Below are 115343 nucleotides of genomic sequence, written 5' to 3'. Positions count from 1 at the left end.
GCTTTCACCTGGCTTGATTACCATGATGCGTTCTTCAGGCACACCCCATTTTTTCCAAATTTCGCCACACTCATACGGTCCGACAAACTTAACATGGTCCAAGTTAGGATTGTTGACAATAGCCGCTGCGGTATTGATGTCAATGTGATCGCTATGGAAATGAGAAACTAAATAATAATCTAGTTCATTGATAGCAAAAGGATCGATAACCATCGGCTGCACGCGCAGATTGGGCTGCAGCTTGCGGACACCAGCCATATTGGCCATCTGATGGCCTCTGACCATATCTTTAACCTTCTTGGTTGATTTTCCTCGGTTAGACCACAGATCCATGACGACATTGGCACCGCCCGGCGTCTTAATCCAGACACCGCAGTTGCCCAGCCACCACATGGCAAAATTGCCTTCTGGCACTACTTCTTCTTCAATTTCTTCATTGAGCCAAGTGCCCCATTCTGGAAAAGTTGACAAAATCCAAGATTCTCTGGTAATGTCTTTCACGTTTGGCATAGTCCATTCCTCCTCAAAAATTGATTGATTTCTATGCTTCTAGTATAGTCCGCCTCAAGGGATAAAAAAAGACCAAATAAAACACAGGTCTGTGTTCAAGATTGGACTTTATTTTTTGATAAAAACACCCGCTATGCGGGTGCGCCTCGAAGGTTATACCAAAAAAACTCCAAACGCGATACAATAAAGGTGTTCAAGCCCATTGTGAAGCGAAAGGAGAAAAATATGGTGCAAAAGGCACATAGTTTATCACACACAAAGTGGATGTGTAAATATCACATTGTGTTTACACCTAAGTATAGACGAAAAGTCATCTATAATCAATATCGAAACAGTTTGGGTGAAATATTCCACCGATTATGTAGTTATAAAGGTGTTGAAATTATCGAGGGTCACTTAATGCCAGATCATGTACATATGTTGGTAAGTATTCCACCGAGGATAAGTGTTTCTAGTTTTATGGGGTATTTAAAAGGTAAAAGTGCTCTCATGATGTTTGATAAGCACGCCAATCTAAAATATAAGTTTGGGAACCGACATTTTTGGGCGGAAGGCTATTACGTGAGTACAGTAGGACTTAATGAAGCCACCATCAAGAAATATATCCAAGAGCAGGAAAAGCATGATATAGCGTTGGATAAATTGAGTGTAAAAGAATATGAGGATCCCTTTAGGGATAGTGGTAAGTAATGCAAACACCTCTTTGAGAGGTTTGTGACGAGTCAAGAGCAATGAGGCTTGAACAAAGTGAAAGCCAGCGTCTTTAGGCGCTGGCTGGTGATGTGGGCTTATAGCCCTAGGACAAACCACCCGTTAGACGGGTGGTTATGATTGAGAATATTCAAATAGATGAAACTCCAAATCTCACTCCAATGATTAGCTGTATTCCAAAAAATATGGAAAGTCAAAGGGTAGTAAATGGACTTGGTGTAGCGAAAAATAAAACCTATCACAGCACCAGCCATTGCATAAAAGAAAAAATCAATCCAAGACCAAGGAAAGCCTATAATGTGAAAAATACCAAAGGCTGCTGCCGAAACAAGAACATCCAAGAAATATTGGGAATTCCTGAAATAACTGGTCATAATAGCTCCACGAAAAACCAACTCCTCACGAACAGGGCTCAAAATAGACATCACGAACAAGTGACTGCCCCATACAAATGTGCTAGGATGCGCATATCTAATATCATCTAAGCCTTGTTGATTTGTCGTAACGTAATTAGGAAACCATTGCCAATACTGCTCGTTAAAATACTGAAGGAAATAATAAAGTCCCACTGTTACTAGAATATAAGACAGTTTTATTTTAGAAAATTTAAAGATAGATTTATCACCCCAGCGCCAAATAGCAAAAATTGAACAGACAATCGTAATTAGCAAAGCAGACAAATAAATCGTCATTTCTAAATCGCTGTAGACTTTTACTTTCCTACCGTTTAAAAAAACTTCAACCCACACGGTTGTTAACATTTTTACTAGAAAAAGTAAAATAATTGGATAGATATATTGGATGATTTTTCTTTTCATATGCAAAATAAAATAAAAGATTTTTCAGAAAATTAAAACACAAGTCCTCGAAATGTACATTTTTGTCCGTGAACTGGTAAAATCAGGCTAATTTCCAGTCAAAATCTGCTTTTCGACCAGGTTTTCGATTTGGTACTGGAGTTCCTTGGCTTCTTCGCTATTGGCAAGATAATGCGCCAAGAGCCGCTCTAGCTCACTTCTGAAATCGCTGTGCTGACTGGCTGTCAGGCGATACTTGATAAAGCGGTTGAGCTTGACCACGTCTTCATAGTCAAAAATAGGATTGACCTGCACCAGCGGAAATCTACTGCTAAGCCCGTCGCTGGTCACAATCAGCAAATCCACTTCCAACAGGTCTTCCACGCTCTTAAATTGCTCACTGGTAAAGACCGCGCGGATATAGTCATGCGGAAAATAATACTGGCACTGCTTGAGCAAGAGGCGCTGGACTGCCACCCCCTCATCGCAGACAATATAAATCTGCTTGACCTCCTTGGGCCTCGTCGCCTGCGGCTTCAAAGCACCACCTAGGTGCATAGCCAAGTAGGCAATCTCGTCTCGCGTCAGCGAAATGAGCCAAGCCTCCTCCAAAATCCCCACGCTCTGCTCGGTATAGTGATAAAGCTCAGGATACTTTTGCAGAATGTGCCGCGTCAGCGGATTTTTGGACAAAATGCCGTAAGTCTTGCGGAACAAAAGCGCCTTACAGTGGGTCATGAGATTGCGAATCAGGTCGTCACGATTTTCCAGCTCATAGGGAGAATGCGCTTCAAAATCCCAGATGAAATTGTCAATGGCCAGATGCAAATCCGCGAAATCTTCACTAGTTGCATGTAAATCCTGGTCTTTTCGATAAGAAAGCAACAAAACCGCAATCCAAGACAGCTCAATCTCATCCAAATGCAAGCCCAATTTTTCGTCCAGCAAAGTCTGAAGCTTCTTAGCCGTGCTGTATTCCACGCGCTTACGAATAAGAGAAAACTCGCGGTACAAATCGTCCCTCTCCTGCTCGCTCAAGGTCATATTACGGTAGGACAGCAGCAGATAAGGCAGAACTTTGAGCATAAACTCGATTTCATAGCGATTGATTTTCTTGCCCAAGTCCTGCTCGATAAAATGCACCTGCTGGTTGAGAAAAATTTGTAATTCCTCGGACAGCAGCACATCTTCCTGCACAAACTGCTTGATTTTACTTCCCAAAATCCGCATAAAACCGCTATTGCCCTCAGAAAAAATCGTGGTCAACAGAGCGTGAACGTACTGGACTTTATTGAGCGGGTGGCATTTGAGAACATAGCCCTGCGACTTGGTTGTAATGAGACTAACCTGATACTGCTCGACCGTCAGCTGGCTACGAATGGTGTTGAGGTCGTTGAGCACTGTATTACGCGACACCTCGGTCAAATCCATGAGCTTTTCAATCGTCACGCGCTCTTTCAAGACGCAGATAAAGAGAATCATCAGCTGCATGCGCTCTTCCATACTCATGACATAGCTGTGAGCATCCACGCTTTCAAGCAAGGCTTCACAAGCCTCTCGTTGTTCCGCTGTCAAAACCAGTCCGACCCGCGGCTGGCTGACAATCTTGTCCACTCCTTGAGGCAAAGCGTCGTTTATTTTTTCTAAATGATAATAAATTTTGCGGCGCGATTGCCCTGTGGCACGAGAAATCGCCATAATTGTTTCAGGCTCTGTCAACTGCAAAAGATAGTTGAGCAAGACAGAGCTGCTTTTATCTAAATAAATCATTTGCTTTTCTTTCCTTTAAACTTCCTTTCTAGTATATCACAACCGCTTACAAAATTGAAAGATGAAGGATTTTTCAGCTACTTGGAAAGTCTTGTTTCCCACTCCCTTGCATGTTATAATAAAAGAAAAAAGGAGCTCTCCATGAATCTTGAAGAACAACAGTATCATATTCTTTCGGGTGCCATGTACAATGACTTGACTCCCGAGTTGGTCGAAGCACGCGAAAAAACGGTCTTTCTGACCAACCGCTACAATGCCAGTTTTGGACAGCCTGCTAGCGAGCGGCAGGCTATTTTAAAAGAAGTGCTTAAATCCGTCGGAAAAAATGCCCATTTTGAGCCGACTTTTCGTTGTGAGTTCGGCTACAATATCAGCATCGGGGACAATTTTTATGCAAATTTTGACTGTGTTATGCTGGACGGCGGCGGTATTGAGATTGGTGACAATGTCCTTTTTGGACCGCGCGTCGGACTCTACACGTCCAATCATGCTCTGGATGCTTGGGAGCGTAGTCAGGGGGCTTGCTATGCCAAGCCGATTAAGATTGGCGACAATGTCTGGCTAGGTGCTGGCGTTCATGTCAATCAAGGTGTGACGATTGGAGACAATAGTGTCATTGGCTCAGGGAGCGTCGTGACCAAGGACATCCCAGCTAATGTTGTGGCGGCTGGCGTTCCTTGCCGCGTCATTCGACCAATCACTGACCAAGACAAAAGCAATTATCAACCATAAAATTGAGGTAGGTGAACCTACCTCAGTTTTATTTTTCCAGCAGCCGCGCGATGTCTGCTTCTAAGTTTTCCAAGGAAGTCGGATATTCTAGGGCAAGATAGCGCACATGGCTAAAGCGCTTCATGAGGCTAGGAGCATCTAACTCACCCTCAAATAAACTAGCAATCTCCACTTGACCATTTACATGACGGTAATTTTTGCAGTGGAGGTAATCGGTAACTTCTGCCAAGCTAGCAAAAGCCTGCTCTATATCTTCTCCCAGCCAAGCCCAGTTGCCAAGGTCAAAGACGAAAGCAATAGGCAGGTCTGCTGCGCTGACCTTGTTCATCATCAAACGGCAATTCTTGATACTGGCATAAAGAGAGTCTTGGTTATTTTCCAGCTTAAGTCCGACAGATGATTGAAAACTAGGCGCCAACTCTGCCAAAGAAGCCACCGAAATATGACCGGCATCGCCCGTGTTTAATTTGACAAAGGGAGCGCCCAAGAGCTCCGCTTCCTGCCGCAAAGTCTTAAGTTTCGGATTGACCCTATCTCCTATGACAAAATCCTCATTGACACTGTAAAAGAGCGACAGCCCTAGCTGGTCGGCTTTTTTTCTGATGTTTTTTAACTCTACATCAATATCCCCTAAAAACTCTCGCCGAATTTCAACCCTTGAAAGTCCTAGCTCTTTGACGCTTTCTAGCAAATCTTCTTGCTTGACTCCCCTGTCTAATTCTTCCTTAAAAGCAATCGTGTTGATAATCAATTCTTCTCGCTTTATTTTCATCCTAACCCTCTATTCTAATGTCGTCCGTAGCTGACAAAGCTCTGCCCAAGCAGGCTCCATGGCTGCAAGCAAACTTTGGTAAACGCGATATTTCCTTTGGTAAAGCTCATGTTCCTTAGCCTGAGGCTCAAAGCGCTCCTTGACCCGAACCATTTTTTCGACAGCTTCTTCTAGGCTCAAATCATCCACCGCTTGCAAGCAAGCAATGGCGCCGCCCAGACCCCCTAATTCTGGCGCTTCAACCGTCTCTACTGGGATATTTAAAATATCAGCGAACATCTGCATCCAAGCTGGCGAATTTGTCGCACCGCCTGACAAGCGCAAAGCGCGCGGTCTTTGCTCAACCGTCGCTAGCAAATCATCGATATGCTGCTTGTGCGCATAGACAATCCCCTCATAAACCGCCCGAATCATCTCTGACTTGCTGGACTGGGTTGTCAGACCAAAGAAACAAGCCTCAGCAGCTCTGCCGATATTGTTGCCATAAAGAAAAGGGAAAAAGAGAATCTTGCTGTAAGAAGCGTCCGTCTCCTGCAAAAACACTTCCAGTACATCGTAAATAGAGGAATTTGAAGCCTTGAGATGTTGGATTTCCTCCATCATCAGCATTTTTATCATAGCATCCAAATTGCCCGCCGAAGTTGGGCTGCCTGCCTCTATCAAAAAATCGCGATTGGGAAAATAAGAGTGCATCAAGCCGCTATCTTGGCTGACTGCCGTCTTGCTGGGATAAGTATTGATATTCCAAGTGCCTGAAATCACGCTAAAAGTGCTGGCGTCTAAGACGCCAGAGCCGATTGCGCAAGCATCAATATCAAAGAGCCCACCAACCACAGGCGTTCCTGCAAGAAGTCCCGTTGCTGCGGCAGCTTCTTGGGTCAAGCCACCAACAAGCTCTGCATAGTCCACTTGGGGCGCCAAAAGCTCGTACATTTCTTCAATACCAAAGAAAGCCGTAATTCTTTTGTCGTAAGTACCCGTCTGGAAGTTAATCCAGTGATTGCCCGAAGCATCTCCTATTTCTTGCTGAATACGCCCAGTCAGCTTGAAGCGGACATAGTCCTTGGCCGACAGAATTGCCCCAATATTCTGGTAAATCTCTGGTTCATACTCTTTGAACCAGCGAAGCAAAACGGGATTTTGCACGGCAGCAACATGCTGGTGCGTCAAGTCCCAGATTTCGTCTAGCCGCTCCTCAAATTCTTGAGCCAGCTCGACCGCTCGCTCATCTGTAGACAAGATACCGCGCGTAAATTCCTGACCGTTTTTGTCCAGCAGATAGAGGCCTTTCCCATGACCAATACAGGCAAGAGCGCTGATGTCTTCTGCCTTAAGCTGGGCATTTTTGACAGCTTGCCTCATAGCCTGACGAATCCCCTGCCAGGTCTCTTTCAAATCCACTTCGCGATAGCCTGCTTTTTCCTCAATCTTCTTGGTACTAAAAGCAGACTGCCCTAATTGTCGCCCTTCTTCATCAAATACGATTGCCTTGGTATTGGTGCCCCCATAATCGATACTTAAAAAATATTTCATTTTTCTCCTCCGATTTCAAGTATAAAAGAAGCTGAGATTGCCTCACAGCTTCTTTATGAACAAGCACATGCGGCTTTAGTACAAGCCTAATTCCTTAGTCGCTGCATCAACCGCTTCACGGTTTGCTTGAACAGCCGACGGCTTAAAGTAAACGCGCTCTGCATTATTGTAGAGGACATCTTCTAGCTCTTCTGGCGTGAAAATATCCACGTGCTCCAGCCAAGTTGCCAACTCTTCATAAGTGTTAAAAGTAGCTGACCAAGGCGAATCTGTGCCCCAGATGATGCGCTTCGCTCCCAGCACTTCCTTAGCAATCCGAACATTCTTTTCAGATTTAGGGAATGGGAAAGTATCTGGACGGTCAATATCTTGGATAGCAGAAATATCTGTGTAGATGTTTGGTAAATCTTTCCACATGCTGAGTTCCGCCCGCAGACGATTTGGTGTATCTGCATGCGGGAATGACAAATGGCAGACAACAAAGTCAAGGCTTGGGTGCAAACGAGCAAGATTGGCAATAGCATCCGGCTGGTGGCTGATTTGGTCAAAGTTGCCATAGTCCACAGTGATAACGAAGCCTGGATAATCCAGCAAGTAGCTCAAAATCAAGCTGACATGCGGGTCGCTGTCCAAGCGGAAAGGCGTCTTTTGTCCACGATAGCCGTGGATACCACCACCTTGGCTGATTTCAAATTTGAGTGCTCTAAAGCCCAGCTCTTCTACATGACGGCGAACAATCTGCATGGCATTTTCAGCAAATGGATCCACCGAAAATGCGCCTGTAAAGCGGTCTGGGTAGCGCTTAATCGCCAGATGAGTATAGTAGTTTTGATAGCCATTCAAGTGTCCTTGCAAAATCACCGCTTTCTCAATATCATTGGCATCCATGTACTTCAAAAAAGCCTCTGCTGTAAAGTCCTTGTCGCCATAGCCGTCTGGAATGAGCTTAATCAATTCGCCGTCGTCCCAAATGGCATAGCCATTGCCCAGAGCATTCAGTCTGCCCTTGCCGTTAAAACCAGCAATGGTATTTAAAATATGTGCATGTCCGTCAATTTTCTTCATGATACAGTCCTCCAAATTCAAATCTGTCATTCATTAGTCTTCGCTAATCATAATCTTTTCTTTACTTCCTTCAAAGCCACTATTTTTATCTGCCATTTTCCGCAAATAAGCGTAGATAGACTCGCGTTTTGTCCGTAGGAAGAAAAGAGACACTAGGTAAACAGCAATCGTCACGCCAATCCAAAGCGGATTGCCCGAAATCCAAGCAAAGAAGACGAGAGCCGTCAAAGGGTGAGCCAAAAGATTGAAACTCATAATCAAGACCACTCCTGCTGGCAAGACCGCTCCATATTGCTGCACAGCTTCCGTATAAATTGGACCGAGGGCGCTGGCCGCATAAAGTCCCAGTGAAAACCAAACGATTCCGTTTAGGATCGCCTTGAGGATATTTCCTTTTGATACGGCAATCATGGCTTCAATCATAAAGGGAATAGCAATCAAGTCAACGACTGGAAGCGCGCGGTTGCCCGGCAAAATCAAGGAAATCAAGACCATGATTGGCACCAGAATGAGCCCCGCAATGATAGTGGCAGGTTCACCAAAACCAACTCCGTCATCCACTGCGATAAACCAGCGTTTCTTGTCTGCCAGTCCGTCTTCTTCTTCGCTTTCTTTTTTCTTGTTCTTTTCGACCGCTTCAGCCAGAGGTCCGAAAGCGCTTGCAAAGACGCCTGTAATCAAGGGGAAAATGGTCATAACGGCTGCAAGTGACATGGCAAAACCTAGAATGCCACCCCAGACTTCCAAACTCGCCAGATTTTTCAAGCTACCGAGAATCCCGATAATCATCCCCAGCAAGAAACCGAGAGTCATGGGTTCTCCGAAAATTCCCAGCTTGGTTTTCAGCGATTCTGGATTGAGTTTGACCTTGTTAATACCGATAAGGTTCCACAGCGGATCAAATACTAAGGCTGGAATCAAGGTTTCGATATTGTGAATAGAGTTGATTGTTGCATTTTTGACTCCGTAGTATTCTGACCAGCGCTCTGCTACCACTTCTGACATAATCAGTGAGTAAAGAAGGACAAAGACCATGAAAGCAAAGGAGAGGATAAAGTTTCCTGTTGCCGCATAAGCCATGGTTCCCCAAATCATGTAACCGAAGTTATTCCAGAGATTGGACGGTACAAAGACCCGCGTAATCCCAAAAAGGAAAAGAAGCAACTCAATCAGCAGACCAAAAACGAAGAAGGACAGACCGATTGAAGAAGAGAAGGCAGTCAGAGAACCCGTTTGCCAACCGATGTCAACGATAGGCAAATTGAGCCCTGCCGTGTCAACCATTTGCTGGATGTACTTGGTTACCAGCGGTGTAAAAGCAGAGATGACCCAGCCAAATCCTGTCAAACCAACCCCCGCGCGCAGGGCACTGAAAAAAGCGCGCTTGGGACTGACTTTCAAGAACAGACTAACAATAAAAATCATTACTGGCACAACGATTGTTGCACCAAAAACATCGAAAAATTTTTGTAAGGCTTCTAGCATAGTTTTACCCTTTTTCCTTTATTTTATTTGTTTACGACATTGACAGGGTTCCCTTCGAAGAAGGAAAGAATATTCGCTGCGGCTTCTGCTGCCAAGGTACGGCGACCTTCAATCGTTCCCGTTCCTGCATGCGGCGCCATGATAACATTGTCCAAAGCGCGAAGCTCTTCAGAAACTTCTGGCTCAAACTCAAAGACATCCAAACCAGCTCCCGCTATCTCTCCAGTTTTAAGCGCTTCAATCAAGTCTTCTTCAGACACAATCGGACCACGCGCTGCATTGATTAGATAGCTTCTGTTCTTCATTTTCTTGAACACTTCTTTGTTAAATTTGTGGTGAGTGGACGGTAGAGACGGAGCATGAATGGTAATGACATCAGCCTTCTCAACCAAATCATCAAATTCCACATAGCTAACGCCCAATTCTTTTTCCCTCTCCTCTGGCAATCGATAGAGGTCGTGATAGAGCACTTTCATCCCAAAAGCCTTGGCGAAGCCAGCCACAGTTGAACCAATACGCCCCATACCGTAGATACCAAGCGTTGCGCCCTCAAGTGTCAGCCCTTGATAGCGTCTTTCGCTCGGGTCAATCCAGTTTCCTGTACGGACAATCTTGTCATAGAAGGCTAAACGTTTGGTAGCGGCTAAGAGAAGGGCAAAAGTCATTTCAGCTGTCGGTACCCGCACGGCTTGCGGCGAATTGGAGACCACAATCCCTTTTTGTTTGGCGTATTCGATGTCCACATGGTCAAAACCAACCGCATTAAGAGAGATGATTTGCAAGTTTTTCCCCGCATCGATCATTTCCTTGTCCCCTTTTTGCCCCATTAAGAGCCAAGCGTCGTACTCAGGCAAGTGTTCCAGCACATAGTCGCGTGAAAACGGCTCCCCGTCTGAGTAGGTCACATCGTACTTTTCCATTAGCTTGACCAAGCCTTCCTTAGGCACAATTCCCGTCACAAGAACTTTCTTCTTAGACATTCTTTTCCTCCTTTTGTAGTTCGTAAAGAGCAACTGTATTTTTCCCATTATTCGCCGAAAAGATATAGGATTTTCCATCTTTTTCAAAAGCCAAACAGTTGCTAGAAGCAACTTCTGGAGCAATCATGTGTTCCAGAAAACGTCCATTTTCATAGGTAAAAGCAAGCAAGTGCTTCTTCCCTGAGCGCCAGCCAAAAACAAAGGTTGGCTGACCGAGTAAAGTCCCCGACCAGATAGCGTGCCCAAAAGGCGTCGCTTCTGGATAGGCAAATAATTCCTCCTTAAAATCTTCTGACAAAATTCGCAAGCTATCGCCATGGAAAGCCTGGATAATCATATTTTCCAGACGACCGTCACCGTCCATGTCCAACTGCACAATATCGCTCGTTTCTTCATCAAAGAGCTGGGTCAAAGTCCAGTCAGACGCACCCTGCGGATAGTCCAAACGATAAATCCCTTCCACCGCTGTGATAAGCGAGTAATGCTCCGCGTGAACAGGATAGTAACCGTGATTTTTCTTGAGCCGAAGTGGCAATTCTTCTACATTTGTCAGCTGCCTTACCTTTTTATCAAAATGACCGACAAAAATTTTCCCGTCATCCGACCAGTCCTCGACAAACTGCTTGGAATTGGCAATCGTACAACCGATAAAAAGAATAGCTCCACGCTCATTGTCAACTAAATCAAAGCGATGCAGATAAGGAAAAGCCCCCACTTCCGTGATTGTCCACTTGCCCTCGCCCTCGAACTGTCCGTGAACAATCCGGCAATCCTTGGCATCAAAACCGGGATAAAAGCGCTGGGTTGCCAAGAAATCCAGCGTCCCTGGCACTTGGATAATGGACATGGTGCCACCAACCTCGCTCCAAACCACCGTCCTTGCGAAATCGAGATTGACATCATAGGCCAAGCAGGCATTTTCGGTCTCCGAAGCCACCAAAAGATAGTCGTTAGCGCTATCGGTCAACCTTGCAACGGCATAGCAGGCATCCAAGGGGTCGCTTAATATTGTTTTACTATTCACTAGGTCTCCTTTCTAGACGAGCAATCAACCTTTCACTGCGAAATTATTTTCAAACTCTGGGCGAAGCGGTTAACTTATTTTCAAAAAATAAAAGTGAACTACGTTTCCCTTATAAAATAATGCTTTAATTTATGGTTAACCGTTTCACTTTTCTACTGTTATAGTATACACTATTCTCTTTAGAATTGCAAGCGGTTTCAAAAAATATTTTAAAAAAAGTATCCACTCGCGCGAATACTTCATTTCTAAAAAGAGCTTCTAAAAACTGTAAAGCTAGGAACAACAAGGAGTTGAGCAGGTTCCGCCGCTAGCTCTCCTCTTAATTTTTTGATTAGATGTTCTGCTGCCACTTGACCAATTTTATAAGAATCTTGGCGAATACAGGACACATTCGGATTTAAAACCTCCATCCATTCCAAATCCTCGTAGGAACCCAGACCAAAATCACGGGGATAGCTGTAGTCGGTCTTGTTCAAGATTTTCATAAAATCAAGTAGGGCTGGGCCGTTCATGGTGAAAAAAGCGATTTTTTCTTGCCTTTGCTCAATCAACTGAAGAATTTTTTGAGCTGTCCCGTCTTGTCCCAAAACCAAAAGTTTCTCTGGGTCAGCCGAAACCTCTTCTTTAAAGCCCTGATAACGCATTTCCCGCGTCGAAATCCCCTCAATCGGAAAGGTGACAAAGTAAATGTCTTCATAGCCTGCCTTCTTCATTTCTGCCAGAAAAGCCTTGGTCGAGTTACGATTATTAGATACAACCGTGTCCAGCGTCACTTCTCTCGATTGCCTGTCCACTAGAACCGTCCGCTTCTTACTCAGCTTTTGAATCAGGAGCGAATTGGCATCCACCGTATCGAGAATAATCCCTGAGACATTCTGCTGCTGAAGCCGCTCGATATTTTCCTGCTCAATCAGCTGGTCATTGTCCGAATTGGTAAAGTTAACCGTGTAGCCGTATTTCTTGCAAGTGTCATGAATTCCTTTGATAACTGAGGAAATGAAGGGGTTGGTGATATCCGCAATCACAACGCCAATCGTCTTGGTGTCTCTGGTCACCAAACTCTGCGCCATTTTGTTGGGTTGATAGCCCGTTTCTTCAATGGCCAGCCGGATTTTCTCCCTCGTCTCCAAAGACATTTTCCGCATATTTCCATTTAAGTAATAGGAGATCGTCGCCTTGGACACCCCAACCAAGCTAGCAATATCATTGATTGTTACTTTTTTTGTCATTTTGTTCTTTCTAACTCATCAAATTGCATTTATTATACCACTTTAAAAATCAAGATGCCACTTAAAACCAACACAAAAAAGCAATCCCTGGGACTGCTCTTTGTTTTTTTAATGACTAGCGCCTTTTTGCCCATAGTAAGCGTTCGGTCCGTGTTTGCGGAGGTAGTGCTTGTCCATGAGGTATTTTGGTGCTTCTTTGACATCGGGTTTGATTTGCTCGGTGAAGCGCGCCATTTTGGCAACTTCTTCCAAGACAACGCTGTGGTAAACCGCAGCTTCTGGCGTCTTGCCCCAAGTAAAGGGACCGTGGTTGCGCACAGTGACACCTGGCACTGCCATTGGGTCAATCTGACGTTCGCGGAAGGTTTCAATAATCACGGTGCCTGTTTCTTTTTCGTAGGCCGTGTTGATTTCGCTTTCTGTCAATGAACGTGCCGCTGGAATGGGACCGTAGAAATAATCCGCATGCGTCGTTCCGTAAAATGGAATATCGCGCCCAGCCTGTGCCCAGCCAACCGCTTCCGTTGAGTGCGTGTGAACAACGCCACCGACTTTTGGGAAAGCCTTGTAGAGCTCCACGTGGGTAGCCAAGTCAGATGACGGATTGAGGTCGCCTTCAACGATATTGCCATCCAAGTCGGCCACAACCATATTTTCCGGACTGAGCTTATCGTAGTCCACACCGCTCGGTTTGATGACAATCAAGCCCGCTTCGCGGTCCACCGCAGAGACATTTCCCCAAGTAAACTTAACCAAGCCATGTTTTGGTAGGTCACAATTAGCCTTGTAAACGCGCTCTCTTAATTCTGGTAACAGCATTAGTTTAACCCCGCTTTCTCAATGAGTGGATAAAGGAAATCTTGGGCTTCTTTGATAGCCGCCTTGGTTTCCTCTACCGTTGGACAATTTTCAGACCACATTTCAATCAAAAATGGCCCTTGATAATTGGTTTCTTTTAAAATTCTGAAAGTATCTTCCCAGTTGACACAACCTTGACCAAAAGGCACATCGCGGAATTGCCCCTTGGACTGCTCGGTCACGGCATAGGTATCTTTCAAATGCAGGGCTGCAATGGCTTGATGGCCCAGCAGAAACTCGCTGTAAAGGTCATTGTGCCAAGCAGAGACATTGCCCGTATCTGGATAGACAAAGAGATAAGGCGAATTGATTTCTTTCGCGACAGCCAGATATTTCTCAATGCTGTTGATAAAAGGATCATCCATAATCTCAATCGCCAGCATGACCTGAGCCTGCTCCGCCCAATCACAAGCTTGACGGAGGTTTTTCAGGAAGCGAGCACGAGTTGCAGGAGATTTCTCCTCATAATAAACATCGTAGCCTGCTAGCTGAATGACCCGTACTCCCAAGTCCTGAGCCAACTCGATACATTGCTTCATGGTTTCCAGCGACTTGGCTTCGAGGGCTGGATCGTTTGATCCTAGTGGATAGCGGCGGTGCCCAGAAAAGCAGATAGTCGGAATGCGGACACCCGTTTCATAAACGGCCTTGACCACTTCAAAGCGTTCTTCCTTACTCCATTCCAAGCGCGCTAAGCGAGCATCGCTTTCATCCACCGACATTTCAACAAAGTCAAAGCCTAGTTCTTTGGCAAAAGCTAAACGCTCAGGCCAGGAAAAATGCTTGGGTGTCGCCTTTTCATAAATTCCAATTGGACGTGCCATGACTTACCCCCAAATTCGCTTGATTTCATCTTTAAAGGCCCGCGCAGCAGCAGCCGGATCTTCAGCCTCAGTAATACCGCGTCCAGCAATGAAGGTGAAGACATCAATTCCTTCAAAGAGTTTGAGCGTATCAATATTCAGACCGCCTGTCACTGATACACGGAAGCCCATTTCAATCAGCTTCTTGACCTTATTAAGATCCTTTTCTCCCCAAGTTTCCCCAGCTAAAAGAGCGTCACGGGATTGGTGGTAAATAGCCTGGGAAATACCTGCATCCAGCCAAGTCTGAGCTTGTTCATAGGTCCAGTCTCCGTAGAGTTCGACCTGAATTTCTCCACGTTGGCCGCGTTCTTCCTGAATAGCTTTCAAGGCCGCTTTCATGGTTGGAATAGTTGCTGAGCAGATACAGGTCATCCAGTCTGCACCACGTACGGCATTGTTTTTAGCTACGGTTCCACCGGCATCGGCACACTTGGTATCAGCCACGATGATTTTCTCTGGGAAAAGACTGCGGAGCACTTCAACAAGCTCGCTTCCCACCTGTAAGAGACAGACCGTTCCTGCCTCAATGACATCCACTTCATGGCCGACAGAAACAGCCGCCTTGATGGCTCCCTGCAAATCTGAATGGTCCAATGCTACCTGTAAATTTGGAATCTGTTTTGACATCTTTTTACCTCATTTCTTAGTTTCAGTTGCAATCAATTATCTCTAAGCATGCATTAGGAATCTAAATCCAGACCCTGCAAGTAAGGGCTGTCCTTGGATTCCTCTATCAGAGCCAGCACTTCTTCTTCTGATTGGCAAGCCTTGAGGCGCTCAATGGAATTTTCCAACTCAAACAGAGCAATAATCTGCGGAATGGCCACGCTGGTATGAATCTTGGAACTGGTAGCCGCCAAAGAAAGCAGAATACTAACCTCCTTGCCATCTGAAAAAGTGACTGGTTCTGTCAGTGTAATCAGGGAGAAGGCGTCGCGATTAACCCCTGCTTCTGGTCTGGCATGAGGCATAGCCATGCCTGGCATGAGAATGTAATAAGGTCCATATTCTTCTGTCGACTCGACGATGGCATCGTAGTACTGAGGCTGAACAGCTCCGCTCTCAATCAAGGGCTCTACTGATAGCTTGACTGCTTCCTGCCAAGTCTCGGCTGAAAGACCTAAACGAATGGATTTATTGTCTGTCAATGCTTGTTTTAAATTCATTTCTCTTCCTTTCATTAGATACAAGGGGCATCTTCAATACTTTCCAGAATTTTAGCCCCTGCGCAATCTCACAATAGACAATAATAGGAAGGTGGGGCAGCCTAACCACCCTACCCTAACTGAGAACCCATCTTCATAGATAGAAATTCTTACAATACCTGACTTAATTTTTCAGTGATTTCCTTATCATCCATCAGGTTGTCCAAGCCGATTAATTTTCCATTGGTTCGGCCTTCCAATTCATTGATTAAATGCAGAGAAGCAATGACAATATCGTAGCCCGACGCTAAGCTTTTAGCCTCTCCGACACTGCAAGAATTGACTGTGAAGTCTGTCTGTCCCAAATTACGAAGTGCATTTTCCACTTTCATTTTAATCACCATAGATGATCCCATGCCATTTCCGCATGCTGTTAATACTTTAACCATTTTAGTTTCCTCCGAAATCTTATTGTATAGTCATAAAAGTTTAGTCTTCTGCCTGTACCTGACCTTGATAGTAGGCTTCCTTATCCTTAGCCCTAGCGAATTGCAGCTGAGGAATGAGCAAGAAGAAGAAGCAAACCAGAGCATAGCCAATAATACCCAGATATTTGAAGATGTAGCCAAAACCTAACCACGGAATTTCAAAGTCGATATTACCGTGATATCCGCCATAAGAAGCCAAGCCCAGCAAAGCCACACAGAGAGCACCAAGGGCTACCTGCAGCACACCTGAAATAAATGATAGGACAAGAGCTGCTTTCCAGCCACCACGTTTATCAGCATAGACTGCAATCGCTGCATTGTCAAAGAAGACAGGAACGAAACCAGTGATAATCAGGATTGGATTTTTGAAAACAATCAACAGTACAATGGTAATCAGCTGACCAACCAAACCAAAGGCAAAGCCAGAGAGAACGGCATTTGGTGAGCCAAATCCATAAGACGCTGCCACATCCACCGCTGGGAAAGAACCTGGCAAGAGCTTGCTTGAAATACCTTGAAAGGCATTAGTCAGCTCAGATACGAACATGCGCACTCCTTGCATGAGGATGAAGAGATAGACAGAAAAGGTAAAGGCTGTCTGAATGATATACATATAGAAGTCTTGCTTAGCAGGGTCAAATGGTGTACCAGTCGTGATAACTTCTTTGTTGGCCATAACATCTGGTCCCAAGACTAAGAGGATAGCACCGAAGAAGACTAGCATCAAAGTTGCAGAAGCAACGACAGTATCATGGAAGATAGACAGGAACTTAGGCAGCTTCAGATTGTCCAGATTTTCTTCTTTTTTACCAAAGAAAGGCGCAACCTTATCAACGAACCAGATGGCAAATTGCTGCTGGTGACCGATGGCGAAACCACCACCTCCAGTCAAACGCTGAGTAGCTTCGACAGTCATATTGGAACTGACAGCCCAGTAGAGACCACAGATGAGGCCGATAGCCAAAGTTCCCCAGCTATTGCGCAGCTGCGGTACCAGCAAGAGCACCATCAGTGATACAGTAGCAGCCTGCTGAACCATGATGTGACCAGTGATGAAGAGAGTCCGAATCTTAGTGACCTTACGGAAAGCTACTAGTAGGATGTTGAAGCCAAACCCAATCAAGAGAGCTGTTGTAGCTGTTCCGACAAAGTTTGGGAATTCTTCCGCAATCTTTGTATTCGCCGCTGTCAATCCAAAGTAAGGATCAATGACTGCAGCCCCAATTTTGAACTTAAAGTTCAGGGCTGCCAGAATTGGTCGGAAAGTATTCACCAGACCGGCTGCTCCGGCATTAAGAATCAAATAGCCGACCGTTGCTTTAATGAAGCCAGCGAACACATCGTGGGCCGGTTTCTTGAGCAGTGCATAACCGATTAGCACCAAAAGGCCGACGAAGAAAGCTGGATTTTGCAGAATGTTCTGCGAGAACCAATTTAGAATATTAAGAAGGATATTCATGGTAACTCCCCTTTATTTTTTATTTTTCTTATTCTTATATATTTATTATAAATCTTGAAAACGGTAACAAAAAGACCAAGAATTACACAGGCGACTGTTCACTCTTGGACTGTCAAAAAAATCTGCCCCTAAGGACAGAAAAAAGTAAGAAAGTGAGCATCGCTGCTCCTAAGTCCGACTGCGCCTCTGGCTTGTCTCATTAAGTTTTTGAGGAACGTAGTTTTCGCTAACGTTCAAACTGCATCTTCGCCTCTAAGCCCTGCTCGGCTCTGCGAGCTGGTAATCGCTAAGAAATTAGCAGAACCTAGACTTCGCTTCCGCTCAGTCTGCATCTATGCCTCTAAATTCGACTGCGCCTCTGGCTTGTCTCATTAAGTTTTTGCGGAACGTAGTTTTCGCTTACGCTCAAACTGCATCAATGCCTCTAAGCTCTGCTTGACTCTGCGAGCCAGCAATCGCTAAGGGGCATAGAAAAACCCAGCTATCCAAATGGTTAGCTGGGTTAGGGTTGAGCTACATCATAGTTTTAGACTATCCTGCGGCCTTTTGATGAATGGTGATGCCGTATTTTTCATGGTTTTCTTCATACCAATTAATTAAGGCCATCGCAGTTTGATAAGTAATGTTCTTAATTTTGCTGGTCCCTTTAGTTAAGGTCAGGATACTCATCTTGCTGATGTTTGCATCCGTCGCAATTCGATAACTAGTTAAGGTTCCATTAACTAACAACTGAACAACAGCCTCGACTTTCCTATAGTCAGGCATAGTTGTAATATCCAACTTTTTCATAATTAAATCCTCTCCTAAAATTTAATTTACTAATCCATTATACACTTTTTTCTGACATTTACATATATAAAAACTTGAAAATGTACAAAAAAATTAGAACACAATCTATTGAAATGTCAACTTTTCCTGTTTTATAAACATTTATGTTTTATCTCCATTATCTAAAAAAAGTTAAAATGCTCAATTGTTATTCGCTGTCTTCCTCCAAATTATCTAAACATTTTTTAGAAGCCTAAATCATGCTAGTTCAGATTATGTGAGTGTCTTCCAACAGTTTTTTAAATTTTCTGAAAGCTGATGAAATACAGTATTGCGTTCCCGCATTTTACACTAGTCTGCTTTAGAGTTTTCAAGAAAAAACTTAAAAAATTTAGAGGAAAATAGCAATGTTAACCTTTCTAAAAAGTAAGCAGCTTCATGAAGCCAGTATGTTAGTCTATCAGAGAGAACGGCAGTATCTAGAAGAAAACAAAGAGCAGATGACAAGTTATAGTTCTTATGCCCTTGCAAGTATTTCCAAATTATGAAATGGAGCACCAAGCCAATAGAAAGGTTTTGATAGAAGACTTGTATAAGGCTTATCAGCTCTTTCTCTGCTGCAGGAGCCTGTTCAAATGACAAAATCCGCCTCGCTAGAACGAGACGGATGTAGCTGTGCATTAAGGTGACTGAGATTTAGACTTCTGCTCTAGCCTCTTGGCTGAGGGGCTGTCTTTTCTGACCAGATAAAGGCCCTCCTTGGAATTGGTCGGATCCTCCTTGAGCTTGAGCATGAGCAAATCCCCATTGTGGACATAGCTGTAAAGTTTAGACCCTAGCCGGATACTGCCGGCCTTGCGGTCAATGCTGCCCTTCTCTTCCAGCCCCTCTTTATAGAAGGTGACTTGCTGGTCTCTGAGATTCAGAATCGTTTCCTTGTCCAAGCCACTGAAGCCGTCTGCCCCATCCTCAATCTGGCGGTAATACACTCCGTCCAGACTGGCCTCATTCAGGCTGGCAAAGAGGAAGAGAGCTCCAAAAGCTAAAGCAAGGAGGACTAGGCCTGAGAAAATAATTGTCTTACGCTTCATCTGCCGCTCCTGCTCTTTCCGGGACGGTCAGCCTGGGATAGGGGATATCAGCTATCAGCTCGTCATAACGCTGGAGCAAATCCTGAAAAGTCACATCTACATAACCAACAAAGACCAGCCGCTCAATATCTTCTTTATTAAAAAAGATTAATTCTTTTCCCGTCAGACCGGAGGGCAGGATTACTGCTCCAAAGTCAAAGTAGCCGGTCTGTCCGTCAAGGGTCGTCACAGGAAACTGGCTGACAATCATCAGGGGTTGAGAACTGCCCTTAACCATGACTACACTTCCGATAGGTAATTGTTGCTTCATCAAAGTCTCCTTTCTCCTTAAGCCAGAGCAAGCGCTGGGAGGGCGACTACAGGAGCTACTGTCACTGCAACTACTACAGCTGCAACTTCCAGACCATTCACGGTTTGCGCCCCCGTTTCAACCGAATTCACCGTTTTATTTCCATTCGAGTCTTTACTGATATTCGAGTCGACGCCATAGACTCCAACCATACCATTCCAGATATCAGTAGATACTTTAAGACCGGCCCCAGTATCGTGCTGCTCTGTTCCAGCATGTAGAGAAAGATTAATCTCCGGCATAGGGAGCCAACCTGTGTCTGTATTTAAGCCAACACTGCCATTGACACCAATATGATAGCCACCGACACTGATTTGAGGACTGGCATTCAGCTTCCAGTCACTGGCATCTATATCAACAGAAGCCACACCCAAATCTACAGCTACTCCATTAAAAATACCATTATTTGTCTTGTACTTGAAAATACCAGGATCGTCTTCTTCCACAGTTGTCGAGTATTTGGCATAGGTACTATATAACCAGCCTGTACTCCAGTCAGTCTTTTTGGAGTGTTCCAGGGTATTGGTATGACCAAAAAGAAAGTCCCAAAAGCCCGATGAACCACCGCTACTACCAGCAGCCTGTTTGGCAGCAGGCATAGCTACTGTTTGGGCACCAGTTTGATTGCCTGCTTGCTTCATAAAGCCCAGCATAGCCCCAGCCCACAGCCCATTGAAAGCAGCCTGCGAGAGACTACCAGAAGCCTGATCTGCCTTGGCCTGGTCCAGTCGTGCCTTGAGGATGGGATCAGCCTGCTGGACCGCTTCTTCCAGATGGCTGCGGAGGGCCTGCGGAATGTTCCGGCTGGGATAGCGCTCTAGATAGGCCTGGACAGCCTGGATATCCTCCGGAGTCAGCTCTTCACCGCTGTCTAGCTTATCCATGACCTTTTGAAAGGCAGCTTCAACTGCTTTTTTGCTCTCCCAAGCTGTTTCAACAGTCTGGGTCCAGGTCATCCTGTCCGGACTAGGCAGGACAAAGCTGCCGTTAAAGTTTGCAAAGCCTTCTGTCATCAGGCTCAGAGCTTGGTCCAAAGCAGCAGCCAGCCCCGGCAGATTGTCGAAAATGGTGGCCGACGATGAATAAAAGGCCAGCAGTTTATTTAGCTTGTCCTGCAATTCATGACGTTTGTCCTGAGCTGCTGTAATGGCATTCTGGATGCTGCTTTTGGTAGAATCAGCTACATCCTTCTGTTTATTGGCCTCGGTCAGAGCCTGATTTTGGCTGTCAATGGTCTGATCATAAGAAGCAATTTGACTCTCCAGGACATCCTGATCCAAACTCTCTTCTGCCACCTCACTGACATAACGGCTGGGCAGATCGCTGCCAGCCTTAACCAACTCTTCTTCAAAGAGAATCGCTGCCTTAAAGAGGGGAAGAAACATCCCCTGACAGTAGGTTTTAGCACTGTCATATGCTGTTCCGGTCAGCCCGCTTTCCCCTACAAAATTTTCCATGGCCTGCATGGCAGATTCATAAGCCGCGATCCTCACCTGGCCGGCAGTAGCCATTGACCCTGCCTGCTGGTTGGAAGCAGGGAGTTCCATCTTAGCGCCCATATCCAGCCTCCTTTTCTTCTGCTTCTAGGGCTTGTCTATACTGCCCCTGGATGGTCTCAATTTGACGGTCTAGCTTTTTTCTTTCCTTATCCAGCCGATCCTGACCATCCTGGATATCCAAATCCAGCAGTCGGTGACTGTGCTCAACCAAACCCATAATATCATAAAAATCCTGACTGTCCTTGGCCGTTAAGGGCAAATAATTCAGCTCTCTTAAAGCCGAAAGTCCCCGGTCATAGAGATAGTCCATATCCTCTTCAAAACGGTCTAGACGACGCTTTTGCTCCTCAGCCTTATCCAGCTTTTCAAAAGCCCGCAGGCGTTCGGCAGCCAGAGTTTGGGAATTCTTCATACTACTTCCCCCTTATCCCTCAATATCCGCAGCCATTCCTTGATCGGTCGCCTGAAATTCCTCTGCTACGCTTTGCAGGAGCTGACTGAAGCTTGTAATCTTACCGGCGATATCAGCTGACGCTGTTCTGGAATGATCAATTTCCTCACTGGCCCGACTGTTTCCTTCCAAACGACTGATAGCATCCTTGTCAGCCTGAGATGCTGCACCTATCTGACTGGAAGCGACTGAAAAGCTATTAGCATGGCTAGCTGCTAGCCCATTATCACTTTTAATATCTGACATTGCTTGCTCCTCTGTTTTTGCTTTTATTTTATGACATTTATATTATAAGTTCAAGTCTCCGCCTGCTTTTTAACCAAAAAGAAACAAGACTGATAAATAATTCCAATCTTGTTAATTGCTAAACCTACTTAAGCTAGTGCTTTTAAAGTCTCTGATTTCCGCTACCGAATAATCAGAAACTCATCCTCCAGATCGCCTTCCAAATCTTTGACAGCCAGATGATTCAAGCGAGAGCCGGCAACATTATCAGGAATCTGCTCTCTGTTACTCTGTTAGCTCGCCTTTCCATACTCCTGTTTTTTTCCCCATTTCCGTATAGCTAGGCCGATGAGTAGATAAAGAATAGTCGGAATCATCCCCACTGATAGCGAGAAGAGGAAAGCTTGATTTTTTTCTACCGAGACAAAGCCTAGTAATCGTAAAGGATTTATAACCGCATCTTCCATAGTATGCATAATTAACAGCGGCCAGACAGACTTAGTAAGTCTAAAAATCTCTGTGTACATGACCGTCCAGCATACAACAATTATCATCCCGCCCGATAAGGAAGAATGTAAGACTTCCAACCGGCAAGGTATTTTGGATTTCTCTCTCAGACAGAAGCTTCATAATGTAAGGCAGATGCCAAATCCACCAGATAAAGCCAACAAGTAGATATAGTTTTAAATCGGATAATTTTTATTTGATTAATTGATTAGTAAGATTTGCCCTCCAAACAGATTCTTCAAAAATATTTTTTATGAATTGAGTCCCTATCTGTGTGAGCAAGATTCCAAGATAGACCGTGAACTCAACCTTCACATCTGTCACTCTGATACCTTGTGTCATCAGTCCCAAGAGTATCACTATCATCGTAACAAGAGGGTAGACTAAAAAACTAACAAGCTATAATTTTTTTGTTATTTTTAAAATTAATGGAAAAACCAGCCTCTTTCCAGCCGTCTCCGCCAAAGCTTCGAAGAAAGATGGTACAGATTAACGGAGCTACCAGCCAAATCAGCATCCCTAAAAAAACCACTTCCTATCTCTGTTCCGATATTTTCGTAATGAGCTTGGCCGGTTACTTTATCAACAACATAACCAATCCAACCACATAGGGTGCTGAAGAATGCAAAGATAATGACATTGCGCTTAATTGTAGTTATGGACTATTTCATAGCAGTCTGCTTTCGTCAAAAATTATTCATCTCTCTTGTTTTAAATCCTTCTGCATAAAGCTGATCCCCCTGATAGGCTAATATACTGGCTTTATAAAGTTGCTTGCTTTTAGGTTCTGTTAAGGAGAGTCAAGTTGATATTTTGGAATAAACGCTAATTTATTTCCAGAAAGGAGAGTTATTTGAAATTCATACTCAGCAAAAAAGACCTGCCTTCATCTAAGAAGGAGGTCTTTGCAAAGTTAGTTGACTTAGTAAGCTTTATTGTGCTTGCTTGTCTTCTTCAGATGCAGCAGCACCCTTTTCGCGGATAACCAAGACGCCATCTTCTAAATCGGCCGTCAAGTGCTTAGCATCTAGATTATCCAAGTGGAAGTCAGTCACCTTGTCACGGATTTGCTGCTCGATGACACGGCGGAGCGGACGAACACCCATGACTTGGTCATAACCAGCATCGCGCAGGAATTCCTTAGCTGCATCAGATACAGCCAGATCAATTTCTTTCTTGCTCAAGGTTTGATTTACTTCGATCAGCATGAGATTAACAATCTCCATCAAATCTTCTTTCTTGAGATGAGAGAACTCAATAACCGCATTGAAACGATTGAGGAATTCAGGACGGAAATAAGCTTTGAGTCGGTCCATCAAATCAGGCTTTTCAGCATCCTCTTCCAAGCCTGCTTCGTAGCCAAAGCCAGCATTGGAAGTCGCAATGATAACCGTATTCTTGAAGTTGACTGTATTCCCTTGACCATCTGTCAAACGACCGTCATCCAGAACTTGAAGGAGAAGGGTAATCACTTGTGGATCCGCCTTTTCAATCTCATCCAAGAGAATGATAGAGTAAGGATTGCGGCGCACACGCTCGGTTAAGGTGTTGTTGTTGTCATCATAGCCAACATAGCCGGCAGTAGTACCAATCAGCTTGGAAACAGCAGTCCGGTCGGAGTATTCTGACATATCCAGACGGATGATGGCTTCCTTGGTACCAAACATATCCAAAGCCAGTTGCTTAGCCAGCTCAGTCTTTCCGACACCTGTCGGACCAACGAAGAGGAAGCTGCCGATCGGACGGTTGCCTTCATCAAAGCCTGCACGATTACGGCGGATAGCCCTAGCCACAGCTTCTACAGCCTTGTCTTGGCCGATAACCTTGGCTTTGAGACGGTCATTCATGCCCTTGAGGCGCTCAATGTCGCTGGCACCCATCTGAGATACTGGTACACCCGTCATCCGTTCAACAGACTCTGCTACGTCGTTGACTGTAGCTGTCACCTTCATATCCTCAGTGTGATTTTGAATTTTCTTTTCTAGCTCTTCAATGCGAGTCTTAGCATTCAGAGCTGCTTCATAATCTTCTTTCTCAACAGCCGCTTCCTGCTTGTCTTTCTGTTCAGCAATCTCATTTTCAACCGCATGAACATCAGTCACTGGATGCTGGGCTGCCAAGTGGGCAGCAGTCACGTCGACCAGGTCAATCGCCTTGTCTGGCAGGCTTCGTTGTGGAATATACTGAACAGAGTAATCCACAGCCGCTTTCAGCACTTCATCTGGCAGGATGACATTGTGGTGCTTTTCGTACAAGTCCCGAATGCCTCGAAGGATCTGATAGGTATCTTCGGCCGACGGTGCATTGACCTTGACTTCATTGAAACGACGAGCCAAAGCTGCATTTTTAAGGATAGTATTACGGTACTCGTCCTGAGTAGTAGCCCCGATAACTGTCAACTCACCACGAGAAAGTGCTGGTTTAAGAATATCCGCCATGCCCTTAGATCCACTATCTCCACCGATAGATCCTGCTCCTAGGATTTGATGGATTTCATCAAAGAAGAGGATAATGTTACCGGCTTCCTTGACTTCATTGACTAAGTTTTGGATATTTTCTTCAAAGCTACCACGATATTGGGTTCCAGCTTCCAGACCGGAAATATCAACAGAAATAATTTCCTTATTCTTGATAGCCGCTGGCACATCACCGTTGACGATAGCCTGAGCCAATCCTTCTACGACAGCTGTCTTACCAACTCCGGCGTCTCCGACCAATACAGGATTGTTCTTGGTTCGACGAGAAAGGATTTCTGCAGTTTCTTGGATTTCCTTATTGCGCCCAATGACTGGATCTAACTTGCCATCACGCGCTTCCTGAGTCAGATTGCGACCCAGCTTAGCTAGGATACCATCTTGCTTAGGTCCATGAGCAGCAGTTTGGCCAGTCTGCTCACCTGTTCCTTGACCAGGGAGCTTGCCAGTAGCCCGGTACTGAGCAAACTCTTCCGGTGTGACCTCTCTACCATTAATCAAGTAGCGCCGGTGTTCGCTGTTGTAGCCACCCATGCGTCCCATAAGTTGGTTGAAAAGGTCATCCATATTGTTAAAATTGTTGTAGTTGTTGTTCATAGCATTACCTCACTTTTTTTCATATTTTGCTTTACATAATTTTTTGTTTTCCAAAATTTCAGATAAGAAATCTTTTCCTTATCTACTATAAATTTTCATTTGGGAGATCTTCTCCAATCTATTATTTTACATAACTTATTTCATTTCCAAAAATCAAGACTGAGTCAGTCTCTACTTTTATAAGTGAATCAAATCTCTTTCATACGAAGATAATTTTACATAACTTTTAATCCTCCCAAAAATAATTGCCTTCCGGCTGTATTCATATCTTCTGATTAAATTTACGTAAACTTTTTGTTTACAGTTGTAATTCTATCACGATAAAATCTATTTGTCAATAGATTTTACATAATTTTTTAAAATAAATTTACAAATGTAATCAAAATTATCATTAAGGTTCTTTTCATTCCTATAAAGACGCTTTTTTATAATAAAAATCTGGACAGAATCCAGATTTTTAAATCATATATTCTACACTATAACTAGCATCTGACAAAATGCGGGACAGAAATTGTTTGGTCCGCTCTTCCTTCGGGCTAGAGAAAAATTCCTGAGGAGGATTTTCTTCGATGATGTGACCGCCGTCCATAAAGATGACATGGTTGGCCACATCACGGGCAAAGCTCATCTCGTGGGTCACAACGACCATGGTCACCCCCTCCTGAGCCAGCTGTTTCATGACACTAAGGACTTCACCGACCAATTCCGGATCTAGTGCCGAAGTTGGTTCATCCAGCAGGATAACGTCTGGCTTGACAGCAATGGCACGGGCAATTCCAATCCGCTGCTGCTGGCCGCCTGATAGCTGCGAAGGATAATAGTCCTTGTAGGCCAAGAGGCCCACGCGCTTCAAGGACTCTTCCGCAATCTCAAGCGCTTCTTCCCTCGGTATCTTACGAGCGATCACTAAGCCCTCTAAGATATTTTCAAGGGCTGTTTTATTGGCAAAGAGATTATAATGCTGAAAGACAAAGGCTGTCTTTCTACGAATTTCCAAAATCTCCTTTTTGCTGAGTTTAGCTAAATCATAGTCCTTACCAGACAAAGTCAGCTGGCCGCTATCCGCTTTTTCTAAGTGATTCAGACAGCGTAGAAATGTTGTTTTCCCAGAGCCTGAGGGGCCCAGAATAACCACAACATCGCCTTGATTGACCTTAAGACTGACATCTGCCAGCACCTGGTGCTCTCCAAATCGTTTGGAGATATGCTTTACTTCTAACATAATCTTTCCTTCCTAAGCAAGAGCGTAGCGCTTTTCCAAGCCCCTAAAAATCCACTGAATCAAGCCACAAATAATGAGATAAATAACAAAAATCACCAGGTAAGACTCTGAATACTGGTAAGAATGGGAGGCTTCTATCTTAGCCAGGGCTGTGATATCTTTGACTGTCATGACAAATACCAGTGAGGTGCCCTTGACTAGATTGATAACTAGATTGGCCAGATTGGGCAAGGCAGAGCGCAGAGCCTGAGGAAAAACTATTCTCCGATAGGCTTGAAAATTCGTTAAACCAATCGCCTGCGCCGCTTCCAACTGCCCTTTATCCACTGTCAAAATAGCAGAGCGCAGAATTTCCGATAAACTGCCTGTCGTCATCAGGCTATAAATGATGAAAGCATAGTAAAGCGGATTGAACTTAAAGACGTCTACCTGACTGCCCAGACTTTTAAAAATTTGATTCAGTAAGCTAGGAAAAAGACTATAGAAAAAGAGAATGAGCAAAATGGGAGGCGTCGCCCGAATAAAGGCCAGATAAACCACTGAAAAGGTCCGAACACCCCGAACTTTATAAATCTGTCCCAGAGCTAGAAGCAGAGCCGGAATAAAGCTGAGCAGAATAGCCACCACCATAATGATCAGGGTTACCGGTATGCCTTTCAACGTTACCAGAAAGGTATTTACAATATAATTCAAATCCATGCTTTACCTCTCCTTAACTGTCAGACTTTTTTCCAGAAGCTGGGAAGCCAGCGAAACCACTAGAGCAATTCCCCAGTAAATCAAGGCCACCGCTGTATAGGTTTCGAGGGAATAATTGCCCAGATTCCGACTGATGAGATTTTGTCCTGCTCCCATGACATCCACTGCCCCAATCGTATAAGCCAGCGCAGCATCCCGCATGAGATTAAGAAGGGCAGTAGTCAGATTGGGCAGGGCGATGCGAAAAGCCTGTGGCAGGACAATACGCAGAAAAGACTGCGCCGGTGTCAAGCCAATACTGAGACCAGCCTCGGTCTGTCCCTTGGGAACAGCAAGATAGGCTGCCTTGAAGACTTCCGCAATCATAGCCGCAAAGAGCAGAATCATGGTGATGATGACAAAAACAGTCCGCGACCAATTATTGATATCCAGCCCCAGCCACCATTCTAAAAACTCTGGAATGCCATAAAAAACCAAAAATAGCAAGACGATAGGCGGTGTGCATCTAAGAATAAATATATATCCTCTAGCCAGACCAGCGAAAGACTGCTCCTCAGAAATCTGAGCCCAAGCCAACAGACCACCCAGCAAGGAGCCAATCAAAGCTGTCACAAACATAATCCATAAAGTGGTCGGCAGAGCCTGCAGCAGACTAGGCAGCAGGCCAAAGACACGGGACAAGTCATACGAGACCATAATTTTCTTCTCCTTCGACAATGATTAGATAGAATAAGCTTCTCTTGGACGGACACTTTCAGATTGGAGCAGCCTTGCTCTCTCTTTGAAAATTCCTTCAAACAGCAGCAAGGTCAGCTTAGAAGCCACCAACTCCGTATTCAGCTAGCTTTTCAGTCCGCCTTTGATTTTCCATGATCAGCAGAGAGCAGCAACTAATCCTTGTCCACATAAGAGAAGACATCTTCTCCGAAATACTTTTCAGATAGTTTAGCCAAGGTTCCGTCTTTTTCCAGTTCCTTAATTGCCTTCTCGTATGCCTTGGCAAATTCTTCATTTTTTTCGTTTTTATGAAGCAGGGGATAGGTCGGAATCCCCTTGTATGGGAACCAAGTCAGTTGATCCGCATACTGATGGTAAGAACCTTCTTTATCTGTCACAGCTTTTTCAAAAGACAGCTTGATGTCAAAGAAAGCATCGTAGCGCCCTTCCAGAACCCAAGCATAAGCGTCAGCTACCTTGAAGGACTCTGCTGCAGTCAAATCAATAGGAGCACCGCTATGCTTCTGGTTATACTCTTCGATAACGGCCCATTGAGCATTCTGCGGAGAGATTGGTACCAGCTTACCCTTTTCCTTGGCAAAATCATCAATTGTCTTGTATTTTTCAGCGTCTTCCTTGCGGATAGTGAAACCTATAATGCTAGCGCCGATTGGGCTTTTTGGAATGATGAACTTCTTCGCCCGCTCTTCGGTGTACCATGCTCCCTTGGTTCCGATATCATATTTTCCAGATTCCAGACCGACTAAGAGATCCTCATCACTGGTACCGGTATATTCAAACTGATAGTCTGGCAGCTTTTCATCAATAGCCTTGAGAACAGCAACCTCATAGCCATCTGATTCTCCCTTTTCATCCACAAAGTCATAGGGAACATAGTTCTGTGTATGTGCCACTTTCAAAGTCGTGACCTTGCCGCTGCCTGATGCAGAGCTGCTCGTCTTGCTAGATGAAGCACCTGTCAAAGTCCGGCCCAAGTAAGTCGCAGCTACAATAGCAATCACTGCTGCTCCACCAATAATCCATTTTTTCTTGCTCATTCTTTCGTCTCCTTCTTATGTTAAGCTTGCTGCTTGGCGAACCCACTGAATCCGCTCTGCTTCAATATCGCTTGGAATAGTACAGTCAGCCCCGATAATCAAAGCTTCCTTGCCAGCTCCTGCTATCAGCCGCTTGGTCTCATCTTGAATAGCCGCTTGACTGCCCGTGTAGAGCAGGCCGTCCTTGCCATTTTCAAAGCCACCGAGGACAGTCCGACCGCCAAATAATTTTCGTCCCTCCGCTAGGCTGATACCTTCTGGCCCCACTGCCCAGTTGATGACCTGAGCTGGATAATCTGTGAAAAGATGAACATCATTTCGCGCGCCTTCGTAACCGCAAATGTGCAGGATATTCACTCCGCCAGCGGCATTGGCTGCTTCCAGCACCGCCAATTCACTAGGAGCAATAAAAGCCTTATAGTCTTCAGCTGATACCCGTGCATCCTGAATGCTCTGAACGCTGAGGTAGATTCCATCCGCACCAGCTTCCTTGATAATCCGCTCCGTCAAAGCTGCAATATCTTTAGCAATCACATCCAGCACCCGCTTCGTGAGCACCGCATCCTCCGCCAGGAAATCTGCAATGATATCATCTCCACCAGCAACCTTACCGACCAACCATTTGAAGTAGGTCACTGGCGCAAAAATATTGTAAATAGCGACCAAGTCTTCTGTAAAGCCAGCCCTAATCTTCTGAACCAGCTCCACCTGCTCACTAATCCAAGGATGGTCAGCACCTAGCGGCTCAATATCTTCCAAGTCTTTGATAGATTGGACTTTTTTCAAACGATAATTAGGATAAGCAAAATAACCATCACTCATCAGCTTGATAAAGTCTGGCTCGACTTCTGCCAGAAAAGCTTGATGACCAGCCAGATTTTTATCAATAATGGCCTGATTTCCAAAACCAGCCAGCCACTCCTCTTCGCTGGTAAAATGATGCCAGAAACCAACTGGCACTCGATCAACAGGCTCTCCTCTGAAAGCCTTCAGTACTAATTCTCTTTTTGAAGTCATCTTCTCTCCTTTTTTATTATCCTTATCTAGCTAATGGGTTGTTTTTTTAGCTTGCTCATTGAGCTAAGTCAACCTTTTAGTAAAATTCTAATCCGACAAGAGCAGGGCAGCGATATCATTTGGCTGCATCAATCCAGTTGACTGCTCAGGCAGTTTCTTGAGCACCTGCAAATCATCTTCTTTTTTGTCTGAAGACTGGTGAGCATAAATCTGACTGATGCTCAGAAAGGTGCCTATTATCAAGAATATCAGAGCAAGAGCTGCAAGCCTTTTTTGATAAAGATTCATCTATCTTCCTCCTTGAAAGAGTTGAAAAATGCTCTTTAGGACTTTGGCAATTCCATCAGAACTGACTAGCTGCCTGGCGGATCCAGTCCAATCTTTCTATTTCAAAATCATCTGGTACAGTGCAGTCAGCCCCTAGAATCACTCCCTGACTGCCAGTTTCAGCCAGCAGCCGCTTGGTCTCATTCTCTAATTCTGCACGACTGCCCGTATTTAGAAGAGCTGCTCTGCCATTTTCAAAGCCGCCTAGGACAGCCTGACCGCCAAAGAGCTTGCGCCCTTCCGCTAAGCTGACCCCCTCATGATGAGTTGCCCAGTTAAAGACTTGAGCCGGATAGTCCTTGAACAGTTCCAAATCATTGCTGGCTCCTTCAAAGCCGCAGATATGGAGAATATTCTGGCCACCAGCCGCATTGGCCGCTTCCAGAACCTTAATCGTACTAGGCTCAATATAACGACGATAACTGGCCACATCTACCCGGCCGTCTTGAACTTGCTGGGTACTGAGATAAATTCCCTCAATGCCCGTTTCCTCAATGATGCGTCTAGTCAAAATAGCAATATCACCAGCAATGACATCTAAAATATGTCCTGTCAGCTCGGGATCCTCTGCCAGAAAATCTGCAATTTCTCTATCTCCTCGCGACCCTTCCCGGCGGAACCAGCGCTTGAGATAGGAGACCGGTGCAAAGATATTGTAGAAGGAAGCGAGGTCCTCTGGATAGCTGGCTTTTACAGCCTTAACCATCTCAATCTGCTGCTCAATCCAAGGATGATGCTCACCGATAGACTGAATAGCTGCCAAGTCCCGAATAGACTCAATATGATCCGAATAAAGCGCGCTAGGATACTTAAAGAAGCCATCGCTCATAATCTTGACAAAGTCTGGCCGTGCAGCTCGAACATAAGCAGCATGCCCCTCAACACTTTTATTGAAAATCACTGGATTGTCTAGGCCAAGCATCTTTTCCTCTTGGCTTACAAAGTGAAACCAAAAACCAACAGGCACTCGGTCAACTTCTTCACCCCGAAAAGCTCTCAGCACTAATTCTTTCTTGCTGACCATTGCTTCCTCCTTCTTTGAATTTGTAATATATCTTACCATCCTCTCTTTCTCCTGGGAAATATATTTTCCCTATCAGCTTGATTAAAAATATTTATCAAAGCAAAATAAAAAAGCTAGACTAAGCTAGCTTTTTCAAGGCTTTTCAGACTCTGCTGAACAACCTTATTTTTTGTACCCTTTTTAGGTAAGTATCATATATATTTTCTATAGACGAGATAGGTAATTTTTATCAAAAAACTGCTATTCCAATCTTACTTACCCTTAGCTGCAAAATACTCCCGCACGAGCGGTGCAACCTTGGTGCCAAAGAGTTCGATAGACTGGAGAACCTGCTCATGCGGAAGCGATCCCAACGGCAGATGCAGCATGAAGCGGTCCAGTCCCAGCTCCTCTATCATCTTGATCAATTTCTGAGCGACATTTTCAGGGCTACCGACAAACATGGCCCCCTCTGGTCCTACCTGATCCAGGTATTGCTCATAGGTCATCTCCCGCCAGTGAGGGCGGTCCTTAGAGATAGCGTCCACTACCTGCTTGGTCAGATGGAAGTAAGTCCGGACCGCCTCCTCATTATCCTCCATGACCCAGCCCCAAGAGTGGGCAGCAATCTTCAACTTTTCATCTGAGTGGCCACTTTCCTGCCCAATCCGGCGATACGCATCCAGCAGGGGCTTGAAGCGCTTAGGCTGTCCACCGATAATGGCATACGCAATTGGCAGGCCCTTCTGGGCGACCTTAATGGTCGACTCGACATTGCCCCCCGTCGCTACCCAAACTGGCAATGTTTCTTGCACAGCCCGTGGGTAGACTTCCCGATTGTCAATAGTCTGCGTCAGCTTGCCCTTCCAATTTAGCCGAGTCTCGGCACTGGCATAGAGGAGCAGGTCCAGCTTTTCATCAAAAAGCTCTTCATAATCCTTCAAGTCATAGCCAAAGAGCGGAAAGGACTCGATAAAAGAGCCACGGCCAGCCATGACCTCTGCTCTGCCATTTGACAAAGCATCAATCGTCGCATACTGCTGGTAGACTCGGATAGGATCCAAGCTCGACAGGACACTGACAGCACTGGTCAAGCGAATCTTCTCCGTCTTGATTGCACCAGCCGCCAGCACAATCTCCGGCGCAGAGACGGCAAAATCCTCCCTGTGATGCTCTCCAATACCATACACGTCCAGCCCCACCTTGTCTGCCAGCTCAATCTCTGCTACCAGCTGCCGAATCCGCTCGTCATGAGTATAGGTTTGCCCTGTCCCCTCCAGCGGCGTTGTCTCTCCAAAAGTAGAAATACCTAATTCCACCATGTTTTTGTCCTCCTGATATTTAAGATAAAAATATTTTATCACTAATTAGTGATAAATACAAAAATGATGCTCATCCTATTTGTCCATCTGTATGAAATAGGATGACTGTCGTCAGCATGGCTTTGCCATGGTCGAAAGAGACTTCCAAAGAGCATCGTCACCAAAATACCATACCAAAAGCCCCAGAAAAATCTGAGGCTTAGTATTATTATCAAGATTGGTTAGAAAGCTTATTCTACAGTGACAGACTTAGCCAGATTACGCGGTTTGTCAACATCCAGACCACGGTGCAAGGTTGCAAAGTAAGCAATGAGCTGTGTCGGTACCACCATAGAGATTGGTGACAGGTATGGATGAACCTGATTGAGTACGATATCGTCACCTTCTTTAGCTATATTCTCCTCAGCAATGGTCAGCACCTTGGCACCCCGAGCTACGACTTCTGAAATATTGCCTCGTGTATGACTAGCCAAGACTTCGTCTGAAAGCAGGGCCAAGACTGGTGTCCCGTCTTCAATCAGAGAGATCGTACCGTGTTTGAGCTCACCAGCCGCGAAACCTTCACACTGGATATAAGAAATTTCTTTGAGTTTTAGGCTGGCTTCCATCGCCACATAGTAGTCTTGACCACGGCCGATATAGAATGCATTGCGGGTCGTTTCCAGAAGGCCACGGACCTTATTGTCAATCAACTCCTTTTCTGACAATGTGGACTCAATAGACTGCGCAACTATGGACAGCTCGTGAACCAAGTCAAAGGCTGCCGCTTTTTCAGAAGCATTGGCATCGCCAACAGCTTTAGCCAAGAAAGCCAAGGTTGCGATTTGAGCTGTATAGGCCTTAGTAGAAGCAACCGCAATCTCAGGACCTGCATGCAGCAGCATGGTATGATTGGCTTCCCGAGAAAGCGTAGAACCTGGAACATTGGTCACGGTCAAACTTGGAATACCCATCTGATTCGCCTTGACTAAGACCTGACGGCTGTCAGCTGTTTCACCAGATTGGCTGATAAAGATAAAGAGAGGCTTCTTGCTAAGGAGCGGCATGGCATAGCCCCACTCAGAAGCAATGCCCAGCTCAACAGGTGTATCCGTCAACTCTTCCAGCATACGCTTAGAAGCATAGCCAGCATGGTAAGAAGTTCCAGCTGCAAGGATATAGAGACGGTCAGCTTCCTGAACAGCTTTGACAATATCTGCATCTACTGATACTTGCCCCTTATCATCTGTATAAGCGCTGATTAGCTTACGCATCACAGTTGGCTGCTCATCGATTTCCTTGAGCATATAGTATGGATAAGTTCCCTTACCAATATCGGATAAGTCAAGCTCAGCTGTATAGCTTTCACGCTCCAGAATATTCCCGTCATAATCCTGTACTTCCACACTGTCTTTACGGACAATAACCAGCTCTTGATCATGAATTTCCATAAACTGACTTGTCTCGCGAATCATAGCCATAGCATCTGAGCAGACCATATTGTAACCTTCACCCAGTCCGACTAGAAGAGGAGATTTATTTTTAGCAACATAGATAACATCTGCATCTTCTGAATCCACCAAAGCAAAGGCATAAGAACCACGGATAATGTGGAGAGCTTTTTTAAAGGCTTCTAAAACAGACAAGCATTCTTCTTCAGCGAATTTGCCAATCAGATGCACAGCAATCTCTGTATCTGTCTGCCCCTTGAAGTCATGACCAGCTAGATAATTATTCTTAATATCAAGGTAGTTCTCAATCACACCGTTGTGAACCAAGACAAAACGGCCAGTCTGTGAAGTATGAGGATGGGCATTGTTTTCACTTGGTTTTCCATGAGTAGCCCAACGAGTATGTCCGATACCAGTAGTCCCAGCAACATCAATGCCAATTTTAGCATGTAGGTCAGCGATACGACCGACCGACTTGATCAGACTAGAAGTTTTCCCTGTTGTTACAAAAATTCCAGCCGAGTCATAACCTCGGTATTCCAGCTTTTCCAAGCCCTGCATCAAAATATCTGTTGCGTTGCGATTTCCGACAACTCCGACAATTCCACACATAACATTACTTCTGATTTCTAGCCTTAGAAACCAGCCCTTCTTATTAAAAATTGGTATAGTCTTCTTGGAGTCTAAAAACTCCAACAAAGCTAGTATACACGCAGTTTTTCACTTTGTCAAGCATGAAATTGGTATAGTTTTCTTTAAGAAAAGTATGCTTAGCTTCTCATACCGCAAAATAGCTCCTTGGAGCATTTAGAAAAATGGACAGATGTATCAGAACTGACTTTCTATGGGACTAATAAAAATTAGGGAATAGACCTATACATTCCTATAGCCCTGTCTCAGATAATTCTCGCAAAACAGTGCACAGAAAAAGAGGCTCAAATAAGCCTCTTTCTTTTACTATTGAATTATTTAGCGATTTTCGCGAAGTATTCAAGAGTACGTACAAGTTGTGCAGTGTATGACATTTCGTTGTCGTACCATGATACAACTTTAACCAATTGTTTGCCGTCAACATCAAGAACTTTAGTTTGAGTTGCGTCGAACAATGAACCGTAAGCCATACCTACGATATCTGAAGATACGATTGGATCTTCTGTGTAACCGTATGATTCGTTAGCTGCTGCTTTCATAGCTGCGTTTACTTCATCAACTGTTACGTTCTTTTCAAGAACAGCAACCAATTCAGTAACTGATCCAGTTGGAGTTGGAACGCGTTGTGCAGAACCGTCCAATTTACCATTCAATTCTGGGATAACCAAACCGATAGCTTTAGCAGCACCAGTTGAGTTAGGAACGATGTTTGCAGCACCAGCACGAGCACGACGAAGGTCACCACCACGGTGTGGTCCGTCAAGGATCATTTGGTCACCAGTGTAAGCGTGGATAGTAGTCATCAATCCTTCAACAACACCGAAGTTGTCTTGAAGAGCTTTAGCCATTGGAGCCAAGCAGTTTGTAGTACATGAAGCACCTGAGATAACCGTTTCAGTACCATCAAGAATGTCGTGGTTAGTGTTAAATACAATTGTTTTAACATCGTTTCCACCAGGAGCAGTGATAACAACTTTCTTAGCACCACCTTTAAGGTGTTTTTCAGCAGCATCTTTCTTAGCAAAGAAACCAGTTGCTTCAAGAACGATTTCTACACCGTCAGTTGCCCAGTCAATTTGTTCTGGGTCACGTTCAGCAGAAACTTTAACGAATTTACCGTTAACTTCGAATCCACCTTCTTTAACTTCAACAGTACCATCGAAACGACCTTGAGTTGTGTCGTATTTCAACAGGTGTGCAAGCATTACTGGATCTGTAAGGTCGTTGATGCGAGTAACTTCAACACCTTCTACGTTTTGGATACGACGGAAAGCAAGACGACCGATACGACCGAAACCGTTAATACCAACTTTAACTACCATTCGTGATTTCCTCCTTATGAAAATCAAAAAATTTTATGTGAAAAGAGTAACTTGAGTTGCTACAAATCACCTTTCAACATTTCTATTATATACTTAATTGAGGTAAAATGCAACTGATTTCATTGTTATTAACAAGTATTATGAATTCTTTCACTAACTTTCATTTCGGCTTTCATTGATTTGAAAAAGCAAAGCAGTATCTTTTGAAAATGAAGAAATACAACTTACAAGATAAATCATTTACTCTTTTTATTAAGGGACGGTTCTATATAAATAGAAAAAGCACCCGCAAACGCGAGTGCCAAGGTTTAGCTCAAAGATTAAGCTTCACCTTTGTTTTTCTTAATGATTTCTTCTTGTACTGACTTAGGTACATCTTCGTAGTGGTCGAATACCATCATGAAAGTACCGCGTCCTTGTGATGCTGAACGAAGAACTGTTGCATAACCGAACATTTCAGCAAGTGGCACATAAGCACGAACGATTTGGCTGTTACCATGCGCTTCCATACCATCAACACGTCCACGACGAGCTGTTACGTGACCCATAACGTCACCAAGGTTTTCTTCAGGAACAGTGATTGTTACCAACATCATTGGTTCAAGGATAGCTGGTTGTGCAGTCTTAGCAGCCTCTTTCAAAGCAAGTGATGCAGCAACCTTGAAGGCTGTTTCAGATGAGTCGACATCATGGTATGAACCATCGTAAAGTTTCGCTTTCACGTCAACGATTGGGTAACCAGCAAGGACACCGTTCGCCATTGACTCAACCAAACCTTTTTCTACTGCAGGGATGAATTCGCGTGGAACCACACCACCAACAATAGCATTTTCAAACTCGAAACCTTTTCCTTCTTCGTTTGGTGTAAATTCGATCCAAACGTCACCGAACTGACCTTTACCACCAGATTGGCGTTTGAAGAATCCACGAGCTTGAGTTGGAGCACGGAATGTTTCACGGTAAGATACTTGAGGTGCACCTACGTTAGCTTCAACCTTGAACTCACGACGCATACGGTCAACAAGGACATCCAAGTGAAGCTCACCCATACCAGAGATAACTGTTTCACCAGTTTCAACATTTGTTTCAACACGGAAAGTTGGATCTTCTTCAGCCAGTTTTTGCAGAGCAACACCCATCTTGTCTTGGTCAGCCTTAGACTTAGGCTCAACCATCAATTGGATAACTGGTTCTGGAACATTGATAGACTCAAGGATGATTTTAGCTTTTTCATCTGTCAATGAGTCACCAGTAGTTGTATCTTTCAAACCTACGGCAGCAGCGATATCACCCGCATAAACAGTTTCAATTTCGTTACGGCTATTAGCGTGCATTTGCAGGATACGTCCGATACGCTCACGTTTACCTTTAGAAGTGTTCAATACATATGAACCGCTGTTCAGAACACCTGAGTAAACACGGAAGAAAGTCAAACGACCTACGAATGGGTCAGTCATGATCTTGAAGGCAAGAGCTGCAAATGGCTCTTCATCAGATGCAGGACGAGTTTCTTCTTCTTCTGTATCTGGATTGATACCCTTGATAGCTGGGATGTCAAGCGGGCTTGGAAGGTAGTCGATAACCGCATCAAGCATCAACTGAACACCCTTGTTCTTGAAGGCAGAACCACACAATACTGGGAAGAATTCAACGTTGATAGTCGCTTTGCGGATAGCAGCTTTCAATTCTTCGTTAGTGATTTCTTCACCTTCAAGGTATTTCATCATCAAATCTTCATCAGTTTCAGCAACTGCTTCCACCAATTTTTCACGGTATTCTTGAGCTTGCTCAAGGTATTCAGCTGGGATATCTTCTTCCAAAATATCTGTACCAAGGTCATTAGTATAGATTTCAGCCTTCATCTTGATCAAGTCAATAATTCCGCGGAAGTCATCTTCCGAACCAATTGGCAATTGGATTGGATGAGCGTTTGCTTGAAGACGATCATGCAAAGTGCTTACTGAGTAAAGGAAGTCAGCACCAATCTTGTCCATCTTGTTAGCAAATACGATACGAGGAACTCCGTATTCAGTTGCTTGGCGCCAAACTGTTTCAGTTTGAGGCTCAACACCTGATTGTGAGTCAAGAACGGTTACCGCACCGTCCAAGACACGAAGAGAACGTTGTACTTCGATTGTGAAGTCCACGTGTCCTGGTGTGTCGATGATGTTTACGCGGTGGTTGTTCCATTGAGCTGTTGTCGCAGCAGATGTGATAGTGATACCACGCTCTTGCTCTTGCTCCATCCAGTCCATTTGTGACGCACCTTCGTGAGTTTCACCGATTTTGTGGATTTTACCAGTGTAGTAAAGAATACGCTCAGTTGTTGTTGTTTTACCAGCATCGACGTGGGCCATGATACCGATATTACGAGTTTTTTCAAGTGAAAATTCGCGAGCCATTTGGTTATTTCTCCTATTAATTTATTTTACAATTTATTATAACATGATTTAGCAAAAACGGATAGGCAGGACCTACCCGTTCTCAATGTTTATCTTGTTTTTGTTGGTCTCAACTTGTAGATAAGTTGAATTGACCTCGGGCTAAAAGCTCGGCAAATAGATAAGCTTTCCTAGAATCTTTGATTCTGCGTCAAGCTTCCTAATTTTCAGTCGCTTTTTTAACGCCCTTAGTATCTTATTCTTACCAACGGAAGTGTGCGAAGGCACGGTTAGCTTCTGCCATACGGTGAGTGTCTTCACGTTTCTTAACAGCTGCACCGGTGTTGTTAGATGCATCCAAGATTTCTTTTGCAAGGCGGTCAACCATTGTGTGCTCACCACGTTGACGAGCAATCGTTACCAACCAGCGAAGTCCAAGTGTTGTACGGCGTTCTGGACGAACTTCAACCGGAACTTGGTAGTTTGAACCACCGACACGGCGAGCACGAACTTCAAGTACAGGCATGATATTTTCCATAGCTGTTTCAAATACTTCCAGCGCATCGTTTCCAGTTGCTTCTTTGATTTGGTCAAAAGCTCCGTAAACGATAGAAGCCGCTGTACCACGCTTACCATCAAGCATAACGCGGTTGATAAGACGAGTAACTAATTTTGAATTGTAAAGCGGATCTGGCAATACTTCGCGCTTAGGCGCTTGGTTTTTACGACTCATTTATCTTTCTCCCCTTTCCTTATGCTTTTGGTTTTTTAGTACCGTATTTAGAACGGCCTTGTTTACGATCAGTAACACCTGCTGTATCAAGTGCACCGCGGACGATATGGTAACGTACCCCTGGAAGGTCTTTTACACGTCCACCACGAAGAAGCACTACGCTGTGCTCTTGCAGGTTGTGTCCGATCCCTGGGATGTAAGCTGTAACTTCAATCAGGTTGCTCAGACGTACACGGGCAAATTTACGAAGGGCAGAGTTCGGTTTCTTAGGTGTCATAGTTCCGACACGGGTTGCAACTCCACGTTTTTGTGGTGAAGATACGTTTGTTTGAACTTTTTTATGGCTGTTGTAACCAACGTTCAAAGCTGGTGATTTAGATTTTTCTACTTTTGATTTACGCGGTTTGCGAACCAATTGGTTAATTGTAGGCATCTACATTCTCCTGTATTTTTTTAATTTTGGTGATGATACACTTGGTGACAGCTATCATCTGCGTGTACTTTTGCAACATTTGTCAGCACGTCTCTGTACACTTTTGAGAGACCAAAAGTAAAAAGTACCGTCTATCATTATAGCACGACGATACTTTTCTGTCAATACATTTTTTCTATTTTAAGCTTATCTCTGCTTATTAGATTGCTGCTAACTTATTGCTGCGGCTGAGCCACTGCTTCTTCTGATACAGCAGCTGGATTTTCAGAAACAGCTGCCTGAGCCCCTTCTGGGTCAATCAAGACTGCTATCGCCTGAATACGGCTTTGGAATCTAGCCTTCGTCGCTGCATCTTTGACCTTCTCTGCTGCAGTCTTAGCTAACTGCAAATCTTCCAAAGTTTGCATGGTTTCAAGTTGTTTAACCGCTTCTTCTGCGGCCTGAACTGCTTGCTCCTCTTCCTGAATTTCTTTTTCCTGCGCTTCTTTTTGAGCAGAAGATAGCTGTAAGGAAGAGCTGCTTGATGCGATGCTGGCAGCTGAACTAACTGAATTTCTGGTGGAATTAGCCTGTCCCTGTACAAAAACCATGCCGGTAATCAGAATCCCAAATAAAATCGACAATACTCCTAAACGAATCCACAGCGGACTGTGGTCAAACTTTTCTAAAACTGTTTTCATCTATAATCTCCGCCCTTTTCCCTAATCAAAAATATTTCCAATTTCCACATCAATGGTATTCGCCTTGACATCAATATTGGTTACTTTCAAGAGCGATTTATAGTCCAGATAATCGCGGTTGGCTTGTGCGTTGTCCGCAAAGACAGCTACACCTGCCAGCTCAGAGTCGAACTCTGATAAGAGGCTAATCATCCCTGTAATGGTCCCCCCGCCTTTGAGGAAGTCATCTACAATCAAGACGCGGCTGCCGGCCTTGAGACTGCGCTTGGACAAGAACATCTTTTCAATACGATCTCCGCTGGAGCCCGATACATAGTTGACACTAACCGTTGATCCTTCTGTAATCTTTAAATCCCGACGAACGATGACAAAAGGTACATTGAGAACATTGGCTACTGCATTGGCCAAAGGAACACCCTTAGTCGCAACTGTCATTACTGCATCAATCTGTTGATCTTTAAAGCTTTTGGCAATGATCCGTCCGATATTATTCAGAATGGATGGAGTACTGAGCAGATCAGATAGGTAAATGTAGCCCCCAGGAAGAATCCGATTGCTTTCAGACAGCTGATCACAAAGACCTTGTACAATGGTCTTAGCTTCTGTATCTGAGATGGACGGGCTAAAAATGACTCCTCCACCTGCACCAGTAATCGTTTCAATGGTCCCAATTTCAATCTCTTCAAAGGCTCGCTTAATAATGACAATATCTTCTGAAATAGAAGATTTGGCAGATTCGTATTTTTCTGCAAATGTATTTAAGCTCGTTAATTCATAAGGATGGTTAATCAAATAATTAGAAATAACCACCATACGCTCACTTCTTCTTAATTTCATTTTTTCACCAATTAAAGTTATTTTATTCATTATACCATAACAGAAATAAAAAAACGAACATTCTTTTCCAAGTAATGTCCATTTTTCGTATTTTACTGTTCAAGTTTTGGTTTGTAGAAAGAACGGCCTTCAAGAGCGAATATTTTATTGCTCATTTCACCTGGATCTACAAGTCCCAAGGCAGCAGTCATCATCATCATCTCCGCATCCAGATTATCAATCATATGCAGAATTTCTGCCTCCATAATCTTAGGCCGGACAGGACTGCCGTATTCCAAGAGACCGTGGTGACTGAGAAGCACATGCCGCAGGACGATAACCTCTTCCTTGCTATCATCAATTTTCAGCTCCATCAAGGTCTTGGTCAATTCTTCATCAATCAAAGCAATGTGGCCAATCAGATTGCCCCGCACGGTGTACTCTGTATTTTCCGGACCGCTGAGCTCAATAACCTTGGCCAAGTCATGAAGCATGATCCCAGCAAAGAGCAAGCTTTTATTAAGCTGAGGATAAATGTCTCCGATAGCATCTGCCAGCTTGACCATAGTAGCGGTATGAAAGGCTAGGCCAGACTCAAAAGCATGGTGATTGGTCTTGGCAGCTGGATAAGAATAAAACTCCTTGTCGTACTTGCTATAAAGCGAGCGGACCACGCGCTGCCAGACCGAATTCTCAATCTTGAAAATCATCTGAGATAAATAGTCTCGGATTTCTTTCTGGTCTACTGGCGGTTTTTCCTTGAAATCCGCTGGATCATTGGGCTCTCCAGCTTTAGGAAGGCGCAGGGTCAACTGATTTACCTGGGGTGTGTTATTGTAGACTTCCCGTCGGCCTTGCATGTGCACAACCTTGCCAGCAGTGAATTCTTCAACATTATGTGGCTGAGCATCCCAGAGTTTGCCCTCAATCACTCCTGTATCGTCTTGGAAAGTGAAAGCCAGATAATTTTTCCCAGCCCTTGTCTGACGGACTTCTGCTGACTTGATCAGATAGAAACCTTCAAACAGTTCATCTTTTTTCATTTGATTAATCTTCATTGTTTTCCCTTTCTTCTGAAAAATCAAGTAAGTTCAAATCGAGGTCTTGGTCAGACAGCTCAATATGGCGTAAGGTTCTTTCGATAGCTCCTGTCCTACGAGTCAAGAGTTCATCAATGTTACCCGAAGCATGCTGTAAATGTTTCTGAGCCTTGGTCAGAATTCCACCGAACTTGTTAAACTCGGATTTGACAGAACCCAGAACCTTGCTGATATCGTCGGCACTTTTTTGTATATTGAGCGTTTTAAAACCGACAGACAGTGAATTGAGCAAGGCAGATAGGGTAGATGGCCCCGCTACCACAATCTGCTCCTCCCGTCGCAAACTGTCAAAAAAGGCTGGATTGCGGACAACTTCCGAATAGAGACCTTCCGTTGGCAGAAACATAATTCCAAAATTAGTCGTAGCCGGCGGCGCCAGATATTTACTCTTAATATCCTTGGCAAAGCGTTTAACACTTGCCAAGAGAGACTTGCGATAGAGCTCAATCTCTTCCTTGCTGCCAGACTCATAAGCATCTTCCAAACGGTAGTAATCGGCCAGAGGAAACTTAGAATCAATGGGCAGATAGACATATTCATGCTCCGTCTGTCCTGGCAGTTTAATGGCATATTCGACACGCTCGCTGGAGCCGGCCACCGTCACAAACTCTCGCTCATACTGACTGGCCGTCATGATATCCTCGATAATCTGGCCTAGCTGCAGCTCCCCTAGAATCCCTCGTGTCTTGGTGTTGGAAAGAACCTTGTTCAGCGTGCCGACATCTCGAGCAACACTCTGCATTTCTCCCAGACCGCGATTAACAGACTCCAACTGCTTAGAGACCGTTTCAAAAGAAGTCTGAAGACGAGTCTGAAGTGTTTTTTCCAGTTTCTCTTCAACAGTCTGCCGCATCTGCTCTAGACGGGTTTCATTGGACTCTTGGATCTGCCGCATACGCTCGTCAGTTTTATCCCGATTCTTGGTCAGGTTGTCACTGATTTCCAAGCGCAGCTCTGTCAAGTTGCGGTGCAAATCTGTCCTGACCTCGCTCAAACGGTCTCCCAGAGCTAATTCCAGCTCTTTCTGAGCCGTTTGCTTTTTCTGGCTTTCTTGCTCCAAGCGATAGTCCAACTGATCCGATAGATGATCTGCCTGATTTTCCAAGACTTGCTTTAGCGTCTCAGTCTGCTGACTAAGCTTTTGCCATAAAAGAAAGGTCAGCACTAGGTTTCCCAAAAGAATGAGGATGATTATAAACTCCATATCAGCTCCTGTCTTTGCTGTAAATGACGACTGTATAGCCGCTATCAAAGTCCAAATAAATGGGCCTATCTATAAATTCGTTAGAAGCATACACTTTTTTGAAAAAAAAGTTATCTTTATTGAGCGGATATTTGGCGCCCTCAATCGTTAAGGTAGCATCATCCGATGGCAGAAAGGCTAGATAACACATGCCAGGTACTGGTTTGATTTCATGGCGCCCCTTGGGAACATAGGTCAAAAGATTCTGTTCGTCTTCCAGAAAAATCTTCTCCATATAAGGTGCAATTTTTTCATTACTGGGTAGGAAAACATTGGCCAAGGCATGATCCAGACGGCCGCCAAAGGCTCCGAAAATGGTCAGAGAAGCATCTGGATACCGCTCAAAACAAGCTAGAACAGCTAATTCCAAATCTGTATCATCCTTTTCAGGATGGGCCTGAACGACTTCTTTGGCACTATCTTTTATGCGCAGCAATTCTTCCTTACTCACAGAGTCAAAATCTCCAACAGCCAAGTCAGGACAAACTCCCTGCTCAAGCAGAAAGAGGCTTCCACGATCTACTCCGACTAAAAGATCAAAATCTAAACTAAAATGCTCCAGGTTCCCGCCAGCAAACAGTGCAACCTTAGTCATGCAGGGCATCCCGTAAGGTCTGAACTTGATGATTGACATCACCTTTGAAGACATAGCTGCCAGCTACAAAGACATTGGCACCAGCTTCTTTAGCAATCCCAATAGTCTTATTATCAATACCGCCATCCACTTCAATATCAAAATTCAGCTGATTGACTTCGCGCAAGACAACCAATTCACGAATCTTATCCATAGTTTCTGGCAGAAAGGCCTGGCCGCCAAAGCCTGGATTAACTGTCATCACAAGGACTTGATCAACCAAATTCAAAACGTTTTTGACTGCTTCAACTGGTGTTCCTGGATTAATCACAACACTAGGCTTGACTCCCACTGCCCGAATCTTCTGCAGCGCTCCGTGGATATGAGGTGTCGCTTCGGCATGGATGCTGATAATATCTGCACCGGCACGAGCGAATTCTTCGATATGGTGCTCAGGATTGGAGACCATCAGATGGCAGTCAAAGACTAGCTTGCTGTGAGGACGCATACTGGCAACAACCCCAGCTCCAAAGCTGATATTTGGTACAAAATGACCATCCATAATATCAATATGGGCATACTCAGCACCTGTCGCTTCTAACTTCTTCAATTCTGCTTCAAAATTAGCATAGTCCGCACTTAAAATTGAAGGGGCGATTTTGAATGATGTCATAGTTCTTCTCCTTATTTAGAATTTTTTTTGGCAACTTTTTTATAGGTTTCCCGACGATTCTCAATCTCGCTGAGAAACTGCAGGTAATTATCAAAGCGGAATGACGCTATCTGGCCGGACTCGACTGCTGACTTAACGGCACAAGCTGGCTCGTGAGTATGAGTGCAAGTACGAAACTTACAGGACTGGCTAAACTCAGCAATCTCTGGAAAAGCTTGATTGAGATCTTCAGCTGTGCTCACCTCGTAATCCAAAGACGAAAATCCTGGCGTATCAGCAATCTTCCCACCATTTAGATTGTAAAAGCTGACAGCTCTTGTCGTATGACGGCCACGGCCCAGACTTTCAGAAATCTCTCCTGTTTCCAGCTGCAAGTCCGGGGCAATCTTATTGAGTAAAGTGGACTTTCCAACCCCAGTCTGTCCCATGAAAACTGTGATTTTCCCTGTCAGCAGCGGCAACAACTCCTCAGTGGTTTTAACGACCTCATAGCCGATGGACTGATAGATCTGTACATAGAAATCCAAGCTCTGCTCATCTTCAAGCAGGTCTAACTTGCTGATGTAGATAATAGGATGAATCTGTTTATGCTCTAAAAGTACCAGAAAGCGATCTAACAGATTGGCATTGAAATCTGGCTCTTTCGCGCTCATGATTACAACTGCCTGGTCGATATTAACAATCGGCGGCCGCACGAGACTGTTTTTACGCTCTGCTATTTTTAAAATATAGCCTTCCGAGTCTTTTTCTGCTGAAAATTCGACTTCATCACCGACATAGGGTGTCTGCCCTTTTTTGCGAAAATTACCCCGCGCTCTGGTTTGATAAACCTGTCCGTCCGACTCTACATAATAAAAGCCAGCTAGAGACTTAATGATTTTTCCTTGCAAGATTGCTCCTTAAAAGTTAATACACTCATTATAACAAAAAATGCGAGATTTAGCTTGCTTGTTTTGCATAGAAGGCATTTCTTAAGGTTGACTTCTTTTTTCATAGAAAGCAGCTACTTTAAAATACTTGAGATGAAACTGACATGATAAAAGCGAACAAGTCCAAAAGAACCTGTTCGCTTTTTCGAATGAGATGCTCACTGTAATTTTCAGTAAGTATCAAAACAAATTAGCTGCGTTTCGCCTTAGCCATCAGCATTCCTCCTGCGAGAAGCGCTGCTAGGAAGCCAAGAATAGTAACAAGGAGATTTTCTTCCTGTCCAGTACGAGGAAGAGCTTTCCCTCCGACTTTCGGAGCTTGACCGCCTGGCTTATTAGTTATCGCTCCGTCAACAACCTCTTTCTTAGCAGGGATATGACTAAAGGTCAGCTGAGTACCGTTGATCTCAAGCTTGTAGCCATCAACTGGATCAGCCGCAACACTATAGACAATTTCCTTGCCATCCTTGTACTTAGGAAGGCCGCTAAAGTCATACTGCCAACCATTTTCTCCTGACACAACCTCTTCTTTGATTGGCTTGCCATCTGCCAAGAGGCGAACAGTAATCTTAGAAGGTCGTACCTTATCTTGATTTTCAGCATCTGACCATACCGCAGTTCCCTTAACAGCAATCTGTGTTGGTTTATAGCTGTTAGTCAAAGTGAAGCTACCATCTGTTGCTTGTTCTTGGCTGCTGCTATACCCCTCAACCGTCACTTCTTCAAGGACTGTATAGTTGATTTTCTTGCCCTTCCTATTCTTAGGCAAATCCTTAGACTCAAACTTCCAGTCAGTAGCAGCTGTTACTTCCAGTTCATCTACTACCTTGTCTCCGTCCAAAATCTTGACCTTGATAGATGCTGGGCGATTGCCATCTTGATTATTAGCATCATCCCAAACCTTTTGACCAGAGACTTTAACGGTTTCTGGAGTATAGGAGTTGGTAACGGTGAACTTATCAATCTTAGTTTCATACTGAGCAACAGCATCTTCTTTAAGTGTGTAGGCAATCTCTTGACCATTTCTATATTTAGGCAGGTCTTTAGATTCAAACTTCCATCCATTAGCAGCTGTTACTTCAAGCGTATCAACAATAGTGCTTCCATCCATTACTTTAACTGTAATAGATGCAGGGCGTTTACCATCTTGATCATCTGCATCATCCCAAACTTTCTGACCAGAAACTTTAACCTGCTCTGGAGTATGAGAGTTAGTGATTGTCTGACCTTCTACTTTCGGACTGTAACCTTTTTCTTTCAAAGCGGCTACTGTTGCATCATCTTCTTTGACAGAGTAGGTAATCTCCTGTCCCTTGTCAAACTGAGGCAGATTGGTGAAGCTTGCTTTCCAAGTGTTAGCAGCTGTCTCATTATCAGCCGTCAAGGTCAATGTCTTACCTGCGACAGCAACTGGCTCTTCACCATTTACTGAGCTATACAGCTGCACTGTGATAGAAGCTGGACGCTTGCCGTCTTGGTTATCAGCATCTTCCCAAACCTTAGTAACAGCATACTCCGTACTTTGAGGAGTGTAAGAATTAGTAATGGTGAATTTATCAATCTTAGTTTGATAGTCCGCAACTGCTTCTTCAGTAACAGTGTAGGCAATCTCTTGACCTGCTGCATACTTAGGAAGGGCTTTAGACTCAAACTTCCAATCGTTAGCAGCTGTTACTTCTAGCTCATCTACAACAGTATCGCCATTTTTCACCTTAACCTTAACAGAAGCTGGACGCTTGCCGTCTTGGTTATCAGCGTCATCCCAGACTTTTTGACCAGAAACCTTAATCATCTCTGGAGTGTAAGAGTTGGTAACTGTGAAATCTTTGATTTCTTTAGTGTAGCCAGCTACATCATCTTCCTCGATAGAGTAATCAATCTTCTGACCATTTTCATAAACTGGTAGATTTTCAAATTTGGTTTGCCATTGATCAGCAGCTGTCACTTCCTTGCTAGCGACTTCTGTCTTGACACCGCCGACGGTCTTCATCAGCTTAATGCTAATCTTAGTTGGACGTTTGCCGTCTTGATTGTCGCTGTCATTCCAAGTCTTGCTGGCAGTGATTTCTGTCTTCTCTGGTGTATAAGAGTTGGTGATATTGTAGCCATTAAGATTGGTTGAATAACCTGGTACAGCTTCTTCCGTTACTGTATAGGTAATTCGTTGGCCATTCTTGTAGACTGGCAAGCCAGTAAAGTTGTAAGACCAGCCTTCTGCCTCTCCGACTGTTTGAGTATTGACTTTTTGACCGTCAGCTAGCAGATTAACTGTGATAGAAGCTGGACGTTTGCCATCTTGGTTATCGCCATCTTCCCAAGTCTTGCTTCCAGACACAGTCGTTGTCTCTGGAGTGTAAGAGTTGGTAATGTTGTAACCATCCACTTTGCTAGTATAACCTGGCACAGCTTCCTCACTTACGGTATAAGTGATTTCTTGGCCTGCTGCATATTTAGGCAGGGCCTTAGACTCATACTTCCAGTCGTTAGCGGAAGTCACATTTTGCTCATCAACAACCGTATCACCATTCAGAATTTTAACCTTAACAGAAGCTGGACGCTTACCATCTTGGTTGTCCGCATCATCCCATTTCTTCTGACCGGAAACCTTGACCGCTTCTGGAGTGTAAGAGTTGGTGATGTTGTAGCCGTCCACCTTGCTTGTATAGCCTGAGACAGCTTCTTCTGCAACAGTATAAGCAATTTCTTGGCCTGCTGCATATTTAGGAAGAGGATTAGATTCATATTTCCAACCGTTGGCAGCCGTCACTTCCTGCACATCGACAATATCTTGGCCTTTCAAGATCTTGACTCTAACAGCATTTGGACGCTTGCCGTCTTGGTTTTCCGCATCATCCCACTTCTTCTGACCAGAAATCTTGATGGTTTCTGGCTTGTAAGTGTTGGTCACTACAAAGCCATCAGCAGCATTGCCAGTTACCTGAGATTGATAGTGAGGGACCGCGTCTTCTTCCAAAGAATAAACAACTTCTTGTCCCTTTTCATATTTATTCAAGTTGGTGAACTCGGTTGCCCACTGGTCAGCTTCGGTCAGAGTTCGATTAGCAACTTCTGATTTCTGACCACCGACTTCTTTATAAAGTTTTACAACAACATTGGCAGGACGTTTGCCGTCTTGATTTTCAGCGTCATCCCATTTCTTGCTGGCTTTGATAGCGATTTTCTCTGGCGTACGACTATTGGTAACAGTGAGATTTTCCTGATCTACTTCTGGAGCATCGTAGCCATCAAGCTGATCTTCACCGATTGTATAGGTGATTTTTTGACCATTTGTATCAAAGATTGGTAAATCACTTGTCTGAGCTGTCCACTCCGCATCAGTACTGCCACCAGTTACGGTCACTGTCTTATCAGCCATTTTTTGACCGTTAGCGTAGACATCTACAGCAATAGAAGCTGGACGCTTGCCATCCTGATTGCTTTCATCTTTCCAAACTTTCTTGACTGTCAGCTTTTTGCTGGCATTTGGATCTACCGTATTCTTGACTGTTTTGACTGCACCATCAGCCTTGATGGTCACTTTCATCGGATTGCTGTCCAGTACATAGCCTTCCGGAGCTGTTACTTCTTCTACTGTGAATTGACCTTTCTTGATTTCTTCACTTGAGAAAGGTTGTGTAGAAACCCGACCGTTAGCATCTGTCGGCGGCAGAGTAATCTCTTCACCGCTAGGAGTTGTCACCTTAAAGACAGCACCTTCCAGCATTTTGCCAGTCTTAGAATCTTGCTTGTAGAGAACCAGACTGTTGCTGATATCCGCTGTAATGACACCGCCTTCTGTAATCCGGCTACTACGCTCTACTGTAGAACTCGTCTGACCAGGACGGTCATCTCTGAATGGCAGTTTTTCATTATCAACTTCCATCTCAGCTGTATTCGACACCAAAGAACCATCCGCTGGTGAAGTTGTCATATAGTTCAACATAAAGGCATGGTTGTCTGGGTTATTGATGGTTAGAGTAAATTCTGTATAAGTGTCATTATAGGCAACCGTATAATCTTGACCTTCTTTCAAGATAACAGAATTCGCAATACTTGATAAACTCTGTGTGTACTCCCCTTGGCGAAGGACAAATTGCTCCGGAACGAATTGCATTGGTGCACTGCTATCTGGAATGACATCCTTGATAACAATCGGAGAATTATAAGTCTTTTGCTGAGTATTGATACGAACAGTCCAGTTGTGCGAGTAGTCACCGCTCTTTCCTAGAATAGCCGAATTATATGGCTTCTTAGCAATGACTCCTCCAATCTTAGCGTAGTTTTCACCAGCTGTTGAAAAACTGCTCTGTTTGCGCTCGTTAATGGTTACCTTATGGCTCATCGCGCCTTGAGTTTCCTCGGGATTATAATTCCAGTCCTGATCAGCGCCTACTGTCGTCGCCTGAAAGTCAAAGAAGAAGCTCCCTCTTACTCCACTAGCAGTTGTCTTAGACTTGTAATCTGCCAAATTCTGAATAGTAACTGTGATCAGACCGCCCTTACCTGAACCATTCGATGTCATCTTAGCAGCTCCGAGCTGGACCTGCGTTTCATTATCCGTCAGAGTAAAAGTTGTACCATCAGCAATGGTTGCACCGTTCGGTACTGTAAAGGTAAAGGTATCCCCATCCTTGAGCTGGTTATCGTAAGCAGACAAATCAAAAACTAGCTCATAGCGATAATTTCCCCCTTGAACCAAATTGTAAGCACCATTAACCTTGGTTGCTTCGCGGCCATTAGAGTGGTCCCAGATTTTAATATCTGTGATTGCATTCTTCAAAGCATCCGCTTGAGCAGTTGCTGTAAACAGCTTCAAATCTAGCAAAAACAGAAGGGGCAGCATCAAAAATAGCAGCCATTTTTTCAGTTTCATAACATTCTCCTTTTTTATTTCGTTACCTAAATAAGTAATTAATCTAATTGTAACAAATACTTGCTATAATGGCAATATCATAGAACTATTTTAGTAAAGAAAAAATAGAAATTTTTCTGCTTTTTTCATACAGTGAAAAAAACTGATATTCTCTATTGGCATTTTCACAAAAATAAGTTATAATAGAATCTCAAGCGGAGGTGGTGGAACGGCAGACACGCATGCTTCAGGCGCATGTGCCCGTACGGGTGTGAGGGTTCAAATCCCTTCCTCCGCATAAAAAGCAATCCTATCATGATTGATAGGATTTTTTGTTATTATGAAGTAGAGTTACACTGCTGAGAAAAGCCAGAAAGGTCAGTCCCCCCTGTTAAATACTTCTCTAATAGACTCGCGGTCACAAAGAAATTGAAAACAGTAGCCAAAAAGAGAAAAACAGTTCCACTTAAGATGATCTTTCTCAGAACAGAAGACTCCAAGCTACTTCTTAGCCAGCCTCCAAACGATAAATAACTGAAACCAAAGAAACCCCACAGCAAGAAAAGCAGAAAGTTAACTGGCCGCAACCATAAAGGAAATACTATATATGCTCCGCCAAATACCAAAAATCCCAGCGGAAGTCCTGGCAGTAGAAGGAAATGGAGTAAAGACTGCGAAAACCAGAGCAGGGCAGAAAACAAAGATAGATATTTCACTCTCATATGCACCTCATAAATAAAATAGAAGACCAGCTATGTAGAGCAGATCTTCTATTTTATTATAATCCTTCAGACTTCAAAGCATCTGCCAGGCGCGCAAATTCCTCTAAACTAAGAGCTTCTCCCCGAACACTCGGAGATATATCAGCCCCTTCTAAAGCTGCTGTCAGTTTGCCTTTAGTCTCCTCTGACTTTCCAAAACAACTGGTCAGGTTATTCCATAGGGTCTTCCTGCGGTGGACAAAGCTGGCCTTGGAAACCTTGAAAAAGAATTTCTCGTCCTGTACTTCAACAGCTGGCTGGTCTCTGCGCACCATCTTGAGAATGGCCGAATCTACATTAGGCGCTGGTACAAAGACTGTCCGCGGCACAATAAAAGCAACCTTGGCCGTCATGTAATACTGGACCGCAATTGACAAACTACCATAAGCCTTGGTATTAGGCTGAGCCGAAATCCGATCCGCCACTTCTCTCTGCATCATCACGACAAACTCACTAAAAGGAATCCCACTCTCAATCAAATGCATGAGAATCGGCGTCGTGATGTAGTAGGGAAGATTCGCCACTACCTTGATAGGCAGGTCTGGATTTTTAAACTCTGCTATGTACTGGGCCAAATCAACCTTGAGAATATCCTGATTGACCACTGTCACATTGTCAAAATCGCGCAGGCTATCCGCCAAAATTGGCACCAGACGATCATCAATCTCAAAGGCCATAACTTCTGCGGCACTTTCCGCTAAAAATTCTGTCAAAGCCCCAATACCAGGCCCAATTTCGATGACATTGACCTTTTTGTCAATCTCGGCTGTGTCCACAATCTTCTGAAGGATGTTAGTATCAGTCAGGAAATTCTGACCGAAAGATTTTTTAAAAGTGAAACCGTGACGCTCCAGAATGGCACGGGTCACACTATGGTCTGCAATACGCATCTTTTCTCTTTTCTAATTATTTATTCATTATCTTTTAAGGAGGTCATTTGCTCTAGCAAGCTGTAAAGTTTTTTCTGCTCTTCTTCCTCGTAAGCAAATGCATTAGCCTTAACTTCTCTGTATTTCTCGTCATACAAAAAGCCCTCATAGCCATCTTCTGTAGATAATGCTATATAGACTTTCGCCATTTCTTCAGGACTAATCGAAAATCTCGACTTAATTTTATACAGATTTTTCATAAAAGCGCTGAGGTGATCATAGCGGCGCATATCAACTTTGACATTGGTTACACGGATTGCCTGAATTTTGATGCCTTTCCAATGTTTCCTCATATGAAGCGATAGCATCAACAAGGCCAGTTTATTCTGATAATAGGTCTTAGCAGGACTGTAATGTTTTTGTCCAGATAAATTTTCAAAATCAAGCTTCATGAAAGGATAAAGCACTAGCCCTTGGGAAGAAATATTAACAGTCCGACCACTTTCTGACTTTTCCAACAAGCCCTTCAACAAGGCAGAAAGTAAAAAGGGAGCAACCACGTTGGTCGCAAATTGTTTTTCCAATCCGTCTTTGGTAAGAATTGGCTTTTTGATTGATAAGTCAAAATCAGCCGCATTGTTAATTAAAACATCTAAAGTCTCTTCTTTTTGGATATACTGTTCCACTGCTTTCCTGACGCTCTTCATCTCAGATAAATCAACCAAGATATAATCTACATGCGAATTTCCTGTTTGTTGACGGATTTTCTCACAGGCTTGCTCAGCAGCTTCTTTTCGCCGGCAAAATAAGGTCACTGACCAGCCCTTTTCAGCCAACTGTTTAGCAGCCTGATAGCCAATACCACTATTGCCGCCTGTAATAATTACTTTTTTCATTTTTGACTCCGTTAGACTGAATACTTGTGCATCGCTTCTTCCACTTCCGCCAAGGTCACGCCAAACAGTTCCAAGCGTTTAAGCAGCTGCTTACCGTTAGAATAGCCGATACGGAGTCGCTCACCCAGATACTCTCGACGCTGACGGCTGTCACTTCCCATAAGCAGACCTAGTCGCACAAGATCGCTTTTGGTGATTTCAAAATTATCCTCATCATCGAAATATCCGACCAACCCAGCCAATGCCTGCTGTAAATCCTCAAATGAAGCATGCTCTACCCCAAGCGATTTACCCTTGTTCTTAGACTTGGGAGCTGCCTCATCTCGACGAAGAAAGGCATGCTGAGCAGTTGGCACTGCCTTCATAATCATTCTACGGATACGCTCTCCATTGTAGTCTGGATCGGTAAAGACAATAACCCCACGAAGCTGGTGCAGTTTCTCAATCCGCTCTAGGTCTTCTTCATTGATAGCAGAACCTCTCGTCTCGTAAGTGTCCACTTGGTAAAATCGCTGCAGATTAGCTGTGTCATCCTTGCCCTCAACGACAATCACCTGAGGGATTTTTATCTTCTCAGTCAAGCCCAAACACCTTCTTTGCATTGGCATAGGTCGCTTGCGCTACTTCTTCGACAGTCAGCTCACGCAGATCAGCAATTTTCTCTACAACATAGCGAGTATAGGCTGTTTTGTTTTCTCGGCCACGCTTGGGAACAGGCGCCAAGTAAGGTGCATCAGTCTCGACGAGGATCTTGTCCAAGGGCAAGTTCTGCGCAGCTTCTTGAATATCCGTCGCTTTTTTAAAGGTAACGACTCCAGAAAAGGAAATCATCATCCCTAGCTCGATAAAGCGCTCTGCCATTTCCAAAGAACCCGAATAAGAGTGCATAATACCGCCTCGAGGACCTACACCCTCACTCTTGATAATCTCATAGGTATCTTCCAAAGCGTCACGAGTATGAACTACAAAAGGTAGATTTAAATCCTTTGAAAGCTGGATTTGGCGGCGAAACACCCGTTCCTGAACATCCTTGGGCGCTGTCATCCAGTGATAGTCCAGCCCAATCTCGCCCAGAGCCACAACCTTGGGGTGACGAAGCTTATCCAGCAGATAGGCTTCCACCGCCTCATCATAAGTCCCAGCCTCAGTCGGATGCCAGCCAATCGTAGCATAAAGCTGATCATAGCTATCTGCCAGCTCCATGGCGCGCTCAATAGTCGGTCGGTCAAAACCGACAATATTTATTTTGCTGACGCCCATTTCTGCAGCCAGCTGCAGCTCCTCTTCCTCTCGACCAGCAAATTCTTCCACATTTAAATGCGTGTGTGTATCAAAAATCTTCATGTTTTACTTCCTTGTATTTCCTGTCCTTTATTATACCAAAAATGACCTAAAAAATCAGAAGTCTCTTCAAAGCAGAAAAATTAAGATAGCTGCCATTCAACAGCTATCCGAATCCGCCTTCAAGTTCTCCATTGGAATAATTAAGTAGAAAGACAGTGCCAGCATTAACACAAGCGGGAGGAGAATATAAACAATCCCCAAACTGCTGGCAAGAGCTATTAACAGCATGGATAAAACACTCGGAACAGCCATGCTAAATAGATTAATAGCTGACTGGATGGCTCCCATCGCTTCTTCTGGAATCATACTGAATACAGATTTCTGCAATCTTGGACTCAGCAGACCGACTGTAACTGAGCAAGCAAAGCTTGCTATCAGTACAAGTAAAAAGTTTTGCCAGAAAAAACCGCAAAGAATAAAGCCCTCAAATACTTGGCTTGCATACATAGCAAGCTTAGTCGAAAGTTTTTTTAGCAAACTGCCACTCAAAATGTTCCCTAAGATCAGACCAGCGGAACTTAGAACAATTAACACGGCAATGGACTGACCGATCTGCAGATTCCAAAAAGGCCTTTTCAGCAATAAAAGAGTCGCTACTGGCGTCAGAATATTCAGAGTGACCTGCCCAAAAGTTGAAACCAATAACAGCCTCACAACGTTTTTCAATCCCAGCAAGACTTTAAGAGAATCCAATAAATGCTGCCAATAATTCTCTTTATTTAGCTCCTTGGCACTGCTGAGCTCCGGTTCTAAGTCCTGTAAGTTTTGACTAATGTGCCAAAAGCCAAGGTAAGCAAGCAAGAATGTCAGAGCATTCAGTCCTGCCAAAGCTCCGATACTCATCCAAGCGATGAGAAAACCGCCAGCTAGATTCCCCAAAATATGAACCAGACTCATACTAGCCTGCCGAAAGCCCATAGCAGAGCTCATATCTTGCTCAATCACCTTTACATAAACCGGCGTCAGCATGGCACCTGAAAAATAACTCAGACTATCCGACAGAAAGTTAATCAAGCAAATCACAAGCAAAATCAAGAAAGAGAAATCTTGTCCAAGCAACAAAAACGTTACCAAGCTATATAAGAGCACCTTACTAAACTGTATAAGCAGGTATTTATGAATACGATCCTTCTGAAAGTCCGCTGCAACTCCAGTAAAAACTTGAATTAACTGAGGCAGCGTTTCAGAAAGAGAAATCAATAAAACCGCAAGTGGAGCAAAGGAATAGGCGGAAACATAGTTCATCAAAGCCAAATAGAAAACAATGTCTCCAAAACCTGAAATCCATTGATTGATGAGCAACTGGCGAAAATTTTTGTTTTTTGCAAAAACAATCATACGACATCTCCTTTACTCTTGTTAGATTTTTGTTTAACAAATCATAACAATAAATTAGTCGGTTGTCAAATCTTTATTAGATTATTGTTTTACAAAAAGAAGACCTAGAATGAATCCAGGTCTTCTTAAACTATGTTAGGTCCTGTTTGAACTTCTCTATAATCTTTCGAATCAGTTCTTTATTGACCGTGTATTTAACAGAATCATCATCCATCACAAGCTCCAGCAAGCCAGAATTTAGGAGCTTCTGCGTATGGAATGAGATAGAGGCTCTTGTAAGCCCCAGTTTTTTAGCTATATCTTTATTCTTGGCATGTGGCTGAATCAATTCAATCAAGACTTTATAGCGGGTTTCATCTCCAAGAGTTTTGAAGGTTAGAGCCAATGTTTCATCTTCAAGCTCCGATTCCGCCTTTGATAACTGGGAACTTCTCGTCGAAAGGACTAAGGAATAGGAAGTGAAATCAGGAACCTTTTCGAGAAAAGAGTCAATAAACATAGGTGACAGAACAAAGACTTGTGTGTCCTTTTCAAGAAGCTTGGCATTCTGCTCTTCATCATCCATCACATCAGATAGGCTAAATTCTTGTTCAAAAGCTAGTACTTCCTGCTCAAACTGCTCATAAATAGTCTGATAGAGCTCGAACACTCTTTCCAGCAAGGAAACTAATTGGTCCCGAAGCTTCTCTGGATGCTGAATAGCTTGGTACCAGTACCATTTATTTTCCGGAGACTTGTCACTATTCTCTATAAAAGCCAGCAGCTCTTCAGGATGTCCCTTGGTAACTTCCCCTTTAAAAAGCTTAAGTGATAAGCAATAGATGATTTGCCCTGCATCTAGTTTTTTCAAACATTCTAACAAGTCATGCAAATCGACCGGATCTTCTCCTTTTTCTAGCAAGTAGAGGTAGAGGAGCGGAGCCAGTCCTACCGTAGCTCCTTCAAATAAACTAACCGCAACAAGCTCGTTTTTCAAAGGAAGTAAATCCTGATAGAGCTTATCATAATGCGGCTGTACATCAAGAAGCAACTCCTTTTGATTCTGCCGTAAATCCTTCCACATATGTTTATCATCCCTTGAAACGATGGCAGGCACCATGAGAAATTCATATAACTTACTACGATAATGAACAAGCTTTACACCCACAGATTCTTTCCTCCTTACACATACTCCGCTTCTGATCAGAAAGAGTATACAATTCCTGTTTTTCATTATACCAAAAATCAGGTGAAATATTCATCGTCTTCTGCTCTGTTCATCTTCTGACAAGAAATCCATCTCTATACAATAAGAACTTTTTAGAAACTTCCATCTAGTTCTTAAGACTGATTTTATCTTTTTTCGATAGTTTTTTATTGATTATCGATAATATCCGTGTTATAGTTACTAAGAAATGAAACGTTAGTCGGAGGAAATTATGACAGACAAAATGAAAAAGACTGCTGAAGATATGAGCATTACTCTTACAAAAATCAGTATCAGCCTTTTATTTATTGCTTCCATTATCCTGATAGCCCTAGGACCTTGGGTCGTCAATCTAGTTATCGAATTTCCCTCTCCTTTCTTTCAAGGGGAGACGCGCTTTTGGGTCTTGCTGCTGCTCGGCTATGTCCTAGGCTGCCTGGCTCTGGCCTGTATTGTCCATCTCTATCGACTCCTTAGCCGCATCGGTAAAAATCAGGTTTTTATCACGCAAAATGTTCAGTACATGCGCTATCTTGGCTGGGAAGTCGGCACTGTCGCTCTTATCTCCCTCTTTATGGGACTGACAGCCTATTTGCCCATGCTCTTAGTCACTGTTTCTTGCAGTATCTTGACCCTGATTATCCGTGTCATCCGCAATGCTTTTGGCAAGGCCATTGAGCTGCAGGATCAAGTAGACTACACTATTTAGGAGGTCTTATGATTCAGATAAATTTAGACCTTGTCATGGCGCAAAAGCGCATCAGTGCTGGCCGTTTAGCAGAGTTAATTGACCTAACACCAGCCAATCTATCTATCCTAAAAAATAATCGAGCCAAGGCTGTCCGCTTTTCAACACTCAACGCTCTCTGCCGTGAATTAGACTGCCAGCCTGGTGATATTTTGGAGTATATCCCTGATGAGGAGGAGAAATAATTATGGAATATCCAGCACAAGAAGAGATGAATGTCCAGCCTTGTCTGCCCGCAGAAGCAGAACGACAGACCATCTTCGCAGGCCTAGAGGACAAGCAACTCCGATTCTTTAAAATTAGCTATCCAATCCTCTATCTCTTAACCTACTTTTACTCTGCTGTATTTTTTAATTATCAAACTGCATCCTTTTTCCCTTTTGCAATTGGTCTTATATTGCTAAGCGAAGCCCTAATCAGGAAATTGTCCTATCCATCACTGCAGATAAAGAATCTTGACAGCAGATTAGAGGCTAGAAGCTTTCTGATTATGACGCTAGCTCAAGCTCTGGCTTTAAGTCTCTGGGGGCTTCATCGTCAGCTAGAATTTTTTCAATTTCTGGCCATCCATATCTCATTCGCCTTCTATATTCTGTCCCGCACAGGCTGGTTAAGTCAGGGACGTTTGGGAATCCTGGTCTGGTTTGATGCCATTCAAGCCTTCTGCATCCTGCCCTTTAAACATTTCATTGCTGCCATTCTAGTCTTTATAGAAGGCAAGCAGCAGGACTATTCCGATAGCTCTGACAGTCTGTCTTCAAAGAAAGCCCAACAGCTCGCAATTATCGTTAGCAGCTTCTTTGTCGCAGGAATCTTGGTCTACTTTGTCTGGTCCCAGCTGAGTCAGGTTTCAGACAGCTTTGCCTCCTTCTTCAGCAATACCTCTGATTTCATTGAGAATCTACTTGACTCCCTCTTTTCAAGTCTTGATAGCAGCATGATTCTATTCAAGGCCTGCCTGGCTGTCCCTGTCAGTCTCTACTTGTATGGCCTCCTAGCCGGCAGTCTGTTAGGCAAAAAAGATACTAAACTTAGCTACAAAAAATTTCAAGCAAGCATCCGCCCTTTGCGAGTAGCACCCGCTTTCGCAGCCTACATTATCATCGGCAGCCTCTGCCTGACCTATGCGCTCTTCTTCCTGACGGGTCTGGGTGAGCTCGGTCAGCTCCTAAGCGCCGGAACAGTAGCTCAGGCTATTTCTCCGCAGAATGCTTCAACTGTTGCCGTAGCTGGCTTCTGGCAGCTGGTTCGGGTGTCTATCCTTAACTTTGCAGTTCTAGGTGTCTTCTATCTGATTGCCAAAAAGCCACTCTGGGATCAAAAAGGGACGCGATTCGCAGCTACTATCCTCTTTATCTTTACGGGTCTGCTGGCCTTGCTAGCTGGCTGGAAATTATTTGGCATCTACATCTACCTTTATGGACCAACACCGCTGCGCTTGATCTCAGCATGGTTCATCCTAGTTCTCTTGGTTTGGTGCCTACTGACCCTGATTCGTTTCTATAAACCTATCCAAGCTATTCGCATCGGTATCTTTTACGCCCTCATTAGCTTTACCTTGCTCTGCTATCTGTATCCAATGCTTTTACCAGTGACAAAATAAACAACCGTGCTTAACTATACACGAAAAACCAGAAAGAAACTGATTTTCTTTCTGGTTTTTTTCTCTTTTTTTATATCATTTACCGGTATTCAATAATAGACTGCTTACCTTTCTCATTCAAAGAAAAATGATTATATCCTAAAATCACAGGTCAGCAAATGATCATTGACCATGCCAATGGACTGTATAAAGGCATATATAGTCGTAGAACCAACAAAAGAAAAACCTTTCTTTTTGAGTTCTTTGCTAATTTTATCGGATAGATTTGTTCGAGCGGGTACCTCTTCAATACTGGACCATGAATTAACAATCGGTTCATTCTTTACAAAAGACCAAATATAAGAATCCAAACTACCATATTCTTCTTTTAGTTTTAAATAGGCTTTAGCATTTTTTATAACTGCCTTTATTTTTAGCCTATTTCGTATCACTCTTTGATCACTAAGCAATTCTTCAATCTTCTGCTCGTCATAATTGGAGAGTCTTTCAGGATTAAAGTTTTCATAAGCCTCTGTCATAGCATCCATTTTTGACAAAATAGTTTGCCAGCTCAAACCCGCCTGCTGACCTTCTAAAATCAACATTTTAAAGAGTTTATGCTCGTCATGCACAGGTCGCCCCCATTCATGGTCATGATAATTTCTCTCAAGCTCACTATTTTCAGCCCAGTCGCATCTTTTTATATCAAGCATCTATTTTCTCCTTATAGTTTAATTTTCTCAACTTGATTATTATCTAAGACCAAGACAGCGTCAGAAAAAGATACTTCAAAAAGTTGCAAGGAGTTGCTATGCTGCTCAATAATAGCTTGATAATAAGGGTACTTCTGGATAAAAACGCTTCTTATATCCTCAATAGAAAGCTGACTTTCTTTGACTCTCCCTTGAATCCGGATATACCTCCCATCACCTTTCGGGATTGTTGTAAGAGCTATACGATTATTGGCTGCCAACTCTTGGATTTTATGACTATTTTTAAATGAGATAAAGAACAATTTCTTTGCCTCCTCATCATAATAAAAATTGACAATTCTTACATTTGGGATATCTTTTACAGAAGTAGCTAGGGCCATTTCTGTCTGTTCTGCCAATAAGGCCTTAAAATATTGATTCATATTTGACTCCTTTATTATTTTCTCTAAAACTAGTATAATATAAAAAGGTGTCATTATTTGAAACCATTTTATAAAATATGGAGCTTAGCATGAATAAATCTCAAAGAATTAACGATATGCTTATTTTTCTCAATAAGAAAAGACAATTCAACCTAAAAGATATTATGAATCGATATCACATTTCAAAAAGTACTGCCCTTCGTGATATTGCCAGCCTTGAAACGCTAGGCATTCCAATTTATTCTGACTTAGGTCGGAATGGCAGTTATAAAATTCTTAGCAACGACTTGTTATCTCCTATTATTTTCTCCATAGATGAAATTTCTGCCTTGTATTTTTCCATGCTGACTCTGGAAAACTACAATATGTGCCCTTTTGATATTGACCTGCAAAAATTAAAAGAAAAATTTGAAAACTCGATTTCAGAACAGCAGTTAAGTAAGATCACAAAAATTGAGAAAATCCTTCAACCAGAAGTCAGGAAAACAATCAACAACTCTCAGTTGCGAATCATTCTTGATATTTTATTACATAGGCAGGAAGAATTTTTTCCAATTAAGTATGATCAGCAGTCTCTTCAGGTTCAATTTGTCAAACTATTTAGCCACAAAGGAGACTGGTATGCGGAGGTCATAAATAAAGACACTGGACAAAAAGAAGAACTTTCCTGCCAGTCTATCGACTTTTGCCCATAAATTTAAGACACAAAAACCAGCGGTCTCGAGTCTCCGCTGGTTTCTTGATAAATCGCTTGGATTAAGCAGCCAAAACTTTGCGTCCTTTACGACGGCGAGCTGCCAATACACGACGACCGTTTTTAGTTGACATACGGTGGCGGAAACCATGTTTACGCGCACGACGGATTTTACTTGGTTGATAAGTACGTTTCACGATGAATACCTCCTCTTAGATTCTTGTATTCGTTTAGCCGGCTAGTTGTGATCAGTTACTAAACATACTTTACTATTCTATATGATTCTGGGACTTTTGTCAATACTTACTTAAATAACTTTCTCTTTGTAAACGTAATCACAAGGTGCGAGTCGCTTCATAAAAGGGAATCAAGGCTGTCATGGCCTCCTGCAGCTGGGACAGCACCTGCTCTCTTGAAGCGACCTGAGAAAGGGGAATATCGTATTTGACTAAGACCTTACGAACCTGACCGGCTGCCAGCTGCTGAGTAAGGAACTTGCGATTTTCCTCTGTGCCTTCAAAGCGCCGACTCACACCATCTATCTGGGCAAAATAATAAGCTGGCGACTGAATAGGCAGTTCCAAGACCCGATTTTGCTTGCTGAGGCTGTACTCATCTTTCTTGCGCTCCATGAAGCTCACCTCCAGCGACACTCCAAAATCTTCTGCAGTTCCATACAAGCGCAGGGCAAACATTGGCTCTGTGATTTCCCCATAGCCTTTAAGATAATTCCAAAAATGGGGTCGCAGTATCTGCGCCTGATTCATCCACTGGCTGGTTCGCTCCAAGGTCAGCTTAGGATAGAGGCTCTGAAAATCCTTGACCAAGTCTGCAAACTCCTTGCGTGCCGCCTGCCCCTTAGCTCTTAGCTCCAACATAGACTCACGCAGCTGCCCTGCCTTGTCTGGAGATATATACTTAGCCCCTTGATGAGGCAGATAACTTTCAATAGCTGGAAAAAGTGACATAAAAAATCCTTTCTATATACAAAAACCAGCATCTCTGCTGGCTTTCTTTTTATTCACTGTCAATATCCACGACGACATAGCGGTTAGGCTCGTCGCCTTCGGAATAGCTAGTCACGCCATCGATGCGAGAAATGATGCGGTGGATAATCTTGCGCTCGCTGTTAGACATAGGGTCCGTGTGCTGACCGCGTCGGTCTTCCAAAGCCCGCTGAGCCAGTTTCTGCGCATAGCTTTGCAGCACTTCTGCCCGATGCTCAACATAGTCATTGACATTAATTGAAATGTAGAAGCTCTTAGAATATTGGTTATAAAGATAGTTTTGCGCCAATAGCTGCAGAGCTTTCAAGACTTTTCCATGGTAGCCAATCACGCGCCCCGGTTCATTGGTATCAATTTGCATGTTGATAGTTCGGCGGTTGTGGCTGCTGGAAATGCCCGCTTCAACATCCATCTCATCAACAATTTTCTGAACATAGTTCGTTACGTTGTCAACCACTTCTTCAATATCGTAGTCTGCTTCGACTTGGATGCCTAAGTCAGCAAAAGAGCTTTCTTCTGTTTCTGTCGGCTCAGCCTTGTCTTTAGCCGCTTGTTCAAAAGAGATAATCTTGCTATCGTCCGCTTCTGCTTGAGCAACTGCCTCATCAATAGCTTGATTGGTCTTGAGAAGATCAATGGTGCCCGTCTCTTCTAAAATCGTATTGGCTTGCTTGTCATTTTTGAGAATTTCAGCCTTGACCTCATCTGAGATAACTTCGCCTTCTCCTTCGACCTTCTTGATGGCAGCTACCACACGGCCCAAATCAACCGTTGCTTCACTGACAGACTGCACAGGCTCATTCTGAGCATTAATCTCTTCGGGAACACCTTTTACAGCCTTTTGATTGGCCTTGACAACTGTCGTCTCAGCAATCGGCTCTACATCCACCTGAGCTGGCTTTTTGCCAAACAAGCCTAAAAAGCCTTTTTTCTCACGTGAAATAACAGTGATATGCGCTCTCATCCGTGGAATATCCAACGTTTTCAAACCATTTTGAATGGCTTCTTCAACACTTGCTCCTGTAAAAATAACCATTGCAAGAGTCCTCCTTCTTACTTACTTTTTCTTTTTCTGTGCTTTTTTCAGGGCACGTTTCTTTTTCTGTTCCAATTGACGCTCTGATCGTTCCTTAGCTTCCCGCTCAGCAATGATTTTAAAAGGATTGCTCAGCAGCAAAGTCTGAACCACCTGATAAGCATTTGAGACCGCCCAGTAGAGGGCTACCCCGCTCGCCGCATAAAGGGCAAAAAAGAAAATCATCACTGGCATCAGGTACATCATGACTGTCATCCCGCCATTTCTCTCAGGCAAGGCCTTGTTTGAAAGCCACGTACTGAAGAAAGTGAAGAGAGCTGCCAACAGCGGAAGAATAAAGGTCGGATCTGTCGCTCCTAGATTGAGCCAGAGGAAGTGACCTGTTTTCATAAATTCAACCCGAGTCAGGGCTTGAAACAGAGCCAAGAGCACTGGCATCTGGATAAAGAGCGGAATGAATGAGGCATAAGGATTGACACCCATTTCTTTGTAGAGCTTTTGAGTTTCCTCAGCCAAGGCTGTTCTGCTCCCCATATCCTTACCAGGATACTTTTCCTGTAGCTGCTTGATATGCGGCTGTATTTCCTGCAGCTTACGCGAAGAAGTCGTCTGGAATTGGAAGACCGGCAGAAGAACTGTCCGGATAATCAAGGTAAAGAGAATAATCCCAATCCCCTTGCTTCCGCCAAAGGATAGAAAACGAATGGTATCTGCAAAGAAATAGACCAGCTTCTCCCAGAAGCCATTTGAATCGGCCGTTACTTGACTGGTTCCGCAGGCTGTGAGAAAGAGCAGCGAGGCAACCAGCAAAATCCCTAATTTACTTTTCTGTTTCACAAATGAATCCTTCCTGATAAAGTTTAGCAATCTTTAATACATGCAATAAATTTTGTTCAACTTGGTGGTAGTCCAGCTCTTCCACTCCTTTGCGAGCAATAACGACGAAGTCTGCCTGGACTAACTGTTTCTGATGCTGCATCAAGACATGGCGGATTTTTCTTTTAATACGATTACGAACCACTGCATTCCCTAGCTTTTTACTGACGGAAATTCCTACTCGAAAATGCTTTTGCTCTTTTTCTAACATGTAAACGACAAATTTTCGATTAGCAAAACTCTGCCCTTTTTTAAAAATCGCATTAAAATCTTTTTCGCTCTTGACGCGATAGTTTTTTCTCAAAACTCAACTCCATCCACCAAAATTATATCTATTATACCATATTTTTCGAAAATGCCAATAAGAGCCGCTATGACGCCGTTTTTGCAAATATTTAAAAGGTCAATTCACCAAAAGAACACCGCAATTCTCTTGCGATGTTCCCTATATCTTATTCCTTTTTCAGCTGTCTCTTCGCTCTTTCCAACTCCTGACGGATCTGCGCAAATCCAGTTCCGCCAAGGGAATCCCGCTTCTGTACAGCAGTCTGCGACTCAAGCGCTTGATAAATGTCTCCCTCAATCAGCGACGACACTTCCTGATAGCGGCTCAGCGGAATATCCTGTAGATAATAGCCTGCCTTGCTGCATTCCAGTACCAACTTTCCGACAATCTCATGGGCTTCCCGGAAAGGCAGTCCTTTCTTGGCCAGATAGTCAGCCAATTCTGTCGCATTGGAGAAATCCTGCTGAGTTGAAACCAGCATTTTTTCTTTGTTTACTGTCATACTAGACAGCATACCCGCCATAATATCTAGCGATTTTTGGATGGTATCTACTGTATCGAACATGCCTTCCTTGTCTTCCTGCAGGTCCTTATTATAGGCCAAGGGCAGGGATTTCATAACCGTCAGAAGGCTGAAGAGATGGCCATAGACCCGGCCGCTCTTGCCTCGAATCAGCTCCGCCATGTCCGGATTTTTCTTTTGCGGCATAATGGAAGATCCAGTACTAAAGGTATCTGATAAGCTGACAAAGCCATATTCATAGCTGCACCAGTTAATCAGCTCCTCGCAGAGACGAGACAGATGCATGATGAGAATGCTGCTGTTAGATAGAAACTCCAGGATAAAATCTCGATCACTTACCGCATCCAAGGAATTGTGGTAAATACCTTTGAAGCCCAATAAATCAGCTGTCAACTCTCGGTCAATCGGAAATGTTGTCCCCGCCAGAGCCGCTGCTCCTAAAGGAGACAAATCCGTATGCTCCAGATTAAAGGCAAAGCGCTGACTATCACGGCTGAACATCTGATAATAGGCCAGCAGATGATGGGCAAAGCTAATCGGCTGGGCATGCTGCAGATGGGTATAGCCTGGCATGATGGTCTCTACATGCTCTTCTGCCAAATTCAGCAGCACCTGACGCAGATTCAAGAGTTTATCCGCAATCTGACCGAGCTGTTCCTTGAGATAAAGGTGCATATCTGTCGCCACCTGGTCATTACGAGAGCGAGCCGTATGAAGCTTACCAGCCACTGGCCCAATCTCCTCAGTCAGAAGATCCTCCATATTCATATGAATATCTTCATTACGTACATCAAACTCAAGTTCTCCAGCCTCATAACGCGCCAACAGCTTTTCCAAGCCTGCCTGAATAGCAGCTGCTTCCTCTGGAGCAATAATTCCTGTCCGCCCCAACATTTTGACATGGGCTAGGCTGCCCTGCAGATCATAGGGAGCAAGACGATAGTCAAAGCCAATGCTGGCGCCAAATTCCTCTACCCAGCCTTCCAGAGAGGCTTCAAAACGTCCGCCCCACAGTTTATGATTCGCCATAGGAAAGCCCCTTTCTATTTGTCTTTGTGAGCCTGAACCTCTGCGTGAACCTTAGATGGAAGCCCCCACAGCTTGATAAAGCCAATCGCAGCATCCTGGTCAAAAGTATCTGCACTAGTATAGGTAGCCAGACTTTCATCGTAGAGAGAATTGTCAGACTTACGAGCTACAACTGTCGCAGATCCCTTATAAAGCTTTACCTTAGCTGTTCCATTAACCACCTGCTGGGTGGACTTGAGATAGGCAATCAGGGCTTCTGTCGCTGGGTTAAACCAGAGACCATTGTAGATGAGATTAGACAGCTCGTTTTCGATAATTGGCTTGAAATGGGCCAGTTCTCTGACTAGAGTCAGATCCTCGATTTCCTTGTGGGCAGCCAAGAGAGTCACCGCCCCAGGACATTCATAGATTTCCCGAGACTTAATCCCTACCAGACGATTTTCCACATGGTCAATCCGGCCAACACCGTGCTGTCCAGCTAGGTCATTGAGTTCAAGAATCAAGTCCGCCAGCTTCATCTTTTTACCATCTAAAGCAACTGGCACACCAGCCTCAAAGTCAATATTTACATAGACTGGGCTGTCTGGCGCTGCTTCTGGTGCAACCGTCAAATCATAGGCATCTTCCGGGGCTTCATTCCAAGGGTTTTCCAAGACACCACACTCATTGGCCCGTCCCCAAAGGTTTTGATCGACTGAGTAAGGGCTATCCAGATCTGCAGGAATTGGCACGCCATTAGCTTTGGCATAATTAATTTCTTCTTCCCGAGACCATTTCCACTCCCGAACTGGAGCAATGACCTTGAGCTTGGGATCCAAGGAGGCGATAGCGACTTCAAAACGAACCTGATCGTTTCCTTTTCCGGTACAGCCATGGGCAATGGTTGTCGCCCCCGTCTTGTGGGCAATTTCAACCAATTTCTTAGAAATCAAAGGTCGGCTCAGAGCGGACACTAGAGGATATTTTCGTTCGTAGAAGGTGTGTCCTTGCAGAGCAACCAAGACGTAGTCTTCCGCAAATTCGTCTTTAACATCAATAACATGTGATTCGATAGCGCCAACTTTCAGCGCCTTGTCATGAATGAAATCCAAATCATTTCCTTCACCTACGTCCATACAGACTGCGATCACATCATAATCCTTGTCCAGCCAAGTAATAGCCACCGAAGTGTCCAAGCCGCCGGAATACGCTAAAATGACTTTCTCTTTAACCATGCGATTACCTCTATCCTTCTACATTTTATTTTTAAACATTCTACTGTATGAAAATGCGAATGTCAAGAGGAAATTTAATATTTATTAAAATAAAATCGTTTTATCGATTTTTATTCAAAATCAATATATTATATACTGGACTAAAAATAAGGAAAAAAGAGTCTGTCAAGACTCCTTATTTTACGCGGTAAAAAACATCGGGATGTTCGGAAACGCTTTGAGTAATGATAAAGCGATCTTGACTGGTATCAGTCGGATCCGTCCCATTGACAGTCTCCCCAGCTGGCAGACTCTTTCCTGCTGGGATTATAAGAAAGGCAGCACCGGTTTGGTTTTTCCAACGAATCCCTGCTCGGTAAATCCCATTTTCATCTGGCCCAGAGTAATCTCCTGTCTCAAGCTTGGCAACATCTGAGTCGATACCAGACGCATCGAATGTATAACTGTTCCCTTTAGCATCCTGCCAAGTACCAGTCATACTGGAAAAATCTCCAGAAGCAATAGCCTTCATATCCAAACTAGAAGTTGGTGCCATCTCTTTCTCTTCTTTGCTAGCTCCCTTGGTAGACTTTTCACTTTCTGTTTCCGAATGCTGCTGAGAGCCAGCATCAGAAGTTTCTTGATTATCTGAGTCGCCAGAAAGTTCGCTCGAACTGGCCCCTCTCTCAGACTTTTTAGAAGATGCAGAACTAGTCGAACTTGCTTTAGAATTGTTGGAAGCAGGATTCGTCTGCTCTTTCTTTTGGTTACAGGTTACTAGCACGAGCAAGGCTACTAGTCCTCCAACCAAGATAATGATCCATTTTTTCATTTTTCTCTCCTTAAGGTATTTTCTTATTACAATTGTGACATAAAAACAAAAATTTGCAAAGTAAAAACCAGCTCGAAAGCTGGTTTATCTTATTGAATTTGACTTAGCATATTATCGATATGCTGGATAGATTTTTCACGACCTAGCAGGTAAATCGTATCTGGCAGCTCTGGTCCATGCATTTCACCTGAAACAGCAATCCGAATCGGCATAAAGAGGTTTTTGCCTTTTATCCCTGTCTCTTTTTGGACAGCCTTGATTTGCGGGAAGATATTCTCCGTCACAAAATCTGCATCAGACATAGCTTCTAGCTTTTCTTTGAAGGCTGTCAACACGGTCGGTACCGTTTCACCAGCCATGACCTCACGCTCCGCATCTGTCAACTCTGGGAAGTCCGCAAAGAAGAGGTCAGTCAGCGGCACAATTTCGTCCACAGACTTCATTTGTGGTTTGTAGAGCTCTACAAGCTTTTCTGCCTTGTCTGTCAAACGGCCCGCTTCTTCCAAGTACGGCTTAGCCAGAGCGAAGATTGTGTCAAAATCTGCATTCTTGATGTATTCATTGTTCATCCAGTCCAGCTTCTTCTGGTCAAAAGCTGCTGGGGACTTGCTGAGACGTTTTTCATCAAAGAGCTCAATCAACTCTTGGCGAGAGAAAATCTCATGCTCGCCACCAGGATTCCAGCCCAGCAGTGCAATAAAGTTAAAGACTGCTTCTGGCAGGTAGCCTTTCTTGCGATAATCCTCAATAAACTGCAAGGTATTGGTGTCGCGCTTAGACAGCTTCTTACCTGTTTCAGAGTTGATAATCAGGGTCATGTGGCCAAATTCTGGTGCTTCCCAGCCTAGAGCTTCATAAACCATGAGTTGCTTAGGTGTATTGGCAATGTGGTCATCCCCCCGAATAACGTGCGAAATTTCCATCAGATGGTCATCAATAACCACAGCAAAGTTATAAGTTGGGTAGCCGTCTTTCTTCTGGATCACCCAGTCACCACCGATATTGCCACCCTCGAACTCAATTTCGCCCTTGACCATGTCAGTCCATTTGTAGACACCAACTTCATTGACAGCCAGACGAACCGTCGGAATAATCCCCGCTGCTTCACGCTCAGCGATGTAGGCTGCCTTTTCTTCCTCTGACATACCTAGAAACTCATTGATATAACGCGGTGTTTCACCAGCTGCTTCCTGACGTTCGCGTTCAGCCGCTAATTCTTCCTCAGTTACATAGGACTTGTAAGCCAAGCCCTTGTCCAAGAGTTCATTGACATATTTTTGGTAAATATCCAAGCGCTCAGACTGGCGGTAGTTTTCGTGAGTCTCAGGACTTTCATCCCAGTCAATACCCAGCCAGCGTAAGTTTTCAAGCTGTGAGCGTTCTCCGTCTTCTACATGGCGCTTGCGGTCTGTATCCTCGATACGGATAATGAAGGTTCCACCATAGTGACGAGCATAGAGGTAGTTAAAGAGCGCAGTCCGCGCATTTCCGATGTGTAAAAGTCCAGTCGGACTTGGTGCATAACGCACTCGAATCGCTTTTGTCAAAGTTCCATTCTCCTATTTGTATTTTGGGGAATCAATCCCACTCCGATTTTCAAACGTAATCATTATATCATACTCTGAGGGCAGAATACGACTTTACAGTCTATTTTTACGACAGGCGCTCTTCCAGCTGGAAGTCGATAGGAAGCCAGGCCAGCACATTCTCCAACTGCTTTTCCCAGTAATACCACTCATGCTTACCTGGACTGTGGCTATAAGTAATCTCCAAGCCTAAGTCTTGCAGGTTTTTCACTGCCTCCTGATTGGCCTTGTAGAGAAAATCTTCTTCGCCGCACCATGCCCAAAGCTTGGTCTTTTTATCAGATTGCTTGGCTATGCTCTCTAGCGAATGAGGACTGCTGCTCCAGTCTTTATAGTCTCCAAAAACTCCCCGCCAATAGGCTGGTGTTGCCATTTCAGCATTATCTGGTCGAGCATCAAGAAAACTCAAAGCGCCAGAAAGACTAGCCGCGTATGAAAAGCGGTTAGACTTGAGAGCCAGCTTAAAGGCTCCGTATCCGCCCATGGAAAGACCAGCGATGAAATTCTTCTCCCGCTTGTCTGACATATTTGGGAAAAAGCGCTTGAGCACCCGAGGCAGCTCCTCAGCGATGGCTTGGTAATAGTTAAAACCGTACTGAGTATCGGTGTACCAGCCATTGCTGGTATTAGGCATGACAACAATCAGATTAGTCGAGCGAACCAGACGCTCAATATTTGAGCGTTTGAGCCAGCTATTGTGATTCCCGTTCATACCATGAAGCAAGTACAAAACAGGAATGTCCTTATCATCCGGCTTGTCCACACGAGCTGCGTCCGGATAGAGGATATTGACACCCCATTCCATCTCCAAAGCCTCAGAATAATACTCTATTTTCATCACTGCCATTCGCATTTCTCCTTCGTATCTTCCTGACAAGAAAAAGCCGAAGCCCGACTTTTCTTGTATTTGTGTTCAGATTTTTACCGCACTTCCATAACGACCGGCAAAATAGCTGGGCGACGCTTGGTTTGGTCAAAGAGATATTTGGCCAGACTGTCACGGACAGCACCCTTCAGCTCACCCCAGTCAAAGCTATCCTGCGCCAGATAATCTTCCACTGTTTTATTGATAATATCAGAGCTTTCGCGCAAAATATCTCTGCTCTTCTTCACATAGACAAATCCACGGGTGTGTACTTTAGCCTTGGAAATGATTTTCTTTTCCTTACGGTTAACCGTGAGTGCCACGATGAAAATACCGTCTTCAGACAAGACCTTGCGATCACGCAGGACGATATTTCCCACATCGCCAATCGCATTTCCATCAATCATGACATCTCCAGCTGATACTGCACCAGCAGGCACAAAATCACCATGGTCGTATTCCATGATGCTGCCCCGCTTAGGAATGAAGATATTTTCCGGCAGCATGCCAACTTCCATGGCAGACTTGGCATGAGCATCCAAGCCGCGGTACTCACCCTGAATCGGGAATAGGTACTTAGGCTGCAGCAGGTTAATCATGAGCTGCAAATCACGCGCATTTGCGTGACCTGAAACCCGCAGGTTTTGGGTAATCAGCTTGACAATGCCACCCGCTTGATAAATCATATTTTCCACGCGAGCCACGACCGCTTCCTTGGCAATTGACGGCGTCGTTACGATGTAAATCAAATCGCCTTCCTTGATTTCCACATAGCGGTGACGTCCGATCGACATCTTGCGCAGGCCATTGATAGGCTCACCCATCCGGCCAGTCTCCAAGATAATCAGCTCATGGTCTTCAAACTTAGACATCTCCTTAGGCTTGATCAAGAGGCGTTCGTCCACCAAGGACAGCTTCTTGAGGCGGATAGCCGTACGAACGATGTTTTCAATATCAAAGCCTGTCAAAACTACTCGGCGGCCAGTCTCAGCAGCTGCATCAAAAACCTGCTGGATACGAGACAGGTTGCTGGCAACCGCCGCAACAATCACACGACCATCCCAGTCAGCAATCGTATCTTCGATTTCCTTGCCAACCTCGCTCTCACTAGCCACCTGAACGCTACTGTCCGCATTGGCTGAATCACTGAGCAAGGCCAGGACGCCCTCGCGGCCAATCTCAGCCAGACGGCCAAAGTCTGTCGCATAGGACGGGCTGGCAGACTGGTCAAACTTGAAATCACCTGTATAAACGATACTGCCTTTTCTGGTCTTGATGACAACTCCCAAACTCTCAGGAATCGAGTGAGTCGTCCGGAAGAAGGAAACCACTGTTTTGCCAAATTCAATCTCGGTATTTTCATCAATCACATGGAAATCATTGAACTTCTTAACTGCATCGTTATTTTTAACAAAAAGCTTAGCTAGCTCAATCGTCAATTCTGATCCAAAAACCGGCACCTTAGCATCTGCCAAAAGATTAGGCAGAGCACCAATCGCATCTGCGTGCCCGTGCGTCAGAAAGACACCCGCAATCCGCTCCTTGTTTTCAAACAAATAGTCCATGTTGGGAACGACATAATCCACACCCAACTGTTCATTTTCTGGGTACTTCAGCCCAACATCCAATACAAAAATGGAATCATCCACTTCGGCAACGTAGAGATTTTTTCCATTTTCACGTACGCCGCCCAAAGCAATCAGTTTAATATTGCTCTTGCTCATTTTTTCTCCTATTCAATTTTCAGAACCTCACTTTTATCAAAGATTCTTTATTTTATTACTAACGGTCCTTGGCTAGCCAAGTCGAATTACAGTCTTACAAACCTAAGGTTCGCATATCCAACCTATTATAGCATTTTTTCATGTTTTTTCAAAGTCAAGTGTCCCTTCTTAGCGCCCTTTACCACAAAAAAACGACCTCTAGCTTTACTCGGCTAGAGGTCTGGTTTACTTCGCTGGTATGAGAGCAATCAGTTCATCCAAGGTGTAACTGAATAACAATTTTTTATTTATTGTTTTTATTATTTTTTATAAACTTTTAATTCCTTCAACCGCTAATGATTTTCTTTTTATCTTAGCATTGGAAATCTCTATAACATAATAAAGCACTATTGATTGAATTCTCGAAGTTTGAAAACCATCTAAAAGCTTCTACTTTCTATACTATCGTTACAATCAGGCAAGCTAAGCAGGCCTGTCTGACAATTCAACCAATATGTCAAGTAAAGCAACTACTTATGTATTACAAACAACTATACCAACAAAGTAAACTTAAAAGCGAATGAATTTGGCTTCCTTTCTTTCTATTTCCTTAACTCTATTATAGTACTCTATTTAGATTTTTGCAAGCGTTTACACATTAAAAATACAAAAATATTTTAAGAATTTTGAAAAAGTAGTTACACAAAGAAAAAAGGCCGTGACAAACTAATTTTTGTTATTTGGTTAATAATTCAGTATATGTTGCTTTTTTAATCCAGTAAGAATGTTAAGAAACCTCTTCTCAGAAATTAGATTCTAATCGTAATATTTTTATGTTAAAATAAATAACGGTTATATACCTCTTCCGGTATTTTATTTGGAATATTACTTATTTCATTCATTGCTTTGCATGAATTTATAATTTAGAGGACTTTAATAAGGGGAATACTATTATGAGAAAAATTTTAAAAGAGGATAAACTTTATTCTTTAGTTGAATTTAGAGATAGGCTCTACGATGATTTAGATTTATCAAGAAGCGATTTAGCTACCTTGTTATGTGCAATGTTGATTGCATCTATTGGCTTAAACATGGATTCCACTCCAGTTATCATTGGGGCAATGTTGATTTCTCCATTAATGACACCTATTATTGGAATTGGTTTTTCATTAGCAATACTAGATATGAAACTGCTCAGAAAGTCGTTTAAAATTCTTTCTATTCAAGTTTTGTTAAGCCTCTTAGCATCTACGGTTTATTTTTTTATTTCTCCAATTTCTTATGCAAGTTCAGAAATTATTGCCAGAACTTCACCAACAATTTGGGATGTAGTTATAGCTTTTGTGGGTGGGGTAGCTGGAGTTATTGGAGCACGAAAAAAAGAAGCAAATAACATTGTACCTGGAGTTGCTATCGCAACAGCTCTTATGCCCCCAGTATGTACTGTCGGTTATGCTATAGCAACGGGAAACTTTGAGTTTATGTTAGGAGCATCGTACTTATTTTTCATTAACTGTAGTTTTATTATGCTTGCTACATACATAGGGACGAGCTTAACTATGGTGAAAAATCATTACATTAAACACAATCAAGAAGCCTATAAAATGCGAAAAATATTAATTCTGGTTTCGCTTATTCTTATTATTCCAAGTTTAGTTTCAGCGACTACCTTAGTGAGAGAGACCTTAATCAATGAATCTATAAATAAATACTTATCTGATCAGTTTAAAGAGAACACAATCCTAAAAAAGAACTATGATAAAGAAGATAATACTTTAAAGTTAACTATTTCAGGAAACTATCTTTCAGATGAGGAAGTAAAAGAAATTCTTAGTAAACAAAACGATTATGGCTTGAAAAATATTTCAATTCAAATTTCACAATTATCCAATGACCGATTGACCGAAAAAGACATCGTCGAGTATATTATTCAATATAAAAATGACCATGAACTTCAAAAAATTGATAAGGAAAAGGAGAAGAAAGAAACTCCAACTAAAAACAAGGAATAGGAACAATTTTCCTAGCCAAATACACAAAAAGAGAGAACAGGCTTAAATGTTCTCTCTTTTTAGTGACTATAGTTAACAAAGACTTTTTATAAGGAAAATCAACTATTGGTCTTATTTATCGTCTTTTTTAACCATATTTTTAACGCCTTCGATTGCGCCTTCAACAGCATCTTTGGCATCTACTGCAACTTCTTTAACTTTAGAAACTACTTTTTCAGCAGCTCCTTCTTTTTCTGTTTTTTTATCACCAGTTAATTTGCCTAGGCCTTCTTTAACAGAACCTTTAGCTTGGTTGAATTTTTCTTCTGTAGACATATTTGATACCTCCGTTATTAGTTTCAATTTTTAAAGAATGAAAGAATATAAGATTTCCTAATTTTAGTGAGAGAATTAACGAACGCGAGCTTTTTCATTTGATGCAGCGTCTTTAACAGCCTCTACACCATCGCCAACTTTTTCTTGAACAGCTGAGAAACCACCGCTAATGCCAGATTTTGCTTTTTCGAATTGTTCTGAAGCAAATTCGCCTGTTGATTCAGCAACATCTGTCACTCGATCTTGAAGGCTTACTGAATCCGCTTCGTGTTGTTCTTTCGTTTTAATATCAACAACATTGACATTTACTTCAACAACTTCCAAATCAGTCATCTTAGAAACTTCTTCTACAACAACTTTCTTGATTTCTTTGTATAGAGCAGGAACATTCTTTTGATATTCCGCAACTACATTCAAGTCAACAGCTACTTGTTCTTTGCCAACTTCAACATTGACACCATGAGTGACATTGTCAGAGTTGACCAATTTATCTTTTATGTTAGAGAAGAAGCCACCGTCAACAGCCAGCAAACCTGAAACTTTCTCTAAAGAGAGACCGATAATTTTTTGAATGACCTTATCATCGTAAGTCAATTCACCTTTTACTTCATGAGCTGCTTGAGCAACTTCTTTTTTTGCAACATCTTTAACATCTTTATTTGACATGTTAAACTCCTTTATTCTTATTTAAATATATTTTTGTTTTGAATATAATATCCAATTCCTGCCCCTAGAGTAGCGCAAATCAAGACAAATAGAGTCTTAAAGAAGCCAAAGGATAGGATAAAACACGCTAGAATAATGCCTGCTAATCCAGACAAGATTGGATATTGATATTTTTTAAACCATTCCATTTTTTACTTCCTTACTTTACACGGCTAGTAGTTTTTTTAGCCGCTTCTTTTGGCTTGAAGTCTGAGACAGAGATTTTAAGCTTGACATTATGATTGATTCCGAAGAATTCTGTCAATCCAGACGCGATTTCTTCTTGAATCAACTGACTTCTCTTGATGATGTTTTCCGAAGGAACGATTGCCCCTTTAACGGACACCATGCATTTGTTTTTACGGCTATTTACTGAAACTGTAGGATCTTTAATTAAATCGTGTTCTGTTAACAGACTACGAACAAACCCTTCAATGGCTGAATTTTTCAGCATCAGTTTCCCATCCGCATCAGCTAGCTGAATTTCCAAACGTCTCTTAGGATAAAAAGCTATCACTAACATCAGTAGTAAGATTAAGCTTGCTAAAACCACAGTGCCCCAGAAAACATACCTAGAAAGATAGTAGCCCACAAAAGGAATCTGCTTCCAAGTGAATAACTTCCAGCTAAATAACTGGAGCCCCAGACCGCTGACTTTATGAAAGTCTAGCAAAACAGGAATCAAAATTGTCAAGATTAAAATACAGAAAATAAGGGAAAGTATTTTTCTTGATTTTGACATATTGAATCCTCACATCATTAAATTTTAAATTGTATTTTGAAAGTAAAAAGACAATTTATGCCTTTTTACCTACAAAAAATGATACAACAGCTACTACAATAACTGCACCAATGATAGAAGGAAGCAAGGCCATACCAGCCAAACTAGGACCCCAAGTTCCTAAAAGTGACTGACCGACAGCAGAACCAACTAAACCTGCAACAACGTTTGCAATAACACCCATTGAGCCGCCTTTTTTAGTTATTGATCCAGCAATAAGACCAATAAGACCTCCAACAATAATAGACCAAAGCATATTGATTCTCCTTTCTAATTTTTTCTAAATCAAAATTGTTTAATAATATTTTTTACTATTATTTTTTGATTAACATAATTATATAATTTTCCAACTTGGAAACATAATAATTCAACTTGGTTTTCTTCTCGTTTATTTGCACTATAGATACGTTAAAATGAGAATTCATTGTTCTATAGGCTTTTATCAGCATTTTTAGATATATTTTAAAGTTGTTAAACGAGGTTAAATGCATAAAATATGGTATAATTGCCTGATAATAAAACACTATATAAAGAAAGATAATATTTTAATGCGAGAATTACTGTCTAAAAAGAGCCACAGACAATTAGAACTATTAGAGCTACTATTTAAAAACAAACGCTGGTTTCATATTTCTGAACTGGCTGAACTATTGAATTGTACAGAACGTTCAGTAAAAGATGATTTATCCCATGTCAAGTCTGCGTTTCCTCAATTGATTTTTCACTCGTCCACTAATGGTATACGTATCATTAATACTGATGATAGTGATATTGAGATGGTCTATCACCATTTTTTTAAGCATTCAACCCATTTTTCAATTTTAGAATTCATCTTCTTTAACGAAGGATATGAAACTGAGAGTATTTGTAAAGAGTTTTATATAAGCTCTTCCTCACTCTATCGTATAATCAGTCATATTAACAAAATCATAAAAAAGCAATATAATTTTAAAATTAGTCTCAATCCTGCTCGGATTATTGGAGATGAGATTGATATCCGTTATTTTTTTGCACAATATTTTTCGGAAAAATATTATTTTCTTGAATGGCCCTTTACAGATTTTTCAGTAGAACCTTTGTGTAGGCTGTTAGCACTGGTCTATAAAGAAACTGCATTTCCTGTCAATTTCGCAACTCAAAGAATGTTAAAATTGCTCCTCGTTACGAATTTATATCGAATAAAGTTTGGTCATTTCTTGGAAGTTGAGAAAGATTCTTTTAATAATCAATTGTTAGAATCTTTCATGCAGGCAGAAGGAATCGAAGACATTGTAGCGAGCTTTGATTCTGAATATCATATCTCTTTGAATAAAGAAGTGATAGGTCAACTATTTGTCTCCTATTTTCAAAAAATGTTTTTCATTGATGAAAATCTATTTATGAGCTGCGCAAAAACAGACAGCTATGTAAAAAATTCGTATAAATTATTAAGTGATTTAATTGATCAGATAGAAAGCAAATATAATCTAAAAATAGACAATAAGGACAATCTTATTTGGCATTTGCATAATACAGCACATCTGCACCGCCAGGAACTATCTACAGAATTTATTCTGTTTGATCAAAAAGGGAATACAATCAAGAACTTTCAAAATATTTTCCCTCAATTTGTTTCAGATATTAAAAAAGGGATTGAACATTACCTAGGGACATTGGGTATCTATAGCACACCAACGAAAGTCAACCATCTATCCTATACTTTTATCACTCACAGCAAACATTTAGTGCTGAATCTTTTACAAAATCAGCCTAAATTAAAAGTTTTAGTCATGAGCAATTTTGATCAGTATCATGCAAGATCGGTAGCAGAGACACTTTCTTATTATTGCAGCAACAATTTTGATCTGGAGGTTTGGAGTGAATTAGAGTTATCACTTGATTCTTTAAAAGAATCACCTTACGATATCATCATTTCTAATTTTATTATTCCACCCATTGAGAACAAGAGACTGATCTATTCCAATAATATTAATACGGTCGCACTCATCTCCTTACTTAACGCAATGATGTTTATTCGCTTAGATGAGTGATTTAGACTATTTTGATAACAAAAAACCGCAATCAAGCGGTTTTTATTCATCTATTAGGGCAATTTGAAGAAAAAGGACATAGTCCTATTTAATAGAGAACTAGAGACTTTTGATCATTAATTGTCTAACTTTGTGGGAGCCGTACATTATTTAGTACATACTCTTTCTCTTGTTTTTAGCAAGATTATTCAAACAAGTCATAGTAGTCTGCGATGGTCATCTTGGCCTTCTCGTCTTTGTTTAAGTCCTGAATAATCTGCCCGTCTTTCATAACGATTAGTCGGTTGCCGTATTTGAGGGCATCCTCCATGTGATGGGTAATCATAAGAGCTGTGAGGCGGTCACGATTGACAAATTCATTGGTCAGCTCCATCAAGGCTACACTGGTCTTAGGATCCAGTGCTGCAGTATGCTCATCCAGAAGCAAAAGCTCTGGGCGCTTGAGCGTTGCCATGAGTAGGCTCAAAGCCTGTCTTTGCCCGCCAGAAAGAAATTCAATCGGGGTATCCAGATGCTTGTCCAGACCATTGCCGATTTTCTCAATTGTCGCCTGAAACTCTTCCCTGTAACTGTTGAGCCCACGGGGCACCAAGCCACGCTTTTCGCCTCGGAATTTGGCGATGAGGAGATTTTCCGCTACTGTCATCCGCGGAGCCGTTCCCATCTTAGGATCCTGAAAGACACGGGACAGGTACTTGGCCCGCTTTTCTGGTGAAAAATGAGTGACATTTTCACCCAAGATATGAATGCTGCCGCTGGTCAGAGGCAGAGTTCCGGCGATGACATTGAACAGGGTTGACTTTCCGGCTCCATTGCCACCTAAAATCGTAATAAAATCATGCTCGTGAATGTCTAGCGAAACATCATTTAGGATGATTTTTTCTTCATCAAAGCCGCTCTTTACAAGCTTGGTTGCATTTCTTAATTCTACAATCGCTGTCATTTGCTTAACTTGGCTCCTTTAAAGAATTTATTTTTCAGGGTCGGAATCATGAGACAGACGGCCAGAATCACCGCGCTGTAGAGACGGAGATAGTTGGTATTGAAGCCGAGAGCAATGACGCCCCAGATCAAGAACTGATAGGCAATCGCACCAACTACAATGGTAATCAGACGCTCTGCCAAGGTCAGACTCTGGAAGAGCACCTCGCCGATGATAAGACTGGCCAGACCGACAACGATTACTCCAATCCCGCGGGACACATCTGCATAGCCTTCCTGCTGGGCAATCAGCGCCCCAGCCAGAGCAATCAAGCCATTTGACAGAATCAGTCCCATCAATTCCATACGGCCGGTATTGATACCAAAACTGCGAGCCATATCCGGATTATCTCCGGTCGCGATATAGGCTTGTCCTAGCTTGGTATCCAAGAAAAAGAGCAGGGCCACAATCACTAAGCTGACAAAAATTAAACCAGTCAGCAGGTCATTGACTTCCCCTGAAAAGGGCAGAATATCCTGAATTTTACTGCTTCCTAAAAGCCCCAGATTGGCACGGCCCATCAGCATCAGCATGATAGAGTGGCAGGAGGTCATGACCAAAATCCCAGAAAGCAAAGTCGGAATTTTCCCCTTGGTATAGAGCAGACCTGTCACGGCACCCGCAGCACAGCCCGCTAAAACGGCTGCTGCTGTTGCCAGAAAAGGATTGACTCCTTTGGTAATCAAGGTAACAGCCACCGCCCCGCCCAAGGGGAAGGAGCCTTCTGTCGTCATATCAGGAAAACCCAGAATCCGGAAGGTCATAAAAATACCTAGACCTAGGACGGCCCAAACCAGTCCCTGAGAAATAATGGAAATAATCATAACATTGTCCTAACTAATTAAAATCGTTTCTCTATTTTAACATAAAAAAGGAGCCAATTTCAATGCTGATGCGCAGACAAAGAAATTGACTTCCCAACTATTCCTCAACAACTGTCATTCGACCAGTATCTACATCATAAACCGCACCTGAGATTTTTACATCAGCTGGGATTAGCGGTGACTGCCGCAGCAAGGCCATATCCTCGCGCACACTTTCCTCTACATCTGTAAAGGGCAAAAAGTCCTGATCACTGACATCGACACCTAGTTCTTTATGAAGATAGGCTGTGAAATCCTCATTCTTGAAGGTCTGTGCCCCACAGTCTGTATGATGCAAAACCACGATTTCCCGCGTTCCTAGCTGCTGCTGGGAGATGACCAGCGAGCGAATCATGTCCTCTGTTACCCGACCGCCGGCATTGCGCAAGATATGGGCATCTCCTAGTGCTAGACCCAGAGCCTGAGCCACGTGGAGCCTAGAGTCCATGCAGGTCACAATAGCTACCTTAGTCTTGGGATTAATGGGCAAATGCGCTGTCCCATGCAGATCAACATAGGCTTGATTGGCCTTCATAAAGTTTTCAAAATATGACATTTTGACTCCTGACTAATTATATTATTTGATGTTCAAACGAATTAACCTTATCATACTAGGTTTTGGCTTTAGAACTTCCCTAACTTCAAAAAAGAAAGAACTTATATGAACTGCTCTCTGTGCTAGCTGTTATCACCCACTACTGTTGGTAAAGACCCATTAGTTATAACTTCTTAAAGTAGCGAGCAACGGGCCATTGTTCAAAACCAAAGTTCTCATAGGTTTTACGAGCCGGTGCATGACCTAGATCACCACCCGTCTCAACCATGACCATTTCCATTCCTTTTTGTTTAATCTGATCACAAGCATAGGTCATGAGCGCTTTTCCAATACCTTGACGCTGATATCTTGGAGCAACAGCTAGGATATAAATCTCACCCATCTTATCCTCAGGGTGCAAGCGAATGTGAATCCATCCGACTAATTCTTCCTCCAGAAAAGCTAGCCAGGCAAACTGACTCTCTTCATTTAAGACTGCTGTTAGATCATTGATTTGCCTTTTTTCCCACCCTTGAGGATAAAAATTATCATAAACAAACTTAGGAACTCCTTTTTCCATTTTTGGAAAAACTGGAGACCAAGCTTGAATTGATAATTCTAAAACAGCCTCTTTATCCAATTTCTGATAAGGTTTTATAGTAATTGTCACTTTATTCTCCTAACGTTTCTTTAATCCGCCAAAAATGCCACGAACGAGTTCGCATCCGATGGTGCTAACAGCTAAATCATAAAGGCGGCCGTTGCCTTTTCAAGGCTTGATTGGCCTTCATAAAGTTTTCAAAATATGACATTCTTTCCCCTTGCTAATACTTTGACATTCAAATAATTTTATATTATCTTACCATCTTTTCTGCTATTTGTCAGTTCTCGGCTTTGTTACAAAAAAAATAAGACAGATAAATCCAGCATCTAGCCTGATCTTCTGTCCTAGTTTTATTTCTTATGAGCTTCTTGGAATAAACTTGCTGAGTGAGCCTGCAAAGGTTTGAAGATTGAGACTTTGCACATAGACTTCACCAGTACCTTGGAAGGTGTTGACCACTCCTTCTCCCGTTCCAATAGACTGCCAGAAACCATTTTCTAAATGAACATGATAATTCAAAGACTGGCTCCAAGCCACTACATGGGCATTGTCAATTGTTACTTCTTGGTTATGAAGCTCAAGTTTCTTAATAGAACCAAAAGCATTAGCCAAAAGAGTTCCCTGACCTTGGGTCGTCATGACGAAGAAACCGCCTTGACCGCCAAAGAGGGCTTTCCCAACAGACTGGCGCTCCATGGTATAGTATGCCGTACCATCAAGAGCTAGAAAGGCGCCGTCATTCAGCCGATATTGTTTTTCGCCTAGCTGAAGGGGAATGACTTGACCAGGAGAATCTGGCGCTAAAGCAAGGTAGCCATTATCAGACTGGGCAACAGCCTGAGTAATAAAGGTACTTTCACCAGAAACCATTGACCGACCTACAGCCTTGACAAAACGTCCCAAGCCAGAACCACTGGCATTGAGCTGAGTATTCAGAGTCACATTAGGCGTGTGGTAGACCATGCTGCCACGCTGGATAAAGACGGTTTCTCCCTGATTGAGCGACAACTCAACCAAAGGAAACTGCATATTACTGTCCATAGAAAATCGCATTGAATCTGCCTCCTTCTTATTATGACTTGATTATAACATTTTCCTACATTTTGAACAAAGGAAAACTGAAGCATCAAAAAAGAAGAGACTGCCTGAGTCTCTCCTAGAAATTTTCAAGAATTGTCAATATTCAGGTGTGGGCGAAGAACATTTGCAAAGGTTTCAATATTGAGACTTTGGATGTAAATTTCGCCAGTTCCATAGAAGGTATTAACCACTCCTTCACCAGTTCCCATGGACTGCCAGAAACCATTTTCTAAATGAATATCATATTCCAACTCTCGACTCCATGCTACTACGTGGGCATTGTCAATCGTTATCCTATCATTATGCAGCTCGACCTTTTGAATCGAGCCAAAGGAATTTACCAAGAGTGTCCCCTGACCTTGGGTACTCATCACATAAAAGCCTCCTTGGCCACCAAAGAGAGCTCGACCCACCGACTGCCTCTCCAAAGTATAAGAGGCAGAACCATCCATAGCCAGAAAAGCTCCATCATTAAGGCGGTATTGCTTTTCGCCTAGTTCCAGAGCAACAATCTGACCAGGTACATTAGGCGCTAAGGCTAGACGACCGTTATTTGATTGAGCAGTTGCTTCAGTGACAAACACTCCTTCGCCAGAAGCCATAGAACGGCCCACAGCTTGGATTGCCATGCCAAAGATTGATTGAGACTCTGCATTCACTTTAGCATTCAAGACAACGTTGGGGGTGTGATATATCATGCTCCCAGTCTGAATACGAACAGACTCTGATACATCTAAGGCAATCTCCGCCAAGGGAAATTGAGCATTGTTGGTAATAGAAACATTCATACGATGATCTACCATGGTTGATTATCCTCCTAAAAAATCTGAAAAAACAACTTATAGGAATTTCCAGACAAATCCTATTTTTTCTAGCAATATTATAGCACGCACAACAACTTTTCGCAATACTACTTTAATCAAGAAAATACTTTCTTTAAGACTTCCCCAATCGTCGTCACACCGATGACTTGGATATTGTCTGGAACTTTGAAGCCGTTCAGAGAGTTTTTAGGAGCGTAGACTTTGGTGAAGCCCAGCTTTGCTGCTTCGTTGATACGCTGCTCGATGCGATTGACTCGACGGATTTCACCAGTCAGGCCAATTTCACCGACAAAGCACTCTTGAGGGTTAGTAGGCAGATCCTTGTAGCTGGAAGCAATGGCGACCGCTACCGCCAAATCAATCGCTGGTTCATCTAGCTTGACACCGCCAGCTGACTTAAGGTAGGCATCTTGATTTTGCAGGAGGAGCCCCGCCCGTTTTTCTAGAACCGCCATGATAAGGCTGGCTCTGTTAAAGTCCAGTCCAGTCGTGGTTCGCTTGGCATTGCCAAACATGGTCGGTGTCACCAAAGCCTGCACCTCTGCCAAAATCGGCCGCGTTCCTTCCATAGTCACGACGATGGATGAGCCTGTCGCACCATCCAGACGCTCTTCCAGAAAGACTTCACTTGGATTGACAACCTCAACTAACCCGCCAGACTGCATCTCAAAAATACCAATCTCATTGGTCGAACCAAAGCGGTTCTTGACTGCTCTCAAGATACGGAAAGTATGCTGACGTTCACCCTCAAAATAAAGCACAGTGTCCACCATGTGCTCCAAAGTTCGAGGACCAGCTAAGGTTCCTTCCTTGGTCATGTGACCAACGATAAAGGTCGCAATATTATTGGTCTTGGCCAGCTGCATGAGCTCAGCTGTCACCTCTCGAACCTGAGAAACAGAGCCTTGAACACTGGAAATTTCCGGCGACATCACCGTCTGAATGGAGTCGATAATCAGAATATCTGGCTTGATTTTCTCAATCTCTGTGCGGATATTTTGCATATTGGTCTCGGCGTAGAGATAAAATTCACTGTCAATATCACCGAGACGCTCCGCCCGTAGCTTAATCTGCTCAGCTGATTCCTCCCCGCTGACATAAAGGACGGTGCCCCGATGAGAAAGCTGAGTGGACACCTGCAGAAGCAGGGTGGACTTCCCGATACCGGGATCCCCACCAATCAGGACCAGACTGCCAGGCACTACGCCACCACCCAGCACACGGTTGAACTCATCCATTTCTGTCTTGGTCCGATTGACATCAATCGAAGTGACCTCAGCCAGCTTCATGGGCCGGGTCTTTTCGCCTGTCAAGGAAACACGGGCATGCTTGACCTCAGCAGCCTCTACTTCCTCAACGAAAGAAGACCACGCTCCACAATTAGGACAGCGGCCTAGATACTTGGGCGAATGATATTCACAATTTTGACAGACAAAGGTCGTTTTTTTCTTAGCGATGGTGATTCTCCTTATTTTCTAATAATCCAAACAAAAGTAGATAAGACCTGACACACCTGCTCTATATTAGTAAAGCCAGCATTTTCTAGCATGTCTGCAACTTCTTGAGGCGAGAGGGAATTCATCAAACCATCTTGATTCTCATAAGTACGCTGAACTTGTTGCTGATTGGCTCCTAGCTCTGAAGCAAGTGTTTTCCAATAGCCTAGTTGCTGGTTGGAAAAAAAGCTAAGAATCAGAAGGCCACCTTCACCTAAAGAATCATAAATTTTTCGAAGAAAAAAGCTGGGATTCTCAACAAACTGCAACACTAGCAAGCAAGAACAAATCTGATAAGCAGAAGGCAGCACTGCTTCTTCAAATCGATTATTAAGATACTCCGCTTGAGGCAGATGAACCTGACTTTTAAGCTCTTGTAGCATCGCCTCACTTGGCTCCACAACCGTCAACCCTGCCTCAGGAAATAAGGATGCCAAACCATTTAACTCATCCGTCTGGCTTGCCAAAGCTAACACCTTATCGACTTTTAAACTGGGTGCTAACCTGAGCAATACTCCTCGGAAAATCACATCTAGCATCACATCATAGCCTGGAATTTTCTGACGAATTTCTGTTGAATAGTCCTTGTTCTTAAATTCTTTCATATTTCTTTTATCTCTAAATCCTTTTGTTAAGATTCTTTTTACAACGAAAAATTAAAACTTCAGTTCACATTCAACAAACTGGCAAAAATCAATCTGCTGATCAGCTATAAACTGGCGGATGAGCATGCGATGGGCTACAAGAGCTACCGTCTCGTATTCTCTGTATTTACTTAGGGTACGCACAAAGCGGTCTTTCATCTGCTCAGCTGTCTCATACCGGACAGGACTTCCTGAAGGAAGTGAGCCTTTATTTTCAAAAAACAGCTTCCGAGCCTGCTCAAACTTTTCTGTCCCACTCTCATATACCTGCCATTCATGCAGCAAAGGCTCCACAAAAAGCGGGAGTTGGCGGTCTCGAATCAGATAGGAAGCCGTCTCCAAAGCCCGCGTCACAGAAGAAGAGATCAGAATTTCCGCCTGTTCCAGCAAAGGATTATCAGCGGCCTCTGTCGCCATCCGACGACCAGCAGCCGACAAGGGAGCCAAATCTAGTCCAAAGCCAGTATAACCAGCCTCTTCCAAAAGTGAATAATCTGGCTCTCCGTGGCGGATAAAAATGATTTTCATACTAATGTCCTGTCGACCCAAATCCGCCGGTCCGCACACCTTCCGCTTCATCTCCATCAGCAATCAGAAATGGTGCAAAGACAGCCTGCACTACACGTTCGCCAACTTCAAGGACGACTTCCTGATCCGTGATATTCTTCATTTGGGCAAAGATATGGCCTTCGTTTCCAGGATTGCCATAGTAGTCGCCGTCAATGACCCCAACGGAGTTAATCAAGACTAGACCTTTTTTACGAGGATTGGACGAGCGGTCGTAAAGATAGAGCACCTCGCCCGGCTGCATATAGGCCTTGACACCAGTCGGAACCAGCTTAATTTCCCCTGGCGCTATGAGGGTGCGCTCTGCCACTTTCAAGTCGTAGCCAGCTGCGTGAGCCGTCTCTCTCTTGGGCAGCAAATCTTCATTTGTAAAGCTGGAAACCAGCTCGAATCCGCGAATTTTCATGTATTTCTCTTTTCTATTTTTGCTGTCCCTATTATACTAAATTCGCAAAGAACAAGCAAAAAAACCGCCGATTGGGCGGTTCTTATAGGGAGATTATTATGAAAAAGAAAAGTTTTAGGATTTCTAAACAAAGTTAGGAGGTCTTTGTTTATGGTCTTAGTATAGAACACTTATCTTAAATTTTCCTAAAAGTAACTTAAAAAAATAAAATAATTTTTTACAGCTCTTGCAAGAGGTACTGAAACAGCTCCAAATTTCCCTTTTCCTCATTTATTAAAAACTCTGGATGCCATTGAAGGCCTATGATACGATGATTGTCAACCGATTCAATCGCTTCGATGGTATTGTCTCTTGGATCAAAAGCTGTCGCGCGGAAATTAGGTGCCAAGTCCTTGATGCTTTGTCGATGAACCGAATTAATCTGGCTAGCCTTACCAAACAAACGCTCTACAACGCTGTCTTTCTCCGTGCGAATGGAGTGCGAAGTACCAAATGGCAAGCCCTGCCAGTGATTTTCGATATGTTGATTGAGAGTGCCGCCAAAAGCAACATTTACCAACTGCAGACCTCGGCAGATGGCCATGACGGGCTTGTTTTGGCGCAGGGCTTCTTTCAAGAGTGCCAACTCAAACTCATCGCGGACAATATTGTAATCATCGCTGTCAATGGTCTTCTCTTCCCCATAAAACTGTGGGTGAACATTTTGCCCGCCTGACAAAATCAGCTTGTCAATCGTTTCTACATAATCCTGAACTAAACTTTTATCCCCAACGGGAATCACCATCGGCAGGCCACCAACCATTCGTACGCCGTCCACAAACTTGCGTGAGACAGAGGTGTGAATATTCTTTCCAGCTTCATCTACTGGACAAAGATTGGCTGAAATTCCAACAATTGTTCTGCACATACCGTGATTCCCCCTTATTTTGATATAGTATATCTTACCACTCCTCTGCGAAGCCGTCCAATAGATTTTTTTAAAGCTGGTTATAAAATTTTTTTATCAGAATATGCAACACTACAAATCTCTTTTTAAAATTTAGAAAAGCATTTCAGAATTGTCAGAAAATTATTTACTTTTGACAGAAATTTGTTATAATAAGCAGTGTAAAAACTCATGACTTGGAGGTCCCTATGAGAAAATCAAAAATTCTTCTTGCCGCAGGGCTCACTCTGCTCTCTGTCGGCTTACTTACAGCTTGTTCTGGAGGCGGAAGTTCCCAATCCAGCAAAAAAATCTACAGCTATGTCTTTACGTCTGATCCAACGACTTTGGACTACATCCAGTCGGCAAAGGGGTCTACCCACGAGCTGACTACAAATGGTGTAGATGGCTTGCTGGAAAATGATAAATATGGAAACTTAGCTCCGTCTATCGCAGAAGATTGGACAGTTTCTCCAGATGGTCTCGTCTATACCTATAAGCTGCGCAAAGATGCCAAGTGGTATACCGCTGATGGCGAAGAATACGCAGATGTCACGGCTCAGGACTTTGTGGCAGGTATCAAACATGCTGCTGATGTCAAATCAGACGCTCTCCCTCTTATCCAAGATTCTATTAAGGGGCTGAGTGAATACGCAGCCGGTACCAACAAAGACTTTTCAGCTGTTGGAGTCAAGGCACTGGACGATCATACGGTTCAATATACACTCAACAAGCCTGAAACCTACTGGAACTCTAAAACAACATCAGGTGTTATGATGCCGGTCAACGAGGCCTTCCTAGAAAAGCAAGGCAAGGAATTCGGTCAGGCAACCAAGGCAGATTCCATTCTGTATAACGGTCCATTTATCATGAAATCCATTACTTCTAAATCCTCTGTCGAATTTGAGAAGAACCCTAACTACTGGGATAAGGACAAGGTCAAGATTGATGGTGTCAAACTGTCTTACTACGATGGTTCTGACCAAGATTCATTAGCGCGGACCTTTGGAGATGGCGGCTACAGTTTGGCAAGACTCTACCCAGCCACTTCCAGTTATTCCTCAATCGCCGAGAAATACAAAGATAATATCTTCATGACAGAAGCAGGAGCGGGTGTCGCTCTAATCAGCTTTAACATTGACCGTCAAAGTTATAACCACACTTCTAAAACCAGCGATGAACAAAAAGAAGCTACCAAAAAAGCTCTGCTAAACAAGGACTTCCGCCAAGCTCTAGCCTTTGCCCTTAACCGCGAAAGCTATTCAGCTCAGGTCAACGGAGAAGATGCAGCCAAGCCAGCTGTCCGTAATCTCTTTGTTCCGCCAACTTTCGTTCAAGCCAATGGCAAGGAATTTGGCACTCTGGTCGAAGAATCACTGGCTTCCTATGGTGACGAGTGGAAAGGTATCAAGCTAGATGACGGTCAAGACGGTCTCCACAATACTGACAAAGCCAAGGCGGAATTTGCCAAAGCCAAGCAGGCTCTTGCAAATGAAGGCGTACAATTCCCAATTCACCTAGATGTTCCTGTCGCTCAGAATTCTACTAACTTCGTCAACCGTATGCAATCTCTGAAACAGTCATTAGAAGAGGCTTTAGGCAAGGACAATGTCTCTGTAGACCTGCAGATGCTGGCTGAGGACGAAGCACTAAACATCACCTTCAATGCTGAAGCTGCTAGCCAGGAAGACTGGGATATCAACGGTCTCGTTGCCTGGGATCCAGACTACCAAGATCCATCTACTTACCTGGACATTTTAGTGCCAGGTAACAGCACTCAGACCAGAACCTACCTTGGATTTGAAGGCAAAGACAATGCTGCTGCTAAAGCTGTAGGACTGGATGAGTATAGCAAACTGATCGAAGAGGCCGGAAACGAAACACAAGATGTTGATAAGCGTTATGAAAAATATGCTGCAGCTCAAGCATGGCTGACAGATAGCGCCCTCGTTGTGCCAACTATGAGCAGCCGAGGAGCAGCACCGTTCATTTCTCGGATTGTGCCATTTACCAACTCTTATGCTCAGACAGGTACAAAAGACGCCAACTATCATAAATACGTGGAAATCAGTGATGAGATTGTCACGACTAAAGACTATCAGAAGGCCCAAGAAAAATGGAAAAAAGAAAAAGAGGAATCCAATAAAAAGGCCCAAGAGGATCTGGCTAAACATGTGAAATAATCACTACTTTGATGTTAATTAAAAATCCAGCAGGAACAGAAACCTGCTGGATTTTTTAACTTTTCTATCTAATATTTTAAAAGCCTGGCTGATTATCCAGCTGCAAAACCAACCATCTACTCAAATACAAACTGGTTATGATAAAGTTCGGAGTAGAAACCGCCGAGTTTGAGGAGCTGGTGATGATCGCCCTGTTCAATGACCTCTCCATCTTTGAGGACAATAATCTGGTCGGCATTTAGGATCGTTTTGAGGCGGTGAGCAATGACAAAGCTAGTTCGGCCAGCCACAACGGCTTCCATGGCCTGCTGAATCTTGCTCTCTGTTACTGTATCGACATTAGAAGTCGCTTCATCCAAAATCAAGACTTGCGGATCCGTCAGCAGGGTTCTAGCAATGGAAATCAGCTGTTTCTGCCCAGTTGAGAAAATATTCTGGTCATCATCCACGATGGTATCGTATTTGTCTGGCAGACTTTCAATATAATCATGAATATGAGTCGCACGCGCAGCCGTTTCTACCATCTCCTGACTAGCATCCGGCACACCGAAGCGGATATTGTCCCGAATCGTACCGCTAAATAGCACCGAATCCTGCAAGACAATCCCCACATGGCTCCGTAAGCTATCCAGCTCATAGTCCCGAATGTCGCGACCGTCAAACTCAATGCTGCCACTATCCACATCATAAAAACGATTGAGCAGGTTCATAATGGTCGTCTTACCTGAACCAGTCGGGCCAACAACAGCCGTCATCTTGCCCTTAGGGGCTAAAATAGATACGTCTTTGAGAATAGGCTTGCCTTCTACATAAGAGAAGTCCACATGCTTGATCTCCACGGAGTCTGTAAGCTCTGTGAAAGCAGGTGCATTCTCTGGCCGGACTTCCTCGGGCGCGTCAAACATCTCCTGAATCCGGTCAGCCCCTGTAAAGGCCAACTGTAGACTGCCCCAACTAGCTGCAATCTGGATGATGGGCTGATAATACTGCTGAGAAAACTGAGTAAAGGTGGTAATCAGGCCAACTGCAACAGCCGTTTCAACATTAGGGTCGCTCAGTAAGACAGCCGAACCAACAAAAATAACAATGGCTGTATTAATCAAATTCATCCCGTTCATGATAGGGAAGAGAAGGCCTGAAAAGGTCCGGCCTTTAAAGGTCGCTAAGCGTACTCGGTCATTCTGCTCAATAAAACCTTTGATGACCTCCTCCTGCATTCCCTGAACGATAACGGCTTTCTGACCAGAAATGGTTTCATCCATATAAGCATTGAGGCGGCCGACTTCTTTTTGCTGAAGATTGGTGTATTTCCGAGCCAGCCTAACGATGACCACTAGGAGAAGAAAAGCAACCGGTGTGCTGGCTACCGTTATCCAGGCCAATCTAGCATTTTGGACAAACATGATAATCACGAGGCCCAGATAGAGCAAGGCATTGCTCATAACCTGGATCATACTCTCGTTTAGAGCTTGCAGGATATTGTCCAAGTCGCTGGTAAAGCGCGATAAAATGTCTCCATCCTGATGGCGATCAAAGAAAGCGACTGTCATCTTGGATAGCTTGCCAAACAAGCCCTTACGCATCTCATTGGTCGAATGGGCAATAACTCGGGTCATCAAAAGCATGTAAATCAGGCTAGAAACAGACAGGCAGACAAAGGATACCAATACACTGCCCATGACGCTGCCAAAAGTCGACAGAATCTGATCAGTCTCACCCTTCTCTGCAAAAGCACGTCCCAACTCAACCAAATGCTGAACAGCCTGACCGACATAAACCGGAAAAAGGACCTGAAAAACAGTCGCTGTTATCATCATCAAAAGGACAACGACAAAGGATAATTTGTAACGCTTAAAATATTGCCAGAAAAATGCAATCGTCCGCATCTTAGTCCTCCTTTCCTTTCTGAGTTTCGTAGATTTCACGGTAAATATCGTTAGTTGCGACCAATTCCGTATGCGTCCCTTGGCCAATCAGCCGTCCTTGATCCAAAACCAGAATCTTATCTGCATGAACGACGGAGCTAATCTTTTGAGCAATGATAATTGTCGTCGTTCCTTGCAGCTCTTTATTCAAGGCTTCTTGAACCAGCTTTTCTGACTTGGCATCCAAGGCTGAGGTCGAATCATCTAAAATCAAAATATTGGGATTGTTGACAACACCTCTGGCAATGGACATACGCTGCTTCTGACCGCCGGAGAAGTTGCTGCCACGCTCCTCCACTGCACTGTCAAAGCTTTCTTCCATACGGCTGATAAATTCACTGGCTTGGGCAATACGAGCCGCCCGCTCCATCTCAGGCAGTGAAGCGTTGAGCTTGCCCTGACGAAGATTGTCCGCAATGGTCCCGCTAAATAGAATCGCCCGCTGGAGCACGATAGAAACATTTTTACGAAGAGTTCCCTGACTAAGCTCTCGCAGATCTCGACCGCCAATCTTGACAGAACCTTCCTGCGGATCAAAAAGGCGGGGAATCAGCTGGGCCAAGGTAGACTTACCCGCACCCGTCGCACCGACAACGCCAATCATTTGCCCAGGCTCAACATCAAAGCTGATGTCCTTTAGCATTGGCTCGTCATCGTTGGGATAGGAAAAAGTCACATGCTCAAAGCTGATGCTGCCTTCTAGTTCTTCATCTGGTGAGTCTGGGAAAGTCATAGCTGGCTCCTTCGCCAATACTTCCTTGATCCGACGGATAGAAATGATTCCCCTCGTCACGCCATTTCCCAAAAAACCAACCATAATGATGGTGAAAATAATCTGGCTTAGATAACCGATAAAAGAAGCGATGGAGCTGACCAGGCCTGGTTCCGCCTGAATCATGCCAGACAGAGTCCAGATAGCCAAGTAAACAGAACTGTAGCCGACCAACATCATCATTGGCTCAATGATTGAAAAAGCATAGCCAATATAGAGATTTTCTGACAAAAGCTCATCAGACACCTGACTAAACTTATGAAACTGGTCTTCCTCCCGAACGAAGGACTTGACCACTCGCACACCACGAAGATTTTCCTTGGCAATGGCATTAATCTTATCCAAAAGAGTCTGGAATTTCTTAAAACGAGGACCCATCATCCCCATCATGACAGCCGTTAGACCAGCTATGAGCACAATCAGCAAGAAGATAATCCACCAAAGAGAGGGCATGGTCACAATGGCCAAGATGACTGATCCGATAAAAAGGATGGGCAATCGAAGGAGGATCTGAAAGAGCATCATGGTCACATTTAGAATCTGATTGATGTCATTCGTCATCCGCACGACTAGATTGCCAGCGTTGAATTCCTCGATATTGGCATAAGAAAAGGTCTGAATCTTGCGGAAAGTCTCCTCACGGAGATCTGATGAAACAGCCTGAGCAATGTAAGCCGCCAAGGTTACATTAATCCCTCCTGCCACCAGCCCGACAAAACCGATGCCAATCAGCCAACCGCCCATACTGTAGATGGTCTGGCTATTTTGCTCCTGCAAAGCGTCTAAGATATGTTTTAAAAACCAAGGCAGCAAAAGAGAGCTGGCAATCATCAGCGAGGTCATCAAAAGCGAACTCAGGGCATACCATTTATACCGTAATAGACTTTTAAAAAACATGCTTCCTCCTACTTTTTTCTTATTTGACTTAGTTTCCTTACTATATCACACATAAAAACAATGTCAAGCAAGAAATTTCTTATATTATATGGTAAAATGAGATATAGACTCTAAAACCGATTTAAATTCAGACTCGGAATTTCATCATAAGGAGAAGATATGGATAAACAACGAGTTGCTGTGATTGGTCCTGGTTCTTGGGGAACAGCCTTATCACAAGTGTTAAATGACAACGGACACGAGGTTCGTATTTGGGGAAATATCGCTGAGCAAATCAACGAAATCAACGACGAACACACCAATAAACGCTATTTCAAAGATATTGTACTGGACGAAAAGATCAAGGCTTATCATAATCTGGAAGAAGCTTTAAAAGATGCGGATGCCGTGCTTTTTGTCGTGCCGACCAAGGTAACCCGTCTGGTAGCCAAACAAGTAGCTCAAGCTCTGGACCATAAGGTGAAAATCATGCATGCATCCAAGGGACTGGAGCCCAATACTCACGAACGGATTTCAACTATCCTGGAAGAAGAAATCCCTGCAGAGCTACGTAGCGAGATTGTCGTCGTCTCAGGTCCCAGCCATGCTGAGGAAACCATTGTACGCGATATTACCCTGATCACCGCTGCTTCTAAGGATCTGGAAACAGCTAAGTATGTGCAGGAGCTCTTCAGCAATCACTACTTCCGCCTCTACACTAATACCGATGTTATCGGAGTCGAGACTGCAGGCGCTCTGAAAAACATCATCGCAGTCGGAGCTGGTGCTCTCCATGGACTAGGTTATGGTGACAACGCCAAGGCAGCTATTATCACACGTGGTCTGGCCGAAATCACGCGTCTAGGTGTCAAGTTAGGAGCCAATCCTCTGACTTATAGCGGCCTATCTGGTGTCGGTGACCTGATTGTCACAGGAACCTCTGTCCACTCCCGCAACTGGCGGGCCGGCAATGCTCTAGGACGCGGCGAGAAATTAGCTGATATTGAAGCCAATATGGGCATGGTTATCGAAGGAATTTCCACCACTAAGGCTGCCTATGAACTGGCCCAGGAGCTGGATGTTTATATGCCGATTACCCAGGCTATCTACAAGGTTATTTATCAAAAGTGTAATATCAAAGAAGCCATTTATGAAATCATGAACAATGAATTCAAGGCTGAGAACGAATGGACTTCGTTCTAATAGAAAGGAAATAATTATGTCAAAAGTTAAGAAAGCCGTCATCCCTGCAGCTGGTCTCGGAACCCGCTTCCTGCCAGCTACCAAAGCTCTGGCCAAGGAAATGTTGCCAATTGTCGACAAGCCAACCATCCAGTTTATCGTTGAGGAAGCTCTCAAATCTGGAATTGAAGATATTCTAGTTGTTACAGGTAAGTCAAAACGCTCTATCGAAGACCACTTTGACTCAAACTTTGAATTGGAATACAACCTCAAAGAAAAGGGTAAAGACGACTTGCTCAAATTGGTTGATGAAACCACTGGTATCGGTCTGCATTTCATCCGTCAGAGCCATCCGCGCGGACTGGGAGATGCTGTCCTTCAAGCTAAGGCTTTCGTAGGAAACGAGCCTTTCGTTGTCATGCTGGGCGATGATCTCATGGACATCACCAATGATAAGGCTGTGCCGCTGACCAAGCAATTGATTGATGATTACGAGGCTACTCACGCTTCTACCATCGCTGTCATGCAGGTCCCTCATGAGGAAGTTTCTTCTTATGGTGTGATTGCCCCTCAAGGTGAAGGCGTCAAAGGTCTCTACAGCGTGGAAACTTTCGTCGAAAAGCCAAAACCTGAAGATGCACCGAGTGATTTGGCTATTATCGGCCGCTACCTGCTGACACCAGAAATTTTTGAAATCTTGGAAAAGCAAGCGCCAGGTGCTGGAAATGAGATTCAGCTGACCGATGCGATTGATACTCTCAACAAGACGCAGCGCGTCTTCGCTCGCGAATTCAAGGGTGATCGCTATGATGTCGGTGACAAGTTCGGCTTTATGAAGACTTCTATCGACTACGCCCTCAAGCATCCGCAGGTCAAAGACTCCTTGAAGCAGTATATCATTGACTTAGGTCATAAACTAGAGAAAAAACAAGAGAAAAAATAATGGCTTCAAACAACTAGCCTTGAAAATAAAATTTCAGCTATAAAAAAGAGGTTCCCAACCTCTTTTTTTGATATTTCATCAGTTATTTTCTAAAGATTCATTAAATCAAGGAATGATGAAAGCCTAGAAAAATCAGAAGGGCGGCCAAGGCTAGATAGCCAAACAAGACTAGCCAGCGCTGAGCAGGTTTAAAAGCATTGCTTGAGCCTTTGATAGGGAGAATGACCGCACAGAGTATGCCGCCAATCAAACCTCCCAAATGCCCCGCCAAGCTGATACTAGGCATGAAACTAAAGATGATATTGACCACAATCAAGGTCATATAAGACTGCCCCAGCTGCTGAATGTAGCTGTCGCGAACGACATAATGCAGGGTCACGATAGAGGCAAAAAGTCCAAACAAGGCGGTTGAAGCTCCTGCTGATAGAGCATCCGGACTGAAAAAGAAGACAAAGATATTTCCCATTAGGCCAGACATCATATAGAGCAGAAAGAAATTTCGCGAGCCAAAAATGTCTTCTGCCTGCCGTCCAATAAAATAAAGAGTAATGACATTTACCACAAAGTGCTCCAAGCCAATATGCACAAAGATAGCAGAAAAGAGACGCCATATCTGAATGGGATTCATGATAATAGTTGGAGAATATACTGCTCCAAATTCAAAGACCGTTTGTGCTTCAGCATAAGAAAAACCACGTAAAATAAGCATCCCCACAAAGACAAGTGTTGTCAAAATTAGCAAAATACTGGTTACAGGATATTTTTTATCATAGATGTAGTTCATAAGTCAACACTTCCTTTACTGCTATATCGTGATAATCGGGCTCAAAATCAGACTGTTGAAAACTATAGATGCTGCTGATGGATGCTCCTGCAAAATCAGCCAGATAGCGGTCATAGTAGCCACCGCCATAACCAATCCGAAAGCCTTGAGAATTGAAGACCACACCCGGCACATGAATCAGATCAATCTCCGTCTTCTCCACAGCCTCTTCACTTATCGGCTCCATAAGTCCAAAAGAGCTTTTTTGAAGGCGACTTTCATCATAATCCACAAATATCATCCGACCCTGGCCATAGGTCTTAGGCACTAAAACCCGCTTGCCGTCCAACTGAGCCTGCTCGATAAAGGCTGCAGTTGAGACTTCATGTGGCATTGAAAGATAAGTAGCGATAACCTGAGCTTTTTGATAAGCTGCTGAACTGAGCAAGTGCTGGGTCAGCCAGCTATCTGCCTGCTCTTTTTCTTTTCCTGATAGTTTCTTCATCTGGTTCAGTACAGTTTGTCTCAGCTCTTTTTTCATGCAGCTCGTCCACCTTTTTCTTATCTTTCGTTGATTTTATAATCTAGGAATTTCCCAATCTTTTCAATAGCAAAGGGCAGTGCTGCCTCATCCGGTGTCATCTTGGGATGATGGAGGGCATAGGGACTGTCCACTCCCAGCCAGAACATGACGCCCTTAACCTTGCTGAGCAGATAGCCAAAGTCCTCGCCTGTCATAGCCGGCGCAATATCAATCAGCTGCACTCCTTCTTCCTTCTGGAAGAAGTCCATCAATTCACCCGCCAGATCAGGATGGTTTTCTACAGGTAGGTAGCCACCTTGCTTGAGTTCTAAGTCCAATTCCAAACCGAAACTTTGGGCTAGGCCCTCTGCTATTTCCCGTAAGCGTTTCTGGGTCAAGAGGTTCATCTCCTGAGTCAAAGTCCGAATGGTGCCATGTAGAAAGGCCGTTTCTGCGATGACATTGTTGGTCGTGCCAGCATGGAGAGAACCAAAGGTCACAACTGCTCCCTCGATAGGATCGACATTGCGGCTGACAATGGTCTGCACCTGAGTGATAAAGTAGCTAGCCGCCACCAAAGCATCATTGGCTTCATGAGGAAAGGCCGCATGCCCCCCCTTCCCCTTAAAAGTCAGCTTAACTTCACAGGTACCAGCAAAGAGGGTTCCTCTATTAGTGGCAATATCGCCGACCTTGAGGTCCGGTCGCACATGGAGACTGTAAAATTCATCTGGCAGCCAGTCACCAAAAGCATCATCTTCGTACATGAGCATACCGCCAGCTTCATTTTCCTCTGCAGGCTGAAAGAGAAAGAGCAGATTGTGGGTAGGCTGAGCGCTCACAGCTTGTTCCAGCAGGCCTAGAGCCACCGTCATGTGCATATCATGTCCGCAGGCATGCATACGACCTTCATGAGTGCTGGCAAAGTCCAGACCCGTCTCCTCCACAATCGGAAGGCCATCGATATCTGTCCGCCAGCCAATCGTCTTATCTGGTGAACTGCCCTTGATAAAGACCAAAATACCAGTCCGCCAAGTTCGAATTTCCACAAAGTCTAGGCCAGCTGTCAGGCCATCAATGACCTGCATCAGGTAGGCATGGGTCTTGTATTCTTCCAGACCGATTTCTGGTATCTGGTGTAAATCACGGCGAATGTTCAGATAATCAAGCATTTTTCTTTCCTTTAAAATCTTGTCAGACCAGTCAAAGTGTCGGGCCGCACCCAATCAATTCATCTTTATGCTATTTTTAAAGAGTACGCAGAGCGTCTTCCAGAGCTGTCTTCTGCTGGGTCTTCTCGTCAATGGTCTTGATAACTCGTGCCGGAACACCAGCAACCACTACGTTTTCCGGAACATCCTGGGTCACAATCGCGCCAGCCGCAACAACTGAACCACTGCCAATTTGTACACCTTCAATCACAACCGCATTGGCACCAATCAACACATTGTCTCCAACCTGAACTGGCTCAGCACTAGCCGGCTCAATGACTCCCGCCAGAACAGCACCAGCACCGACATGACTGTTTTTGCCGACAATCGCTCGGCCACCCAGGATAGCACCCATATCAATCATGGTTCCAGCGCCAATCTCTGCACCAATATTGATGACTGCCCCCATCATGATGACAGCATTATCACCAATTTCGACTTGGTCACGGATAATAGCGCCCGGCTCAATACGGGCATTGATATCGCGCTTGTCCAAAAGCGGCACCGCTGAGTTGCGGGCATCCTGCTCTACGACATAGGTCTTATTTTCCTCTAAGTTCACTAGGAGTGGCTTAATTTCTTCCCAGTCTCCAAAAAGAACATTGCCTAACTTCACAACAGACCAAGGGATGGATCCGTGTAATTCTCCATCAAAGGTTACCTTGACAGGAGTTTTTTTCTTGGCATCAGCGATAAATTTGATAATTTCTTGAGCGTTCATTTTAGTAGCAGACATGATTTTTCCCTCGATTCGTGAATGATTTAGCCTTTTAGTTTGTTTATCTCCTCAATCTCCAACAACTTGAAGAACAATTGAAGTAAACCAAGAAGCTTGATTAGACAATATTATAACACAAAAAAGGGGATTGCAAAACTCCTACAAAATTCTCTACATGAGATACGGATTGTAAAAAGACACGAACTCTCGTCCGTGCCCAACAAAGCAATTCCAAACTATATACCAACAATATTATTTAATCTTTCGTTCAAAATGTTCCCACTGTTGGCATCAATGGTCATTTTGATCTTTTGCGTACCGTTCAGAGCTTCTAGCTTGTATGACAAGCACTCTTATTCATTTATTCTATTTAGAAAGATTACTCAATAGGTACTGTCCGTTTTCCTGACGGATAAAAGTCAAAGTTATCTCCTTATTTGAAGAGGTTTCATAGTTTACAAGCATCTTCGGCTCTGATTCACCATCCCCATAAACTGAGATATGTTGATATTCTGGGTATTCCTTGATCACTTCTTTAAAGGAAGAACCGCCCTCGCCTGTTTCCGCATCACCCGTCTTTAAGTTCTCTGTAATCTGGCTAGATACCTTTTTATTATAGTCATCACTGCCGGGCATAATACTCATACCCTGAAGATGGTAACTGCCATCCTCGTGTTTCATAAAGGTCAGAGTGGTATAACTAGAGTCAGGTAGCCAAGACAATGAGAGCCCTTCTTCCTGAAACGTCACACTGCTGGCCAAGCCAAAATCTTTGACTACTTGTTCTGGGGTCAATCCTTCATCATCCGCACTAACAATGCTCAGCTTTTCAAGGTCTTTCACTTCCCACTCATACACATCCTCTTTTGTCGGAGCCACAAAAGAAGCAACATCGCTTTGATGTCCCTTTCGAGACAGACTTGGCACACTTCCCCCACCCATAAAATCATTTAGGAAATAGCCGCCAAGACCTCCTAGCAATAATCCCGCTGCCAGGCCTATTCCTAAAAATCCTATCAGCTTGCCCGTACTATTTTTCTTTGGCTCTGGACTTGGCTGGGCAGCAAAGTTTGCAGCTTGCTGTGGTACGGCAAAGTTCTGACCAGCTGGATTAAATCCCTGAGGCGTTGCTTTTTGAAAAGCAGGATTTCCCCAATTATCCTGCTGAGGCATCTGCTGCTGTGGAGCATCAAAAATGGGTTGCTGAACACCAAAATCTTGATTAGGATTCGGCATTTCAGGACTGCCTCCTTCTGTTGGGAAAGGCTGCCCCTCCGTTGAGTTAGCTGAAAATTGTCCTGGATCTGATGACTGGACTTGCTGTGGATACGGAGCCAATCCTTCTAAAGATTGTTCCTGCGGTTTATTTTGTTCTGGCATTGTTTCTCCTTTTATTATTTGAGTTCTATTTTATTTATTGGCAGTAGTGGACAAAAGATAGTTTCCGTCCTCCTGCTGAACGAAGAACAACCTATAAGTACCATCATTAGGAGCGTCATAAGCCGCCTCCATAATGGTTTGACTAGTATCCTCACTGAAATCTTCATCTACACGAATAGAGATACTTCGCGGACTGCCATATTCCTTAAAAACATCCTTATAGGAAATGCCATCTTTACCAGTCTTTGCATCGCCTTTTTTCAATTTTTCAAAGTAATCAGCCGCCATCGCTTCGTCCTCAGCATTATGTTTGCTTCCTTCAAAGCGAATATTATAGATATGAAGACTATTCAGATAGAAACCATCTTTTTTCTTCTCAAAATCCAGAGAAGCAGTTTGATCTGTATAATAAACTGGCCAGTCCTCCTCATCATCAGAATCTTGAAGCGTTCCCCACTCTAAATCAAGGCTGTCACGAGAGATTTCTTCTTTTAAAGCCTTGCCATATTTATCAAGAATATCTTCCACTGAAGTACCATTCGTATCTGTCTGAATAGTATTGAACCGTAACTCTGACAAACTATCAATATCCCACTTGAACTCAGTAGTATCGGGATCAATGTAGCGGTCTGATTGATCCCTCTTTGATCCCCCAGCATCTGCTAAAGGATGTAGCACAGGATATTCCCCTTTGATGACCTCCGCTACTCCCATTCTATAGCCCCAGATTCCCCCTCCGATTAGTCCAAGACCAAGAGAGAGCAAGGCTCCGCCTATCAGGATTCCTTTCCAAGATTTATTCTTGGCCAAAGGTGGGGTTGGTCCCTGCGGACTTGAAACATGGCCTTGCTGAGGTTGAAAATGATGCGGGAATTTCTCTTGCGACTGAGCATTCCTTGAAGGCTCAAAAGAATGCTGTGTTTGCTGTTCTGTCAATCTTCTTTCCTCTTTCTTGTTTATTTTCAATAGTCTTATCAGTTCTCTTTTAATAACGAAATGCTTTGAAATCAATCAGTCACAAAAGATAAACTAAATAACTAAAAACTTACATTTCCTCTGACTTTATATATAAGAAATTTCCATCTGGCTGGCCTACAAACAGAAGATATTTATAACTATCTTCTGTTTTATAAGTCACCTCAGCAATCAGACGGTTGGAGATAATCTTATTATCTACGTCACGTTCGGTTGCGATGACAATTTCTGACGGAACAGGATGCTTCTTCAGGACCTCTGATAAAGCTGTTCCTCCTTCACCCGTTTCCTTGTCTCCTACTTTCAAACGTTCAAGGTCTTTGGGAGATAATACGCTCCAATCTGTCGTTTCCTTCCCTTTTCTATATTCTTTAAAAGAATCTCCAACTACCACTTGTCTCAGATAGTAGTTCTGGTCAACTTTATCAAATTGAAAAGAAATATTTTGCTCCTTGTCCCTGACAGAAGGGCCCCATCGGAGTAACAGACGATTACGATCATATTCTGCTGAACTAGCCAAGCCATAAGTTTCAACGATTTGATCAGCCGTCAGACCTAATCCTTCATCGTTTGTATAGCTCAACCGTCCCAAGTCTTTCAAAGTCCAATTAAACTGAACCGACTGCCCGTCTGTAGTAAAGCTGTCACTCTTGTCTTTGGCTTCTTCCTGAGCCTTACTCAGACGCTTAATCCTTTGAATATCCTTATTTGTCTGTGTCTGCTTGCCGATAAAATAAGCTGAACCGCTGCCAATCAAAAGACCAATTATGAGAGCAAAAATTGAAAGTCCTATGACTTTTCCGATATTGCCCTTCTTATCAGGCAATCCTTGCGGCTGAATCTGCTGGAAATTCCCTTGCAATGGCTGGCTAGGTTGATTTTCTTGCCAAGCCCCTTGCACTTGACCTTGTCCATCTTTATCTGACATGGTTTTCTCCTTATAAATTTTATTGATTTGTCATATTGCGAAAACATTGAAAAATAATGACAAATTTTACAACATTATAACATAAATTATTCTTCCAATCAAAAAGGGAGTGGGAAAGAACTTCAAACAAGTTAAAAAGTTCGTCTTCCCACCCCCGCACAGTTGATCAGGCAATCTTTGGGGCTTAAAAAGCGAAGGAAGATGCCAATCAACCACTGCGTCATCTATTTTTTCTAATTTAGACTCAAAAGCCTGGACTTTTGCCCAGGCTCTGAATCAAGTTTTTAGACTCTTATTTTTCTAGTATTCTTATTTAGATATTTTATCCTACTTGAGCTACTTCAAAAATCTGAATGGTAGAGCCTTTTTCAATTACTACTGCTTGGTCTGCTGCGACATGGAGTGTACCAGGAAGGCTCCCCTCTTTTGAACCATCAAAAGAAATCGTGATATGGCCCAGTCCAGTTAAATTTTTTTCTACTACATTTCCCACGGAACTAATCGAATATTCCTGATTATCTACCACCAGCTTGCCGCCTTCTAGTATTGAACCTAGCAGATTTTTGTTATCAATCTTAAAACAATACTCTGCTAAATCTTCCGGTGCTTCTTCTCCAAATAAAATGAGCATATTGGCATCTTGAATCATATTCTGAGCTTCAGGCCCTACTTGAATTACTTTAGCTTCAAAAATTTTCTTCATCTAATTCCTATTTATCCTTTCTCTAATTTGTCTTAAACTTATGCTTATAGATAAGTTTAACATAATAGTTGCTCTGTTTACGTGCATCTATCAAAGGTCTATTGATAAAGACCAATACTAGCTATCCAAGCTACTAGCACCCGCGGAACACCATTGAGAAAGCGTGAATAAAGCACAGAAGGGACACCAACCTCAACTGTTTCAGACTTGGCTTCAGATAGACCGAGTGCTACAGGAATGAAATCACAACCGTTTTGAGTGTTGATAGCAAATATAGCTGGCAGAGCCATTTGGGGCGGAATATTCCCTTTTCCGATTTCGACTCCAATTAAGGTTCCGATAATCTGACTGATAACAGCTCCGGGGCCTAACAAAGGAGATAGGAATGGCAAGGAACAGATAAAGCCAATCAAAATGAGTCCCCAGATGTTCCCCGCTAGGGGAACCATTAATTTTGCCAGCCAATTTCCAACACCTGAACCTTGAATAACCCCAATCAGCAAGGAAACAAAGGCCATGAAAGGAATGATTGTGTTGAGCATTGTTTGGATGGCTTCACGAGCAGCCTGGTTGAAAGTCGCAACGACCTTCCCAGCGCCCATCCCAATTCTTGCTACAATACTTGTTTCAGCTTTTTGCTCTGTAATTTTTTTACTAGTATCGTAAGTTGGCTTTTCTGTTACCACAGTTGTCGCTTTTTCGTCTTCATTAGCAGCAGAAATTTGATTAAGGCCAACTGCTGACACATAGATTTCCTCGGTGATATATTGTGCTAGAGGGCCACTTTTCCCTGTAGCGACAATATTGATTGTAGGAATCCCCTTTTTAGGATAAATACCGCAGCGAAGAGTACCGCCGCAATCCACGATTGCTAAAGCAATTTCCTCATCAGGGATAGAAGTTTTAAACCCGTTAACAGCTTCCATACCGGTCAAATCAGCAATTTTATCTACAATATCTGGCTTTTCTCCGCCGCCAGTGATATAGATAAATTTATGCTTAGCCTCACTAGGTGTAATGACCAAAGGGCCTCCGAAACCACCATTTCCTTTAACAACTTTTATACTCTTATATGACATAATTTCACTCTTTCTATCAATCAAATGTTTTACTCAAGGTAACACCTTGCTGTTTTGCAACATAGGCAGTCGTAAAATCTGTTACCCATCCACCAACAAAGTTCATGATAATTCCTACAAGCATGTAACGGATTGCCAGGTCCATCTGACTTAAACCTAAAGTTTGAATTCCTGTCGCAATTCCCATCCATACAAACAATTCCCCAGGATTGATATGTGGGAATACACCATTTGAAGTATGGCAGAACTGCATCTGAGCTGCTACAAAACTAGGTTTATAATATTCTGGCAAGAAGCGTCCCATACTGATCGCCATCGGATTCCCCAGCATAAAGGCTGAAATGAAAGGTAAAATCATATAACGGCTAACAGGATTTTTGGCAGAAATCTTAGCCAAGGAATTGACCTTTTCTTCTCCCAAGAAAGCGATAAGGGTATTCATTGCAATCAATAGCATTAAGACAAGCGGTACAATATTTGTCATCCAGCTAATAAAGGTTTCTCCACCTAATTGGAAGAGTTTCATAAAACTCTCTGCAAATTTTGTAATGTGATTCATAAGGAACTCCTTTTCTTATTTTTTTTAAATAACTGTTTAATAGATAATTGTAAGTAATTCGCATAAAAGCCGAATCCCAGAAAAGAATCAGATGAACTTGTCTCTTTCTCAATACCTGCCTCATGCCAAAGATAGACTTTTCTAGCATCTTCTATGGCTGATTGCATCAACTTATTTTCTTTTCTCACAAGAGGATTATACTTGTCAAAATAATGGATGTCTTCTCCAACATAATCGTCCATATTTTGAAAACGCGCTAAGATTGTGACTCCTTGCATTTTGCTAGCTTTAAGAACCCGACCGTTTTCATCAACCGCGAACATGACAATCGTACCGGATTTTATTCTTCCGGACTTCCTGCCAATCGCTACGCGCCCCAGTTTTCGGAGCATCGTATAGGTCTTATTGAAGTCTTTGAGTTGCTGCCAGCCGAGGAATATTTGAAATATATAAGCTGCCATGACAAATACAGCGAAAATTATTAGCGAATTCATTAAAATACTCCTTTGCTCTTAGAAAATGATAGAAACTCTGTCTCTGTTTCTACAGCCCTCAATGCTTCTTTTAGAGAAGGCTCTCCTGCAATTCGAAAAATGTCGTCATACAATTCCAGCAATTCACTTTCCATTTTTCTTTCAATTTCTGAGGGTATGGCCACTAGAAAGATAAATTCAATCCATTCATCTCCTTTTTGATAAGGCTCTTCTAGTTTTCCAAACATTAAAATAGTCTTTGCATAACCCTGGTTAATTGTATGGGGGAAGGCAATTCCTCCACCAAAAATGGTTGATTGCTTTTTCTCCCTATCAATTATCCGATTTCTAAAACCTTCATCAATCATCTGAAGTTTCTCTAACTCTGCAACCATATTTAGCAAGTATTGCTGATAGGTTTTTTGGGGGCTCAACCGAAGAAAACGTAAGCTGACTGTTTCTAGATTTTTTTGATGAAAAGCATTGGCCCTCTGCCATTCTTCCTGCAGCCATTGATCATCAAAAAGATGATTAACTTGAATGACTGGAGATTTAGAATCTTTATATTTTAGAGGAACTGTCGTAAAAATCGCGAAATAGTCCTGATTTAAATCCACATTAAAATCCTCTTCAGAATACTGAGTAATGTCTACATCATTTCCAAGGACTCGTCTGAGTTGCTGAATAATCATCGCAGCAGTTCCTCTTCCTGTTGTGCAAACTACAGCTATCTGCTTGCGATAACCCTTAACAGCAGAATTTTGCTTTCTTAAAATCATTTCAAAATACAAAGCCAGATATCCGATTTCAGATAATTCCAATTCAGAACCAAAAATTGCAGATAGTTCTTCTCCAGCTATTTTTGCCATTTCAAAAGCAAAAGGATATTGAGTTTGAACCTCGCCATGAAATATATCATTAGCTTGCACATGGAAAATCAGTCGATTGATTAAGGAGCCTAGATGAGATTTGATTTCTTCAAATAATTCTTCATCATCAAAGTGAACCAACATTGTTTCTTTGACTTTCTTGACAATCCCTTCAAAAATATTTGCAAGCTGTTCAGATTGATAAGATGTCTTGCTTAAAGTGTCAATAAAACGGACATTAAACGGAAAACACAAAAAGTCTATCTCAAACTGACTGAGGGAAATCTTATAAGTCATCTCAATATGATAGATTAATTTCTCAGCTAAAGGTGTCTCTGTTAAATCATTCCTATAGTAAGGAATAGGACAATTCAACACTCTAGATGTATGAATACGCTCCACCATAATTGAAATGGTCTTTCGAAGGAGTTCCTGTGTTTCTTTAGGGATTTTATAGTCCTGAACTAGCGTCTCCAGAAAAGAAGATGTTCCCTCAGTGAGTGTCCTTCCTTCAAAGTAAGGAGCCACTTGGTGAATATATAGCAAGCGCAAATTCAGCTCGCTCCCCAAGACCTCCAGCCCACGGTTGGGCTTTCCTGAAATAGTGATAGAGTAACTCTCTGCCAAAGATTTTACTTGTTTTAAATCCTTATTAAGGGTACTTCTACTAACACCTACTTCCTCAGCCAAGTCGTCAATAAGAAGAGGGGAGGTTGACTCAATTAAACGTTTTAGCAAATAGGCAATTCTTTTACTGGAAGAATTGAAGTCACTCTCCTGTTTTAAACTACCAGATAAAATCCTTTCCAACTCTGTATAGTCATACACTTCTAACATTAACTGATCATCTTGTGCGATAATCTGGATATTAGGAGCCAAAACATCATTTAATTGTTGGATACTCTTTTGCAAGGTTTGCAAGCTAATATCCAGTTCTGAGCGCATATCTACCAAGGAATAAGTTGGCTGCGAGACCATTTTATCTAAAATATTATACCACCGATTTACTAAGGTCAACTCTCTTCCCTACCTTCATTGTTTTAACCGCGAGTTTTACCTCCGGCAATATTTGTAGTGACACCTGTTATATAGCTAGAACGGTCTGAAATATAGAACGCTACAAGATCAGCTACTTCCCGTAGTTTCCCACTCCGTCCCAATGGAGTCGTTGAAGTTGAAGCATAACCAGCTCGAATATCTTCTACCGTCTTTCCACGGGTATAAGCAAGAGCTTCCTCGTAAGAAAGAGTTCGAAGACCCGTAGCTTCCATAATTCCTGGAGCAATTCCAACCACACGTACACCATGTTTACCAAGCTCTTTCGCCCATGAACGAGTGTAACTATAGACTGCCGCTTTCGTTGCAGCATAGGCACTTTGTCCTTCAGAACCTTCCAAGCCTGCTTCTGAAGCCATGTTCACAATTACACCTTTTCCATTTTTCACTAAAATACGTCCTACTGCCTGACTAACCAGATACAAACCTTTTTGATTAATCATTGTTACTTTTTCGAACGTCTCATCGTCCAACTCGTAAGGACCTTTAGGATTTTCTGCATCGATTAATAATCTAGGGACATTAATCCCCGCATTATTGACTACCGCATCAATATTGCCAAATCTTTCAACTATTTTGGCAACACCCTCTTCTACTTCAGAGCGAGAAGTTACATCAACTTTTACAAACAATAGATTCGGGTGACGTAAATCGTTGTCGCTAAGATCAAAATTCGCTACATTGACTCCTAATTCCAACAATTCTTCGACGATTGCCTTACCGATCCCAGATGACGCACCCGTCACAAGAACTGTTTTGCCTTTAATGTCTAACCAATCATTCATTTTGATACCTCTCAAATTTTATTTACAAGGCAATTATACAGCGCTTTCATAAAAGAATTAAGACACTCTTTTTTTCACTGTTCAAAAAAATAATAAACTAATTAAGAGGCTTGTACTAAAAAATCCACAAGAAATGAACTTGTGGATCTTTTTATATTCTAAATGAACTCAAAGCATATGAGAATCAAAGGCGTGCATTCAACTCAGCACCCAGCTCTTCAAAGCCTGGTTTCCCAAGAAGAGCAAACATGTTTTTCTTATAAGCCTCAACTCCTGGCTGGTCAAATGGATTGATACCATTCAGGTAGCCAGAAAGAGCAATAGCTAACTCAAAGAAGTAAATAGTATAGCCCAAAGTGAACTCATCTTGCTCAGGCAGGGTCACAAACATATTTGGCACTCCGCCGTCTGTGTGAGCTAACAGCACTCCATCTGTTGCTTTCTTATTGACAAAGTCAACATCTTTTCCTTGCAGATAGCCAAGGCCATCCAAGTCTTCTGCTAATTCAGGAATCAACACATTTTTGCGAGGCTTATCTACACGAATAACTGTTTCAAAGAGGATACGAGTTCCTTCTTGAATAAATTGCCCCAAAGAGTGCAGGTCTGTTGAGAAGTTGGCTGAAGTTGGGTAGATACCTTTTTGGTCTTTACCTTCTGACTCACCAGCCAGTTGCTTCCACCATTCTGAGAAGTATTGCAAAGATGGTTCGTAGTTAGCTAGAACTTCTGTCAAATAACCTTTACGGTACAAGATATTGCGTACAACTGCATATTGATATGCTTCATTTTCAGCCAACTTATCAGAAGCATAAGCCTTGCGAGCAGCATTTGCTCCTTCCATCAACTTGCTGATATCAGCCCCTGCAGCTGCGATTGGCAAGAGTCCCACTGCTGTCAATACTGTAAAACGACCACCAACACTATCAGGCACTACAAAAGTATCCCAGCCATTAGCATCTGCTTCAACCTTAACTGCACCTTTAGCGCGGTCTGTAGTTGCATAAATCCGTTTATTTGCTTCTTCCTGACCATACTTCTTAACCAAGAGTTCTTTGAAGACACGGAAAGCAATAGCAGGCTCTGTAGTTGTTCCTGACTTAGAAATAACGTTGACAGAGAAATCCTTGTCTGATACATAGTCTACCAAATCAGCCAAATAGCTTGAAGAGATAGAGTTTCCAGCATAGAGGATCTGAGGTGCCTTGCGTTCTTCTTTGCTTTGCAAGTTTACAAATGAATTATTCAAGAAATCAATAGCTGCACGTGCCCCTAAATAAGATCCTCCAATACCGATGACGATTAACACTTCACTATCAGATTGGATTTTAGCAGCCGCCTTTTGAATACGAGCAAATTCATCTTTATCATATTCTTCAGGCAAATTCAACCAGCCTGTCATTTCTGCTCCAGGACCTGTTCCGTTTCGTAGAGCATTATCTGCTGCAGTCACTTGAGGCTGCATATAATCTAATTCATGTGGTGCTACAAACTTATCCAGTACCTTTGAATAGTCAAATTTAATATGTGTCATGTTTATCCTCCAATTGTTCTTTTCTTTTATGATAACGCTTTAAGAAAAAATAAGCAAGTGCTTTTACTATTTTAAAACGTTTACATTTTTTATTCTATACTATTTTTCTAAATAAGCTAATCCTAGGATATAACTGAGAGCAATCGTTTGCGTAAGTCAACAAATTTTAGGCCTATTAAAGAAGAATAATTTTGATTGACAAGAAAGCCAATATGCTTCTTAAGATTGAATGTCAGCTGAATTCATTTCAGGTCCATTCGAACTAGATTCACTGCTCCAATATTCATCTGCGCCTTTCAGGCTTGATTCATTCAACATTGGAACCTAGTTCTCGCTTTGCCTAAACTGCGTCAATGTCTCTAAACTCATCTTCCTCCTTCGGAGTTGATTCGTTGAGAATCTTTATAAGGTTTACAGATTTTTCCCTTATGGGAAAAACTGCATCCATTGCTCTAAGATTCATCTGCGCCTTTCAGGCTTGATTCATTAAGAGCAATAGAAAAGAGCACACAGCTTACTTCGCTTAGGGCTGCTGGATTCCTCCCCTGACCCGCTTCACGCAAAACTGTTGCTCCATTAATTAGTATAACACAAACTTTTGATTTTGGCTAATTTTATTTTTTCCTTCTCTGTCTGAAAAATTCCTGCATGATTTGAGCACACTCTTCTTGGAGAACACCTGTTTCCACCTCTACTCGGTGGTTAAGACGCTCATCTGTCAAAATATCATAGAGGCTGCCAGCTGCTCCAAACTTTTGATTTGCTGCTCCATAGACAACGTGAGGAATGCGCGCTAGACCGATTGCTCCGCTGCACATGACACATGGCTCAATGGTCACAAAAAGCGTTGTATCCAGCAAGCGCCAGCTATTTTCATGCCGATTCGCCTCTTCGATAGCCATAATCTCCGCATGCATAACAGCCCGTTGCAGCTCCTCCCGCGCATTGTGACCGCGGCCGATAATCTTACCCTCTTTGACCAAGACACAGCCGATGGGAATTTCATCATGAGCCAGAGCAATCTCCGCCTCCTTTAAAGATTCCCGCATAAATGCTTCTTTTTCTTCAATCGTATAGTTCATCATATTCTTTCTTAAGTTTTCGTTCTCTACCCCATTATACCACAAGCCAGCCGGGCGTCTCAGAAAAAAACGAAAGCCACCGCTGGGGTGACTTTCAGGAGATTATTATGAAAAAAGTTTAGGATTTTTAAACAAAGTTAGGAGGTCTTTGTTTATGTCGTTAGTATAAAATATATATCTTAAATGAATCTTAAGATGAAATTTTCTTGCAAAAAAGCACAAGAAGCAATTTCCTTGTGCTGACTTTTTTATAAATTAGACCAGACGCTTTCCAAGATATTGGTCTGCTCGCGGCCAGGACCGACTGAGAAGGTAGAAATACGAACACCAACCAACTCACTCACTCGGCGAACATAGTTGCGGGCGTTTTCTGGCAATTCTTCCAGACTGCGGACACTGGTGATGTCCTCTGACCAGCCTGGCAGCTCTTCGTAAATCGGCTTGCAACGCTTGAGCTGTTCCAGACTAGCTGGGTAATGGTCAATTCGCTGCCCATCCAAGTCATAGGCTACACAGATTTTCACTGTATCCAGACCGCTCAAAACATCGATGGAGTTAAGCGAAAGATTGGTAATCCCTGATACACGGCGGCTATGGCGCATGACAACAGAGTCAAACCAGCCTACCCGACGCGGACGACCGGTGGTGGTGCCATATTCGTGGCCGATATCACGAATGCGGTCACCAACTTCATCGAAAAGCTCTGTTGGGAATGGTCCATCTCCGACCCGACTGGTGTAGGCCTTGCAGACACCAACCACCTTGTCAATCTTGCTCGGACCAACACCAGAACCGATGGTGACTCCCCCCGCAACCGGATTAGAAGAAGTTACAAATGGATAAGTACCTTGGTCAATATCCAGCATAACCCCTTGAGCTCCTTCAAAGAGCACTCGCTTGCCTTGATCCAGCGCATCGTTGAGGATAACAGAAGTGTCCGTCACATACTGCTTAATTTGCTGACCATATTCATAGTATTCTTCAAAAATATCATCAAAGCTGATTGCTGTACTATCGTACAACTTCTCAAAGAGGCGGTTCTTCTCAGCTAAATTCCGCTCCAAGCGCTCTCTGAAAATATCTTTATCCAAAAGGTCAGCAATGCGGATACCGACACGAGCAGCCTTGTCCATATAGGCAGGGCCGATTCCCTTGATTGTTGTTCCGATTTTATTGTCACCTTTTGCTTCTTCCTGCAGACGATCCAGCTCGATATGGTAAGGCAGGATGACATGCGCTCGATCAGAGATGCGAAGGTTATCCGTCGTCACACCCTCTTCATGCAGGTAGTTCAATTCTTTGACCAGAGATTTGGGATTGACCACCATTCCATTTCCAATGACAGAGATTTTTTCTGGGAAGAAAATCCCTGACGGAATCAGGTGCAGCTTGTACTTCTTGCCGTCAATCACGATAGTGTGGCCGGCATTGTCACCACCCTGATAGCGGGCAATCACTTCGGCATTGGCTGAAAGGAAGTCTGTAATCTTCCCTTTTCCTTCATCTCCCCACTGGGTTCCTACAACAACTACTGATGTCATAATTTTGTCTGAGCTGAAGCAGCTCTTCCTTTCTTGAAAAGCAGGCAGGAATCTCACCTGCGATTATGTTTTATACCTCATTATATGAAAAATTTAACAATTTTTCAAGATGGGACCCATTCTTGATTTGTTTTTTCCCTTTTAAAAACGAATTAAATTTTCAAAAAATCTGTATTTTCTGAAATTTGTTAGTTTATTAAAAATAAATGTTCGGAATTTTTGTAAAATCGTAGCGGAAATTTGTTTTCTTTTTCCGTTTGTAATAGACTAAAATTACTACCATAGGACGGTGAAACGATGACGATTAATCAATTACTGCAGAAACTGGATACAGCAAGCCCCATTCTCCAAGCGACCTTTGGTCTAGAGAGGGAAAATCTGCGGGTGACAACTGATGGGCACTTAGCTCAAACTGCTCATCCGAGTCAGCTTGGTTCCCGCAATTTCCACCCAACCATCCAAACAGACTTTAGCGAGCAACAACTAGAACTAATTACACCTATCGCTCACTCGACTAAGGAAGCACGACGCTTACTGGGAGCTATCAGCGATGTGGCTGGCCGCTCGATTGACCAGAGTGAACGCCTCTGGCCCCTGTCCATGCCACTACAGCTGACAGAAGAAGAGATTGCCATCGCCCATCTGGAAAACGACTATGAACGCCACTACCGAGAGGGCTTAGCGAAAAAATATGGCAAAAAACTACAGGCCATCTCCGGTATCCACTACAATATGGAGCTAGGGAAAGATCTGGTCACTGCTCTCTTTCAAGTCAGCTCCTACCATTCACTCAAGGACTTTAAAAATGACCTCTATCTCAAGCTGGCTCGAAACTTTCTCCGTTTTCGCTGGGTTTTAACCTATCTCTACGGTGCTGCCCCTCTAGCAGAAGCTGGCTTCTATAGCCAGGAAATTTCCCAGCCTATCCGCTCTTTTCGTAACAGCGACTATGGCTATGTCAATGACGAGAATATTCAGGTGTCCTACGCTTCTTTGGAGCAATATGTAACTGATATTGAAAACTACGTTCAGTCTGGCGAGCTCAGCGCTGAAAAAGAATTTTACTCAGCCGTTCGCTTCCGTGGACAGAAGCACAATCGCGCCTATCTGGAGCAAGGCATTACTTATCTGGAATTCCGCTGCTTCGATCTCAATCCTTTTGACCATTTAGGCATTAGCCAAGAGACCTTAGATACCGTCCATCTCTTTTTACTGAGCCTGCTCTGGTTAGATGATGTAGAAAATGTGGATACGGCATTAAAAACTGCCCACGACTTGAACCAAAAGATTGCTTGTAGCCACCCGCTGACTGCCCTGCCAGATGAGGCAGATAGCTCAGCCCTGCTCCAAGCCATGGAAGACCTCATCCAGCATTTTGAACTGCCGACATACTACCAAAGCTTGCTTGAGCAGCTTAAGGAGGCACTTCTGAATCCTCAGCTAACCCTATCTGGCCAGCTCCTGCCTCATATTCAGCAAGATTCCTTAATAGCTTTTGGACTAGACAAAGCGGAGGAGTATCACCGCTACGCTTGGACTGCTCCTTATGCCCTCAAAGGCTATGAAAATATGGAATTATCCACTCAGATGCTGCTCTTCGATGCTATTCAGAAGGGGCTGAATGTCGACATCTTAGATGAAAACGATCAATTTCTCAAGCTTTGGCATGGTCACCATGTTGAATATGTCAAGAACGGCAATATGACCTCTAAGGATAACTATGTCATCCCTTTGGCAATGGCCAATAAAACAGTCACCAAAAAGATTTTGGCTGCAGCTGACTTTCCCGTTCCAGCTGGAGCAGAATTTTCTTCCTTAGAGAATGGACTGGCCTACTACCCTTTGATTAAGAACCGACAAATTGTCGTCAAACCCAAGTCAACCAACTTTGGACTGGGCATCTCCATCTTCCAAGAACCAGCCAGTCTGGACGCTTATCGCAAGGCTTTAGAGATTGCTTTTTCAGAAGACGCCGCCGTCTTGGTGGAGGAATTCATCGCTGGAACGGAGTACCGTTTCTTTGTCTTAGACGGTCAGTGCCAAGCAGTCCTCTTGCGGGTGGCGGCCAATGTCGTTGGAGACGGTCTACATACTGTGAGAGAATTGGTTGCCATCAAAAACGACAATCCCCTGCGGGGGCGCGATCATCGCTCGCCGCTCGAAATCATTGAACTGGGGGATATTGAACTGCTTATGCTGGACCAGCAAGGCTATGGACCAGATGATATCCTGCCTGCTAGAGTCAAGGTTGACTTGCGGCGCAATTCCAACATTTCTACTGGCGGAGACTCGATTGATGTCACAGACAGCATGCACCCGTCTTATAAGGAACTTGCTGCGGACATGGCAAAGGCTATGGGAGCTTGGGCTTGTGGCGTTGACCTAATCATCCCTGACAGCTCTGCTATTTCCACAGAGGAAAATCCCAACTGTACCTGCATCGAGCTCAACTTCAATCCCTCTATGTATATGCATACCTATTGTGCTGAGGGACCGGGACAAAACATCACCCCTAAAATATTGGCCAAACTTTTCCCAGAAATGGACTGATAACATAAGAATCGCAGGTATTTCCTTGCGATTTTTGTTTGATAACTATGGCAAAACTCTATAACAAGGACAACAAGCATCTGACTTACAAGCTTAAAACAAGCAGCTTTCCAGCAGTTCTTTATGGCGCAGCTGGGCTAGCCAGTTGTCAGGAATCCCTTCCAAACCATAGATGATACCAGCCAAGCCGCCAGCAACTGCTGCTACTGTATCAGTGTCATCGCCCAAATTAACAGCTTTCAGGATAGTTTCCGGATAAGAAGTGCTAGTCAGCAAACACCACAGTGCTGCTTCCAAGGTATCCACCACATAGCCGCTAGAGCGAATGTCATCTTCGGTCAGCTCTGCTAAAGTTTGCAAACGAGCATAGGTCTTGCTAGTCTCTAAGCCTGATAGTATTTCCGGTAGTTGCTGGCCTTTTGAGAGCCTACGAACAATATCCACATAAAGCTGGCAGGCCTCTACGGAAGTCGCATGGGCATGAGTAATACTGGAAACAGCTTCAATATCAGACGGACTGGCTTCCGTAAAGGCAAGGGGCAGAATCCGCATCAAAGAACCATTTCCGTTGGAATATTCATCAGACAGACCGTGTCCTCTTGTCAAAGCTTCGCGAGTCGCATTTCCTACATCAAAAGTCAGACCATCCGGCGTGTAGGCTCCCTCGAAGAGCCAATTTTTAAACCGCTGCTGCATATCGACAGGGTCAATCTTACCTTTTCCCCTAATAGAATCACAGGTCGCCAAAACAAGGCTGGTATCATCTGACCAAGTTCCAGCAGGTTGCTGATGGCTGCCATAGCCCGTCATCTCAACCGCTTTAAAACTGCCTCGGGTTAAAAATTCATACGGAACTCCTAATGCATCAGCCACTGCCAGACCATAGACTGCCGCTTTCAAAGATTGGTTCATACTAGCCTCCTCTGCTCTTTATTTTATTATACTATTTTTGCTCTTAAAATGCTTCCTAACCCCAAAAAACAAGCGCAGCCTCGCGCTTGTTTTTCTATTTTATGTTAAAATAAAAGGTATGGACAAAATTATCAAAACTATCTCAGAAAATGGTTCATTCCGCGCTTATGTGCTGGATAGCACAGAGACGGTTCGGACCGCTCAAGAAAAACATCAAACTCAAGCAAGTTCTACTGTTGCACTTGGCCGCACACTGATTGCCAGCCAGATTTTGGCTGCAAATGAAAAAGGCCAGACCAAGATTACCGTCAAGGTCCTCGGAACCAGCTCATTAGGCGCGATTATCACAGTAGCAGATACCGAGGGCAATGTCAAAGGTTATGTACAGAATCCCGGTGTAGATATCAAAAAGACTGCCACCGGCGAAGTTCTGGTTGGTCCTTTTGTAGGCCAAGGCGAATTCCTCGTCATCACGGACTACGGTACTGGCAATCCTTACAACTCCATGACTCCTCTCATCTCTGGAGAAATCGGCGAAGACCTAGCTTTCTACCTAACCGAAAGCCAGCAAACACCTTCCGCAGTTGGTCTCAATGTCCTCTTGGATGAGAATGATAAAGTCAAGGTTGCTGGTGGTTTCTTGGTACAAGCTCTGCCTGGTGCCAAAGAAGCTGAAATCGCCCGCTTTGAGAAGCGGATCCAAGAAATGCCTGCTATCTCAAAACTGCTGGAATCAGATAACCATATCGAAGCTCTGCTGGCTGCCATCTATGGTGATGAGCCATACAAACGCCTGTCTGAAGAGGAAATCCGCTTCCAGTGTGACTGTAGCAAAGAGCGCTTCATGAATGCCTTGGCTACTCTGCCAAAGGCTGACTTAGAAGAGATGCGTGACCAAGACCAAGGGGCTGAAATCGTCTGCCAATTCTGCCAGACTGCCTATCACTTTGACCAAAACGACCTGGAGGAACTGATTCGTGACAAATCTTAATACCC

At 43.4% G+C, this 115343-nt stretch carries 112 protein-coding genes, 1 tRNA gene, 1 other RNA gene and 3 pseudogenes (2 of these 117 cut by a window edge); 15 read left to right on the top strand and 102 right to left on the bottom strand.

The annotated features are described in order from the left end of the window. Window positions 1–510, bottom strand: the 5' end (the start) of a protein-coding gene (gene ulaG / locus J1C86_RS01520; RefSeq protein WP_002899062.1) for an L-ascorbate 6-phosphate lactonase. It extends 582 nt beyond the left edge of the window; only the first 510 of its 1092 coding nucleotides appear in the window; its start codon is at window positions 508–510; the stop codon falls past the left edge of the window. A gap of 225 nt (window positions 511–735) precedes the next feature. Here ulaG and tnpA point away from each other — a divergent pair, with 225 nt between their 5' ends. Further along, window positions 736–1200 (top strand): IS200/IS605 family transposase, encoded by a 465-nt coding sequence (tnpA, locus tag J1C86_RS01515; RefSeq protein WP_125407605.1) that lies wholly within the window; start codon window positions 736–738, stop codon window positions 1198–1200. A 98-nt stretch (window positions 1201–1298) separates the two neighbouring features. Here the strand turns inward: tnpA and J1C86_RS01510 are convergent, their stop codons facing one another. Then, window positions 1299–1982, bottom strand: a complete 684-nt coding sequence (locus tag J1C86_RS01510; RefSeq protein ID WP_223312145.1) for a CPBP family intramembrane glutamic endopeptidase — start codon at window positions 1980–1982, stop codon at window positions 1299–1301. Between the two features lie 144 nt (window positions 1983–2126). Then, entirely contained in the window at window positions 2127–3788 is a 1662-nt protein-coding gene (locus J1C86_RS01505) for a BglG family transcription antiterminator (RefSeq protein WP_125407600.1), read from the bottom strand. 141 nt (window positions 3789–3929) lie between these two features. On the opposite strand from J1C86_RS01505, the gene J1C86_RS01500 reads away from it, so the two are divergent. Next, window positions 3930–4520 (top strand): sugar O-acetyltransferase, encoded by a 591-nt coding sequence (locus J1C86_RS01500; protein WP_185755793.1) that lies wholly within the window; start codon window positions 3930–3932, stop codon window positions 4518–4520. Between the two features lie 28 nt (window positions 4521–4548). Here J1C86_RS01500 and J1C86_RS01495 read toward each other — a convergent pair whose 3' ends face one another. The 41 genes from J1C86_RS01495 to J1C86_RS01295 form a co-directional block, all read right to left on the bottom strand. After that, on the bottom strand, window positions 4549–5292 hold the full coding sequence (locus tag J1C86_RS01495; RefSeq protein WP_125407597.1) for a sugar phosphate isomerase/epimerase family protein: 744 nt from the start codon (window positions 5290–5292) through the stop codon (window positions 4549–4551). A 9-nt stretch (window positions 5293–5301) separates the two neighbouring features. Then, on the bottom strand, window positions 5302–6825 hold the full coding sequence (locus tag J1C86_RS01490; protein ID WP_125407594.1) for an FGGY-family carbohydrate kinase: 1524 nt from the start codon (window positions 6823–6825) through the stop codon (window positions 5302–5304). Window positions 6826–6900: 75 nt separating this feature from the next. Next, a complete protein-coding gene (locus J1C86_RS01485; protein WP_032907832.1) occupies window positions 6901–7890 on the bottom strand; it encodes an amidohydrolase family protein in 990 nt (329 codons plus the stop codon). Window positions 7891–7923: 33 nt separating this feature from the next. Further along, window positions 7924–9375 carry a PTS galactitol transporter subunit IIC gene (locus tag J1C86_RS01480; protein ID WP_125407591.1) on the bottom strand — a complete coding sequence of 484 codons (1452 nt, stop codon included), beginning with the start codon at window positions 9373–9375 and terminating at the stop codon, window positions 7924–7926. Window positions 9376–9398: 23 nt separating this feature from the next. After that, entirely contained in the window at window positions 9399–10355 is a 957-nt protein-coding gene (locus J1C86_RS01475; RefSeq protein ID WP_125407588.1) for a 2-hydroxyacid dehydrogenase family protein, read from the bottom strand. Beyond that, window positions 10348–11379: a hypothetical protein gene (locus J1C86_RS01470; RefSeq protein ID WP_125407585.1), complete on the bottom strand. Its 1032-nt coding sequence runs from the start codon at window positions 11377–11379 to the stop codon at window positions 10348–10350. The genes J1C86_RS01475 and J1C86_RS01470 overlap by 8 nt, the downstream gene beginning before the upstream one ends. Window positions 11380–11624: 245 nt before the next feature. Beyond that, on the bottom strand, window positions 11625–12608 hold the full coding sequence (locus J1C86_RS01465; RefSeq protein ID WP_125407583.1) for a LacI family DNA-binding transcriptional regulator: 984 nt from the start codon (window positions 12606–12608) through the stop codon (window positions 11625–11627). A gap of 108 nt (window positions 12609–12716) precedes the next feature. Continuing rightward, window positions 12717–13427, bottom strand: a complete 711-nt coding sequence (locus tag J1C86_RS01460; protein WP_125407580.1) for an L-ribulose-5-phosphate 4-epimerase — start codon at window positions 13425–13427, stop codon at window positions 12717–12719. Next, entirely contained in the window at window positions 13427–14290 is an 864-nt protein-coding gene (locus tag J1C86_RS01455; RefSeq protein WP_125407577.1) for an L-ribulose-5-phosphate 3-epimerase, read from the bottom strand. Before J1C86_RS01455 ends, J1C86_RS01460 begins: the two co-directional genes overlap by 1 nt. Window positions 14291–14293: 3 nt before the next feature. Further along, complete coding sequence (locus J1C86_RS01450; protein ID WP_125407574.1) at window positions 14294–14959, bottom strand: 3-keto-L-gulonate-6-phosphate decarboxylase UlaD; 666 nt, start codon at window positions 14957–14959, stop codon at window positions 14294–14296. Between the two features lie 53 nt (window positions 14960–15012). After that, window positions 15013–15498 (bottom strand): PTS sugar transporter subunit IIA, encoded by a 486-nt coding sequence (locus J1C86_RS01445; RefSeq protein ID WP_032907732.1) that lies wholly within the window; start codon window positions 15496–15498, stop codon window positions 15013–15015. A 149-nt stretch (window positions 15499–15647) separates the two neighbouring features. Next, entirely contained in the window at window positions 15648–15926 is a 279-nt protein-coding gene (locus J1C86_RS01440) for a PTS sugar transporter subunit IIB (protein ID WP_002899074.1), read from the bottom strand. 40 nt (window positions 15927–15966) lie between these two features. Beyond that, a complete protein-coding gene (locus J1C86_RS01435; protein WP_002899076.1) occupies window positions 15967–17424 on the bottom strand; it encodes a PTS ascorbate transporter subunit IIC in 1458 nt (485 codons plus the stop codon). A gap of 531 nt (window positions 17425–17955) precedes the next feature. Next, a complete protein-coding gene (locus J1C86_RS01430; protein WP_002893837.1) occupies window positions 17956–18213 on the bottom strand; it encodes a hypothetical protein in 258 nt (85 codons plus the stop codon). Window positions 18214–18872: 659 nt separating this feature from the next. Further along, on the bottom strand, window positions 18873–19283 hold the full coding sequence (locus J1C86_RS01425) for a hypothetical protein (RefSeq protein WP_125407571.1): 411 nt from the start codon (window positions 19281–19283) through the stop codon (window positions 18873–18875). Then, the gene (locus tag J1C86_RS01420; RefSeq protein ID WP_002902215.1) at window positions 19273–19593 is read right to left on the bottom strand and encodes a DUF4176 domain-containing protein; all 321 of its coding nucleotides are present in this window, start codon (window positions 19591–19593) and stop codon (window positions 19273–19275) included. Before J1C86_RS01420 ends, J1C86_RS01425 begins: the two co-directional genes overlap by 11 nt. 17 nt (window positions 19594–19610) lie before the next feature. Continuing rightward, window positions 19611–21191, bottom strand: coding sequence for a virulence protein (locus tag J1C86_RS01415; RefSeq protein WP_125407569.1), 1581 nt, complete (start codon window positions 21189–21191; stop codon window positions 19611–19613). Beyond that, a complete protein-coding gene (locus J1C86_RS01410) occupies window positions 21181–21543 on the bottom strand; it encodes an energy transducer TonB (protein WP_125407566.1) in 363 nt (120 codons plus the stop codon). Before J1C86_RS01410 ends, J1C86_RS01415 begins: the two co-directional genes overlap by 11 nt. A gap of 12 nt (window positions 21544–21555) precedes the next feature. Continuing rightward, window positions 21556–21828, bottom strand: coding sequence for a TIGR04197 family type VII secretion effector (locus J1C86_RS01405; protein ID WP_125407563.1), 273 nt, complete (start codon window positions 21826–21828; stop codon window positions 21556–21558). Window positions 21829–23246: 1418 nt separating this feature from the next. Beyond that, the gene (locus tag J1C86_RS01400) at window positions 23247–25385 is read right to left on the bottom strand and encodes an ATP-dependent Clp protease ATP-binding subunit (RefSeq protein WP_125409479.1); all 2139 of its coding nucleotides are present in this window, start codon (window positions 25383–25385) and stop codon (window positions 23247–23249) included. A gap of 457 nt (window positions 25386–25842) precedes the next feature. Beyond that, complete coding sequence (locus J1C86_RS01395; RefSeq protein WP_002907940.1) at window positions 25843–26607, bottom strand: amino acid ABC transporter ATP-binding protein; 765 nt, start codon at window positions 26605–26607, stop codon at window positions 25843–25845. Between the two features lie 12 nt (window positions 26608–26619). Then, window positions 26620–27306 (bottom strand): amino acid ABC transporter permease, encoded by a 687-nt coding sequence (locus J1C86_RS01390; protein ID WP_002893845.1) that lies wholly within the window; start codon window positions 27304–27306, stop codon window positions 26620–26622. A gap of 3 nt (window positions 27307–27309) precedes the next feature. Next, window positions 27310–28002, bottom strand: coding sequence for an amino acid ABC transporter permease (locus J1C86_RS01385; protein WP_125409006.1), 693 nt, complete (start codon window positions 28000–28002; stop codon window positions 27310–27312). Window positions 28003–28196: 194 nt separating this feature from the next. Continuing rightward, complete coding sequence (locus tag J1C86_RS01380) at window positions 28197–29081, bottom strand: transporter substrate-binding domain-containing protein (protein ID WP_002899086.1); 885 nt, start codon at window positions 29079–29081, stop codon at window positions 28197–28199. A gap of 15 nt (window positions 29082–29096) precedes the next feature. Next, entirely contained in the window at window positions 29097–30098 is a 1002-nt protein-coding gene (locus tag J1C86_RS01375) for a uroporphyrinogen decarboxylase family protein (protein WP_125409004.1), read from the bottom strand. Window positions 30099–30185: 87 nt separating this feature from the next. Further along, window positions 30186–30386, bottom strand: coding sequence for a hypothetical protein (locus J1C86_RS01370; RefSeq protein ID WP_125409002.1), 201 nt, complete (start codon window positions 30384–30386; stop codon window positions 30186–30188). 55 nt (window positions 30387–30441) lie between these two features. Beyond that, the gene (locus tag J1C86_RS01365; RefSeq protein WP_125409000.1) at window positions 30442–31488 is read right to left on the bottom strand and encodes a uroporphyrinogen decarboxylase family protein; all 1047 of its coding nucleotides are present in this window, start codon (window positions 31486–31488) and stop codon (window positions 30442–30444) included. A gap of 212 nt (window positions 31489–31700) precedes the next feature. Then, complete coding sequence (locus J1C86_RS01360) at window positions 31701–32750, bottom strand: LLM class flavin-dependent oxidoreductase (RefSeq protein ID WP_125408998.1); 1050 nt, start codon at window positions 32748–32750, stop codon at window positions 31701–31703. 230 nt (window positions 32751–32980) lie between these two features. Further along, complete coding sequence (gene glmS / locus J1C86_RS01355) at window positions 32981–34792, bottom strand: glutamine--fructose-6-phosphate transaminase (isomerizing) (RefSeq protein ID WP_125408996.1); 1812 nt, start codon at window positions 34790–34792, stop codon at window positions 32981–32983. A gap of 353 nt (window positions 34793–35145) precedes the next feature. Continuing rightward, on the bottom strand, window positions 35146–36153 hold the full coding sequence (gene gap / locus J1C86_RS01350; protein WP_002899102.1) for a type I glyceraldehyde-3-phosphate dehydrogenase: 1008 nt from the start codon (window positions 36151–36153) through the stop codon (window positions 35146–35148). Window positions 36154–36473: 320 nt separating this feature from the next. Next, window positions 36474–38555 (bottom strand): elongation factor G, encoded by a 2082-nt coding sequence (fusA, locus tag J1C86_RS01345; protein ID WP_002905422.1) that lies wholly within the window; start codon window positions 38553–38555, stop codon window positions 36474–36476. 241 nt (window positions 38556–38796) lie between these two features. Then, on the bottom strand, window positions 38797–39267 hold the full coding sequence (gene rpsG / locus J1C86_RS01340; RefSeq protein ID WP_002893865.1) for a 30S ribosomal protein S7: 471 nt from the start codon (window positions 39265–39267) through the stop codon (window positions 38797–38799). 19 nt (window positions 39268–39286) lie between these two features. Continuing rightward, window positions 39287–39700, bottom strand: coding sequence for a 30S ribosomal protein S12 (rpsL, locus tag J1C86_RS01335; RefSeq protein WP_002893867.1), 414 nt, complete (start codon window positions 39698–39700; stop codon window positions 39287–39289). 215 nt (window positions 39701–39915) lie between these two features. After that, a complete protein-coding gene (locus J1C86_RS01330) occupies window positions 39916–40380 on the bottom strand; it encodes a hypothetical protein (protein ID WP_011837558.1) in 465 nt (154 codons plus the stop codon). A gap of 21 nt (window positions 40381–40401) precedes the next feature. Then, window positions 40402–41217: a pur operon repressor gene (gene purR / locus J1C86_RS01325; protein ID WP_032905583.1), complete on the bottom strand. Its 816-nt coding sequence runs from the start codon at window positions 41215–41217 to the stop codon at window positions 40402–40404. Window positions 41218–41309: 92 nt separating this feature from the next. Next, a complete protein-coding gene (locus J1C86_RS01320; protein ID WP_002893873.1) occupies window positions 41310–42254 on the bottom strand; it encodes a 3'-5' exoribonuclease YhaM family protein in 945 nt (314 codons plus the stop codon). Next, window positions 42244–43500 (bottom strand): DNA recombination protein RmuC, encoded by a 1257-nt coding sequence (rmuC, locus tag J1C86_RS01315; protein ID WP_011837560.1) that lies wholly within the window; start codon window positions 43498–43500, stop codon window positions 42244–42246. Before rmuC ends, J1C86_RS01320 begins: the two co-directional genes overlap by 11 nt. Before the next feature lies 1 nt (window position 43501). Beyond that, on the bottom strand, window positions 43502–44134 hold the full coding sequence (locus J1C86_RS01310) for a thiamine diphosphokinase (protein WP_185755792.1): 633 nt from the start codon (window positions 44132–44134) through the stop codon (window positions 43502–43504). Continuing rightward, window positions 44127–44786: a ribulose-phosphate 3-epimerase gene (gene rpe, locus J1C86_RS01305; RefSeq protein ID WP_125407544.1), complete on the bottom strand. Its 660-nt coding sequence runs from the start codon at window positions 44784–44786 to the stop codon at window positions 44127–44129. The genes J1C86_RS01310 and rpe overlap by 8 nt, the downstream gene beginning before the upstream one ends. An 11-nt stretch (window positions 44787–44797) precedes the next feature. Beyond that, a complete protein-coding gene (rsgA, locus tag J1C86_RS01300; protein WP_125407542.1) occupies window positions 44798–45676 on the bottom strand; it encodes a ribosome small subunit-dependent GTPase A in 879 nt (292 codons plus the stop codon). Between the two features lie 229 nt (window positions 45677–45905). Next, a complete protein-coding gene (locus tag J1C86_RS01295; protein WP_125407539.1) occupies window positions 45906–50588 on the bottom strand; it encodes a Cna B-type domain-containing protein in 4683 nt (1560 codons plus the stop codon). A 194-nt stretch (window positions 50589–50782) separates the two neighbouring features. Here J1C86_RS01295 and J1C86_RS01290 point away from each other — a divergent pair. Continuing rightward, window positions 50783–50865, top strand: a tRNA-Leu gene (locus tag J1C86_RS01290). Window positions 50866–50880: 15 nt separating this feature from the next. On the opposite strand, the pseudogene J1C86_RS01285 reads toward J1C86_RS01290, so the two are convergent. The 7 genes and pseudogenes from J1C86_RS01285 to J1C86_RS01255 all read right to left on the bottom strand — a co-directional run bounded on the left by J1C86_RS01285 (window position 50881) and on the right by J1C86_RS01255 (window position 56988). Further along, window positions 50881–51289: pseudogene (locus tag J1C86_RS01285) on the bottom strand (hypothetical protein). A gap of 56 nt (window positions 51290–51345) precedes the next feature. Next, window positions 51346–52218, bottom strand: a complete 873-nt coding sequence (gene rsmA, locus J1C86_RS01280; RefSeq protein WP_125407536.1) for a 16S rRNA (adenine(1518)-N(6)/adenine(1519)-N(6))-dimethyltransferase RsmA — start codon at window positions 52216–52218, stop codon at window positions 51346–51348. 20 nt (window positions 52219–52238) lie between these two features. Continuing rightward, window positions 52239–53093, bottom strand: coding sequence for an SDR family NAD(P)-dependent oxidoreductase (locus J1C86_RS01275; protein WP_125407533.1), 855 nt, complete (start codon window positions 53091–53093; stop codon window positions 52239–52241). An 11-nt stretch (window positions 53094–53104) separates the two neighbouring features. Further along, the gene (rnmV, locus tag J1C86_RS01270; RefSeq protein WP_376738758.1) at window positions 53105–53674 is read right to left on the bottom strand and encodes a ribonuclease M5; all 570 of its coding nucleotides are present in this window, start codon (window positions 53672–53674) and stop codon (window positions 53105–53107) included. After that, on the bottom strand, window positions 53667–54437 hold the full coding sequence (locus tag J1C86_RS01265) for a TatD family hydrolase (protein ID WP_125408994.1): 771 nt from the start codon (window positions 54435–54437) through the stop codon (window positions 53667–53669). Before J1C86_RS01265 ends, rnmV begins: the two co-directional genes overlap by 8 nt. 96 nt (window positions 54438–54533) lie before the next feature. Next, window positions 54534–55775 carry an MFS transporter gene (locus J1C86_RS01260; protein WP_125408992.1) on the bottom strand — a complete coding sequence of 414 codons (1242 nt, stop codon included), beginning with the start codon at window positions 55773–55775 and terminating at the stop codon, window positions 54534–54536. Window positions 55776–55905: 130 nt separating this feature from the next. Further along, window positions 55906–56988 (bottom strand): ArsR/SmtB family transcription factor, encoded by a 1083-nt coding sequence (locus J1C86_RS01255; protein WP_427150807.1) that lies wholly within the window; start codon window positions 56986–56988, stop codon window positions 55906–55908. A gap of 205 nt (window positions 56989–57193) precedes the next feature. On the opposite strand from J1C86_RS01255, the gene J1C86_RS01250 reads away from it, so the two are divergent. From J1C86_RS01250 to J1C86_RS01240, 3 genes are read left to right on the top strand one after another with little or no spacing between them, the layout of a single operon-like run. Next, the gene (locus tag J1C86_RS01250; protein WP_002899125.1) at window positions 57194–57670 is read left to right on the top strand and encodes a DUF2975 domain-containing protein; all 477 of its coding nucleotides are present in this window, start codon (window positions 57194–57196) and stop codon (window positions 57668–57670) included. Window positions 57671–57678: 8 nt separating this feature from the next. Next, window positions 57679–57894 carry a helix-turn-helix domain-containing protein gene (locus J1C86_RS01245; protein WP_002893895.1) on the top strand — a complete coding sequence of 72 codons (216 nt, stop codon included), beginning with the start codon at window positions 57679–57681 and terminating at the stop codon, window positions 57892–57894. A gap of 2 nt (window positions 57895–57896) precedes the next feature. Further along, on the top strand, window positions 57897–59312 hold the full coding sequence (locus J1C86_RS01240) for a DUF4153 domain-containing protein (protein WP_125408988.1): 1416 nt from the start codon (window positions 57897–57899) through the stop codon (window positions 59310–59312). 131 nt (window positions 59313–59443) lie between these two features. Here the strand turns inward: J1C86_RS01240 and J1C86_RS01235 are convergent, their stop codons facing one another. Continuing rightward, window positions 59444–60004: a DNA-3-methyladenine glycosylase I gene (locus tag J1C86_RS01235; protein ID WP_125408986.1), complete on the bottom strand. Its 561-nt coding sequence runs from the start codon at window positions 60002–60004 to the stop codon at window positions 59444–59446. 11 nt (window positions 60005–60015) lie between these two features. Continuing rightward, window positions 60016–60480, bottom strand: a complete 465-nt coding sequence (locus J1C86_RS01230) for a pyridoxamine 5'-phosphate oxidase family protein (protein WP_125406637.1) — start codon at window positions 60478–60480, stop codon at window positions 60016–60018. Between the two features lie 23 nt (window positions 60481–60503). Between J1C86_RS01230 and J1C86_RS01225 the strand changes: the two genes are divergently transcribed. Continuing rightward, on the top strand, window positions 60504–61121 hold the full coding sequence (locus J1C86_RS01225; RefSeq protein ID WP_125406633.1) for a helix-turn-helix transcriptional regulator: 618 nt from the start codon (window positions 60504–60506) through the stop codon (window positions 61119–61121). A gap of 61 nt (window positions 61122–61182) precedes the next feature. On the opposite strand, the gene rpmH is transcribed toward J1C86_RS01225, so the two are convergent. From rpmH to J1C86_RS01170, 11 genes are all read right to left on the bottom strand, one after another. Beyond that, window positions 61183–61317, bottom strand: coding sequence for a 50S ribosomal protein L34 (gene rpmH / locus J1C86_RS01220; protein WP_002893904.1), 135 nt, complete (start codon window positions 61315–61317; stop codon window positions 61183–61185). Between the two features lie 138 nt (window positions 61318–61455). Beyond that, window positions 61456–62088, bottom strand: a complete 633-nt coding sequence (locus tag J1C86_RS01215; RefSeq protein WP_125406630.1) for a ribonuclease P — start codon at window positions 62086–62088, stop codon at window positions 61456–61458. Window positions 62089–62137: 49 nt separating this feature from the next. Then, window positions 62138–63163 carry an RNA-binding cell elongation regulator Jag/EloR gene (gene jag, locus J1C86_RS01210; RefSeq protein WP_125408982.1) on the bottom strand — a complete coding sequence of 342 codons (1026 nt, stop codon included), beginning with the start codon at window positions 63161–63163 and terminating at the stop codon, window positions 62138–62140. 21 nt (window positions 63164–63184) lie between these two features. Continuing rightward, a complete protein-coding gene (locus tag J1C86_RS01205; protein ID WP_125408980.1) occupies window positions 63185–64000 on the bottom strand; it encodes a YidC/Oxa1 family membrane protein insertase in 816 nt (271 codons plus the stop codon). Further along, entirely contained in the window at window positions 63984–64343 is a 360-nt protein-coding gene (rnpA, locus tag J1C86_RS01200; RefSeq protein ID WP_002928077.1) for a ribonuclease P protein component, read from the bottom strand. Before rnpA ends, J1C86_RS01205 begins: the two co-directional genes overlap by 17 nt. Window positions 64344–64491: 148 nt before the next feature. Beyond that, window positions 64492–65877: an argininosuccinate lyase gene (gene argH, locus J1C86_RS01195; protein ID WP_125408976.1), complete on the bottom strand. Its 1386-nt coding sequence runs from the start codon at window positions 65875–65877 to the stop codon at window positions 64492–64494. A gap of 14 nt (window positions 65878–65891) precedes the next feature. Next, the gene (locus J1C86_RS01190; RefSeq protein WP_125408974.1) at window positions 65892–67091 is read right to left on the bottom strand and encodes an argininosuccinate synthase; all 1200 of its coding nucleotides are present in this window, start codon (window positions 67089–67091) and stop codon (window positions 65892–65894) included. A 175-nt stretch (window positions 67092–67266) separates the two neighbouring features. Continuing rightward, a complete protein-coding gene (locus J1C86_RS01185) occupies window positions 67267–67902 on the bottom strand; it encodes a DUF6287 domain-containing protein (RefSeq protein WP_002911579.1) in 636 nt (211 codons plus the stop codon). 89 nt (window positions 67903–67991) lie between these two features. Further along, window positions 67992–69449 (bottom strand): glutamate--tRNA ligase, encoded by a 1458-nt coding sequence (gene gltX / locus J1C86_RS01180; RefSeq protein ID WP_002911578.1) that lies wholly within the window; start codon window positions 69447–69449, stop codon window positions 67992–67994. Window positions 69450–69555: 106 nt separating this feature from the next. Further along, entirely contained in the window at window positions 69556–70335 is a 780-nt protein-coding gene (locus tag J1C86_RS01175) for an alpha/beta hydrolase (protein ID WP_125408972.1), read from the bottom strand. Between the two features lie 74 nt (window positions 70336–70409). Continuing rightward, entirely contained in the window at window positions 70410–72077 is a 1668-nt protein-coding gene (locus tag J1C86_RS01170; protein ID WP_125408970.1) for a ribonuclease J, read from the bottom strand. A gap of 932 nt (window positions 72078–73009) precedes the next feature. On the opposite strand from J1C86_RS01170, the gene J1C86_RS01165 reads away from it, so the two are divergent. Then, window positions 73010–74068: a TIGR00341 family protein gene (locus tag J1C86_RS01165; protein WP_125406607.1), complete on the top strand. Its 1059-nt coding sequence runs from the start codon at window positions 73010–73012 to the stop codon at window positions 74066–74068. Window positions 74069–74179: 111 nt separating this feature from the next. Here the strand turns inward: J1C86_RS01165 and J1C86_RS01160 are convergent, their stop codons facing one another. The 5 genes from J1C86_RS01160 to J1C86_RS01140 form a co-directional block, all read right to left on the bottom strand. Further along, on the bottom strand, window positions 74180–74383 hold the full coding sequence (locus J1C86_RS01160) for a CsbD family protein (protein WP_002899152.1): 204 nt from the start codon (window positions 74381–74383) through the stop codon (window positions 74180–74182). A gap of 75 nt (window positions 74384–74458) precedes the next feature. Then, the gene (locus tag J1C86_RS01155; RefSeq protein WP_002907890.1) at window positions 74459–75049 is read right to left on the bottom strand and encodes an Asp23/Gls24 family envelope stress response protein; all 591 of its coding nucleotides are present in this window, start codon (window positions 75047–75049) and stop codon (window positions 74459–74461) included. Between the two features lie 17 nt (window positions 75050–75066). Beyond that, complete coding sequence (locus J1C86_RS01150; protein ID WP_002899156.1) at window positions 75067–75237, bottom strand: DUF2273 domain-containing protein; 171 nt, start codon at window positions 75235–75237, stop codon at window positions 75067–75069. Window positions 75238–75248: 11 nt separating this feature from the next. Beyond that, the gene (amaP, locus tag J1C86_RS01145; RefSeq protein WP_125406604.1) at window positions 75249–75830 is read right to left on the bottom strand and encodes an alkaline shock response membrane anchor protein AmaP; all 582 of its coding nucleotides are present in this window, start codon (window positions 75828–75830) and stop codon (window positions 75249–75251) included. Between the two features lie 55 nt (window positions 75831–75885). Beyond that, window positions 75886–76125 carry a GlsB/YeaQ/YmgE family stress response membrane protein gene (locus J1C86_RS01140; protein WP_002893931.1) on the bottom strand — a complete coding sequence of 80 codons (240 nt, stop codon included), beginning with the start codon at window positions 76123–76125 and terminating at the stop codon, window positions 75886–75888. Between the two features lie 292 nt (window positions 76126–76417). Between J1C86_RS01140 and J1C86_RS01135 the strand changes: the two genes are divergently transcribed. Then, entirely contained in the window at window positions 76418–77899 is a 1482-nt protein-coding gene (locus tag J1C86_RS01135) for a M protein trans-acting positive regulator PRD domain-containing protein (RefSeq protein WP_227968224.1), read from the top strand. 184 nt (window positions 77900–78083) lie between these two features. Here the strand turns inward: J1C86_RS01135 and J1C86_RS01130 are convergent, their stop codons facing one another. The 11 genes from J1C86_RS01130 to J1C86_RS01080 all read right to left on the bottom strand — a co-directional run bounded on the left by J1C86_RS01130 (window position 78084) and on the right by J1C86_RS01080 (window position 86807). Continuing rightward, window positions 78084–78842: an ABC transporter ATP-binding protein gene (locus J1C86_RS01130; RefSeq protein ID WP_125409390.1), complete on the bottom strand. Its 759-nt coding sequence runs from the start codon at window positions 78840–78842 to the stop codon at window positions 78084–78086. After that, entirely contained in the window at window positions 78839–79705 is an 867-nt protein-coding gene (locus tag J1C86_RS01125) for an ABC transporter permease (protein ID WP_125406601.1), read from the bottom strand. The genes J1C86_RS01130 and J1C86_RS01125 overlap by 4 nt, the downstream gene beginning before the upstream one ends. Before the next feature lie 97 nt (window positions 79706–79802). After that, entirely contained in the window at window positions 79803–80300 is a 498-nt protein-coding gene (locus tag J1C86_RS01120) for a beta-class carbonic anhydrase (protein ID WP_002920349.1), read from the bottom strand. A gap of 163 nt (window positions 80301–80463) precedes the next feature. Next, complete coding sequence (locus J1C86_RS01115; protein WP_002893940.1) at window positions 80464–80949, bottom strand: GNAT family N-acetyltransferase; 486 nt, start codon at window positions 80947–80949, stop codon at window positions 80464–80466. A gap of 291 nt (window positions 80950–81240) precedes the next feature. After that, window positions 81241–81936, bottom strand: coding sequence for a TIGR00266 family protein (locus tag J1C86_RS01110; protein WP_125401782.1), 696 nt, complete (start codon window positions 81934–81936; stop codon window positions 81241–81243). A 113-nt stretch (window positions 81937–82049) separates the two neighbouring features. Continuing rightward, complete coding sequence (locus J1C86_RS01105; RefSeq protein ID WP_125406598.1) at window positions 82050–82766, bottom strand: TIGR00266 family protein; 717 nt, start codon at window positions 82764–82766, stop codon at window positions 82050–82052. A 116-nt stretch (window positions 82767–82882) separates the two neighbouring features. Further along, a complete protein-coding gene (radA, locus tag J1C86_RS01100) occupies window positions 82883–84250 on the bottom strand; it encodes a DNA repair protein RadA (RefSeq protein WP_125406595.1) in 1368 nt (455 codons plus the stop codon). 5 nt (window positions 84251–84255) lie between these two features. Beyond that, a complete protein-coding gene (locus J1C86_RS01095; RefSeq protein WP_125406592.1) occupies window positions 84256–84888 on the bottom strand; it encodes a class I SAM-dependent methyltransferase in 633 nt (210 codons plus the stop codon). A gap of 51 nt (window positions 84889–84939) precedes the next feature. Beyond that, entirely contained in the window at window positions 84940–85455 is a 516-nt protein-coding gene (locus J1C86_RS01090) for a histidine phosphatase family protein (protein ID WP_125406589.1), read from the bottom strand. Window position 85456: 1 nt separating this feature from the next. Next, window positions 85457–85900, bottom strand: coding sequence for a dUTP diphosphatase (locus tag J1C86_RS01085; RefSeq protein ID WP_002899178.1), 444 nt, complete (start codon window positions 85898–85900; stop codon window positions 85457–85459). 217 nt (window positions 85901–86117) lie between these two features. Next, window positions 86118–86807 carry a gamma-glutamyl-gamma-aminobutyrate hydrolase family protein gene (locus J1C86_RS01080; protein WP_002934505.1) on the bottom strand — a complete coding sequence of 230 codons (690 nt, stop codon included), beginning with the start codon at window positions 86805–86807 and terminating at the stop codon, window positions 86118–86120. A gap of 227 nt (window positions 86808–87034) precedes the next feature. Between J1C86_RS01080 and J1C86_RS01075 the strand changes: the two genes are divergently transcribed. After that, complete coding sequence (locus J1C86_RS01075; RefSeq protein WP_125406586.1) at window positions 87035–89008, top strand: peptide ABC transporter substrate-binding protein; 1974 nt, start codon at window positions 87035–87037, stop codon at window positions 89006–89008. 116 nt (window positions 89009–89124) lie between these two features. Here J1C86_RS01075 and J1C86_RS01070 read toward each other — a convergent pair whose 3' ends face one another. The 4 genes and pseudogenes from J1C86_RS01070 to J1C86_RS01055 all read right to left on the bottom strand — a co-directional run bounded on the left by J1C86_RS01070 (window position 89125) and on the right by J1C86_RS01055 (window position 92602). Next, the gene (locus J1C86_RS01070; RefSeq protein WP_376738756.1) at window positions 89125–89913 is read right to left on the bottom strand and encodes an ABC transporter ATP-binding protein; all 789 of its coding nucleotides are present in this window, start codon (window positions 89911–89913) and stop codon (window positions 89125–89127) included. Between the two features lie 135 nt (window positions 89914–90048). Beyond that, window positions 90049–90777, bottom strand: a pseudogene (locus J1C86_RS01065) (ABC transporter ATP-binding protein); the annotation flags it as partial. Next, window positions 90756–90894, bottom strand: a pseudogene (locus J1C86_RS01060) (ABC transporter ATP-binding protein); the annotation flags it as partial. The pseudogenes J1C86_RS01060 and J1C86_RS01065, both read right to left, overlap by 22 nt. A 1-nt stretch (window position 90895) precedes the next feature. Then, complete coding sequence (locus J1C86_RS01055; protein WP_125406580.1) at window positions 90896–92602, bottom strand: ABC transporter ATP-binding protein; 1707 nt, start codon at window positions 92600–92602, stop codon at window positions 90896–90898. Between the two features lie 159 nt (window positions 92603–92761). Here J1C86_RS01055 and J1C86_RS01050 point away from each other — a divergent pair, with 159 nt between their 5' ends. Together J1C86_RS01050 and galU are read left to right on the top strand one after the other, a co-directional pair. Then, the gene (locus J1C86_RS01050) at window positions 92762–93784 is read left to right on the top strand and encodes an NAD(P)H-dependent glycerol-3-phosphate dehydrogenase (RefSeq protein WP_125406577.1); all 1023 of its coding nucleotides are present in this window, start codon (window positions 92762–92764) and stop codon (window positions 93782–93784) included. Window positions 93785–93800: 16 nt separating this feature from the next. Next, the gene (galU, locus tag J1C86_RS01045; protein WP_185755763.1) at window positions 93801–94706 is read left to right on the top strand and encodes a UTP--glucose-1-phosphate uridylyltransferase GalU; all 906 of its coding nucleotides are present in this window, start codon (window positions 93801–93803) and stop codon (window positions 94704–94706) included. A gap of 100 nt (window positions 94707–94806) precedes the next feature. Here galU and J1C86_RS01040 read toward each other — a convergent pair whose 3' ends face one another. The 17 genes from J1C86_RS01040 to J1C86_RS00960 all read right to left on the bottom strand — a co-directional run bounded on the left by J1C86_RS01040 (window position 94807) and on the right by J1C86_RS00960 (window position 110885). Next, window positions 94807–95490 carry a rhomboid family intramembrane serine protease gene (locus J1C86_RS01040; protein WP_002902117.1) on the bottom strand — a complete coding sequence of 228 codons (684 nt, stop codon included), beginning with the start codon at window positions 95488–95490 and terminating at the stop codon, window positions 94807–94809. Continuing rightward, complete coding sequence (locus J1C86_RS01035; protein WP_125406572.1) at window positions 95474–96010, bottom strand: 5-formyltetrahydrofolate cyclo-ligase; 537 nt, start codon at window positions 96008–96010, stop codon at window positions 95474–95476. Before J1C86_RS01035 ends, J1C86_RS01040 begins: the two co-directional genes overlap by 17 nt. A gap of 20 nt (window positions 96011–96030) precedes the next feature. Beyond that, entirely contained in the window at window positions 96031–97164 is a 1134-nt protein-coding gene (locus J1C86_RS01030) for an N-acetyldiaminopimelate deacetylase (protein ID WP_125409389.1), read from the bottom strand. Between the two features lie 76 nt (window positions 97165–97240). Next, complete coding sequence (gene dapD, locus J1C86_RS01025; RefSeq protein WP_049547738.1) at window positions 97241–97939, bottom strand: 2,3,4,5-tetrahydropyridine-2,6-dicarboxylate N-acetyltransferase; 699 nt, start codon at window positions 97937–97939, stop codon at window positions 97241–97243. 348 nt (window positions 97940–98287) lie between these two features. After that, the gene (locus J1C86_RS01020; RefSeq protein WP_125409387.1) at window positions 98288–99301 is read right to left on the bottom strand and encodes a hypothetical protein; all 1014 of its coding nucleotides are present in this window, start codon (window positions 99299–99301) and stop codon (window positions 98288–98290) included. Window positions 99302–99331: 30 nt separating this feature from the next. Further along, window positions 99332–100267, bottom strand: a complete 936-nt coding sequence (locus J1C86_RS01015) for a hypothetical protein (RefSeq protein WP_049547736.1) — start codon at window positions 100265–100267, stop codon at window positions 99332–99334. A 79-nt stretch (window positions 100268–100346) separates the two neighbouring features. Continuing rightward, window positions 100347–101204 carry a hypothetical protein gene (locus tag J1C86_RS01010; protein ID WP_125337601.1) on the bottom strand — a complete coding sequence of 286 codons (858 nt, stop codon included), beginning with the start codon at window positions 101202–101204 and terminating at the stop codon, window positions 100347–100349. A gap of 322 nt (window positions 101205–101526) precedes the next feature. Then, window positions 101527–101907, bottom strand: coding sequence for a PTS glucitol/sorbitol transporter subunit IIA (locus tag J1C86_RS01005; protein ID WP_002902105.1), 381 nt, complete (start codon window positions 101905–101907; stop codon window positions 101527–101529). Between the two features lie 98 nt (window positions 101908–102005). Next, entirely contained in the window at window positions 102006–102986 is a 981-nt protein-coding gene (gene srlE / locus J1C86_RS01000; RefSeq protein ID WP_009660130.1) for a PTS glucitol/sorbitol transporter subunit IIB, read from the bottom strand. 16 nt (window positions 102987–103002) lie between these two features. Next, window positions 103003–103545: a PTS glucitol/sorbitol transporter subunit IIC gene (gene srlA, locus J1C86_RS00995; protein ID WP_002893982.1), complete on the bottom strand. Its 543-nt coding sequence runs from the start codon at window positions 103543–103545 to the stop codon at window positions 103003–103005. Then, window positions 103542–104039, bottom strand: a complete 498-nt coding sequence (locus J1C86_RS00990) for a transcriptional regulator GutM (RefSeq protein ID WP_049547734.1) — start codon at window positions 104037–104039, stop codon at window positions 103542–103544. The genes srlA and J1C86_RS00990 overlap by 4 nt, the downstream gene beginning before the upstream one ends. Next, window positions 104039–105865, bottom strand: coding sequence for a BglG family transcription antiterminator (locus J1C86_RS00985; protein ID WP_080979487.1), 1827 nt, complete (start codon window positions 105863–105865; stop codon window positions 104039–104041). The genes J1C86_RS00990 and J1C86_RS00985 overlap by 1 nt, the downstream gene beginning before the upstream one ends. A 62-nt stretch (window positions 105866–105927) precedes the next feature. After that, window positions 105928–106728 carry an SDR family oxidoreductase gene (locus tag J1C86_RS00980; RefSeq protein ID WP_002902100.1) on the bottom strand — a complete coding sequence of 267 codons (801 nt, stop codon included), beginning with the start codon at window positions 106726–106728 and terminating at the stop codon, window positions 105928–105930. A 184-nt stretch (window positions 106729–106912) separates the two neighbouring features. After that, window positions 106913–108262: a glucose-6-phosphate isomerase gene (locus J1C86_RS00975; protein ID WP_002917809.1), complete on the bottom strand. Its 1350-nt coding sequence runs from the start codon at window positions 108260–108262 to the stop codon at window positions 106913–106915. A 487-nt stretch (window positions 108263–108749) separates the two neighbouring features. Continuing rightward, window positions 108750–108848, bottom strand: an RNA gene (gene ffs, locus J1C86_RS00970) — signal recognition particle sRNA small type. Window positions 108849–108876: 28 nt separating this feature from the next. Continuing rightward, window positions 108877–109347, bottom strand: a complete 471-nt coding sequence (gene tadA, locus J1C86_RS00965; protein ID WP_049547731.1) for a tRNA adenosine(34) deaminase TadA — start codon at window positions 109345–109347, stop codon at window positions 108877–108879. Window positions 109348–109592: 245 nt separating this feature from the next. Next, window positions 109593–110885 (bottom strand): adenylosuccinate synthase, encoded by a 1293-nt coding sequence (locus tag J1C86_RS00960; RefSeq protein WP_002893992.1) that lies wholly within the window; start codon window positions 110883–110885, stop codon window positions 109593–109595. A gap of 297 nt (window positions 110886–111182) precedes the next feature. On the opposite strand from J1C86_RS00960, the gene gshAB reads away from it, so the two are divergent. Beyond that, the gene (gene gshAB / locus J1C86_RS00955; RefSeq protein WP_049547730.1) at window positions 111183–113435 is read left to right on the top strand and encodes a bifunctional glutamate--cysteine ligase GshA/glutathione synthetase GshB; all 2253 of its coding nucleotides are present in this window, start codon (window positions 111183–111185) and stop codon (window positions 113433–113435) included. Between the two features lie 93 nt (window positions 113436–113528). Here gshAB and J1C86_RS00950 read toward each other — a convergent pair whose 3' ends face one another. Continuing rightward, the gene (locus J1C86_RS00950) at window positions 113529–114347 is read right to left on the bottom strand and encodes an ADP-ribosylglycohydrolase family protein (RefSeq protein ID WP_125406549.1); all 819 of its coding nucleotides are present in this window, start codon (window positions 114345–114347) and stop codon (window positions 113529–113531) included. Between the two features lie 118 nt (window positions 114348–114465). Here J1C86_RS00950 and hslO point away from each other — a divergent pair, with 118 nt between their 5' ends. Continuing rightward, window positions 114466–115338 (top strand): Hsp33 family molecular chaperone HslO, encoded by an 873-nt coding sequence (gene hslO, locus J1C86_RS00945; protein WP_125338024.1) that lies wholly within the window; start codon window positions 114466–114468, stop codon window positions 115336–115338. Next, on the top strand, window positions 115325–115343 hold the 5' end (the start) of the coding sequence (gene dusB, locus J1C86_RS00940; protein WP_185755761.1) for a tRNA dihydrouridine synthase DusB. It continues 959 nt past the right edge of the window; only the first 19 of its 978 coding nucleotides appear in the window; the start codon lies at window positions 115325–115327; its stop codon lies beyond the right edge, outside the window. Before hslO ends, dusB begins: the two co-directional genes overlap by 14 nt.

Origin of the sequence: Streptococcus sanguinis (assembly GCF_050220005.1) — a bacterium.
GTDB lineage: Bacteria > Bacillota > Bacilli > Lactobacillales > Streptococcaceae > Streptococcus > Streptococcus sanguinis_Z.
Note: the sequence above shows the minus strand (reverse complement) of the source record. Positions and strands in the feature narration are given on the sequence as shown.

What these genes read in the sequence shown, in the direction of transcription:
- J1C86_RS01235 (WP_125408986.1), bottom strand. Translation starts at nt 60,004, where the DNA reads ATGCTTGATATAAAAAGATGCGACTGGGCTGAAAATAGTGAGCTTGAG.
- J1C86_RS01395 (WP_002907940.1), bottom strand. Translation starts at nt 26,607, where the DNA reads ATGTTAGAAGTAAAGCATATCTCCAAACGATTTGGAGAGCACCAGGTG.
- J1C86_RS01475 (WP_125407588.1), bottom strand. Translation starts at nt 10,355, where the DNA reads ATGTCTAAGAAGAAAGTTCTTGTGACGGGAATTGTGCCTAAGGAAGGC.
- J1C86_RS01055 (WP_125406580.1), bottom strand. Translation starts at nt 92,602, where the DNA reads ATGTTTTTTAAAAGTCTATTACGGTATAAATGGTATGCCCTGAGTTCG.
- fusA (WP_002905422.1), bottom strand. Translation starts at nt 38,555, where the DNA reads ATGGCTCGCGAATTTTCACTTGAAAAAACTCGTAATATCGGTATCATG.
- J1C86_RS01080 (WP_002934505.1), bottom strand. Translation starts at nt 86,807, where the DNA reads ATGTGCAGAACAATTGTTGGAATTTCAGCCAATCTTTGTCCAGTAGAT.
- J1C86_RS01420 (WP_002902215.1), bottom strand. Translation starts at nt 19,593, where the DNA reads ATGAAGCAACAATTACCTATCGGAAGTGTAGTCATGGTTAAGGGCAGT.
- galU (WP_185755763.1), top strand. Translation starts at nt 93,801, where the DNA reads ATGTCAAAAGTTAAGAAAGCCGTCATCCCTGCAGCTGGTCTCGGAACC.
- J1C86_RS01405 (WP_125407563.1), bottom strand. Translation starts at nt 21,828, where the DNA reads ATGTCAGATATTAAAAGTGATAATGGGCTAGCAGCTAGCCATGCTAAT.
- rpe (WP_125407544.1), bottom strand. Translation starts at nt 44,786, where the DNA reads ATGACATCATTCAAAATCGCCCCTTCAATTTTAAGTGCGGACTATGCT.
- J1C86_RS01460 (WP_125407580.1), bottom strand. Translation starts at nt 13,427, where the DNA reads ATGCTGTTACCAGAATTAAGAGAGCGCGTTTACAAGGCTAATTGTGAC.
- rsmA (WP_125407536.1), bottom strand. Translation starts at nt 52,218, where the DNA reads ATGCGTATTGCAGACCATAGTGTGACCCGTGCCATTCTGGAGCGTCAC.
- J1C86_RS01150 (WP_002899156.1), bottom strand. Translation starts at nt 75,237, where the DNA reads ATGGAATGGTTTAAAAAATATCAATATCCAATCTTGTCTGGATTAGCA.
- J1C86_RS01370 (WP_125409002.1), bottom strand. Translation starts at nt 30,386, where the DNA reads ATGAATCTTTATCAAAAAAGGCTTGCAGCTCTTGCTCTGATATTCTTG.
- rpsG (WP_002893865.1), bottom strand. Translation starts at nt 39,267, where the DNA reads ATGAGTCGTAAAAACCAAGCGCCTAAGCGCGAAGTATTGCCAGATCCG.
- J1C86_RS01385 (WP_125409006.1), bottom strand. Translation starts at nt 28,002, where the DNA reads ATGGTCTCGTATGACTTGTCCCGTGTCTTTGGCCTGCTGCCTAGTCTG.
- srlE (WP_009660130.1), bottom strand. Translation starts at nt 102,986, where the DNA reads ATGTCATATAAGAGTATAAAAGTTGTTAAAGGAAATGGTGGTTTCGGA.
- srlA (WP_002893982.1), bottom strand. Translation starts at nt 103,545, where the DNA reads ATGAATCACATTACAAAATTTGCAGAGAGTTTTATGAAACTCTTCCAA.
- J1C86_RS01445 (WP_032907732.1), bottom strand. Translation starts at nt 15,498, where the DNA reads ATGAATTTAAAACAAGCATTGACAGACAATAAATCCATTCGTTTAGGT.
- J1C86_RS01095 (WP_125406592.1), bottom strand. Translation starts at nt 84,888, where the DNA reads ATGAAAGAATTTAAGAACAAGGACTATTCAACAGAAATTCGTCAGAAA.
- rpsL (WP_002893867.1), bottom strand. Translation starts at nt 39,700, where the DNA reads ATGCCTACAATTAACCAATTGGTTCGCAAACCGCGTAAATCAAAAGTA.
- J1C86_RS01295 (WP_125407539.1), bottom strand. Translation starts at nt 50,588, where the DNA reads ATGAAACTGAAAAAATGGCTGCTATTTTTGATGCTGCCCCTTCTGTTT.
- gap (WP_002899102.1), bottom strand. Translation starts at nt 36,153, where the DNA reads ATGGTAGTTAAAGTTGGTATTAACGGTTTCGGTCGTATCGGTCGTCTT.
- J1C86_RS01240 (WP_125408988.1), top strand. Translation starts at nt 57,897, where the DNA reads ATGGAATATCCAGCACAAGAAGAGATGAATGTCCAGCCTTGTCTGCCC.
- J1C86_RS01360 (WP_125408998.1), bottom strand. Translation starts at nt 32,750, where the DNA reads ATGGTGGAATTAGGTATTTCTACTTTTGGAGAGACAACGCCGCTGGAG.
- J1C86_RS01225 (WP_125406633.1), top strand. Translation starts at nt 60,504, where the DNA reads ATGGAGCTTAGCATGAATAAATCTCAAAGAATTAACGATATGCTTATT.
- amaP (WP_125406604.1), bottom strand. Translation starts at nt 75,830, where the DNA reads ATGTCAAAATCAAGAAAAATACTTTCCCTTATTTTCTGTATTTTAATC.
- J1C86_RS01165 (WP_125406607.1), top strand. Translation starts at nt 73,010, where the DNA reads ATGAGAAAAATTTTAAAAGAGGATAAACTTTATTCTTTAGTTGAATTT.
- J1C86_RS01075 (WP_125406586.1), top strand. Translation starts at nt 87,035, where the DNA reads ATGAGAAAATCAAAAATTCTTCTTGCCGCAGGGCTCACTCTGCTCTCT.
- J1C86_RS01215 (WP_125406630.1), bottom strand. Translation starts at nt 62,088, where the DNA reads ATGTCACTTTTTCCAGCTATTGAAAGTTATCTGCCTCATCAAGGGGCT.
- J1C86_RS01260 (WP_125408992.1), bottom strand. Translation starts at nt 55,775, where the DNA reads ATGATTGTTTTTGCAAAAAACAAAAATTTTCGCCAGTTGCTCATCAAT.
- tadA (WP_049547731.1), bottom strand. Translation starts at nt 109,347, where the DNA reads ATGATGAACTATACGATTGAAGAAAAAGAAGCATTTATGCGGGAATCT.
- J1C86_RS01040 (WP_002902117.1), bottom strand. Translation starts at nt 95,490, where the DNA reads ATGAACTACATCTATGATAAAAAATATCCTGTAACCAGTATTTTGCTA.
- J1C86_RS01265 (WP_125408994.1), bottom strand. Translation starts at nt 54,437, where the DNA reads ATGAAGATTTTTGATACACACACGCATTTAAATGTGGAAGAATTTGCT.
- J1C86_RS01190 (WP_125408974.1), bottom strand. Translation starts at nt 67,091, where the DNA reads ATGGTTAAAGAGAAAGTCATTTTAGCGTATTCCGGCGGCTTGGACACT.
- J1C86_RS01090 (WP_125406589.1), bottom strand. Translation starts at nt 85,455, where the DNA reads ATGAAAATCATTTTTATCCGCCACGGAGAGCCAGATTATTCACTTTTG.
- J1C86_RS01245 (WP_002893895.1), top strand. Translation starts at nt 57,679, where the DNA reads ATGATTCAGATAAATTTAGACCTTGTCATGGCGCAAAAGCGCATCAGT.
- J1C86_RS01330 (WP_011837558.1), bottom strand. Translation starts at nt 40,380, where the DNA reads ATGAAAACAGTTTTAGAAAAGTTTGACCACAGTCCGCTGTGGATTCGT.
- J1C86_RS01465 (WP_125407583.1), bottom strand. Translation starts at nt 12,608, where the DNA reads ATGACAAAAAAAGTAACAATCAATGATATTGCTAGCTTGGTTGGGGTG.
- J1C86_RS01010 (WP_125337601.1), bottom strand. Translation starts at nt 101,204, where the DNA reads ATGTCAGATAAAGATGGACAAGGTCAAGTGCAAGGGGCTTGGCAAGAA.
- J1C86_RS01250 (WP_002899125.1), top strand. Translation starts at nt 57,194, where the DNA reads ATGACAGACAAAATGAAAAAGACTGCTGAAGATATGAGCATTACTCTT.
- J1C86_RS01070 (WP_376738756.1), bottom strand. Translation starts at nt 89,913, where the DNA reads ATGTTTGACGCGCCCGAGGAAGTCCGGCCAGAGAATGCACCTGCTTTC.
- glmS (WP_125408996.1), bottom strand. Translation starts at nt 34,792, where the DNA reads ATGTGTGGAATTGTCGGAGTTGTCGGAAATCGCAACGCAACAGATATT.
- J1C86_RS01185 (WP_002911579.1), bottom strand. Translation starts at nt 67,902, where the DNA reads ATGAAAAAATGGATCATTATCTTGGTTGGAGGACTAGTAGCCTTGCTC.
- argH (WP_125408976.1), bottom strand. Translation starts at nt 65,877, where the DNA reads ATGGCGAATCATAAACTGTGGGGCGGACGTTTTGAAGCCTCTCTGGAA.
- J1C86_RS01440 (WP_002899074.1), bottom strand. Translation starts at nt 15,926, where the DNA reads ATGGTTAAAGTATTAACAGCATGCGGAAATGGCATGGGATCATCTATG.
- J1C86_RS01050 (WP_125406577.1), top strand. Translation starts at nt 92,762, where the DNA reads ATGGATAAACAACGAGTTGCTGTGATTGGTCCTGGTTCTTGGGGAACA.
- purR (WP_032905583.1), bottom strand. Translation starts at nt 41,217, where the DNA reads ATGAAATTAAGAAGAAGTGAGCGTATGGTGGTTATTTCTAATTATTTG.
- J1C86_RS00960 (WP_002893992.1), bottom strand. Translation starts at nt 110,885, where the DNA reads ATGACATCAGTAGTTGTTGTAGGAACCCAGTGGGGAGATGAAGGAAAA.
- tnpA (WP_125407605.1), top strand. Translation starts at nt 736, where the DNA reads ATGGTGCAAAAGGCACATAGTTTATCACACACAAAGTGGATGTGTAAA.
- J1C86_RS00980 (WP_002902100.1), bottom strand. Translation starts at nt 106,728, where the DNA reads ATGAATGATTGGTTAGACATTAAAGGCAAAACAGTTCTTGTGACGGGT.
- J1C86_RS00975 (WP_002917809.1), bottom strand. Translation starts at nt 108,262, where the DNA reads ATGACACATATTAAATTTGACTATTCAAAGGTACTGGATAAGTTTGTA.
- J1C86_RS01455 (WP_125407577.1), bottom strand. Translation starts at nt 14,290, where the DNA reads ATGGCACGTCCAATTGGAATTTATGAAAAGGCGACACCCAAGCATTTT.
- J1C86_RS00990 (WP_049547734.1), bottom strand. Translation starts at nt 104,039, where the DNA reads ATGAATTCGCTAATAATTTTCGCTGTATTTGTCATGGCAGCTTATATA.
- jag (WP_125408982.1), bottom strand. Translation starts at nt 63,163, where the DNA reads ATGGTTATTTTTACAGGAGCAAGTGTTGAAGAAGCCATTCAAAATGGT.
- J1C86_RS01110 (WP_125401782.1), bottom strand. Translation starts at nt 81,936, where the DNA reads ATGCGATTTTCTATGGACAGTAATATGCAGTTTCCTTTGGTTGAGTTG.
- J1C86_RS01430 (WP_002893837.1), bottom strand. Translation starts at nt 18,213, where the DNA reads ATGAAAAAGTTGGATATTACAACTATGCCTGACTATAGGAAAGTCGAG.
- J1C86_RS01495 (WP_125407597.1), bottom strand. Translation starts at nt 5,292, where the DNA reads ATGAAAATAAAGCGAGAAGAATTGATTATCAACACGATTGCTTTTAAG.
- J1C86_RS01130 (WP_125409390.1), bottom strand. Translation starts at nt 78,842, where the DNA reads ATGACAGCGATTGTAGAATTAAGAAATGCAACCAAGCTTGTAAAGAGC.
- J1C86_RS01255 (WP_427150807.1), bottom strand. Translation starts at nt 56,988, where the DNA reads ATGAAAAACAGGAATTGTATACTCTTTCTGATCAGAAGCGGAGTATGT.
- J1C86_RS01415 (WP_125407569.1), bottom strand. Translation starts at nt 21,191, where the DNA reads ATGGGCGCTAAGATGGAACTCCCTGCTTCCAACCAGCAGGCAGGGTCA.
- J1C86_RS01375 (WP_125409004.1), bottom strand. Translation starts at nt 30,098, where the DNA reads ATGACTTCAAAAAGAGAATTAGTACTGAAGGCTTTCAGAGGAGAGCCT.
- J1C86_RS01485 (WP_032907832.1), bottom strand. Translation starts at nt 7,890, where the DNA reads ATGAAGAAAATTGACGGACATGCACATATTTTAAATACCATTGCTGGT.
- J1C86_RS01320 (WP_002893873.1), bottom strand. Translation starts at nt 42,254, where the DNA reads ATGAAGATTAATCAAATGAAAAAAGATGAACTGTTTGAAGGTTTCTAT.
- J1C86_RS01020 (WP_125409387.1), bottom strand. Translation starts at nt 99,301, where the DNA reads ATGCCAGAACAAAATAAACCGCAGGAACAATCTTTAGAAGGATTGGCT.
- J1C86_RS01500 (WP_185755793.1), top strand. Translation starts at nt 3,930, where the DNA reads ATGAATCTTGAAGAACAACAGTATCATATTCTTTCGGGTGCCATGTAC.
- J1C86_RS01155 (WP_002907890.1), bottom strand. Translation starts at nt 75,049, where the DNA reads ATGTCAAATAAAGATGTTAAAGATGTTGCAAAAAAAGAAGTTGCTCAA.
- J1C86_RS01135 (WP_227968224.1), top strand. Translation starts at nt 76,418, where the DNA reads ATGCGAGAATTACTGTCTAAAAAGAGCCACAGACAATTAGAACTATTA.
- J1C86_RS01410 (WP_125407566.1), bottom strand. Translation starts at nt 21,543, where the DNA reads ATGAAGAATTCCCAAACTCTGGCTGCCGAACGCCTGCGGGCTTTTGAA.
- J1C86_RS01510 (WP_223312145.1), bottom strand. Translation starts at nt 1,982, where the DNA reads ATGTTAACAACCGTGTGGGTTGAAGTTTTTTTAAACGGTAGGAAAGTA.
- J1C86_RS01030 (WP_125409389.1), bottom strand. Translation starts at nt 97,164, where the DNA reads ATGCTTGATTATCTGAACATTCGCCGTGATTTACACCAGATACCAGAA.
- J1C86_RS01170 (WP_125408970.1), bottom strand. Translation starts at nt 72,077, where the DNA reads ATGAGCAAGAGCAATATTAAACTGATTGCTTTGGGCGGCGTACGTGAA.
- J1C86_RS01175 (WP_125408972.1), bottom strand. Translation starts at nt 70,335, where the DNA reads ATGGCAGTGATGAAAATAGAGTATTATTCTGAGGCTTTGGAGATGGAA.
- J1C86_RS00950 (WP_125406549.1), bottom strand. Translation starts at nt 114,347, where the DNA reads ATGAACCAATCTTTGAAAGCGGCAGTCTATGGTCTGGCAGTGGCTGAT.
- J1C86_RS01085 (WP_002899178.1), bottom strand. Translation starts at nt 85,900, where the DNA reads ATGAAAATTCGCGGATTCGAGCTGGTTTCCAGCTTTACAAATGAAGAT.
- J1C86_RS01380 (WP_002899086.1), bottom strand. Translation starts at nt 29,081, where the DNA reads ATGAGCAAGAAAAAATGGATTATTGGTGGAGCAGCAGTGATTGCTATT.
- J1C86_RS01005 (WP_002902105.1), bottom strand. Translation starts at nt 101,907, where the DNA reads ATGAAGAAAATTTTTGAAGCTAAAGTAATTCAAGTAGGGCCTGAAGCT.
- J1C86_RS01230 (WP_125406637.1), bottom strand. Translation starts at nt 60,480, where the DNA reads ATGACACCTTTTTATATTATACTAGTTTTAGAGAAAATAATAAAGGAG.
- J1C86_RS01425 (WP_125407571.1), bottom strand. Translation starts at nt 19,283, where the DNA reads ATGAAGCGTAAGACAATTATTTTCTCAGGCCTAGTCCTCCTTGCTTTA.
- J1C86_RS01505 (WP_125407600.1), bottom strand. Translation starts at nt 3,788, where the DNA reads ATGATTTATTTAGATAAAAGCAGCTCTGTCTTGCTCAACTATCTTTTG.
- gshAB (WP_049547730.1), top strand. Translation starts at nt 111,183, where the DNA reads ATGACGATTAATCAATTACTGCAGAAACTGGATACAGCAAGCCCCATT.
- J1C86_RS01450 (WP_125407574.1), bottom strand. Translation starts at nt 14,959, where the DNA reads ATGTCAAAACAGATTCCAAATTTACAGGTAGCATTGGACCATTCAGAT.
- J1C86_RS00985 (WP_080979487.1), bottom strand. Translation starts at nt 105,865, where the DNA reads ATGGTCTCGCAGCCAACTTATTCCTTGGTAGATATGCGCTCAGAACTG.
- J1C86_RS01035 (WP_125406572.1), bottom strand. Translation starts at nt 96,010, where the DNA reads ATGAAAAAAGAGCTGAGACAAACTGTACTGAACCAGATGAAGAAACTA.
- J1C86_RS01105 (WP_125406598.1), bottom strand. Translation starts at nt 82,766, where the DNA reads ATGGTAGATCATCGTATGAATGTTTCTATTACCAACAATGCTCAATTT.
- J1C86_RS01365 (WP_125409000.1), bottom strand. Translation starts at nt 31,488, where the DNA reads ATGGTAAGATATATTACAAATTCAAAGAAGGAGGAAGCAATGGTCAGC.
- J1C86_RS01160 (WP_002899152.1), bottom strand. Translation starts at nt 74,383, where the DNA reads ATGTCTACAGAAGAAAAATTCAACCAAGCTAAAGGTTCTGTTAAAGAA.
- J1C86_RS01310 (WP_185755792.1), bottom strand. Translation starts at nt 44,134, where the DNA reads ATGACTAAGGTTGCACTGTTTGCTGGCGGGAACCTGGAGCATTTTAGT.
- J1C86_RS01490 (WP_125407594.1), bottom strand. Translation starts at nt 6,825, where the DNA reads ATGAAATATTTTTTAAGTATCGATTATGGGGGCACCAATACCAAGGCA.
- J1C86_RS01140 (WP_002893931.1), bottom strand. Translation starts at nt 76,125, where the DNA reads ATGCTTTGGTCTATTATTGTTGGAGGTCTTATTGGTCTTATTGCTGGA.
- J1C86_RS01275 (WP_125407533.1), bottom strand. Translation starts at nt 53,093, where the DNA reads ATGAAAAAAGTAATTATTACAGGCGGCAATAGTGGTATTGGCTATCAG.
- dapD (WP_049547738.1), bottom strand. Translation starts at nt 97,939, where the DNA reads ATGTCTGCTACTAAAATGAACGCTCAAGAAATTATCAAATTTATCGCT.
- J1C86_RS01125 (WP_125406601.1), bottom strand. Translation starts at nt 79,705, where the DNA reads ATGATTATTTCCATTATTTCTCAGGGACTGGTTTGGGCCGTCCTAGGT.
- hslO (WP_125338024.1), top strand. Translation starts at nt 114,466, where the DNA reads ATGGACAAAATTATCAAAACTATCTCAGAAAATGGTTCATTCCGCGCT.
- J1C86_RS01400 (WP_125409479.1), bottom strand. Translation starts at nt 25,385, where the DNA reads ATGAACAACAACTACAACAATTTTAACAATATGGATGACCTTTTCAAC.
- J1C86_RS01390 (WP_002893845.1), bottom strand. Translation starts at nt 27,306, where the DNA reads ATGGATTTGAATTATATTGTAAATACCTTTCTGGTAACGTTGAAAGGC.
- J1C86_RS01480 (WP_125407591.1), bottom strand. Translation starts at nt 9,375, where the DNA reads ATGCTAGAAGCCTTACAAAAATTTTTCGATGTTTTTGGTGCAACAATC.
- J1C86_RS01120 (WP_002920349.1), bottom strand. Translation starts at nt 80,300, where the DNA reads ATGTCATATTTTGAAAACTTTATGAAGGCCAATCAAGCCTATGTTGAT.
- rmuC (WP_011837560.1), bottom strand. Translation starts at nt 43,500, where the DNA reads ATGGAGTTTATAATCATCCTCATTCTTTTGGGAAACCTAGTGCTGACC.
- J1C86_RS01435 (WP_002899076.1), bottom strand. Translation starts at nt 17,424, where the DNA reads ATGAATATCCTTCTTAATATTCTAAATTGGTTCTCGCAGAACATTCTG.